Origin of the sequence: Brachybacterium massiliense, from assembly GCF_900184245.1 — a bacterium.
Lineage (GTDB): Bacteria > Actinomycetota > Actinomycetes > Actinomycetales > Dermabacteraceae > Brachybacterium > Brachybacterium massiliense.
Map to the genome: position 1 here is coordinate 621,684 of NZ_FXXB01000007.1, position 87,192 is coordinate 708,875.

102 protein-coding genes, 1 tRNA gene and 1 pseudogene (1 of these 104 cut by a window edge) are annotated in these 87,192 nt (G+C 68.3%); 72 read left to right on the forward strand and 32 right to left on the reverse strand.

Translation table 11 applies throughout. From position 1 onward, the window contains the following. The 4 genes from BN4251_RS09475 to BN4251_RS09490 form a co-directional block, all read right to left on the reverse strand. Positions 1-1,031, reverse strand: the 5' portion of a protein-coding gene (locus BN4251_RS09475) for a helicase-related protein (RefSeq protein WP_087484844.1). It extends 2,179 nt beyond the left edge of the window; the window shows 1,031 of its 3,210 coding nt (coding positions 1-1,031); the start codon lies at positions 1,029-1,031; its stop codon lies off the left edge, out of view. Beyond that, positions 1,028-2,890 carry a phospholipase D family protein gene (locus BN4251_RS09480; RefSeq protein WP_087484845.1) on the reverse strand — a complete coding sequence of 621 codons (1,863 nt, stop codon included), beginning with the start codon at positions 2,888-2,890 and terminating at the stop codon, positions 1,028-1,030. The genes BN4251_RS09475 and BN4251_RS09480 overlap by 4 nt, the downstream gene beginning before the upstream one ends. Next, positions 2,890-4,143, reverse strand: a complete 1,254-nt coding sequence (locus BN4251_RS09485) for a DUF6361 family protein (protein ID WP_087484846.1) — start codon at positions 4,141-4,143, stop codon at positions 2,890-2,892. The genes BN4251_RS09480 and BN4251_RS09485 overlap by 1 nt, the downstream gene beginning before the upstream one ends. A gap of 135 nt (positions 4,144-4,278) precedes the next feature. Then, positions 4,279-4,851 carry a DUF6308 family protein gene (locus BN4251_RS09490; RefSeq protein ID WP_087484847.1) on the reverse strand — a complete coding sequence of 191 codons (573 nt, stop codon included), beginning with the start codon at positions 4,849-4,851 and terminating at the stop codon, positions 4,279-4,281. Between the two features lie 716 nt (positions 4,852-5,567). On the opposite strand from BN4251_RS09490, the gene BN4251_RS09495 reads away from it, so the two are divergent. Together BN4251_RS09495 and BN4251_RS09500 are read left to right on the forward strand one after the other, a co-directional pair. Continuing rightward, on the forward strand, positions 5,568-6,653 hold the full coding sequence (locus BN4251_RS09495) for a 2,3-butanediol dehydrogenase (protein ID WP_087484983.1): 1,086 nt from the start codon (positions 5,568-5,570) through the stop codon (positions 6,651-6,653). A gap of 190 nt (positions 6,654-6,843) precedes the next feature. After that, entirely contained in the window at positions 6,844-8,712 is a 1,869-nt protein-coding gene (locus BN4251_RS09500; protein ID WP_140398417.1) for a hypothetical protein, read from the forward strand. Between the two features lie 266 nt (positions 8,713-8,978). Here BN4251_RS09500 and BN4251_RS09505 read toward each other — a convergent pair whose 3' ends face one another. Continuing rightward, the gene (locus tag BN4251_RS09505) at positions 8,979-10,265 is read right to left on the reverse strand and encodes an ISL3 family transposase (protein WP_087484849.1); all 1,287 of its coding nucleotides are present in this window, start codon (positions 10,263-10,265) and stop codon (positions 8,979-8,981) included. Positions 10,266-10,391: 126 nt separating this feature from the next. Here BN4251_RS09505 and BN4251_RS09510 point away from each other — a divergent pair, with 126 nt between their 5' ends. Beyond that, entirely contained in the window at positions 10,392-11,261 is an 870-nt protein-coding gene (locus tag BN4251_RS09510; RefSeq protein ID WP_087484850.1) for a hypothetical protein, read from the forward strand. Between the two features lie 4 nt (positions 11,262-11,265). Here BN4251_RS09510 and BN4251_RS09515 read toward each other — a convergent pair whose 3' ends face one another. Next, on the reverse strand, positions 11,266-11,550 hold the full coding sequence (locus BN4251_RS09515) for a hypothetical protein (protein ID WP_087484851.1): 285 nt from the start codon (positions 11,548-11,550) through the stop codon (positions 11,266-11,268). A 78-nt stretch (positions 11,551-11,628) separates the two neighbouring features. Here BN4251_RS09515 and BN4251_RS18300 point away from each other — a divergent pair, with 78 nt between their 5' ends. The 6 genes from BN4251_RS18300 (at position 11,629) to BN4251_RS09540 (ending at position 15,275) form a co-directional block, all read left to right on the forward strand. Beyond that, entirely contained in the window at positions 11,629-11,793 is a 165-nt protein-coding gene (locus BN4251_RS18300; RefSeq protein WP_170931910.1) for a hypothetical protein, read from the forward strand. Further along, entirely contained in the window at positions 11,793-12,947 is a 1,155-nt protein-coding gene (locus tag BN4251_RS09520; protein WP_087484852.1) for a peptidoglycan-binding domain-containing protein, read from the forward strand. The genes BN4251_RS18300 and BN4251_RS09520 overlap by 1 nt, the downstream gene beginning before the upstream one ends. A 2-nt stretch (positions 12,948-12,949) precedes the next feature. Then, entirely contained in the window at positions 12,950-13,372 is a 423-nt protein-coding gene (locus tag BN4251_RS09525; RefSeq protein WP_087483523.1) for a hypothetical protein, read from the forward strand. A gap of 4 nt (positions 13,373-13,376) precedes the next feature. Then, positions 13,377-13,790 carry a hypothetical protein gene (locus tag BN4251_RS09530; protein ID WP_087484853.1) on the forward strand — a complete coding sequence of 138 codons (414 nt, stop codon included), beginning with the start codon at positions 13,377-13,379 and terminating at the stop codon, positions 13,788-13,790. Beyond that, positions 13,787-14,053 (forward strand): phage holin, encoded by a 267-nt coding sequence (locus tag BN4251_RS09535; protein ID WP_212647603.1) that lies wholly within the window; start codon positions 13,787-13,789, stop codon positions 14,051-14,053. Before BN4251_RS09530 ends, BN4251_RS09535 begins: the two co-directional genes overlap by 4 nt. Before the next feature lie 388 nt (positions 14,054-14,441). Then, positions 14,442-15,275, forward strand: a complete 834-nt coding sequence (locus tag BN4251_RS09540) for a DUF3800 domain-containing protein (protein ID WP_087484854.1) — start codon at positions 14,442-14,444, stop codon at positions 15,273-15,275. 48 nt (positions 15,276-15,323) lie between these two features. On the opposite strand, the gene BN4251_RS09545 is transcribed toward BN4251_RS09540, so the two are convergent. The 4 genes from BN4251_RS09545 to BN4251_RS09560 form a co-directional block, all read right to left on the reverse strand. Next, positions 15,324-15,713 (reverse strand): VOC family protein, encoded by a 390-nt coding sequence (locus tag BN4251_RS09545; protein WP_087484855.1) that lies wholly within the window; start codon positions 15,711-15,713, stop codon positions 15,324-15,326. Positions 15,714-16,049: 336 nt separating this feature from the next. Then, positions 16,050-16,460, reverse strand: coding sequence for a hypothetical protein (locus BN4251_RS09550; protein ID WP_140398418.1), 411 nt, complete (start codon positions 16,458-16,460; stop codon positions 16,050-16,052). A 149-nt stretch (positions 16,461-16,609) separates the two neighbouring features. After that, a tRNA-Lys gene (locus tag BN4251_RS09555) sits at positions 16,610-16,684 on the reverse strand. Positions 16,685-16,797: 113 nt separating this feature from the next. Then, entirely contained in the window at positions 16,798-18,309 is a 1,512-nt protein-coding gene (locus BN4251_RS09560) for an alanine/glycine:cation symporter family protein (protein WP_087484985.1), read from the reverse strand. A gap of 341 nt (positions 18,310-18,650) precedes the next feature. On the opposite strand from BN4251_RS09560, the gene ectA reads away from it, so the two are divergent. The 3 genes from ectA (at position 18,651) to BN4251_RS09575 (ending at position 21,095) form a co-directional block, all read left to right on the forward strand. Continuing rightward, a complete protein-coding gene (gene ectA, locus BN4251_RS09565; protein WP_087484986.1) occupies positions 18,651-19,190 on the forward strand; it encodes a diaminobutyrate acetyltransferase in 540 nt (179 codons plus the stop codon). Between the two features lie 90 nt (positions 19,191-19,280). Then, positions 19,281-20,600: a diaminobutyrate--2-oxoglutarate transaminase gene (ectB, locus tag BN4251_RS09570; RefSeq protein ID WP_087484857.1), complete on the forward strand. Its 1,320-nt coding sequence runs from the start codon at positions 19,281-19,283 to the stop codon at positions 20,598-20,600. 102 nt (positions 20,601-20,702) lie between these two features. Beyond that, positions 20,703-21,095, forward strand: a complete 393-nt coding sequence (locus BN4251_RS09575) for an ectoine synthase (protein ID WP_087484858.1) — start codon at positions 20,703-20,705, stop codon at positions 21,093-21,095. Between the two features lie 77 nt (positions 21,096-21,172). Here BN4251_RS09575 and BN4251_RS09580 read toward each other — a convergent pair whose 3' ends face one another. Then, complete coding sequence (locus tag BN4251_RS09580) at positions 21,173-21,535, reverse strand: PH domain-containing protein (RefSeq protein WP_087484859.1); 363 nt, start codon at positions 21,533-21,535, stop codon at positions 21,173-21,175. 2 nt (positions 21,536-21,537) lie between these two features. Beyond that, the gene (locus BN4251_RS09585; RefSeq protein WP_087484860.1) at positions 21,538-22,173 is read right to left on the reverse strand and encodes a hypothetical protein; all 636 of its coding nucleotides are present in this window, start codon (positions 22,171-22,173) and stop codon (positions 21,538-21,540) included. Positions 22,174-22,314: 141 nt separating this feature from the next. On the opposite strand from BN4251_RS09585, the gene BN4251_RS09590 reads away from it, so the two are divergent. Continuing rightward, positions 22,315-22,968 carry an IMPACT family protein gene (locus tag BN4251_RS09590; RefSeq protein ID WP_087484861.1) on the forward strand — a complete coding sequence of 218 codons (654 nt, stop codon included), beginning with the start codon at positions 22,315-22,317 and terminating at the stop codon, positions 22,966-22,968. Between the two features lie 25 nt (positions 22,969-22,993). On the opposite strand, the gene BN4251_RS09595 is transcribed toward BN4251_RS09590, so the two are convergent. Beyond that, the gene (locus tag BN4251_RS09595; RefSeq protein WP_087484862.1) at positions 22,994-23,317 is read right to left on the reverse strand and encodes a hypothetical protein; all 324 of its coding nucleotides are present in this window, start codon (positions 23,315-23,317) and stop codon (positions 22,994-22,996) included. A 136-nt stretch (positions 23,318-23,453) separates the two neighbouring features. Next, positions 23,454-23,738: a GlsB/YeaQ/YmgE family stress response membrane protein gene (locus BN4251_RS09600; protein WP_087484863.1), complete on the reverse strand. Its 285-nt coding sequence runs from the start codon at positions 23,736-23,738 to the stop codon at positions 23,454-23,456. 242 nt (positions 23,739-23,980) lie between these two features. Here BN4251_RS09600 and BN4251_RS09605 point away from each other — a divergent pair, with 242 nt between their 5' ends. Both BN4251_RS09605 and BN4251_RS09610 read left to right on the forward strand, forming a co-directional pair. Then, positions 23,981-27,868, forward strand: coding sequence for a Pls/PosA family non-ribosomal peptide synthetase (locus BN4251_RS09605; protein ID WP_087484864.1), 3,888 nt, complete (start codon positions 23,981-23,983; stop codon positions 27,866-27,868). Further along, positions 27,865-29,190: a M1 family metallopeptidase gene (locus tag BN4251_RS09610; RefSeq protein ID WP_087484865.1), complete on the forward strand. Its 1,326-nt coding sequence runs from the start codon at positions 27,865-27,867 to the stop codon at positions 29,188-29,190. Before BN4251_RS09605 ends, BN4251_RS09610 begins: the two co-directional genes overlap by 4 nt. A gap of 68 nt (positions 29,191-29,258) precedes the next feature. Here BN4251_RS09610 and BN4251_RS09615 read toward each other — a convergent pair whose 3' ends face one another. The 5 genes from BN4251_RS09615 to nrdF all read right to left on the reverse strand — a co-directional run bounded on the left by BN4251_RS09615 (position 29,259) and on the right by nrdF (position 34,017). Beyond that, complete coding sequence (locus tag BN4251_RS09615; protein WP_170931911.1) at positions 29,259-29,765, reverse strand: 4'-phosphopantetheinyl transferase family protein; 507 nt, start codon at positions 29,763-29,765, stop codon at positions 29,259-29,261. After that, complete coding sequence (locus BN4251_RS09620; protein WP_087484867.1) at positions 29,762-30,109, reverse strand: metal-sensitive transcriptional regulator; 348 nt, start codon at positions 30,107-30,109, stop codon at positions 29,762-29,764. The genes BN4251_RS09615 and BN4251_RS09620 overlap by 4 nt, the downstream gene beginning before the upstream one ends. Before the next feature lie 11 nt (positions 30,110-30,120). Next, a complete protein-coding gene (locus BN4251_RS09625) occupies positions 30,121-32,478 on the reverse strand; it encodes a heavy metal translocating P-type ATPase (RefSeq protein WP_425426201.1) in 2,358 nt (785 codons plus the stop codon). A gap of 65 nt (positions 32,479-32,543) precedes the next feature. Further along, positions 32,544-32,753, reverse strand: coding sequence for a heavy-metal-associated domain-containing protein (locus tag BN4251_RS09630; protein WP_087484868.1), 210 nt, complete (start codon positions 32,751-32,753; stop codon positions 32,544-32,546). Between the two features lie 295 nt (positions 32,754-33,048). Beyond that, positions 33,049-34,017: a class 1b ribonucleoside-diphosphate reductase subunit beta gene (nrdF, locus tag BN4251_RS09635; protein WP_087484869.1), complete on the reverse strand. Its 969-nt coding sequence runs from the start codon at positions 34,015-34,017 to the stop codon at positions 33,049-33,051. 310 nt (positions 34,018-34,327) lie between these two features. Here nrdF and BN4251_RS09640 point away from each other — a divergent pair, with 310 nt between their 5' ends. Beyond that, on the forward strand, positions 34,328-35,779 hold the full coding sequence (locus BN4251_RS09640) for a DUF418 domain-containing protein (RefSeq protein WP_245810282.1): 1,452 nt from the start codon (positions 34,328-34,330) through the stop codon (positions 35,777-35,779). Between the two features lie 36 nt (positions 35,780-35,815). On the opposite strand, the gene BN4251_RS09645 is transcribed toward BN4251_RS09640, so the two are convergent. From BN4251_RS09645 to BN4251_RS09655, 3 genes are all read right to left on the reverse strand, one after another. Next, on the reverse strand, positions 35,816-37,228 hold the full coding sequence (locus BN4251_RS09645; RefSeq protein WP_087484871.1) for a GntP family permease: 1,413 nt from the start codon (positions 37,226-37,228) through the stop codon (positions 35,816-35,818). Positions 37,229-37,366: 138 nt separating this feature from the next. Continuing rightward, positions 37,367-38,131 carry an anaerobic ribonucleoside-triphosphate reductase activating protein gene (locus BN4251_RS09650; RefSeq protein ID WP_087484872.1) on the reverse strand — a complete coding sequence of 255 codons (765 nt, stop codon included), beginning with the start codon at positions 38,129-38,131 and terminating at the stop codon, positions 37,367-37,369. Beyond that, positions 38,128-40,128 (reverse strand): ribonucleoside triphosphate reductase, encoded by a 2,001-nt coding sequence (locus BN4251_RS09655; RefSeq protein WP_087484873.1) that lies wholly within the window; start codon positions 40,126-40,128, stop codon positions 38,128-38,130. Before BN4251_RS09655 ends, BN4251_RS09650 begins: the two co-directional genes overlap by 4 nt. 293 nt (positions 40,129-40,421) lie before the next feature. Here BN4251_RS09655 and BN4251_RS09660 point away from each other — a divergent pair, with 293 nt between their 5' ends. Continuing rightward, positions 40,422-40,757 (forward strand): PadR family transcriptional regulator, encoded by a 336-nt coding sequence (locus tag BN4251_RS09660; protein WP_087484874.1) that lies wholly within the window; start codon positions 40,422-40,424, stop codon positions 40,755-40,757. Further along, the gene (locus tag BN4251_RS09665; RefSeq protein WP_087484875.1) at positions 40,754-41,782 is read left to right on the forward strand and encodes a permease prefix domain 1-containing protein; all 1,029 of its coding nucleotides are present in this window, start codon (positions 40,754-40,756) and stop codon (positions 41,780-41,782) included. Before BN4251_RS09660 ends, BN4251_RS09665 begins: the two co-directional genes overlap by 4 nt. A 132-nt stretch (positions 41,783-41,914) precedes the next feature. Here BN4251_RS09665 and nrdE read toward each other — a convergent pair whose 3' ends face one another. From nrdE to BN4251_RS09685, 4 genes are all read right to left on the reverse strand, one after another. After that, positions 41,915-44,047: a class 1b ribonucleoside-diphosphate reductase subunit alpha gene (gene nrdE / locus BN4251_RS09670; RefSeq protein WP_087484876.1), complete on the reverse strand. Its 2,133-nt coding sequence runs from the start codon at positions 44,045-44,047 to the stop codon at positions 41,915-41,917. Between the two features lie 5 nt (positions 44,048-44,052). After that, a complete protein-coding gene (gene nrdI / locus BN4251_RS09675; protein WP_087484877.1) occupies positions 44,053-44,451 on the reverse strand; it encodes a class Ib ribonucleoside-diphosphate reductase assembly flavoprotein NrdI in 399 nt (132 codons plus the stop codon). A gap of 21 nt (positions 44,452-44,472) precedes the next feature. Next, positions 44,473-44,730, reverse strand: coding sequence for a glutaredoxin-like protein NrdH (gene nrdH / locus BN4251_RS09680; RefSeq protein ID WP_170931912.1), 258 nt, complete (start codon positions 44,728-44,730; stop codon positions 44,473-44,475). A 626-nt stretch (positions 44,731-45,356) separates the two neighbouring features. Continuing rightward, positions 45,357-46,700: a Gfo/Idh/MocA family protein gene (locus BN4251_RS09685; RefSeq protein ID WP_087484878.1), complete on the reverse strand. Its 1,344-nt coding sequence runs from the start codon at positions 46,698-46,700 to the stop codon at positions 45,357-45,359. A 231-nt stretch (positions 46,701-46,931) separates the two neighbouring features. Between BN4251_RS09685 and BN4251_RS09690 the strand changes: the two genes are divergently transcribed. Further along, positions 46,932-47,594, forward strand: a complete 663-nt coding sequence (locus BN4251_RS09690) for a lysophospholipid acyltransferase family protein (protein WP_087484879.1) — start codon at positions 46,932-46,934, stop codon at positions 47,592-47,594. 109 nt (positions 47,595-47,703) lie between these two features. After that, complete coding sequence (locus tag BN4251_RS09695) at positions 47,704-48,087, forward strand: universal stress protein (RefSeq protein WP_087484880.1); 384 nt, start codon at positions 47,704-47,706, stop codon at positions 48,085-48,087. 68 nt (positions 48,088-48,155) lie between these two features. Here BN4251_RS09695 and BN4251_RS09700 read toward each other — a convergent pair whose 3' ends face one another. From BN4251_RS09700 to BN4251_RS09710, 3 genes and pseudogenes are all read right to left on the reverse strand, one after another. Further along, a complete protein-coding gene (locus BN4251_RS09700; RefSeq protein ID WP_087484881.1) occupies positions 48,156-49,649 on the reverse strand; it encodes a catalase in 1,494 nt (497 codons plus the stop codon). Between the two features lie 211 nt (positions 49,650-49,860). Continuing rightward, positions 49,861-50,277 (reverse strand): annotated as a pseudogene (locus BN4251_RS09705) (Fur family transcriptional regulator); the annotation flags it as partial. A 105-nt stretch (positions 50,278-50,382) separates the two neighbouring features. Next, a complete protein-coding gene (locus BN4251_RS09710) occupies positions 50,383-51,156 on the reverse strand; it encodes an SDR family NAD(P)-dependent oxidoreductase (protein ID WP_087484882.1) in 774 nt (257 codons plus the stop codon). Between the two features lie 135 nt (positions 51,157-51,291). On the opposite strand from BN4251_RS09710, the gene BN4251_RS09715 reads away from it, so the two are divergent. The 4 genes from BN4251_RS09715 to BN4251_RS09730 all read left to right on the forward strand — a co-directional run bounded on the left by BN4251_RS09715 (position 51,292) and on the right by BN4251_RS09730 (position 55,627). Then, positions 51,292-52,017: an SDR family oxidoreductase gene (locus BN4251_RS09715; RefSeq protein WP_087484883.1), complete on the forward strand. Its 726-nt coding sequence runs from the start codon at positions 51,292-51,294 to the stop codon at positions 52,015-52,017. 72 nt (positions 52,018-52,089) lie between these two features. Then, the gene (locus BN4251_RS09720; RefSeq protein WP_140398419.1) at positions 52,090-53,406 is read left to right on the forward strand and encodes a sensor histidine kinase; all 1,317 of its coding nucleotides are present in this window, start codon (positions 52,090-52,092) and stop codon (positions 53,404-53,406) included. Between the two features lie 47 nt (positions 53,407-53,453). Then, on the forward strand, positions 53,454-54,149 hold the full coding sequence (locus BN4251_RS09725) for a response regulator transcription factor (RefSeq protein ID WP_087484885.1): 696 nt from the start codon (positions 53,454-53,456) through the stop codon (positions 54,147-54,149). 230 nt (positions 54,150-54,379) lie between these two features. Continuing rightward, positions 54,380-55,627 carry a tyrosine-type recombinase/integrase gene (locus tag BN4251_RS09730; protein ID WP_087484886.1) on the forward strand — a complete coding sequence of 416 codons (1,248 nt, stop codon included), beginning with the start codon at positions 54,380-54,382 and terminating at the stop codon, positions 55,625-55,627. A gap of 53 nt (positions 55,628-55,680) precedes the next feature. Here BN4251_RS09730 and BN4251_RS09735 read toward each other — a convergent pair whose 3' ends face one another. Together BN4251_RS09735 and BN4251_RS09740 are read right to left on the reverse strand one after the other, a co-directional pair. Then, the gene (locus tag BN4251_RS09735; RefSeq protein ID WP_087484887.1) at positions 55,681-55,947 is read right to left on the reverse strand and encodes an ImmA/IrrE family metallo-endopeptidase; all 267 of its coding nucleotides are present in this window, start codon (positions 55,945-55,947) and stop codon (positions 55,681-55,683) included. 73 nt (positions 55,948-56,020) lie between these two features. Next, a complete protein-coding gene (locus BN4251_RS09740) occupies positions 56,021-56,683 on the reverse strand; it encodes a helix-turn-helix domain-containing protein (protein ID WP_170931913.1) in 663 nt (220 codons plus the stop codon). A gap of 170 nt (positions 56,684-56,853) precedes the next feature. Between BN4251_RS09740 and BN4251_RS09745 the strand changes: the two genes are divergently transcribed. From BN4251_RS09745 to BN4251_RS09895, 30 genes are all read left to right on the forward strand, one after another. After that, positions 56,854-57,150, forward strand: a complete 297-nt coding sequence (locus BN4251_RS09745) for a helix-turn-helix domain-containing protein (RefSeq protein ID WP_212647604.1) — start codon at positions 56,854-56,856, stop codon at positions 57,148-57,150. An 80-nt stretch (positions 57,151-57,230) separates the two neighbouring features. Next, positions 57,231-57,428, forward strand: coding sequence for a hypothetical protein (locus tag BN4251_RS09750; RefSeq protein WP_087484889.1), 198 nt, complete (start codon positions 57,231-57,233; stop codon positions 57,426-57,428). A gap of 77 nt (positions 57,429-57,505) precedes the next feature. After that, on the forward strand, positions 57,506-58,297 hold the full coding sequence (locus tag BN4251_RS09755) for a phage antirepressor N-terminal domain-containing protein (protein ID WP_087484890.1): 792 nt from the start codon (positions 57,506-57,508) through the stop codon (positions 58,295-58,297). Between the two features lie 9 nt (positions 58,298-58,306). Next, positions 58,307-58,609, forward strand: coding sequence for a hypothetical protein (locus BN4251_RS09760; protein WP_087484891.1), 303 nt, complete (start codon positions 58,307-58,309; stop codon positions 58,607-58,609). A 177-nt stretch (positions 58,610-58,786) separates the two neighbouring features. Next, a complete protein-coding gene (locus BN4251_RS09765; RefSeq protein ID WP_087484892.1) occupies positions 58,787-58,975 on the forward strand; it encodes a hypothetical protein in 189 nt (62 codons plus the stop codon). Then, complete coding sequence (locus BN4251_RS09770) at positions 58,972-59,163, forward strand: hypothetical protein (RefSeq protein WP_087484893.1); 192 nt, start codon at positions 58,972-58,974, stop codon at positions 59,161-59,163. Before BN4251_RS09765 ends, BN4251_RS09770 begins: the two co-directional genes overlap by 4 nt. A gap of 108 nt (positions 59,164-59,271) precedes the next feature. Beyond that, positions 59,272-59,502: a hypothetical protein gene (locus tag BN4251_RS09775; RefSeq protein WP_087484894.1), complete on the forward strand. Its 231-nt coding sequence runs from the start codon at positions 59,272-59,274 to the stop codon at positions 59,500-59,502. Further along, on the forward strand, positions 59,499-59,738 hold the full coding sequence (locus tag BN4251_RS09780) for a hypothetical protein (RefSeq protein ID WP_087484895.1): 240 nt from the start codon (positions 59,499-59,501) through the stop codon (positions 59,736-59,738). The genes BN4251_RS09775 and BN4251_RS09780 overlap by 4 nt, the downstream gene beginning before the upstream one ends. Beyond that, a complete protein-coding gene (locus BN4251_RS09785; protein WP_087484896.1) occupies positions 59,735-60,493 on the forward strand; it encodes a Rad52/Rad22 family DNA repair protein in 759 nt (252 codons plus the stop codon). The genes BN4251_RS09780 and BN4251_RS09785 overlap by 4 nt, the downstream gene beginning before the upstream one ends. After that, positions 60,480-61,001 carry a hypothetical protein gene (locus tag BN4251_RS09790; protein WP_087484897.1) on the forward strand — a complete coding sequence of 174 codons (522 nt, stop codon included), beginning with the start codon at positions 60,480-60,482 and terminating at the stop codon, positions 60,999-61,001. Before BN4251_RS09785 ends, BN4251_RS09790 begins: the two co-directional genes overlap by 14 nt. After that, positions 60,998-61,342 carry a hypothetical protein gene (locus tag BN4251_RS09795; RefSeq protein WP_087484898.1) on the forward strand — a complete coding sequence of 115 codons (345 nt, stop codon included), beginning with the start codon at positions 60,998-61,000 and terminating at the stop codon, positions 61,340-61,342. Before BN4251_RS09790 ends, BN4251_RS09795 begins: the two co-directional genes overlap by 4 nt. Positions 61,343-61,670: 328 nt before the next feature. Beyond that, the gene (locus tag BN4251_RS09805; protein ID WP_087484900.1) at positions 61,671-61,916 is read left to right on the forward strand and encodes a glutaredoxin domain-containing protein; all 246 of its coding nucleotides are present in this window, start codon (positions 61,671-61,673) and stop codon (positions 61,914-61,916) included. Continuing rightward, positions 61,916-62,239: a hypothetical protein gene (locus BN4251_RS09810; protein WP_087484901.1), complete on the forward strand. Its 324-nt coding sequence runs from the start codon at positions 61,916-61,918 to the stop codon at positions 62,237-62,239. The genes BN4251_RS09805 and BN4251_RS09810 overlap by 1 nt, the downstream gene beginning before the upstream one ends. Before the next feature lie 3 nt (positions 62,240-62,242). Next, positions 62,243-62,695 carry a single-stranded DNA-binding protein gene (locus tag BN4251_RS09815; RefSeq protein WP_087484902.1) on the forward strand — a complete coding sequence of 151 codons (453 nt, stop codon included), beginning with the start codon at positions 62,243-62,245 and terminating at the stop codon, positions 62,693-62,695. A gap of 324 nt (positions 62,696-63,019) precedes the next feature. Further along, positions 63,020-63,205, forward strand: a complete 186-nt coding sequence (locus BN4251_RS09820) for a hypothetical protein (RefSeq protein WP_170931914.1) — start codon at positions 63,020-63,022, stop codon at positions 63,203-63,205. A gap of 249 nt (positions 63,206-63,454) precedes the next feature. Next, positions 63,455-63,784: a hypothetical protein gene (locus tag BN4251_RS09825; RefSeq protein WP_140398420.1), complete on the forward strand. Its 330-nt coding sequence runs from the start codon at positions 63,455-63,457 to the stop codon at positions 63,782-63,784. A gap of 172 nt (positions 63,785-63,956) precedes the next feature. Then, a complete protein-coding gene (locus BN4251_RS09830) occupies positions 63,957-64,205 on the forward strand; it encodes a hypothetical protein (RefSeq protein WP_087484905.1) in 249 nt (82 codons plus the stop codon). A 2-nt stretch (positions 64,206-64,207) separates the two neighbouring features. Next, on the forward strand, positions 64,208-64,768 hold the full coding sequence (locus BN4251_RS09835) for a hypothetical protein (protein ID WP_087484906.1): 561 nt from the start codon (positions 64,208-64,210) through the stop codon (positions 64,766-64,768). Next, a complete protein-coding gene (locus BN4251_RS18305) occupies positions 64,765-64,908 on the forward strand; it encodes a hypothetical protein (RefSeq protein ID WP_170931915.1) in 144 nt (47 codons plus the stop codon). Before BN4251_RS09835 ends, BN4251_RS18305 begins: the two co-directional genes overlap by 4 nt. Then, positions 64,905-65,186, forward strand: coding sequence for a hypothetical protein (locus tag BN4251_RS09840; RefSeq protein ID WP_087484907.1), 282 nt, complete (start codon positions 64,905-64,907; stop codon positions 65,184-65,186). Before BN4251_RS18305 ends, BN4251_RS09840 begins: the two co-directional genes overlap by 4 nt. Next, a complete protein-coding gene (locus BN4251_RS09845) occupies positions 65,183-65,794 on the forward strand; it encodes a hypothetical protein (RefSeq protein ID WP_087484908.1) in 612 nt (203 codons plus the stop codon). The genes BN4251_RS09840 and BN4251_RS09845 overlap by 4 nt, the downstream gene beginning before the upstream one ends. A gap of 71 nt (positions 65,795-65,865) precedes the next feature. Next, the gene (locus BN4251_RS09850) at positions 65,866-66,231 is read left to right on the forward strand and encodes a RusA family crossover junction endodeoxyribonuclease (protein WP_087484909.1); all 366 of its coding nucleotides are present in this window, start codon (positions 65,866-65,868) and stop codon (positions 66,229-66,231) included. 12 nt (positions 66,232-66,243) lie between these two features. Continuing rightward, positions 66,244-66,489 (forward strand): hypothetical protein, encoded by a 246-nt coding sequence (locus BN4251_RS09855; RefSeq protein ID WP_087484910.1) that lies wholly within the window; start codon positions 66,244-66,246, stop codon positions 66,487-66,489. Then, positions 66,482-66,694, forward strand: a complete 213-nt coding sequence (locus BN4251_RS09860; protein WP_087484911.1) for a hypothetical protein — start codon at positions 66,482-66,484, stop codon at positions 66,692-66,694. The genes BN4251_RS09855 and BN4251_RS09860 overlap by 8 nt, the downstream gene beginning before the upstream one ends. 67 nt (positions 66,695-66,761) lie before the next feature. Next, positions 66,762-67,715, forward strand: a complete 954-nt coding sequence (locus BN4251_RS09865; protein WP_087484912.1) for a hypothetical protein — start codon at positions 66,762-66,764, stop codon at positions 67,713-67,715. Next, positions 67,712-68,275, forward strand: a complete 564-nt coding sequence (locus BN4251_RS09870) for a hypothetical protein (protein WP_087484913.1) — start codon at positions 67,712-67,714, stop codon at positions 68,273-68,275. The genes BN4251_RS09865 and BN4251_RS09870 overlap by 4 nt, the downstream gene beginning before the upstream one ends. Then, a complete protein-coding gene (locus BN4251_RS09875; RefSeq protein ID WP_087484914.1) occupies positions 68,272-68,472 on the forward strand; it encodes a hypothetical protein in 201 nt (66 codons plus the stop codon). Before BN4251_RS09870 ends, BN4251_RS09875 begins: the two co-directional genes overlap by 4 nt. A 178-nt stretch (positions 68,473-68,650) precedes the next feature. Beyond that, positions 68,651-68,851 (forward strand): hypothetical protein, encoded by a 201-nt coding sequence (locus tag BN4251_RS09885; RefSeq protein ID WP_087484915.1) that lies wholly within the window; start codon positions 68,651-68,653, stop codon positions 68,849-68,851. Continuing rightward, entirely contained in the window at positions 68,848-69,144 is a 297-nt protein-coding gene (locus BN4251_RS09890; protein ID WP_087484916.1) for a hypothetical protein, read from the forward strand. Before BN4251_RS09885 ends, BN4251_RS09890 begins: the two co-directional genes overlap by 4 nt. Next, positions 69,141-69,872 carry a hypothetical protein gene (locus BN4251_RS09895; protein WP_087484917.1) on the forward strand — a complete coding sequence of 244 codons (732 nt, stop codon included), beginning with the start codon at positions 69,141-69,143 and terminating at the stop codon, positions 69,870-69,872. Before BN4251_RS09890 ends, BN4251_RS09895 begins: the two co-directional genes overlap by 4 nt. A gap of 530 nt (positions 69,873-70,402) precedes the next feature. Here BN4251_RS09895 and BN4251_RS09900 read toward each other — a convergent pair. Continuing rightward, positions 70,403-70,741: a DUF4429 domain-containing protein gene (locus BN4251_RS09900; protein ID WP_087484918.1), complete on the reverse strand. Its 339-nt coding sequence runs from the start codon at positions 70,739-70,741 to the stop codon at positions 70,403-70,405. Between the two features lie 1,303 nt (positions 70,742-72,044). Here BN4251_RS09900 and BN4251_RS09905 point away from each other — a divergent pair. The 18 genes from BN4251_RS09905 to BN4251_RS09990 all read left to right on the forward strand — a co-directional run. Further along, complete coding sequence (locus BN4251_RS09905; protein ID WP_087484919.1) at positions 72,045-72,275, forward strand: hypothetical protein; 231 nt, start codon at positions 72,045-72,047, stop codon at positions 72,273-72,275. Between the two features lie 25 nt (positions 72,276-72,300). Then, positions 72,301-73,788: a hypothetical protein gene (locus tag BN4251_RS09910; protein ID WP_140398422.1), complete on the forward strand. Its 1,488-nt coding sequence runs from the start codon at positions 72,301-72,303 to the stop codon at positions 73,786-73,788. A gap of 11 nt (positions 73,789-73,799) precedes the next feature. After that, positions 73,800-75,125, forward strand: a complete 1,326-nt coding sequence (locus BN4251_RS09915; RefSeq protein WP_212647605.1) for a phage portal protein family protein — start codon at positions 73,800-73,802, stop codon at positions 75,123-75,125. Further along, positions 75,106-76,338 carry a head maturation protease, ClpP-related gene (locus BN4251_RS09920; protein ID WP_087484921.1) on the forward strand — a complete coding sequence of 411 codons (1,233 nt, stop codon included), beginning with the start codon at positions 75,106-75,108 and terminating at the stop codon, positions 76,336-76,338. Before BN4251_RS09915 ends, BN4251_RS09920 begins: the two co-directional genes overlap by 20 nt. Before the next feature lie 2 nt (positions 76,339-76,340). Next, on the forward strand, positions 76,341-76,700 hold the full coding sequence (locus tag BN4251_RS09925; protein ID WP_087484922.1) for a capsid cement protein: 360 nt from the start codon (positions 76,341-76,343) through the stop codon (positions 76,698-76,700). Positions 76,701-76,713: 13 nt separating this feature from the next. Beyond that, positions 76,714-77,643, forward strand: coding sequence for a phage major capsid protein (locus tag BN4251_RS18480; RefSeq protein ID WP_212647606.1), 930 nt, complete (start codon positions 76,714-76,716; stop codon positions 77,641-77,643). Between the two features lie 14 nt (positions 77,644-77,657). Further along, the gene (locus BN4251_RS09935) at positions 77,658-78,029 is read left to right on the forward strand and encodes a hypothetical protein (protein ID WP_140398423.1); all 372 of its coding nucleotides are present in this window, start codon (positions 77,658-77,660) and stop codon (positions 78,027-78,029) included. An 18-nt stretch (positions 78,030-78,047) separates the two neighbouring features. After that, the gene (locus BN4251_RS09940; RefSeq protein WP_087484924.1) at positions 78,048-78,449 is read left to right on the forward strand and encodes a hypothetical protein; all 402 of its coding nucleotides are present in this window, start codon (positions 78,048-78,050) and stop codon (positions 78,447-78,449) included. After that, positions 78,449-78,784, forward strand: coding sequence for a hypothetical protein (locus BN4251_RS09945; RefSeq protein ID WP_087484925.1), 336 nt, complete (start codon positions 78,449-78,451; stop codon positions 78,782-78,784). The genes BN4251_RS09940 and BN4251_RS09945 overlap by 1 nt, the downstream gene beginning before the upstream one ends. After that, positions 78,784-79,077 carry a hypothetical protein gene (locus BN4251_RS09950; RefSeq protein WP_087484926.1) on the forward strand — a complete coding sequence of 98 codons (294 nt, stop codon included), beginning with the start codon at positions 78,784-78,786 and terminating at the stop codon, positions 79,075-79,077. Before BN4251_RS09945 ends, BN4251_RS09950 begins: the two co-directional genes overlap by 1 nt. A 4-nt stretch (positions 79,078-79,081) precedes the next feature. Then, positions 79,082-79,519 (forward strand): hypothetical protein, encoded by a 438-nt coding sequence (locus BN4251_RS09955; RefSeq protein ID WP_087484927.1) that lies wholly within the window; start codon positions 79,082-79,084, stop codon positions 79,517-79,519. A 2-nt stretch (positions 79,520-79,521) separates the two neighbouring features. Next, the gene (locus tag BN4251_RS09960) at positions 79,522-80,112 is read left to right on the forward strand and encodes a phage tail tube protein (protein ID WP_087484928.1); all 591 of its coding nucleotides are present in this window, start codon (positions 79,522-79,524) and stop codon (positions 80,110-80,112) included. Between the two features lie 76 nt (positions 80,113-80,188). Then, on the forward strand, positions 80,189-80,371 hold the full coding sequence (locus BN4251_RS09965; RefSeq protein ID WP_087484929.1) for a hypothetical protein: 183 nt from the start codon (positions 80,189-80,191) through the stop codon (positions 80,369-80,371). Positions 80,372-80,505: 134 nt separating this feature from the next. Next, the gene (locus tag BN4251_RS09970; RefSeq protein ID WP_087484930.1) at positions 80,506-80,817 is read left to right on the forward strand and encodes a hypothetical protein; all 312 of its coding nucleotides are present in this window, start codon (positions 80,506-80,508) and stop codon (positions 80,815-80,817) included. Beyond that, positions 80,772-81,206 (forward strand): hypothetical protein, encoded by a 435-nt coding sequence (locus BN4251_RS09975; protein ID WP_087484931.1) that lies wholly within the window; start codon positions 80,772-80,774, stop codon positions 81,204-81,206. The genes BN4251_RS09970 and BN4251_RS09975 overlap by 46 nt, the downstream gene beginning before the upstream one ends. A gap of 35 nt (positions 81,207-81,241) precedes the next feature. Then, on the forward strand, positions 81,242-85,573 hold the full coding sequence (locus BN4251_RS09980; RefSeq protein ID WP_140398424.1) for a phage tail tape measure protein: 4,332 nt from the start codon (positions 81,242-81,244) through the stop codon (positions 85,571-85,573). Positions 85,574-85,576: 3 nt separating this feature from the next. Next, the gene (locus BN4251_RS09985; RefSeq protein WP_087484933.1) at positions 85,577-86,446 is read left to right on the forward strand and encodes a hypothetical protein; all 870 of its coding nucleotides are present in this window, start codon (positions 85,577-85,579) and stop codon (positions 86,444-86,446) included. 13 nt (positions 86,447-86,459) lie between these two features. Continuing rightward, the coding region (locus BN4251_RS09990; protein ID WP_140398425.1) for a hypothetical protein at positions 86,460-87,192 on the forward strand (733 nt) is incomplete at its 3' end.

Below are 87,192 nucleotides of genomic sequence, written 5' to 3' on the forward strand. Positions count from 1 at the left end.
CCGGCCAGGAAGGCGATGGTGTCGTGGAAGTCCTGGTGGTGGTCCTCGGCGTCGAGCTCGTCAGGCAGCGTGAACATCTTGTACGGGGTGGCGGAGAGCACGAGCGACTTCGCCGAGGGATGCATGATGATCTTCTGCGCGAGCTTCTGGGCATCTGAGTAGTGCTCGTCGCCGCTGCTGCGGGCACCGGGGAACAGGTCCTTGAAGCGCTGGAACTCGTCAAGGATGACAAGGTCGGGGGCGAGCCTCGTGACGGCGGTGCGCGCCACCGCCATGCGCAGCGCGCCGATCATGCGCCGGCGTCGCCACCACATCTCGTGGGTGACCTCGTCGCTTCCCAGCCAGGTGTCGAGCTCGTCGAAGAGGTCGCTGAGCAAGGTGCCACCGAAAGGCCCATCCTCGCCGCTGAGACTGCGGGTGAACTCATCGACGAGCTCGTCGTCGAGCGCGGGCCTGCTCCAGTCCCACTCCAGCCTGTCGGAGAATCTCTGGAATCCGACGGCATCGCGAAAGTACTCGATGATCCGGTCCTGCATCAGCCAGAGTCGATCGATGCTGTGACTGAGCATCCAGTGCAGCAGGACTCTCTCGCCGACGCGGCCCGTCGCGTCGCCGAGGCGCAGAGAGGTGCCGGGGGTGAACGCGATGAGGTCGACGCCGCCGGGCGGGGCGGAGCCCATCGTCTGCGGGAGCATCGTGATTCGGTCGGCGTTCCGCTGAGCCTCCCCACCGGTGAGCTCGCGCAGGCGGTCCAGGTTCTGGCCGGCGATCTGGCTGTTGGAGCAGATGTACACGATCGTCACCGTGCGATCGGTGGTCTCGCGCAGGTGCGCGATCGCGCGGGCGGCGACGCCCTTGGCGATGAGGGTCTTGCCAAGACCCACCTCGTCGGCGACGAGGAAGCGGCTGACGGAGTCCTCGTCCGTCCAGAGCCGGCGCAATGCGTGCTCGACGGTGGCGCGCTGGAAGGGTTTGAGCCCCGCGAGGACGGCGTCGGGATCGAGGCGCGGGGTGGGGACTGACGGGCTCATGGCGTTCTCCTGCTCAGCGAGAACTTCAGCACCGTGTCCCAGAGCTTCAGGAAGTCCGGCGGGATCAGCTCGTCGGCCTTGGGGAGCTCGAGGACGGCCTCGACTTGCTTCCGCACCGAGAGGATGCGGTCGATGTCGTTGCCCGCCGCGCGCACCAGCGGTTCGAACAGCACGATCGGAGGCGACGGCCGGCGGGGGCCGTCTCCGGCAACGGCGCCGATCGCACTGGTGATCCCCTCGTGCTCCGCGTCCTGAGCATGGGTGGCGGTCGGTTCGTCGAGGCCGAGGAGGAGCGCGAGATAGCGCAGCACGCGGTCGCGGCTGTTCAGCATCGTGGCGAGTGCTCGCTGCTCGCGGTCGATGACATCGCCGATGAGCGGGACCTTGAGCAGGCACCGCCTCGTCGCGCGGGCGGGTCCGTCGCCGCTGGTGGTCTCGACGGCGATGAAGGGGGTGATCTCGTCGAGGGAGAGCTCCCAGGAGGTCTCCGCCGCGAGGGATTTCCGGAGGTTCGGTGCGGTGAGCGGCCACAGTGTCGTCTCCCCGGGGCTGTCCTCGGGGAGCACGAGGGTGAGGCGGGCGGTGACGGCGTCGTCGCCGGCGCGGGTGATGTCCATGCGGGGCCGCGGCGTGGAGCGCGCGAGTTGCCGGTGGAACTCCTCGAGCAGGTAGCTGGTATCGAGGGAGGGGTCGTCGACCGCCTCCGATGCCGGGCTGTACGGCTCCATGATGGTGCGCAGGCCCATGCCCTTGCTGCCTTCGCCGAGTACCGCGTCGACGCCGCAGAGCCGGGTGGGGCCCACGAGCACGGCGTCGAACTCGACGTTCTTGCTCCATGCCTGACGGGTGAGGTTGGCGCTGCCCGTGATGACCGCCGACTGCCCATCGTCGCCGTCGATCACGACCGTCTTCGCGTGCAGTCCGGTGAGATCGAGGAGGGTAGATGGCGCAGCTTCCGGCGCTTCCCCTGTGGCGTCCTCCACCACGGGGTGGTCGTCTCCTCCCCCGTCCACGGCGGCATCGAGGACGTTGACGTCCCAGTCGCGCAGCGCGCTGCCTCCGAGGAGGTCCGCGGCGGCTGCGCGCGTCAGCAGGGTCGACTCCGGGGCACCTGCGCGGATCCTGGTGAGCGTCTCCGTGGAGAGGAACGGGCTGATCGCGATGACCTTCCGGGCACGGTCCGGGAAGGGCCACGAGGACGGGGCCCCCTCGATCCCGATCGGGAGCAGCCGCCCGCTGGTGAAGGGGTCCGGCGCCTCGAGCCGCACGTCGCGGAGAGTGCCGGCGAGGTCCAGGATCGCGTCTCGACGCGCCTCGGTGAGGGGGTCGAGGACCATGCCGGTCACCGCCTCGACGGCGGCGCCGGCGGGGGCGGCGTCGATCGTGCCGTCCGGGCTCTCGTCGAGGACGAGGGCGGTGTCCCAGGAGCTGTCGAGGGTCAGGTTGCGGCTGCCGACAACGGCGCGGTGAAAGAGCGCGCCGTCGTGCGGACGGCGGTAGCGGATCGCCCAGAGCTTGGGGTGGAAGAGGGCGCCATCGGCCGGGGGCTCGACCTCGTGCAGGGAGCCCTCGAGGAAGGTATGGATCCGGCTGTGCGAGGCGGGCACGCGGATACCCGCTGCCTGACAAAACACGGTGGTGCGACCCATGAACCGCTGCACCGCCTCGAGCAGCTGCGCCGGGTCGCGGTCGGTGACGCCGCTCGAGTCGTCCATCTGCGCGAAGGCAAAGGTCATCGGGGCGATCAGCATCGCAGTGAGGTTCAGCGAGTAGGTGGTGGTGACGGCGACGTCGACCTCGTGCCCTGGCGGTGGCCGGAGCGCGTCGGTGAGCAGGACGCTGGTGTCGGGCTGGAGCATCAGGCACGCGCCTCTCCGTCGTAGAGATCCTGGAGGAGTGTGGTGACGTTCGCCCAGCGGAAGTGCAGGCGGGCGGTGCCCGAAGCACCGCTCCAGGCGTTCAGCGCCTTGAGGTTCCCCGGTCTCAGCCGCGCACGGCCCTGCTTCACAAGGCGTTCGCGCCGGATGATCAGCTCACGAGCGCTCGGGGACTCCGCGACGGTGTGGGGCGTGCGGCTCTCCGCGCACCAATGCTCGAGGAAGGCTCGTGTCCGGTCGGTGTAGTTGCGGCGTCGAGCGGCCATCATCTGGCCGAGCTCGAGGAAGTCTTGCGATCCGAAGGGGCGTGAGGAGGCGGTCTCGTCCGCCCAGGTCTGTAAGCGTTCGCGATAGTGCGCGACGCGATCATCGCGGAAGCGCTCCGGATCCGTGGAGGTCGCCTCGGCGAGCAGCAGGTTGTAGAGGAGGTTCGCGCCGTGGACCTGGAGGCTGAACCTCTCGGCGCGGTCGAGGAGGGTGCGCAGCTCTTCGTCGGCGTCGGTGTGCAGGAGGGAGTTGATCTCCGGTGCCCACGGGGCTGCGGGAGCTGTGGCGCTGTCCGTCCAGTCCATCGGCCGTTCCTGCACGAGGCGCGCGAGGAGCGTTCCGGGGTTGGTGCGGGTGATCGCTTCCTTCAGGTACGTGACCTCTTCCGGAGTGAGGCGGAAGTCGGCACTTCTCAGCAGGTGCTCCGGCGGGGCGGGGAGTTCCGGGTCGAGACCGTCAAGGAGACGTTCGGTGCCGAGACCTCCGTCCTCCGCGCGGGGTGCTTCGGCATCCAGCCTGCGGCTCGCCTCAATGCGGGTGAAGAACTCGCGCGAGGTCAGCCCCCGTTCAAGAATCCCCCACTGCGCGAGCATCCCGCTGTAGAGCACCGAAGGCACGCGCTGGAGCATCTTTCCCGCTCGCCGGCCGATGATCCCGGGCTCGTCGTCGCCGGTCCCCCGCTCCAGGGCGCCGATGAAGTCGCGTTCGAGGTCGTGATACCTCTGCGCCATCTCGGCGACCGTCGCCCGCTTCGCCGCTTCCTGCATCAACCACGGGATGAACAGGACGTACCGCAGCCGGGTGTGCAGGGTCGAGGTGCCGGGGAACAGCGTGTCCGAGAAGGCATCCCGGATCCCACCGATGCCCAGGTCATCGATCGTCGTCTCGTCGCGGAACTGGTCCACTGCTTCCAACATCCGACGGCGCTGCTCGGCGTCGACGGCGAGCCAGGCGAACGTGGAGGGCATGGGATCCATGGTGCACTGTCGAGACGTTCAGGGGTGGCGATTGCAGACTGCCTCCCCTCTTCGGTTCTCGACTCGCCTGGAGGGCGAGGTCAGCAGATTGCCTCCAGCGATGGCGGAAGGCAACCAGGGGCGGAGCTACGCGCCGATCGGGGCAATCTGGACGGGAGTGAAGTCGGCTGGGGCATAAGGCTTCGGGGCAACGTCCACCCACCGCGAGCTATTCACTCGGTCCTCCTGCGAAGTCCACAGAATGATGTCGAGTAGGCGCGCTTCGCTTGCCTCGGCCAGGTCAGGAACATCTCGAACGATCACCTCTCTCATCTCTTTCAGGGTTGCCTCGTTCTCGCGCAGTGCCGCCCGGAGAGCGATGAGCGCCTGGGCGATGTTCTCTTCGCGTGCTCGCATCACTCCGTCCCCGCCTCGACTGCGCTGTCTGAAAGCATCTCGCCGAAACCCCATCGCTCGGGCAACGTTCCCGTCCAGCACCGGGACGGTGTCCGAGAGGTACAGGGCGAGAACCTTCGTCATCTTCAGAGCCCAGAATCCCTTGAAGCCTTCAGCGCAAAGGTTCGCGAGCGCCTCCACGTCCAGATCATCCAGCTCTCGGAGTCGACGACCTCGGAAGGTTGATACCCCCTGAGCGATCCTGTCCCGCACCTGCCTGTCGAAGCCCACGACGTCCTGGGCTTGAGGCTGCCCGTTGAGCATCTCAGCCCAGAGGAACGACCAGGGGGAGACGTCATCGAATACCCCGTGCTCGCCGAGCGCTTCGGACCCTTGGCTGCGACTTTCTTCAGCGTCAGCCGACTGCGGTTGACGGAATCGGTATAGAGCGCGAGCGCTGTCGCCGAGACCACGGAGGTGAGTGCGGCGCCGATGACGGTACCGGCGATCCCCAGCTGACCGCCGACCACGGTCGCGGTGGCGGCCGCCGCACCGCTGGCCACGAGCCCCGTGGGAGAGAGCTTCTTGACCTGCAGATCCAGCTCCTCGCCAGATGGATCACCGGGCGCCTGGCGCTCCGGGTCCCCGGGCGCAGCAGGAGGTCGGGCGGGGCGATGTGCAGAGGGTGCCAGGAAGCCCATCCTGTTCAGAAGTTTCCGAGTTCCCCTGGACCTTCCTCAGAACCAGCTGGGAGAACGAAGATCTCCTTCCTGACCTGTGGTGGTGGTCGGGATGGGAAGCGCCACAGCAGTACTGCCGGTCTCTTCGCTCGCCGTGCCGCGTGGCCTGCCGCACTCCGTCGGCTGGGCAGAGATCGACGCATGCCACTACGCCCGTCACGAGTCACGCGCTCGAGGTTGTCCGCTCCGCTCGGAGCGACGTTGGTCCCCCTCCGCATCTCATCCGGCTCGCTACGATCGATGCCATCACTTCCCCGGGCGAGAAGCGACCGGAGAGCGAAGTCGAGAGGGTTGATCACCGTGCGCGCAGCACGCTATTACGGCAACAAGGACATCCGCATCGAGGAGATCGACGAACCCACCGCCGGTGCCGGCGAAGTGCTCATCGACGTCGCCTTCTGTGGGATCTGCGGCACCGATCTGCATGAGTACCTGGACGGTCCGATCTTCTGCCCCACCCCGGACACGCCGACGTCCTGGACCGGGGAGACGGCCCCGGTGACGCTCGGCCACGAACTCTCCGGGGTCGTGGCGGCGCTCGGCGAGGGCATCACCGACCTCGAGGTGGGTGACACGGTGGTCGTCGAGCCCTACATCCTCAAAGACGGCATCGACACCGGTCCGGACTCCACCGACTACCACCTCTCCGAGGGGATGAACTTCATCGGCCTCGGCGGCGGCGGGGGCGGCCTGGCCGAGAAGCTCTCCGTCCCTCGCCGCTGGGTCCACAAGATCGATCCCAGCATCCCGCTGGACCAGGCCGCCCTCATCGAGCCGCTCGCCGTCGCCTATCACGGAGTACAGCGCTCCGGCGCGAAGGCCGGTGACATCGCCGTGATCGGCGGCGCCGGCCCCATCGGACTGCTCACCGGTGCGGTGCTGCGGGCCCTGGGCGTGACAGTGGTGATCTCCGAGCTCTCCTCGCTGCGCCGCCAGAAGGCCCTGGACTCCGGCGCCGCCGATCACGCACTGGACCCGGCCGCGGTCGACGTGGCCCAGGAGGTGCACGACCTCACCGGCGGCAAGGGCGCGGACATCGCCTTCGAGGCCACCAGCGTGCAGGCGGTGCTGGACACCCTGATGGATGCGCTGCGACCCACCGGGGTGCTGCTGAACATCTCGATCTGGGGCCACCGCTCCGACTTCGACATGCACAAGCTGGTGATGAAGGAGATCGACCTGCGTGGATCGATCGGATACGTCAACAACCACCCGGCGGTCATCGAGCTCGTGGAGAGCGGCAAGATCGATCTCGCTCCCTTCATCACCGAGCGCATCCAGCTCGAAGACCTGATCGACAAGGGGTTCGACACCCTCATCCATCGCAACGAGACGGCCGTGAAGATCCTGGTCTCCCCCTCCGGCAAGGGCATCGACCCGGCCTGAGCCGGGGTGCCGTGACGTTCGGCGGCCGCGACCGGAGCTCCTCGCCTCGCGGAGCTCCGGTCCCGCTGTTTCTCTCGGCGTCTCCGTGCAGCCGCGGGAGCGAAATCTTCGAGCGGAACCGGAACTGAGCGTCATCCATCTCGCGACCCGCCTCCTCGCCCCGTCGGCCCGCACCTGATGGAATGTCCCCATGAGCCGACGTCGCCATGACCGCCACCCGCTCGGACGGGGCGTCGCCCGCCAGCGCTCGAACCGCCATGCTCTACACACTTCACGACATGCGCCCTCCCCCGTCGAACCAGCGGCGGAGAACCCTCTGATCCGGGCGCTCCGCCCAGCGCTGCGTTCCGATGATCCGTCCGCGTTCTGGGTGGCTGCGGCGCCGTTGGTCACGGAGCTCGCGAATCTGGAGCACCAGGCCGAGGTGCTTCCCGAGGGGGTGGACCTGCTCGACACCTTCCTCGAGATCAACGTCGCGGAGACCACCGCGCTGCTGCACATGGTCGCCGCGATGAGCCCCGATGAGGGCCTCCGCTCCCGGGCGCAGGTGGGACTCACCGCCCGGCGCCAGCCGATGCCGCCGCAGATCTCCGGGCTCGCGCAGGCGTCCGTCGCCGAGGCAGTCGCCTTCTCCGACGGCACCGGGGAGAACCTGATGGTGGAGCTGGTCCTCCCCCGCGGCGTGCGGGCCGTGCTCATCTCCTATATCCCGTGGAGTCCGTCGCCGTACGTCAAGGACACCTTCGTGGTCGGCGAGTCCATGGCGGAGGTCATCCGGAAGTACCGGGAGATCATGGCGAGGGAGGGGGGCTCCTTGGACGCGGTCCTCGAGGTCGTCACCACGGCGGATGCGCGCGCCCGCTTCAGCCAGGCCCTCGCCAACACTTCGGCGGAGGCGGAACAATCCGCCGACTGGAAGCAGTGGCCGATGCTGCGGCCCTTCGTGGAGTTCGTCGTGGGCCGGATGCCCGAGGGTGGGACGGGGTACGACGAGAACGACCTGCTCAGCGGACCCCTCGGTGCGTCGCTGACGACCCCCGAGCGGCCGCCATGGATCCTCGAGGACGGCACCGACCTGGTCCAAGAGTTCACGGTCTCCGAGCACGCCGCCGACCTGAAACCGGGCAAGGCGGTGGAGGATCTGGCCGCCTACCTGATGATCCTGCTCGACGCGAGCTTCGGCGATCCGCTGGGCTGGGATCCGGAGCTCGCCGAGTGGATCCTCTCGGAGGTCCTTCCCACGGTGCCGATGCTCTCCAAGGCGGCGGTAGCGCAGATCCCCGCTGCCCTGCCGGCGCTTGTCGGCTGGTCGCTCGAGCGCAAGGGCGAGGAGCCGTCCGTCATCGCACAGACCCTGTCCGCGCTCGCCCCGCTGCTCGAGGAGTTCCCGGCCCGTCACGCTGATCCGCACATGCGCGCGCGGCGACTCGAGGAGCAGGTCGACTACGCGCTCGAGCTCGAGGACTCCACCGCGCTGCGACTGGCGGACCTCGCCCTGCGCGCCGGCGGCTTCGAGGTGCTCGCAGAGCTCGACACCGCGCCGCTGCCCACCGAGGAGCTCGCGCTCACGCTGTTCCCCGAGGAGCTGCGCGGCCTCGCCGCCGAGATCGACGCGCACCTGGTCGAGGGGGTGACCGCACTTCTCGAGCAGCGGCCCGGATCCGCCGAGAGCGACGAGCTCCTCACCGCCTGCCGGCGCCTACTGGTGCGCGTCGCCCAGCTCGATGATGCGGTGCTGCGACGGAAGGCGAGCACCCGCAACACCGCTGCGGCGGTCGTCTCGATCATCGCTCGCGGCAACGACCTCATGGGCTATTCACCGGCGCCCCTGCACGAGAAAGACCTGCGTCGCGCCTTCGACCTGCGCAGCGCCCCGAGCCAGCGGGCCCGAAGCCTGAAGGAGGCCGCCGCGCTCCCCCATCGCTATACCGGCATCGCCCTGGCCGACCCGGGGCTGCTGCTCGGCACCATGCGGGCGAAGCTGCTGCACGAGCAGGATGCGCTGACCTCCCACCGAACCGCCAAACGACCCAACCGTGACGCAGATTGGCTCGTTTAGCGGTTCCGTGAGCACCTTCCGCCGAGCGGACCGGGCCCCCAAACCCGCGCCGCTCGGGTCGGAGTGACCGGGCGAGAGAAGGCGCTGCGGCGTCGTGATGCCGGAACCCGCTCCGATGCACACGCCCACGAGTCAGCACAACGTGTTGTGTTTATCGTGTCTGTGGATGCCATGGGGCATGAACAGCGACTGGCTGACCACAGGAGAGACGGCGAGCATGGGGGCTCTTCGCGGTTCGTGGTGAATGACCCTGCTGTAGCGGGTATTCACGCTACGGTTCTCGCGGCGCTGGCTAACAGGATACGGGTCCGGTAGTTCTCCGCGTTACGGAAGCCGCGGCCGGTGCGTTTGATGTTCTTGATGCCGGTGTTCGCTGCCTCGACTCGGGCGGTGGTCGCGCCGGTGACGATGAGGACCTCGATCGCGTCCCACCAGGTCACGACGGTGTCGTAGAGCTTGGTCGCCTCGGGCATGTTCGCGAGCTGGGCGAAGTAGCCCATCCGCATCCGTTCGTCCCAGGCCTGGGCGAGGGTGTCGGTGGCCAGCAAGCGGCGGAGCTGCTCCTTGATGCCCCAGGCGGCCGAGAGCTCGTCGGTGGGGTCATCGGTGCGGAACACCGACTCCAACCGCTCCCAGGCCCGTGGAGTGAGGGTGTCAGCGCCGCGTAGCAGCAGCATCCGGTGGGCCCAGGCCGGGTCGTCCTTGCGGCCGCGACGACCGCGATGGGTGCGGGCTAGGCGTTGACGGACGGTGGTGACCATGTCGTTTCCGAGCTTGACGAGGTGGAACTTGTCGACCGAGACCGCAACGCGGGGCAGGTAGGTCCGCAGTGCTTTGCGGAACGCGGCCGAGGGATCGATGGCGACGATCTCGATCCGCTCCCGCCAGAGCTCGGAGCGCTGGGCGAGCCAGTCGCCGACGGCGGTGGAGTCCCGGCCGTCGACGATACCGAGGACCTGCCCGGTGGAGAGGTCGACCAGGGTCGTCATCCAGGGCTCGAACCGTCTCCAGGCACCGTCGTCGGTGCGGAACCAGCGCACCGACCGGTAGCGGTGCTCATCGATGCCCAGGCGCGTCACTGACACGTCCTCGGCGGTGGGCAGGACCACGGCGGCAGCCGCCAGCGCGGCCTGGACCAGCCACCACGAGACGCCATGGGCCCGGGCGACTTCCGAGGCTGCCCGGCCAGAGGTGATCACCGCGGAGACGACCTGATCCCGCAGCCGGGTCGTCGAGCGCGCGCGGTGCGGGACCTGGTCGGTCGCTTCCCAGAACGTGCGCCGGGCGCAGGCCGACTCGAGGCAGAACCAGCGCCGCTTGGCCCACACCACCGCCATCGCCCCGGCCACGGGCACGTCTCGCACCTTCTGGGATCGGCGGGAGGGGGCCTTGGTCGCGAGCACCCCGCACGACGGACAGCCCGGCGGCTCGATGGATTCGATCACCACCCGCCGGCCTCCATCGGGCAGGTCGATCGCGTCGATGACGCGGTAGTCGGGCAGGTTGAAGATCGTGCTCGCAGCATCTCGCTGCGAACCCGTATTCTCATGCACAGGCTCGTGGTCCTCTGGGATGTGGCTGTCTAGACAACACCCATCACAGCAGGACCACGGGTCGTTCTACGCCAGCGACGCGACGCTCTCCTTCACCACGAGCCGCGAAGAGCCCACAACCAGATCGTGGCGTCCAAGATTGAAACCGGCGAGTTCGCGAACTCTGGGAGCACCTCTCCGATCCACCTGGAAGGGCTCGAGAACGTCTTCCTCGGCCTCCACGCAACGAAGAACCTGGTCGACGATGTGCCGTTCGTGTACTCCCCCTATCGGGACTACACGAGTTCGGCGGCGCTGCTGAACAACCCTTCGGCGGTCACGTCGTTCCAGGCGTGCCAGTTCGCCGCCCCCCTTTCCGGGCGGGTTCGATGGGTCGATGGGTCGTTCATGAAGTTCGACGGATGCACCTTCTCCCGTTCTGCTGGGCAGTCTTCCTACACCGCGATTGATCTGCACACTGACTCGCACGTCCACAACTGCGATATCCAGATGGTGCCGGGGCATTCGGGCGTGGTGACCCTGCGGGGAACGCATTCGACTGTCCGTGATGTGACTCTCCGCCTGAACACGAACGCGGCTGCGGGGCCGCAACTGCGGATCGCCTCGGGTGCGGCGCACAACGTGGTGGAGAACTTCAAGATCCTCGGCGGCGGCAACCCCCAGTCGCGTGTCTCATCCGACCTGCCCGATGGGCGGTACGGCACGAACGTCATCCGGCTCCACCCCGGCTACGTCCAGTCCACGGCAGCTGCAGGCACCATCGGGGATGTCCGTGCCGATGTCGTGGCACTCACGAGCGTTGGCGCGAACATCATCTGGATCTCGCCCCGGCACGAGGGCGCGACAATCCAGGTCGTGAACACCGCATCGAGCGGGAACGCACGGTTCATCACGGACGGGAACGTCCACGGCGCGAACTACCCCGACGACATCTACCTCGCCCCCGGACAGGGAGCGTCGTTTGTGTACGTCGGTGGGGTCTGGTATCAGACCTGATCGGTCAGAGCAGGGCGTAGAGAGCGAAGCCGGCAGCGACGACACCGGTGGCATAAGTCGCGGCCTCGGACCAGTCGAGCCAACGCTTCGCATTCAAGCGGGCCGACTTCTCCTTCTCCGCCCTCTTCCGCGCAAGCGCTTGGTCTGCGGGGTCGAGCTCGGCGATCTCGTCCTCGGTGGGCAGATCACGTGGGTGGTCCCAGCGCCCGTTCGATGCCGCCACGCCTTTGGCAACGATGGACACGAATGCGAATGCGGCCGCGATGATCTTCGCGTCGTTATCTGTCATGCCCAGGAATGTATCCCGGCCCCGCCCCGCTCTGCGGGGCTTTCTCATCCCCGCTCGGCGGGAGACAGGAGCACCACCATGGCCGACCCGCTACCCGAGCTTGATCCCATCCCTGAGGACGACGAGGCGCTCGACATCCCGGACCACGCTCTCGAGCAGGCCCTGGCCGATGGGCGGCCGTGGTCCGAGGACGACGACGAGGACACCGTCCCGGATGACCTCGACGACGACGGGGAGGGCTGATGGGGTACTACACCCGCAAGCACTGGACCTCCACCGCGAATCGCGCCGTGCACGTCAAGCGCAAGCAGGTCCACGCCACGCTCCACTACCCCGGATGGGGCACCGACTCGATCCGCACCGCCGGCTGGTCGCGTAAGCGCTGCTTCCAGCAACTCAGGGCGTGGCGGAACATGCACGTCGGCTCCGGTGCGTACAAGGAGGTCGCGTACAACCTCTACGCCCTCCCTACCGGAGACGTGGCAGAGGGTCGAGGGAACCGGCAGAACGGCGCGAACGGCACTTCCGCGGCGAACCGTGCCGGGATGAGCATCCAGGTGCTGATCGGTGACAACGAGGACCTCACCATGGGGCATCTGCGAGCGATCTTCGACGCGCTCGCACTGCTCGAGCGCTGGCACCCCGGAATCACCAGCCGCCAGTACGGGCACCGGCACTGGGTGAGCACCCGCTGCCCGGGCCCGAAGGTCCAAGCCCGAGTCCCCTTCCGTGTCGGGTCCGTCCCTACCGATGGTGGCGGCAAGGGCATCACAGGCACCGCGCCCGGCCTGTCCGATGGCCTCGCGGACGTCGACGACTCCCAGCGCTGGCTGACCGCGCTGGGCTACGACCCCGGCCCCATTGACGGCAAGTTCGGCGCCCGCACGCAGGCCGCCACTCGACAGGCCCAGCTCGATCTGGGCATCACCCCCGCGGACGGCCGACCCGGCCCCGCGACCAGAGCCACCCTGGAGGCAGCAGTGACCACTCTCGACAAGATCAGCAAGGACATCGCCGCGATCAAGCGCACGCTCGAACCCGGCATCTCCGGGAAGCGCACCGACGGCGAGCTCGTCTCCACCCTCCGCGGATTCCGGAACGACATCCCTGGCATGGTCCTCGATGCCCCCGTCGCCCTCGAAGGGAAGTGGAAGGGCCAGAAGTCCACGCTGCGCCGGATGCGTGCCTGGTACGCGGAAGACCTCCGACAGATCAAGGCCGGGATCGCCACGTCCCGCGCCGCGGTCCTCGAAGCGGTGCAGGAGACCGGCAAGGCTCAGGGCCTCACCGACGCCCAGGTCCAGGCGATCGCTACCGCCGCCGCGGAGGCGTCCGCGCGGGTGTCCGCAGAGGACGTGGCCGGGCAGCTCGAGGTCGCCGTCCGGAACGAGGACTGAGCATGCTTAGCTCGCCGTACCCCGTGCCGCCTGATCGGTGGCTGCGGGCCTTCATCATCGGTGCGTGGCTCGCCGCGACCGCATGCGGGATCTGGGTCCTCGCCTACCCTCCCCGCACCTACGCAGGATTCGGGCTGATCGTCACGTTCCTGTGGGCCGGGCTGATGATCACCGGATCACTCCTCGTCCTCGCCGGGAACATCACCCAGCGATACCGGATCGAGCTACCCGGTCTGATCTTCGCACTCGGCGGCGTGATCCTCTACGGGCTCCTGTCCTGGGATCAGGTCATCTCCGGGACGTGGGGGTCAGGGCCGCGCGCGCTGCTACTGGTCATGCTCGCGCTGCTGATCTCGCACCGCGCCCGGATGCTGACCCTGATCCACCGCAGGCTGCAACGACTCGACGACGTGGCACGGGGGTAAGCGTATGGATGTCCCCGCCATCCTCACCGGGGCAGTCGCGGCCGTCTTCAGTGGCGGCGGCATCTGGGTGGGTCTACGCCTGTGGGTGGACCACCGCAAGAACCGATCCGACGGGCGCCGCGCTGACCGCGACATCGAGGCTCAGCGCGAGGAACGCGCGATCTCTGTCATGGAGCGTGCGATGACCCGCCTCGACTCCGAGGTCACCCGGCTGTCGAAGAGTGATGAGTCGAACCGGTCCCGGATCACCGACCTCGAGAAGTCGAACCGCGAGCTAGCGGAGGAGAACCGCGTGTTCCGCAGCGTGATCGTCGGCGTGCTCGAACGGCTGCGCCGGCAGCCTCCGGATGAGCCCGCGTCGATCCTCGAGTACATCTTCAAGCACCTCCCGCACTTCCGAAAGGACCCCACCCCATGAGCAAGTACCGCAAGGACGTCCCCGCCACTCTCGGCAACCCTGCCCGCGTCATCGCGCAGCCGCGCACGCGCCGATGGATCTACGGCATCGCCGTCGCCGCCGTGCCCCTCCTTGTCGCGTACGGCGTGATCGCGGAATCGGACGCGGCACTGTGGATCGGCCTCGCCGGCGCTGTGCTGGGTACGGGTGTGCCGGCCCTCGCCGCCGTCAACACGGACGTGCCGGCAGAGCGGGACCCGAACCTGCGAGCCGGGGACGTCTGATGTTCTTGTGCCCGCTGTGCTCCACCCAGTACGGCGACCCGATCGCGGCGGACTGGTGCCGACGTGAATGCGCGGACGCTGACCGAGACGCACGCAGACGATGAGAACGCCCCCATCCTGGCCTACACGGCCGGGTGGGGGCGCTTCGGTGCGTGGCACCCAGAACGCGTGACATTGGTGCAGGCCAACGGCCTAGTAGCCTGCGACCCTCAGACGGTTTAGGTCCCGCCACGAGTAGTCAGTGCAGGTCACAAGCGAGTTGACCGCAACTCCCCGCACCGCTACTCTAAGCGGACAGCACGCCCCCGCGCGTGCTAGTTGCACATCAGTGCAGCGAGTCCTATGGCCGCCCCGAGGGGCGGCCATAGTTGTATCGAAAGGCAGATAGTTGCACGTTTGTTACGTAGACGAATCCGGGGATGCAGAGTCGCTACTTTCCGGGGCGTCGAACTCTACGCCAGTCTTCGTACTCCTCGGGATGACTGTCCCCAGTTCGCAGATCAATGCTCTCACCTGGGATTATCTGCACCTCAAGAAGCAGTTTAACCCGTCGCTCGAAAAAGTGCAGCTCAGCGAACTCATTCAGTTTGAAATGAAGGGCTCATCACTGCGACGAGATTTACGGAAAGCAGGTCGCAATAACCGTCGGCGCGCGACGCACATCCTCGACGAAGTCTTTTCCCTGCTCGAAAAGCATAACTGTCAACTGGTAGGCAAGGTTATAGTCAAGGAAGTGGACGTTGAGTCTCGAGGTGACAAGAAAATATATAGCCACACGATCGCTCAGCTTGCCGAGTCTTTCGAAGCGCAGCTATCGGCTGCGAACACGAACGGGATGATGGTTCTCGACGCCCGGACGAAGGTGAAGAATACGCCGAGCACGCTAGGGATCACCACCCGTCGCTTCCGTACTGGTGGAGGAGACTACCCTTCCCTTGTCGAATCTCCGGTCTTCGGGCACAGCGACACGCACGTACCCCTGCAAATCGTTGACCTAGTGGCGTCTGCCGTCGTGTTCCCCATCGCCTGTATTGAGTACTGTTCACACCTCCACTGGAACGCACATCCGAACCCGAATCACAGGGCAGTCAAGGAACGCTACGGACCGAAGTTGCAGGCTCTCGAATACCGGTACATTAACGGGGACGGACTGAAGCGGGGTGGCTTTCAGGTGATCGACCCAATTTCGTCCAGGCCAACCCACCTGATGTTTCGGGACTGATCCCGCGCCCCCACTCTCCTCCGGGAGGGTGGGGGCGCTTTCGTGCGTTCATGCCCCGGTCGACTTGGGACTCTCCCTCGATTCGCAAGCCATCAGCAGAGTTCCGTCCGGGTCGCGGAAGTGAAGGAACGCGACACTGCCGATGTCCGTGATCTCGGACATGAGCGGGATCCCGAGCGCCGCTAGGTGCTCGGCGAAGGCGGTGAGGTCGTCTGTCCACCAAAAGAAGCGCGGCGGACCATCAGCGGTGAACGCAGCATTCGCGTCTAGGCAGAGTCTGGGCCCCGACTGGACGGGGAGATCGACGATGGTGTCGCCGTGCGAGGTTGGGGGCACATCGATGTTCAGCAGCCGGGCGTACCAGCGGCTCGACACCTCGATGTCCCGCACCGGGATGAACACCTGACCAATCTCTCCAAGGATCGCCGCACTAGTCATGGGCCGATCCTAGTTAGTTGGTCACGCGCGGCCCCTGGCCCGTCCGCCGTACTCGTTCAGTACCTCGGCACGCCCCAGCGTCCGAACCACGTCACGCCCGCGCACCGGTCCGCACTCCGTACTCCTCCATCGGCCCCACCCCCACGCGACCCACACACCCCACGAGCGTCCGCGCGCCGCAGGCCCGGCACTCCCAGGTCCGGTGTCCGCCCGTGAACGGCCCGGCCCCGCACTGGCAGGCCTGCCACCCGATCAGGTACCGGTCGCTCCCGCAGACACAGGTTGGTGGGGTGGGTTCGGTCCAGCCGTGGGGTGTGCGGATCAGCCATGGCTCGGTCATCCGAGCGCTTCGTCGACGACGTCGTAATGCTCAGGGCAGGCGTAGTGCACGATCACTCGAATCGCGTCCTCGGCCGCATACCAGTCGCCTTCCTGTTGGATGACGTAATCCATCTGCCCCTCCCACGTGAACCAGAAGATGTATTCGTCATCCTCCCCTGGGGGATCACAGGCGATGTCTCTGATGTGCTCCCTCGGGAAGTCCTCCACCAGTGCCTCGATATCAGCGTCGACGTCACCGGTCAGCTCGAGCGTGCCGGTGGCTCCGTCCAGAGTCACCGATGCTGTGGTGGTCTCCGCTGGCTCGGGCGGTGCGGGGGGAGACTCTGGCTCAGCCGCGCACCCGGCGAGCACGAGGGCGGCAGCGCCGGCGGCCAGCCAGCGGACGGGGCGGGGCGAGGAGGTCATGGGCCGAGTCTATTCGGGCGGTGTGACGCTCGGGAGGGCTGGGCTACACCTGGGCTACGCCTGATCTAGGTCTGTGCCGTCTGCGACAGTCTGGCTACACCATCGGCTACACCTGAGAGTAATCTCGGAGGCACAATATGCCTCTGAACTGGTGGGCCCGGTGGGGATCGAACCCACGACCCGCGGATTAAAAGTCCGATGCTCTACCACTGAGCTACAGGCCCGCGCCCGCTGAGCGGGCCAGATCATCTTAGCGGTGACGGCCCCTGGACGAGGACACCGGGCAGCGGCTGAGACCGCTGCCCGGTGCGCTCCGGGAACCGACTGCTGCTCGCGCTCAGGCGGAGGCGCCGGCCTTCTTGCGCTCGTCGAGGTAGTCGCAGACGTCCTCGTCCTCCCAGACCTCGACGTTCTTGATCTCCGGCAACTCGCTGGCCAGGAAGATCGGGTCCAGCCCCTGCGCGCGTTGCTGGTTGTAGTGGCGCAGCAGCTTGAGCGCGGTGGGGGTGAGGATCGCGATCACCACCAGGTTGATCAGGGCGATGAACACCATGCTCACTCCGGCGATGGTCCAGGCGAGGTCCACGGCGATGACGGAGCCGAGGAACACCAGGGCCACCACGGCGACACCGAAGGCGATGTGCCAGCCGCGCTTGGAGGTCAGGAAGTGCATGTTCGCCTCGCCGTAGGAGAAGTTGCCCAGCACCGAGGTGAAGGCGAGCAGGAACATGATCACCGCCAGCAGCACCGCGGCCCAGGAACCGAGGTTCTGAGCGAGCGAGCCCTGCACCATCATCAGGCCCTCGCCGCCCGCGGAGACGTCCGGGAATGCCACCAGCACGATGAAGGCGGTGATGGAGCAGACCAGCAGGGTGTCGAAGTAGACGCCGAGGGTCTGCACCAGGCCCTGCTTGACGGGGTGGGAGACGGAGGCGGTGGCGGCGACGTTGGGGACCGAGCCCATGCCGGCCTCGTTGGAGAGCATGCCGCGCTGGACGCCGTTGATGAGCACGGCCATGAATCCGCCGCCGAAGACGGCCTGGGGGTCCACAGCGCCCATCACGATCTGCTCGATCACCCGGGGCAGCTCACCGATGTTCATGCCCACGATGATGATGCCGATGAGGAGGTAGATCAGCGCCATCACCGGCACCATGTTCTGGGCGACGGCAGCCACGCGACGCATGCCGCCGAAGATGATGCCGGCGGTCAGCAGAGCCAACAGCACGCCGAGCAGGATGGGCAGCCAGGGCAGGCCCTCGGGGTCGGTGTAGGCGGCGACGGCGCCGGAGACCGCGTCGACGATGGTGTTCGCCTGCAGCGAGGTGAACGCGAAGGCGAAGCAGAAGATGAACAGGATCGCGAAGAACGCGCCGAAGCCGCGGCTGCCGAGCCCGCGATGGATGTAGAAGGCGGGACCGCCCTTGTAGGTGTCGTCGGCGCGGGTCTTCCACAGCTGGGCGAGGGTGGACTCGATGAAGCTGGCCGCTCCGCCGACGACGCACATGATCCACATCCACAGCACCGCGCCGGGGCCGCCGAGGAAGATCGCGCCGGCCACGCCCGAGATGTTGCCGGTGCCCACGCGCGCGGCGGCGGAGACGGAGAAGGCCTGGAAGGCGCTGAGGGACTTCGCGCGCCGCTCCCGCCTGCCCCCGGCCCTGACCTCCTCACGCTGGGCCTTCTGGGTGATGGCTCCGAGCATCGCAGGGATCATCCGCAGCTGCACTGCTCCGGAGCGGATCGTGAAGTAGAGGCCGAGGAGAATGACCACGGGCATCCCTGCCCAGGTCCAGAGGAAACCCTCGGCGCTCATCAAGAACTCGTTCAGTGAATCGAGGAAGCTCATGGGCACGAGAGTAGCGAGCAGGCCCCCGCGCACCCCTCGTCTCGCCCTCACGCGGCCGCCGCCGAGGCTGTGCATACCCGCGCGCGCGAGGATGTGTCCCGCATCGCGGGCATGTGACGCACACCACGTCTGCACCGAGCGGCCCACGAGAAAACCCTGGTCGCACCCACCATCGCCCCAGGTCGCCGTGAATAGTCCACAGTTGTCCGACAATCCGATCCACAGATACCCGACAGTCACGTTTGGGTCACGACACACCGAGGAACGGCCCCTGCCCCACCCCCGGGGCCTCCACAAGCGTCGGCGCTCTCGATACGGTTGATGGCGATATGGGCCCGTTGATGACGCACAGCGCAGACCACCCGTCCACCCCCGAGCAGACGACCGGACCAGGCTCCGACCTGGAATTCCGTCCCCCCGCCATGGAGGACGGCGCCGCTATGTGGCGCATCGCCCGTGACAGCGGCACGCTCGATCTGAACACCTCGTACGCCTACCTGATCCTGGCCCGCGACTTCGCGGAATCCTCGCGTCTGGTGCTGGACGGCGCAGAGCCCGTCGGCTTCGCCCTCGGCTACCTCCGCCCCAGCACGCCCGAGACGCTGTTCATCTGGCAGATCGCGGTGGACGAGTCCCAGCGCGGCCGCCGACTGGCCGGCCGCCTGCTCGACTCGCTCCTGGAGGACCTCCCCCAGGTGCGCACCCTCGAGACCACCATCACCGAGGACAACGCCGCATCCCAGCGGCTGTTCGCCTCCTTCGCGGAGCGTCACGGTGCCGAGCACCGCATCGAGCCCCTGCTGACCGAGGCCCACTTCCCGGATCCCGGTCACGGCGCCGAGCTGCTGCACGTGATCAGCGGCCTGCGCGCCGGGAGCTGAGAGACCGCCCCGAGTCACCCCCTCGGCACGGGCGCGCCAGCGCGCCCTCACGCCGCCCCACGACCACCGAACCACCACCCAGGAGATGTCATGACTATGACCGCACCCACCGAGACCACTGCGAAGCCCGAGCTGACCGATCAGGTCAGCGCCCCGACCCCCGACGCCACCGAGCTCGAGTCCGGTGTCCGCAGCTACTCCCGCGGCTGGCCGGCCGTGTTCACCCACGCCAAGGGCTCCGTGCTCACCGCCGAGGACGGCACGGAGTACATCGACTTCTTCGCCGGCGCAGGCACCCTGAACTACGGGCACAACCACCCCGAGCTGAAGAAGGTCGTCATCGACCACTACCTCGAGGACCGGGTCGTGCACGGCCTGGACATGTTCACCGATGTGCGCCGGACGTTCCTGCAGACCTTCGAGGAGCAGATCCTGAGGCCCCGCGGCCTGGACTACAAGGTCGCCTTCCCCGGCCCGGGCGGCGCCAACGCCGTCGAGGCCGCGCTGAAGCTGGCCCGCAAGGTCACCGGCCGCGAGTCGGTCGTGAACTTCACCAACGGCTTCCACGGCATGACTCTCGGCGCCCTCTCCGTCACCGGCAACTCGATGAAGCGCGGCGGCGCCGGCGTCCCGCTGGTCCACGCCACCCCGATGCCGTTCGACGACTACTTCGGCCAGGTCGTCCCGGACTTCATGTACCTCGAGCACATGCTCACCGACGGCGGCAGCGGCCTGAACAAGCCGGCCGCCGTGATCGTCGAGACCGTGCAGGGCGAGGGCGGCATCAACGCCGCCCGCGCCGAGTGGCTGCGCGGCCTCTCGGAGCTGTGCAAGAAGCACGAGATCCTGCTGATCGTGGACGACATCCAGATGGGCTGCGGCCGCACCGGCAAGTTCTTCAGCTTCGAGGAGGCCGGCATCGAGCCGGACATGGTCACCCTCTCGAAGTCGATCAGCGGCTACGGCCACCCGCTCGCGCTGACCCTGATCAAGCCCGAGCTGGACATCTGGGAGCCGGGCGAGCACAACGGCACCTTCCGCGGCTTCGCCCCCGCCTTCGCGACCGCCACCAAGGCGATCGAGCTGTTCTGGAGCGATGACGAGCTCGAGAAGTCCACCGCCGCCAAGGGCGCCTACGTCGAGGGCCGCTTCAACCAGATCGCCGCCCGCTACCCGGAGCACGATCTGGTGGTCAAGGGCCGCGGTCTCGCCCGCGGCCTGCAGATGCCCAGCGGCGAGATCGCCGGCCAGATCGCGCAGCGCGCCTTCGAGGAGGGCCTGCTGGTGGAGACCTCCGGCCCGTCCGACGAGGTCGTCAAGCTGCTCCCGGCCCTGACCATCCCGGACGAGCTGCTCGCCCGCGGCCTGGACATCATCGAGAACGCGGTCGACGAGGCGCTCAAGGCCTGATCGTTCCCATACTCCGTCGGCCCGTGCCCCCGTGGGTGCGGGCCGACGCCCTGCGCGGCTGCGCAGACCCACGACCCTGAAGACCTATCGGAAGGACACACAATGCTGGTTCGCTCGCTCGCCGAGATCGAAGACACCGACGCCGACATCAAGTCGGAGAACTGGCGCTCCAAGCGCATCATCCTGGCCAAGGAGGGCGTGGGCTTCTCAGTCCACGAGACGACCCTGTACGAGGGCACGGAGAGCTACTTCTGGTACGCCAACCACATCGAGGCCGTCTTCATCACCCACGGCGAGGGCGAGATCGAGGATCTGGCCACCGGTGAGGTGCACCAGCTCGCCCCCGGCACGCTGTACCTGCTCAACGACCACGACAAGCACAAGGTGCGGGTCCGCAAGGAGATCCGCTGCGTGTGCGTGTTCAACCCGCCGGTCACCGGCCGCGAGGTCCACGACGAGAACGGCGTGTACCCGCTGATCACCGAGGACGCCTGAGTCCCGCTCGCGCCCGCGCGATGACGGAGCCCGGCAGGACCGATGTCCTGCCGGGCTCCGTCATGTCACGGGGTGGTTCACAGCGCAGGTGTGCTTCCTCCGCGCGCCTGGGTGATCGCCGTGATCCAGCTGCTGCGCCCGGAGACCACGAAGCTGTGGACCGTGCCGTCGTGCAGCGTGACGGCGATCGAGTTGGGCACCAGGGGGAGCACACCGAGCAGTTTCGTCCAGGCACCGCCCACGTCCCTGATCAGCTGCAGCGGGATCTCCGAGGGGCCGCGCTGCACGTTGAAGGAGTGGGCGATGAACACCAGGCGCTGGGTGGTCAGGTACAGCTTTCCACCTGCCGTCTCGGCGCCGCGCTGCATGTTCGCGGCGTTGCTGCGCACGAGCTCCTCGCCCTGGCCGAGCGGGAACGGGAGTGATCCGGTGGCGGACATGCTCAGGCCCTGCGCTTCCGGACGATCAGCAGGATCACGCCGAGGGCCAGCAGCACGAAGCCGAGCGTGCCGCCGCCGATGGCGAGCAGCACCCCGCCGACGCCGGCGAAGATGCCGCCGATCGAGACGGGCGGGCCCACCGCGATCGGGCCGTCGCTGCACTCGATGGTGTACTCGCCGGCCTCCTCGGCGGTGAAGGAGTCCACCGAGACCCAGCTGGTCTCGCCGTCGCTGATCGAGCTGTTCTGGAAGGTGCCCTCCCCCACCGAGGGGCCGTCCACCATGCAGTCCGGCGCCGGTGCGCCCTCCTCGGCGTAGATCTGCAGGCTGTCTCCGGCCTCGGCGGTGATGGTGCCGCTTCCCCCGCTGAACTCCTCGAGCTCGCTGAGGTTTCCGGCGACTCCGCCGATACCGATGAACGCAAGCACCACTCCGACGATCACGCTGAGCGCGAGGATCACCGCGCCCAGGATGATGAGGATCTTCGGTGCCTTCGAGGTCTTCTTCACCGGGGCCAGACCGCCGGCGTCGGCGCCGTAGGGGCCGGGTGCGCCCGGGGAGGGCATGCCGCCCTGGGCCGGGACGCCGTATCCCGGGGAGAGGGGGCCGGAGTTGTGCGAGGAGGGAGGCTGGGTCACGGGGAGCTCCTGGGGAGGCGTCAGGATGGGACGCGGCAAGGCTATCGCCCGCGATGTCGCGCCGGCACCACGCCGCCGCACAGGCACCGCGCTGGCGCCGCGAACGCCCTGCGCCGTCGTGCTCCGCCTAGACTCCTGGGCATGACCGATCCCTTCGTGCTCGCCGCTGACGTCGAGACGGAGCTGATCGAGAAGCGGTCCCGCTTCCTCACCCGCCTGCACCGGGTCGAGAGCGTCGAGCGGGCCGATGAGCTGCTGCGCGCCGCGCGGGCGCAGCATCCCGATGCGCGCCATCACTGCACCGCCCTGGTGCTCGGCGAGACGGACCAGCGGGCGATGATGCATCGTTCGAACGATGACGGCGAGCCCGCCGGGACGGCCGGGATGCCGATACTGCAGTCCCTGCTGCATGCGGGCCTCGTGGACGCCTTCGCGATCGTGATCCGGTACTTCGGCGGGATCAAGCTCGGCGCCGGGGGTCTGGTGCGCGCCTACACCGCGGGGGTCGAGCAGGCCGTCGGCGCGGCCACGCTGCGGCGTCGCACCGAGCTGGTGGTCGCGCAGATCGAGGTGCCTCCGGCGGAGGTGGGCATCGCGGAGAACGCGGTGCGGATCTGGGCCGCGGCCCATGGCGCCGAAGTCGAGCCCACCCGCTACTCGGCGCGCAACGCTGTGCTGACGGTGCTGGTGGCGCCGGAGGATCTGGAGGCTCTCGCGGCAGATACCGCGCGCTGGTCCTCGGGGCGGCGCGGCGTGGAGGAGACGGGCCGGCGCACGGCCGACGTCCCGCTCTGAGCGGCGGGCCCGGGACGGGGACGGCTCAGATGTCGTCGTCCCCGGCGGGGCCGCCTTCGTTCTCCCAGTTCTCGAGCCGCTTCACGGTGCGGGGGTTGAACTTCTGACGCACCCCGTAGCCCACTCCGGCGGCCTCGTCCACGGGCAGGAACTCGACGCCGAACTCCTCGAGCGCGCGGTACAGCAGGTCGGAGAGCTGCGGGGTGATGGTGCGGCGACCGTGCTCGAGGTCGCGCACGAGCTCCTCCTCGAGCCCGGTGTGCTCGGCGATGTCGTGGCGGGAGACCTGCGCGAGGGCCCGAGCGGCCCGTGCCAGATCTGCGGTGATCGGGCGCGGTGTGCTGGTCATGCCTCCAGCCTCCCGCACCGCGCCGGAAAGCACCAGAGCACCGGAGCGCCGGAGCACCGGGACAGCGAACGGCGCCGCCCCGGTGGCCCGGGACGGCGCCGTCATGGCGTGCGGGGCTGCCCGCAACGAGGAGAGGTCAGGCGCGGCCCTTGGTGGCCAGGCCGTAGACGAACATGACCAGCAGCGCGCCGAGCACGGCGAGCAGGATCGTCCACAGGCTCCACGGGTTGTTCATGATGCCGCTGACGCCGTCGCCGCCCAGCAGCCCGCCCATCAGGCCGCCGACGATCGCGCCGACGACGCCGAGGACGATGGTCATGCCCAGGCCCATGGCCTGCTTTCCGGGCATGATCGCCCGGGCGAGAAGGCCGATGATCGCACCGATGATGATCCAGGAAATGATGAGTCCGATGAGTCCCATTGTCGACACTCCATGTTCAGCGGGGGAAGGCGTACATGCTCATCATGACTGTGTTTCACCGCGAATGCGGGTACTGGACAAGGACTCGCAGGTCATGAAGGCGACCGGGTGGTCCGTGGAATGCGCGGGAAACGCCTCCCGGGGCATCCGCCCGCCTGAATTCCGTCCGTTCTGCCGGTGTGCGTGAGCTGTGCGGCACATGCCCCGTCCCGTCGGCTCCCGTACCGCTTCTGGTCACCTCGATGGGAGACAATCCCGGCGTGACGACCTCTCTTCTGCCCGAGCTGCTCGCCGGCGACCGTGCCCCCGCTCCCAGCACCCTGGTGGCGCTGTTCCAGCACGTGGTCTCCGAGCACGGGGACGCGCCCGCCGTGGACAGCGGGCTGGTGACCATGACCTACACCGAGCTCGAGGAGGCGGCGAGCGAGCTGGCCGAGCGCCTGGCCGAGCACGGGGTGGGCCCCGGGGACAAGGTCGGGGTGCGCATCAAGTCCGGCACCACGGACCTCTACGTCGCGATCCTCGGGATCCTGCTGGCCGGCGGGGCGTACGTGCCCGTCGACGCCGACGACCCCGACGAGCGGGCACGCGTGGTGTTCGAGGAATCAGCAGCGGCCGCGGTGGTGGGCAACGACCTGGTGATCACCGTGACGGAGGCCGGCCGCGCCGCCTCCCCCACCCCGCAGCGCGAGGTCGAGCCGGACGATGACGCCTGGGTCATCTTCACCTCCGGCTCGACGGGCAAGCCCAAGGGCGTCGCGGTCACCCACCGCAGCGCGGCCGCCTTCGTCGAGGCCGAGTCCCGGATGTTCCTGCAGCAGGCCCCGATCGCGCCCGGTGACCGGGTGATGGCCGGGCTCTCGGTCGCCTTCGACGCGAGCTGCGAGGAGATGTGGCTGGCCTGGGCCTACGGCGCCTGCCTGGTGCCGGCACCCCGCTCCCTGGTGCGCTCGGGCGTGGACGTCGGCCCCTGGCTGAAGGCCAACCGCATCACCGTGGTCTCCACCGTGCCCACCCTCGTCTCCCTCTGGCCGGACAGCGCCCTGGCCCAGGTGCGGCTGCTGATCATGGGCGGTGAGGCCTGCCCGCCCGAGCTCGCCGCCCGCCTGCAGGCCCCCGGGCGCGAGGTGTGGAACACCTACGGCCCCACCGAGGCGACGGTGGTCGCCTGCGGTGCGATCCTCGACGGCACGGCGTCGGTGCGGATCGGCCTGCCGCTGGACGGCTGGGATCTCGCCGTGGTCGATGCGCAGGGGCACCCCGTGGCGCCGGGAGAGTCCGGGGAGCTGATCATCGGCGGGGGGGGGCTCGCCCGCTACCTCGATCCCGAGAAGGACGCCGAGAAGTACGCCCCGATGCCCACCCTGGGCTGGGACCGCGCCTACCGCTCGGGCGACATCGTCGTCAACGACCCCGAGGGGCTGCTGTTCGGCGGCCGCGCCGATGACCAGATCAAGCTCGGCGGGCGCCGCATCGAGCTGGGCGAGATCGACGAGCAGATGCTGCGCCTGCCCGGTGTGGTGGGTGCCGCCGCGGCCGTGCGCTCCACGAAGTCCGGCAACCAGCTGCTGGTCGGCTATCTCACCGTGGACGCCGGCTATGACGCGGAGATCGCCAAGGGCCTGCTGCGCCAGCGGATGCCCGCGGCGCTCGTGCCCCGCCTCGCGGTGGTGGACGAGCTGCCCACCCGCACCTCCGGGAAGATCGACCGCGACGCGCTGCCTTGGCCGCTCCCCCACCGCGGCACCCCCTCGGCGGCGCTGTCCGGCACCTCGGCCTGGATCGCGGAGATCTGGGCGGAGGTGCTCGGTGCGGAGGTCACCTCCGGGGCCGACGACTTCTTCGACTTCGGCGGCGGCTCGCTCACCGCCGCGCAGGTGGTCAGCCGGCTGCGGGAGAAGCATCCCGAGCTCGCCGTCGGCGACGTGTACGCGCACTCGACGGTCGCGGCGCTGGCCGCCCACCTCGACGAGATGGGCACCTCGACGATCACCAGCGACCGCACCGTGGCCCCGCTGCGTCGGCGCACCCAGATCGCGCAGCTGCTCGCGCTGGTGCCGCTGCGGGCGCTGGCCGCGCTGCGCTGGATCTCTGCGCTGCTGCTCGCCTCGACCCTCGCCTCCGCGCTGCTGGACCTGCCCTGGCTGGTGCGCTTCCCGCTGTGGCTGGTGATCCCGCTGGCCGCGGTGATGCTGCTGCCGCCGGGCCGGATGGCGCTCGCAGCGCTGCTCGCGCGCATGCTGCTGCGCGGTGTGGGACCGGGCAGCTATCCGCGCGGCGGCCGGGTGCATCTGCGCCTCTGGGCCGCGGAGCGGATCCAGGACGAGCTGCGGGCCACGCACCTGTCCGGTGCCTCGTGGGTTCCGCTGTATGCGCGGATGCTGGGGGCACGGATCGGCCGGGACGTGGACATGCACACCCTGCCCCCGGTCACCGGTCTGCTCGAGATCGGCGGCCGGGCCTCGATCGAGCCCGAGGTGGATCTGGCCGGTCACTGGATCGACGGGGACCAGCTGCGGATCGGCACCGTCCGGATCGGCAAGCGGGCCCGGATCGGTGCCCGCAGCACGCTCGGGCCGGGGGCCGACGTGGGCCGGGGCGCGGAGGTCGCGCCCGGCTCGGCGGTGCTCGGCACGGTGCCGGCCGGCGAGTTCTGGACCGGCTCCCCCGCCGAGCACCAGGCGACCGCACGCGGCCCGTGGTCCGCCGATGCCCCGGCCAGGCCCTGGCACTGGCGCGCCGCCTATCCGCTCCTGTCCGCGCTGATCGCGGCGCTGCCGGCGCTCGCGCTGCTGGCCGGCGTACCGGTGCTGCTGCCCGCCCTGCACGGCACCGCCACCTTCGCCGAGGCCGTGCTCGCGATCCTGCCCTGGCTGCCGCTCGCGGCGCTGCTCGGCTTCGGGGCGCTGATGGTGCTGGTGATCGTGATGACCAGGCTGCTCGCCCTCGCGATCCGGCCCGGCCACCATCCGATCGGCTCCCCGCCCGGGGTGGCGATCTGGGCGACGCTGCGCCTGCTGGACGAGGCCCGCACCTGGCTGTTCCCGATCTACGCCGGGGCGCTCACCCCGCTGTGGATGCGCCTGCTGGGCGCCACGGTGGGCAGGGGTGCGGAGATCTCGACCGCGCTGCTGATCCCCAGCCTGGTCCAGGTGGGCGAGAACTCGTTCCTGGCCGATGACACCCTGATCGGCTCCTACGAGCTGGGCGGCGGCTGGATCCGGGTCGAGAAGGTCAAGGTGGGCAAGCGGGCCTTCGTGGGCAACTCGGGCATGCTCGCGGCTGGGCGGAAGGTGCCCAAGCAGTCGTTGGTCGCGGTGCTCTCCGCGGCGCCGCGCCGCAAGACGGCCAAGGCCGGCACCTCCTGGCTGGGCAGCCCGCCGCGCAAGCTGCGCCGCAGCGAGGAGGAGCACGATGCGTCCCTGACCTACGATCCTCCGCGCAGCCTGCGGATCCAGCGCGGACTCGTCGAGACCGCACGGATCCTGCCGCTGCTGCTCGCGCTGCTGCTCCCGGTCGCGGTGGGCCTGGCCCTGTACGCGCTGCTGGCGTCCGGGCCCTGGGGGATCGTGCTCGCCCTCGTGCTGGGCGGCCCGCTGCTGCTGGTGGCGGGGCTGTTCGCGGCGGCGGTCACCGTGGTCGCGAAGTGGGTGATCATCGGGCGGCACGAGCCGGGCGAGCATGCGCTGTTCACCCCGTACGTGTGGCGCTCGGAGCTCGCGGACACCTTCACCGAGGTGCTCGCCGCGCCCTGGTTCGCGAACGTCACCGCCGGCACCTGGGCGCTGAACCTCTGGCTGCGGCTGCTGGGCGCGAAGGTCGGTGCCGGGGTGTGGTGCGAGAGCTACTGGCTGCCGGAGACGGACCTGGTGAGCCTCGGCGCGGGCGCCACCGTCAACCGCGGCTGCGTGGTCCAGACCCACCTCTTCCAGGACCGGGTGCTGAGCATGGACACCGTGACCCTCGGCGCGGGTGCGACGATGGGGCCCGGCGGGATCATCCTTCCGGCCGCGTCGATCGACCGTCACGCCACCGTCGGCCCCGTGTCGCTGGTGATGCGCGGCGAGCGCGTCCCGCCCGGCACGCGCTGGACCGGCAACCCCATCGGGCCCTGGGAGGAGGACGCATGAGATCCGCAGGCGAACCCGGCAGCGATCCGTACGTGCCCCGTCACGGGGATGCGCGCTACGAGGTGCTCCACTACGACCTCTCCCTCGACTACCGGGTGGAGGGCAACCGTCTCGAGGGCGAGGCGACGCTCTCCTGCCGCGTGCTGGCCGAGGCGGAGTCGCTGATGCTGGACCTGCACGGGCTGGCCGTGCAGAAGGTGTGGGTGGACGGCCGCCCGCAGCGCTTCACCCATGCGCGCAGCCGGCTGACCCTGAAGCTGCCGCTCGCCGCGGGCCGTGAGCTGTCCGTGCGCGTGAAGTACGCCGGCACCCCGCGCCCGATGCGCTCGCGCGCGCTCGGTGCCGCCGGCTGGGAGGAGCTCGAGGACGGCGTGATCGTGGCCGCGCAGCCGCACGGGGCCCCCTCCTGGTATCCGTGCAACGACCGACCCGATGACAAGGCGACCTACTCGATCGCGCTGTCCACCCCGGCGGGCTACACCGTCGCCGTCTCCGGCGAGCTGCAGGGTACGCGCCGCACCAGCCGCGGCGTGGTCTGGTCCTTCGAACAGACGGCTCCGATGCCCACCTACCTGGCCACAGTGCAGATCGGCCGTTACCGGGAGATCGAGCACCCCGGCGCCCCGGTGCCGGTGCGCACCCTCGCACCGGCCGTGATCGAGGAGTCCGATCTGGCCGGCTCCTTCGATCTCCAGCCCGAGATGCTCGCCTTCTTCGCGCGCCTGTTCGGCCCCTACCCCTTCACCTCCTACACCGCGGTGATCACCGAGGACGAGCTCGAGATCCCGCTGGAGTCCCAGGGGCTGTCCACCTTCGGCAGCAACTTCGTGGACACCGACTGGGAGAGCGTGCGGCTGATCGCGCATGAGCTCTCGCATCAGTGGTTCGGCAACTCGGTCACGCTGCAGCGCTGGCAGGACATCTGGCTGCACGAGGGCTTCGCCTGCTACTGCGAGTGGCTGTGGGCGGAGGAGTCCGGGGTCTCGACCGTGCAGGCCGAGGTGGAGAAGCACCATGCGCTGCTGGCGGGGCTCGCCCAGGACGATCTGGTGCTCGCCGATCCCGGCCGGGATCTGATGTTCGATGACCGCGTCTACAAGCGCGGCGCCCTGGCCGTGCACGCCCTGCGCCTGCACCTCGGGGACGAGAGCTTCGTGCAGATCGTGCGCTCCTGGCTCGAGGAGCACCGCTTCGGCACGGTGAGCACCGAGATGTTCCTCGAGCACGTCGCACAGCAAGCCGGGGACGAGGCCGCCGCGCTGCTGGATCCCTGGCTGCGCGAGACGGCGCTGCCCACCTGCCCGGTGCCTGCGAGCGCCTGAGCGCCGGAGCCGGGGCGGCACCGGCGGGGTCCACGGCGGTGAGGGCCGACGGCGGCCAGCGCTGTCGGTCAGAGGCGGGCGAGCGCCGCGACGTGACCGGGCGGCGCCGGCAGGTCCACGACGTGGTGCGCATCCAGCTGCACCGCCTCCATGGGGGTGGCGAGCCCGGTGCCGAGCGCCTTGAGCACCGCCTCCTTGCGGGCCCAGAGGGCCGCCCGCTCCTGCGCGTCGGCGCCCCGCGCAGCGGCCCGCTCGCTCGGATGCAGCACCACAAGCGGATCCCATCCCCGCTCGACGGCGGCGATCGCCTCGATATCCACGCCGACGGGGCCGTCCACGCTCACCGCCGTGAGCAGGTGCTCGCCGCAGCGGCTGAGGCTCACGAACACCTCGACTCCTCCGGCGCGTGCCCAGGGCCGGCCGTGGGCGGAGGAGCCGCAGCGGGGGCAGGCCCGTCCGGTGAGGACGTCGGCCGGATCGAGCCCGAGCAGGTGGGCGATGCGGGTGCGCAGGAGCGCGTCGGCATCCTCCTCCGCCCGGTGCAGCCGGACGATCCCCTCAGCGGGCGCGGTCACCGGCTGAAGCGGGCGATCGCGTCCGCGACCTCCTGGAACTTGGCCTCGGCCTCCTCGCCGCCGGCGATGGCCGCATCGCGCACGCAGTGGCGCATATGGTCATCCAGCAGCCCGAAGCCGACGTTGCGCAGCGCGGAGGTCAGCGCCGTGATCTGGGTGAGGATGTCGATGCAGTACTGCTCCTCCTCGACCATCCGCTGGATGCCGCGGGCCTGCCCCTCGATCCTGCGCAGGCGTGCGAGGTAGCGGTCCTTGTCGCTGATGTAGCCGTGGTGGTGAGCGGGCGTGCCCGTCTCCTCCGGCTCGGTGCCGGGGAGCGACTCGCTGTCAGCTGTGGTGGTCATGGCCTTCTCCTTCACTTCGCCTCGACGAGCTCGCGGTCGGTGTGCGCGCTCGCCGTCTGTTCCTGTGCGCCGGCGGTCCGGCCCGTGCCGAGGGTGGATCTGAAGCTGCGCAGCGTCAGCGAGTTCGTCACCACGAACACGGACGAGAAGCCCATCGCGATCCCGGCCAGGCCCGGGTTCAGCAGGCCCAGCGCGGCGACCGGGATCAGCGCGACGTTGTACGCGAAGGCCCAGAACAGGTTGCCCTTGATGGTGCGCAGCGTACGGCGCGAGAGTCGGATCGCGTCGCTCGCCGAGCGCAGATCGTTGTTCATCAGGGTGATGTCAGAGGCTTCGATCGCGACATCGGTGCCGGCGCCCATCGCAAGGCCCAGATCGGCCTGGGCGAGGGCGGCGGCGTCGTTCACGCCATCGCCCACCATCGCGACGCGCCGGCCCTCGGACTGCAGCCGTTCCACGGCCGAGACCTTGTCCTCGGGCATGACGTCCGCGATCACGTTCGCGGCCTCGACTCCCACCTCGGCGGCCACCGCGGCGGCGGCCCGGGCGTTGTCCCCGGTGAGCAGGTAGGGCGTGAGGCCGAGCTCCTTGAACTGTGCGACCGCCTGCGCGGACGACGCCTTGATCGTGTCGCGCACGACCACCACGCCGGTCGGGGCCGAGTCGACGTAGACCGCCACGGGCGTCGCGCCGCGGCCCTGCGCCTGCTCGAAGGCCTGCGCGAGCGTCGGGGGCAGCTCGCCGTCGGGGCGACCGGCCACGACGGTGCGGCCGTCGACGACGGCGCTCACGCCGCGCCCGGCGGAGCTGGCGAAGTCGGTGGCGGCGGTCAGCTCACCGCGCTCCGCGGCGGCGGTCACGATCGCCTTCGCGATCGGGTGCTCCGAGCCGGACTCGACCGCGCCCGCGAGGGCGAGCACCGTGTCCTCGTCGGCGCCGTCGGCGGCATGCACCTCGGTCAGGGACATGACGCCCTCGGTGACGGTGCCGGTCTTGTCCATGACGATGGTGTCGACCTGGCGGGTGGACTCGAGCACCTCGGGGCCCTTGATCAGCAGGCCGAGCTGCGCGCCGCGCGAGGTGCCCACCAGCAGCGCGGTGGGTGTGGCGAGGCCGAGCGCGCAGGGGCAGGCGATGATCAGCACCGCGACCGCGGCGGTGAAGGCCCAGTTGAGGTCGTTGCCGATCAGCAGGTGCACGATCAGCGCTATCACGGAGACCACGATCACGGCGGGGACGAACACTGCGGAGATCCGGTCGACCAGGCGCTGCACGGGCGCCTTCTTCGACTGCGCCTCGGTCACGAGCTTCGCCATCTGCGAGAGCGTGGTGTCGCCGCCGGTGCGGGTGACCTCGATCAGCAGGCGGCCGGAGGTGTTGATCGTCGCGCCGGTGACGAGGCTGCCGGGCGCCGCATCGACCGGCACCGATTCGCCGGTGAGCATCGATTCGTCGATCGCGGAGGTGCCCTCCACGACCCGTCCGTCGATCGCGATCTTCTCGCCCGGACGGACCACGAAGACATCCCCCACCGCGAGCTGCCCGACGGGCACCCGGGTCTCCTTGCCGTCGCGGAGCACGGCGGCGTCCTTCGCGCCCATGTCCAGCAGCGCCTTGAGCGCCGCCGAGGATGCGCCCTTGGCGCGCACCTCGAACCAGCGGCCCAGCAGCAGGAAGGTGATCACCACCGCGATCGTCTCGAGGTAGAGATGGTCCATGCCGTCAGCGCGCGGCAGCAGGCTCATCTCCATCGTCATGCCGGTGACCCCGGCAGTGCCGAAGAAGAGCGCCCACAGCGACCACAGGTATGCGGCGGTGGTGCCCATCGACACCAGGGTGTCCATGGTGGTGGAGCGGTGGCGGAGGTTCAGGATCGTGGCGCGATGGAAGGGCATCCCGCCGTAGAGGTAGATGAGCGTGGACAGCACGAGGATCGCCCACTGCCAGTTCGTGAACTGCAGCGCGGGGATCATCGAGAGCGCCACGACCGGCACGGAGAAGATCGCTGACCAGATCAGGCGGCCCCTGAGGTCCTTCTCCTCGGCCAGGCGTGCCTCCTCGTGCCGGTCCACGGGCTCGCCCGTCTCCGACCCGGCCTCCGCCGTGGCGGGCTCCTGCGCCGCGGTCATCGTGAAGGCGTCATAGCCTGCGCCGCGGACGACCTCGATGAGCTCGTCCTCGGTGACCTTGCTCGGGTCGTAGTCGATGGTCGCGGTCTCGGTCGCGTAGTTGACGATCGCGTCCGCACCCTCGACCTTGTTGATCTTCCGCTCGATCCGGGAGGAGCACGACGTGCACGTCATGCCCGTCACGCCGAGCTCGATGTGGACGAGGTCCGACGTGTCGATCGGTGCTGGAGTCTGCGTCACGTGCTCTTCCCTTCCGTGGGTCGTGGTGAGTGTTCTCGGCAGTACCTGCCGGGGGTACCCGCGCGTCAGGCCTTGAGGGAGTAGCCGGCCTCGGCGATCGCAGCGGCGACCTGCTCGTCGGTGAAGTTCTCACCGGTGACGCTGACCGTGCCGGACTCGTGCGAGGCCAGGACCTCGGAGACGCCCGCGATCTCGCCGACCTCTTCCTTGACCGACATCTCGCAGTGCCCGCAGGTCATGCCCTGGACGGTGTATTCCTTGGTGGTGGCAGCCATGACTGGTCCTTTCGTCGTGGAGGGCGGCGCTCGCCGCCACAACACTAAGCCTATACCCCCTATAGGTATACGTCAACGGCCGCGATCCACGTGTTCACCCCCGCTACGGCATCGGTCAAGCCGAGGCGGGCCGCAGACTAGGAGCGAGGTGTGTCGCCCGCGGGCTACACACCCGTCATCGTCATCGTTGCTCTCCCCTGTCACTGCACCGGAGACACGAAAAGGCCCGGGACCCGCGGAGTTCCGCGGATTCCGGGCCTGCTGTCAACTCATCGGCTGACGTGACGAGTGCTTCTTAGAAGTCCCAGTCGTCGTCCTCGGTCTCGACGGCCTTGCCCATGACATAGCTCGAGCCGGAGCCGGAGAAGAAGTCGTGGTTCTCGTCCGCGTTCGGGGAGAGCGAGGCGAGGATGGCCGGGTTCACCTGGGTGGCCTCCTGCGGGAACAGGCCCTCGTAGCCGAGGTTCATCAGCGCCTTGTTGGCGTTGTAGCGCAGGAACACCTTGACGTCCTCGGTCCAGCCGACGGCGTCGTAGAGGTCCTCGGTGTAGACCTCCTCGTTCTCGTACAGCTCCAGCAGCAGCGAGAAGGTGTAGTCCTTCAGCTCGGCCTTGCGCTCGGCGGAGAGCTTCTCGACGGCCTTCTGGTACTTGTAGCCGATGTAGTAGCCGTGGACCGCCTCGTCACGGATGATCAGGCGGATGATGTCGGCGGTGTTGGTCAGCTCGCCGTGGCTGGAATAGCGCATCGGCAGGTAGAAGCCGGAGTAGAACAGGAACGACTCGAGCAGCACGGAGGCGACCTTGCGCTTCTCCGGGTCATCGCCCTCGTAGTAGCTCATGATGATCTGAGCCTTCTTCTGGAGCTGCTCGTTGGTGGCGCCCCAGTGGAAGGCCTCGTCGATCTGCTTGGTGCTCGCGAGGGTCGAGAAGATCTGCGAATAGGACTTCGCGTGCACCGACTCCATGAACGCGATGTTGGTGTACACCGCCTCCTCGTGCGGGGTGACGGCGTCCGGGATCAGCGAGATCGCGCCCACGGTGCCCTGCACGGTGTCCAGCAGGGTCAGCCCCGTGAAGACGCGCATGGCCATCTTCTGCTCCTCCTCGGAGCGGCGGCCCCACGACTGGATGTCGTTGGACAGCGGCACCTTCTCGGGCAGCCAGAAGTTCCCGGTGAGGCGGTCCCACACCTCCTGGTCCTTGGGGTCGGGGATCCGGTTCCAGTTGATGGCCTGGATCGTCGTGCTCAGGTGATCGTTCACCGCATCCTCACAGTCGTCGAAGGGGGTCGTCCGGTCGGCGCAGCGGCGCTCGGGACCGTTCCCCGCCAGTCTAGGCATCAGGCGGTGCCCGGCGGGCATCCGGCAGGCCGACGGCGCGGTGGCAATGCCCACCCCGTCGCGGAAGGCGCCCTTGACCCCTGGGCGGAGCGTGCATGACAGGAGCACAGGGCATCCATGACAGGGCACCGACGTTCGTCGCATGTGCTCGCAGGCCCCGGTGACTACGTTCGAGGGGACGATCGCATCGCCGGGCTCCCCGGCTGCGCGCCGCTTCTGCGAAAGGTCCGCCGTGAACAGCTCGGCCGCCCTGCCCTCCCCGGACCGCACCGCCGCCTCCTCGCCCCCGCCCTCTCGCGACGGAGCACCGACCCGCTCCCTGGCCCCGGACATCGCGCGCGGTCTGATGCTCGCGCTGATCGCGATCGCGAACGTGGCCTGGTTCCTGTGGGGCCATGAGGGCGGCGTGGGCATGACCCCGCATGTGCCAGCGCTGGGGCCGCTGGACTCCGCGGTGCAGTTCGTGATGACGGTCGCGGTGGACCATCGGGCGATGCCGCTGTTCGCGTTCCTGTTCGGCTACGGCATGGTGCAGTTCTACCGCTCGCGCGTGGACCGCGGGATGGAGCCGCGCGTGGTGCGGCTGATGATGCGCCGGCGCCACTGGGCGATGCTGCTGCTGGGGTTCCTGCACGCGGCGCTGCTGTTCTACGGGGACATCCTCGGCGCCTACGCGATCGCGGCCCTGCTGTGGGTGTGGATGCTCTTCGATCGGCGCACACGCACCCTGATCGCGTGGGCCTCGGTGATCGGCGGGCTGCTCGTGTTCTACGCCCTGTTCAGCGTGGTCGGCGCGCTCGGGATCCTGTTCTTCGCCCCGCCCGAGGTGCTCGAGCAGATGCAGCGCTCCGGCGCCACCGGCTTCACCAACGACTGGATCCGGGATCTGGCCTACGGTCAGCCGTACCTGGTGAGCATGCTCTACCGGCCGTTGATGTGGAGCGTCAGCAGCGTGCCGCTCGCGCTCTTCGGGGCGGTGCTGCCGATCCTGCTGGGTTGGATCGCGGCCCGCGCCCGCCTGCTCGACGAGCCCTGGCGGCACACCCGCGCCCTGAAGCGTCTCGCCGTGGCGGGGATCGGCCTCGGCTGGCTGACCGGCCTGCCGGATGCCCTGGTGATCATCGGCGTCCTCCCGATGCCGGAGGCGCTCAGCTGGGCCTTCTACGGTCTGAACATGGCCGGCGGGATGTGCTGCGGCGTCGGGTACGCGGCGGCGTTCGGCCTGCTCGCGCTGCGGCTCGAGAAGCGGCCGACGCTCCCGCCGTCGGCCCCGCTCTCGACGGCCCCGCTCTCGGCGTCGGAGCGCCGAGCGCTGCGGGCCGAGCGCGCGGCGGCCCATGCGGCGCTGAGCCCCGCGCAGCGTGCGTACGGGGAGCCCGCCACCAAGGCCCCGCCCGCCGGCGCGGCCCCGACGGGCCTGATGCGGGCGCTCTCGGCGGTGGGGCAGCGCTCGCTGACCTTCTACCTGTTCCAGTCGCTGCTGCTGGCACCGCTGATGGCCGGCTGGGGGCTGGGGCTCGGCCCGCACGTGGGCACGGCCGCCTCGGTGGGGATCGCGTTCAGCGTCTGGCTGCTCTCGCTGCCGCTCGCAGCCTGGATGGACTCGCGCGGCATGCGCGGACCCGCCGAGGCGCTGCTGCGCCGGATAACCTACGGGAAGCACGATCCCCGGGCCCGATCCTGAGGGGACCGTGCCCGGGGAGCAAGGCGGGCTGCGCGATCAGCCGATCGCGGAAGCGGCTCCGTAGAGCGCCAGCGACAGGATGAAGCCGATGATGGCCATCGCGCCCTGGATCACGGTCCAGGTGGAGAGGGTCTGCTTCATGTCCATCCCGAAGAAGCGGCTGACCAGCCAGAAGCCGGAATCGTTGACGTGGGAGAAGCCCACCGAGCCCGCGGACATCGCCATCACGATCGCCACGATCTCGAGCTGGGTGAAGTCGCCGGCGGCGATCACTCCCACCATCAGGGAGGCGGCGGTGGTCAGGGCCACGGTGGCGGAGCCCTGGGCGATGCGCACGATCTGCGCGATCAGGAACGCCGCCACGATCACCGGCAGGCCGATGTCGTTCAGGGACCCGGCGACGGCGTCACCGATCCCGGTCACGCGCAGCACCCCGCCGAACATGCCGCCGGCGCCGGTGACCAGCACCACCGAGCAGATCGGGCCGAGGGCGGAGTCCGCGATCTTCTCGATCAGGGAGCCCTTCTTGCCCGCGCCCCAGCCGAGCACGAACATCGAGACCACCACGGTGATCAGCAGCGCGATCGGGGTCTCGCCCAGCAGGCGCAGCCCGGAGACGAGCGGGTCGCCGAGGAAGGCCTCGGAGTCGGGGCGCGTGGCTCCCACTGTGTTCAACCCGGTGTTGAACAGGATCAGCACCAGCGGCAGGAGCAGCAGGCCCACGATCGTGGGCACGCGAGGGCTGGACTCGAAGCCGGTCTTCTCGGAGGTGCTGTCGAGGATCGTGGGGATGGGGACATCCAGCCGCATGCCGAGCCGCGGTGCGATGAGCACGCCCACCAGGTACCAGATGATCACCGCGAACACGAGGCCCACCAGCATCACCAGGCCGATGTCCGCGCCCACGATGGTGGAGGCGGCCACCGGGCCGGGGTGCGGCGGGGCGAAGATGTGCATCGCGCTGAACGCCACTGCGGAGGGCAGGGCGATCGACAGGAACGACCCGCCCACGCGCCGGGCGACGGCGTAGATGATCGGCAGCATCACCACCAGGCCGGCGTCGAAGAAGATGGGGAAGCCCATCAGCAGGCTGGCCAGGGACAGGCCGAGCCCGGCTCGCTTCTCGCCCACCAGGTCGATCATCCTGTCGGCGAGCAGCTGCGCGCCGCCGGACGTCTCGATCATCCTCCCGAGCATCGCGCCGAGCGCGACCAGCAGCATCACGTTGCCGAGGGTGGAGTTGAAGCCGAAGCCGAGCGCGTCCATGAGGCTGCCGGGCGCGATGCCGGCGATGAGCGCGGTGCCGATCGAGGTGATCATCAGCGCGAGGAAGGCGTGCATCTTGAACGCCATGATCATGACCAGGAGCACGGCGACCGCGGCGGCTGCCAGGAACAGCAGCCCTCCGGTGCCGAGCTCCCAGTTCATGACGAGATCCAGCTCGTCCATGAGGAGCTCCTAGGGAAGGGAAGGACGGGGCAGCGGGCCCCGCGGGCGGAGGGCGACGGGGCGTCGCTCGTCCCTGCATCGTAGGGGCAGGGTGCGCCGCCGCCCAGGGCCCGGTGGGCGCCTGCGCGGCGGCGGACCTCAGCTGCGGGAGCTGACCTGCACTCCGATGCTCTCGCCCTGCCGCACGGCGGCGTCGGCGGTCTGCGCGAAGCGCTCCTCCCAGTCGCCGACGCGACCGAGCTGCGCGGCGAAGGCGGAATCCGCGCCGTCGGGCCGCGCCCGCTGGAGCACCAGGGACGCTCCCCCGGCCCGCGCCACGGCCTCCACCACCTGCGGCACCTGGGACTGCAGCGCCGGGGTGACGGTCATGCGCAGCTCGTGGTCGATGCCGGAGGCGAGCAGCATGCCCAGCGACCGCTCGGCCTTCGGGGCGGAGCCGGGTCGGTCCACGAGCGCCGCGTACCCGGTCCAGGACGCCTTGACGTCGAAGCCGATCCAGTCCACGAGCGGCGCCTCGCGCCGGGTGCCGTCGCGGTCCAGGCCCAGCAGGGTCGCGAGCCGGCCGGGATAGGCGCCGCCGGTGTGCAGGCCGACGGCGAAACCGGCCTCGCGCACCCGCCGGACCGCCGGGACCAGGGCGTGCTGCATGGTGGCCTCTCCCCCGCTGAACACCACCCCGTCCAGCAGGCCGTGCCGCCGCTCCAGCAGCTGCTCGAGCTGGGACCAGGCCACCGCGCCGGGCACCCGCGGATCCAGGATCGCGGTGTTGTGGCAGTAGGTGCAGGCCCAGGGGCAGCCCTGGCAGAACACGGTCGCGGCCAGTCGGCCGGGCCAGTCGACGGTGGACAGCGGCACCAGACCCGCGATCTGCAGGTCCGGTGCCGCGACCTGGGTGAGGCTCACGCCGTCGGCGCTCCCGCGGCGGAGCCCGTCGGCGCTGCCGCGCGAGCCGCCGTCGCCGCTGCCGCCCCGGAGCGGGCGACCGGCCCGCCGGCTCCGACGCCCGCGGCCTGCTCGGTGAAGAAGGTGCGCTCGGCGTACTCGCCCTTCTTGCCGATGTTGAAGGAGGCCACGGGCCGGAAGTAGCCCATCACGCGGGTCCACACCTCGCAGGCCTGCCCGCAGCGGCCGCATTCGAGGTGCTCGCCCGAGAGGTAGCCGTGGGTGGGGCAGATCGAGAAGGTCGGGGTGACCGTCAGATAGGGCAGGTGGAACCGGGTCAGGGCCCGGCGCACCAGCTCCCTGCAGGTGCTCGCCGAGCTCATCGCCTCGTTCATGTACAGGTGCAGCACGGTCCCGCCGGTGTACCTGGTCTGCAGCTCGTCCTGCCGCTCGAGCGCCTCGAAGGGATCCTCGGTGGCGCCGACGGGGATCTGGGAGGAGTTGGTGTAGTACGGGTTCTGGGCCGTGCCCGCGGTGAGGATCTGCGGGAAGCGGGCGCGGTCCTCCTTCGCGAAGCGGTAGGTGGCGCCCTCGGCGGGGGTGGCCTCGAGGTTGTAGAGGTTGCCGGTGGCCTCCTGGAACTCGACCATGCGACCGCGCACATGGTCCAGCAGGCGCAGGCACATCGCCAGCCCCTCCTGGTCCATCAGGTCGTGGCGGTCGCCGGTGAAGTTGCGGACCATCTCGTTCATGCCGTTCACCCCGAGGGTGGAGAAGTGGTTGCCGAGGTGGCCCATGTAGCGCTTCGTGTACGGGTACAGCCCCGCATCCATCAGCTCCTGCACCGTGGCGCGGCGCCGCTCGAGAGTCTCCTTCCCAAGCTCCAGCAGGCGGTCCAGCGCCTCGAGCAGGGCCTCCTCGTCCCCGGCGTGGAGATGGCCGAGACGTGCCATGTTCACGGTGACCACGCCGATCGAGCCGGTCAGCTCCGCGGAGCCGAACAGGCCGTTGCCGCGCTTGAGCAGCTCGCGCATGTCCAGCTGCAGGCGGCAGCACATCGAACGGATCATCCCCGGGTCCAGATCCGAGTTCAGGAAGTTCTGGAAGTAGGGCAGCCCGTATTTCGCGGTCATCGCGAACAGGCGCTCGGCGTTCTCGCTGTCCCAGGCGAAGTCGTGGGTGATGTTGTAGGTGGGGATCGGGAAGGTGAAGGCGCGGCCGTCGGCGTCCCCCTCGGTCATCACCTCGAGGTAGGCGCGGTTGATCAGGTCCATCTCGGCGCCGAGCTCGCCGTAGGTGAACTCCTGCACCTCCCCGCCGATCACCGGGTGCTGCTCGCGCAGGTCCTCGGGGCAGGTCCAGTCGAAGGTGAGGTTGGTGAAGGGGCACTGGGAGCCCCAGCGGCTGGGGACGTTGAGGTTGTGGATCAGCTCCTGCATGTGCTGGAGCACCTGCCCATAGCTCATCGCATCCAGGCGCACGAAGGGCGCCATGTAGGTGTCGAAGGAGCTGAAGGCCTGGGCGCCGGCCCATTCGTTCTGCAGGGTGCCCAGGAAGTTCACGATCTGGCCGCAGGCCGAGGAGAAGTGCCGCGGCGGTCGGGAGCCGATCGCTCCGGCCACCCCGTTGAAGCCCTCCTCGAGCAGGGCTCGCAGGGACCAGCCGGCGCAGTAGCCGGTGAGCATGTCGAGGTCGTGGATGTGGATGTCGCCGTCGCGGTGGGCCCGGCCCGCCTCGGGGCTGAACACCTCGTCGAGCCAGTAGTTGGCGATCATCTTGCCGGCGGCGTTGAGGATCAGCCCTCCCATCGAGAAGCCCTGGTTGGCGTTGGCGTTCACGCGCCAGTCCGAGCGCTCCACGTACTCGGTGACGGTCGCGACGGGGTCCACCTGGCGCCGCGGCGCCTCCCCTGCCGGGGGCGTGTGGGCGGGCAGGGCGGGAATGCTCGAGCGGTCAGAGCGGTCAGAGCGGTCAGAGCGGTCAGAGCGGGCGGAGGACGAAGCGGCGGTGGTGGTCATGGTGCTCTCCTTGGAGGGGGTGGCAGATGATATAAGAGACAATGTATAAGAGACAGATCGGCGATGGGGCTCACGCTAGGCAGGCAGCACTACATGTAGGGGTCGCGACGCGCTGCAAACACGAGATGTAGTGAATTCCGTGCCGCCGTGCGCGGCGTGCCGGGACTGAAGTCCCGTCGCGAATCGAATGACTGCCCCCCCTTGCCGTACTACGCGTGCCGTAGTACGTTGAGCGGACCATCCGCCACCGGGTGCGACCACCCCACCCCGTCGACCGGGCGAGAGGAGCCGATGTGATCGGAGCCGACGCGATCCGCGGGCACATCGATCTGATCCTGCTGGCGATCCTCGAGACCGGCCCCTCCTACGCCTACGAGATCTCCAAGACCCTCACGGACCGCTCCCGCGGCGAGTACGTCATCAAGCAGACCACCCTCTACACGGCGGTCAAGCGCCTGCAGGCGCAGGGCCTGCTGGACAGCTACGAGGACGTCTCCCCCACCGGAAAGCCCCGCACCTACTACCAGCTCACCCCGGACGGCCTCGACCAGCTCGCGCTCAAGCGCACCGAATGGCGCAGCACCCGAGCGCTCGTGGATCACTTCGCGGACGGAAAGGACGCCTCGTGAACGTCATCGACTCCTACCTCGACACCCTCTTCGCCCCCTACCCCGATTCCCCGCGCCTGCGCGAGGCCCGCGCCGAGCTGCGCACGATGATGGAGGATCAGCAGGACGGGCTGATCGCGGAGGGCCTCACCGAATCCCAGGCCGTGGGCCGCGTGATCGCCGAGTTCGGTTCCCTTGAGGAGGTCGCCCCGGTGCTGGGCATCGACGCGGAGCTGGGCCGCGGCGCCGCCGCGCCCGCCCCGCCGCAGGACCCGGTGCTCGAGGTCGACCGGGCCCGCGCGTACGTCGAGGCGGTGCACCGCTCCCAGTGGCTGCCGGCGGCAGGGCTCACGCTGTACGTGCTCTGCGCGGCGCCGCTGCTGCTGCTCATCGCCGCCACCGGCTCCTCCCAGGGCGATCCGGCGAACTGGGCGATCGCCGTGGGCATCAGCGCGGTGCTGGTGATGGTGGCGCTCGGCACGGTCCTGATGATCATCAGGGACGCCCGGCTGAAGGACTATGAGGACCTGGACAGCGGGGAGTTCACGCTCACCGCGCCGGTGCGCGCCTTCGCCGAGAGCGTCTGGGACGAGAACCGCCGCACCACGATCGCCGCCCAGGCAGTCGCGATCATGCTGTGGATCCTGTGCGCTCTGCCCACGATCCTGCTCGCGCTGCTGGGCGGGGAGAACTCCCTGGCAGTCCTCTACGGCGTGTGCCTCACCCTGGCGATGGTGGCGATCGGCCTCGCGGTGACCACCCGCGCCGGCTGGTCGGAGTCCGCGAGCTCCACCCTGCTGCAGGAGGACGACGAGGAGGACGAGGACCCGGCGTACAGCACCAACCCCGTGGTGCGCGCGATCGCGGCGGTGTACTGGCCGTTGATGGCGGCGATCTACCTGGCCTGGAGCTTCCTCACCGGCGACTGGCACATCTCCTGGGTGCTCTGGCCGGTGGCCGGCGTGCTCTACGCCGGGCTCTCCGGGCTCAGCGTCGCGCTGCGCAGCGAGGACGACAGCACGAGCGCACGCAGCCGTCGGGCCTGAGCACGCCGGGCCTGCTCGTCGCCCGGGAGAAGGGCAGGTACGGCGAAGGCAGGCACGACGAAGGGGCGGCCCCGCTGCAGCGGGACCGCCCCTTCGCTCGGCCGTCGGCCGGACCGATCGGGTCAGCTCAGGTCAGAGCATGCAGCTGACGCAGCCCTCGACCTCGGTGCCCTCGAGCGCCATCTGCCGCAGGCGGATGTAGTAGAGGGTCTTGATGCCCTTGCGCCAGGCGTAGATCTGCGCCTTGTTGACGTCACGGGTGGTGGCGGTGTCCTTGAAGAACAGCGTCAGCGACAGACCCTGGTCCACGTGCTGCGTGGCCTCGGCGTAGGTGTCGATGATCTTCTCGAACCCGATCTCGTACGCATCCTCGTAGTACTCGAGGTTGTCGTTGGTCATGTAGGGCGCCGGGTAGTACACGCGCCCGATCTTGCCCTCCTTGCGGATCTCGATCTGGGACACGATCGGGTGGATCGAGCTGGTCGAGTGGTTGATGTACGAGATCGAGCCGGTGGGCGGGACGGCCTGGAGGTAGGCGTTGTACATGCCGTGCTCCTGGACCTCCGCACGCAGCTGCTTCCAGTCCTCCTGCGTGGGCAGGTGGGCGTTGGACTCGGCGAACAGGGCGCGCACCTTGTCCGTGCGCGGCTCCCACACCTGGTCGATGTACTTGTCGAAGTACTCGCCCGTGGCGTATTTGGAGTTCTCGAAGTCGTAGAACTTCTCCCCGCGCTCCTTCGCGATCCGCATCGACGCCTTGATGGCGTGGTACGTGACCGAGTAGAAGTACATGTTGGTGAAGTCCAGGCCCTCGTCGGAGCCGTAGAAGATCCGCTCACGCGCCAGGTAGCCGTGGAGGTTCATCTGCCCCAGGCCGATGGCGTGGGACTTGCGGTTGCCCTCGGCGATGGTGGGCACGGACTCGATGTCCGAGGTGTCCGAGACCGCGGTCAGGCCACGGATGGCCGTCTCGATGCTCAGGGCGAAGTTCGGCGAGTCCATCGCCTTGGCGATGTTCAGCGAACCGAGGTTGCAGGAGATGTCCCGGCCCATCTCGTCGTAGGTCAGGTCCACGTTCATGGTCGACGGGGTCGAGACCTGCAGGATCTCCGAGCACAGGTTGGAGTGCGTGACCTTGCCGGCGATCGGGTTCGCCCGGTTCACGGTGTCCTCGAACATGATGTACGGGTAGCCGGACTCGAACTGGATCTCCGCGAGGATCTGGAAGAAGTCGCGCGCCTGGATCTTCTTCTTGGAGATGTTCGGGTTGTCGACCATCTCGCGGTAGACCTCGGAGATGTTGACGTCCGCGAAGGGCTTGCCGTACTCGCGCTCCACGTCGTACGGGGAGAACAGGTACATCGGCTCGTTCTTCTTCGCGAGCTCGAAGGTGACATCCGGGATGACCACGCCGAGGGAGAGGGTCTTGATGCGGATCTTCTCGTCGGCGTTCTCGCGCTTGGTGTCCAGGAAGCGCAGGATGTCGGGGTGGTGGGCGTTGAGGTACACCGCACCGGCGCCCTGGCGGGCCCCGAGCTGGTTGGCGTAGGAGAAGGAGTCCTCCAGCAGCTTCATCACAGGGATGACGCCGCTGGACTGGTTCTCGATGTGCTTGATCGGCGCGCCGTACTCGCGCAGGTTGCTCAGCAGCAGCGCCACGCCGCCGCCGCGCTTGGACAGCTGCAGCGCGGAGTTGATCGAGCGACCGATCGACTCCATGTTGTCCTCGACGCGCAGCAGGAAGCAGGAGACGAGCTCGCCGCGCTGCGCCTTGCCGGCGTTGAGGAAGGTGGGGGTGGCCGGCTGGAAGCGGCCGTCGAGGATCTCGTCGACCAGGTTGCGGGCCAGCTGCTCGTCACCGCGGGCGAGCGCGAGGGCGACCATCACCACGCGGTCCTCGAAGCGCTCGAGGTACCGCTCGCCGTCGAAGGTCTTCAGCGTGTACGAGGTGTAGTACTTGAAGGCGCCCAGGAAGGTCGGGAAGCGGAACTTCTTCGCGAAGGCCTGCTCGGAGAGGGACTCGATGAAGGAGAAGTCGTACTGCTCGAGCACCTCGGGCTCGTAGTACTTGTTCTCGACCAGGTAGTCCATCTTCTCGCGCAGCGAGTGGAAGAACACCGTGTTGGGGTTCACGTGCTGCAGGAAGTACTCCCGCGCCGCCTCGCGGTCCTTGTCGAACTGGATCTTCCCGTCCGGTCCGTACAGGTTCAGCATCGCGTTCAGCGCGTGGTAGTCGAGCCGCCTGTTGTGCTCGACCGGGGGCATCTCGGTCAGTGTCGCCAAAACTCTTCCAATCCGTCATGGACCCGCGTGACATCGCGCGGAGTGCCGAACAGTTCGAACTTGTACATGTGGGGGACCTGGCACTTGCGGGAGATGATGTCTCCCGCGAGGCAGTAGGCCTCCCCGAAGTTGGTGTTCCCCGCGCTGATCACGCCGCGGATGTGCTTCCGATTGCGTTCATCGTTGAGGAACTTGATGACCTGCTTGGGCACGGCGCCGCGGCCGTTGCCCCCGCCGTAGGTCGGGACCACCAGGACGAAGTCCTCGTCGACGACGAGGTGCTCCTCCTTGGGATACAGGGGGATCCGGCGAGCCGGCATCCCGAGCTTCTCGATGAAGCGCTTGGTGTTGCCGGAGACCGAGGAGAAGTAGACGAGGTTGGACACGCCGACGCCTCCGGGGGCCGATCAGATGGCGGAGGCCTGGCGCTGCGCGCCGGCGTCAGCCGTGATCGCCTTGATCTTGTCCGGGCGGAAGCCGGACCAGTGATCCTGCGAGGTGATGACCACCGGCGCCTGGACGTAGCCCAGCGACTTGACCTTCGCGAGCGCGTCGGCGTCCTCGGTGATGTCGACGACGTCGTAGGCCACGCCCGCCTTGTTCAGGGCGCGCTTGGTCGCATCGCACTGAACGCAGAGGGGCTTCGAGTACACGGTGATGTCCAAGGGAGATGCCTTTCACGAGCGGCCGCGCCGGGGCGCGAGGACTGGGGCTGTCACAGGTTGTTCGAGGGGGTCCGGTGGACCGTGCCGCAACGCTCCGGAGCTCTGGACCGTGGGCGCAGCGATGGTTTCCGCTGTGCCGCCCGGTGCCCGGGAGACCCGGTGCGGTGCGACTGCGTCAACACTACACCTAGTGGTGCCCCGGCGCGATGACCACAAGATGTACTGAACTACAACACTGTCATCCACAATCCGATGTTGACGGGCTGTGGATAGGTGGGCGGGACTGGGGACGGAGCGGAGAGCCACGCACGAAAGACGAGGATGTGTGCACAGTCGAGTGTGGACGAGGGGTGCGACAGCGGGCTCCGGCGGTGGATGACGCCGCCACCCGGGGCGCCGGGAACGGGCGGGAGTGAGGTACGTCCCCGGCGTGTCTCCGGGCGCGGCTCGGCGTGTCGTCGGCGTGTCCCCCGCGGCCGGGTCACGACCTCCCCCTCACCCGGGGCACGGCCTCCCTCGCGGCGCGTCCCACGAACGCCGCTGCGGGCCGACGGGCCGGGCCCCGCACGCGCGAGACCCCCGCGGCCCGAGGGGGCGGCGGGGGCCTCGCGGGCTGTGTCCCGGGCTCAGGCGCGGGCGCCGGCGGTGGGCGCGTCGGCGGCGGGGGTGTCGGAGGAGGGAGCGTCGGCGGCGGCAGGAGTGTCGGCGGCGGCAGGCGCGTCGGCAGCCGGCTCGGCCGACTCGGGCTCCGCAGCGGCGGGCTCGGCGTCCTGCGCCAGGTCGACCTCGACCTCCATCACGGGCTCCGTGCTCGCCTCGGCGGTCTCGTCCTCCTCGTCGGCCTCGAGGCTGCGCCCGTCGGCCTCGACGATGCTCGCGAGCACCTCGCGCATCAGCTCCACCTGGGCGCGTGCCTCGGCGGCGCCGGAGACGGGCTGCTTGCCCTTCTCGACGAAAGCGTGGAACGCCTCCCACATCAGCTCCACAGCGCCCTTAGGTGCCGTGGTCGAGACCTCCTGGACCACCCCGGACTTCTTCTCCCGCAGTGAGACGGTCGAGCGCAGGTCCGCATGCGCGGGCGCGGGCAGCTCCACCCGCATCCGCCGACGGGCCGAGAGCACCTGCAGGGACTCGGAGTACTCGGGGGCGAAGGGCAGGTAGTGCCACACCAGGCGCACCTGCGCGCCGCCCTCGAGCTCGCCGAGGATCTCGATCGATCCGGGGATGACGCCCTTGGGCCAGTGGCGCACCGCGATCAGGCGGGTGATCGGGCCGTAGGCCGCCTCGATCACCGACATCTGGTGGGTGACGCCGGTGAGCAGACCCTTCACATAGAGGTCGCGGTCGCGCTGGGTGGCGCCCGGGCCGGCGCCCGCCTCGACCGCGGCCTGGAGGGCCTTGCGGCGCTTCGAGCGCACCTCGGTGGGCAGGTCGTAGGAGGAGGTGGTGACGTGGGCCCCGCCGTAGAGCGGCTGGCTGGCCGGCATCAGCACCTCATGGTCCACCATCCGCAGATCCTTGGTGGCGATGTGCTCGGCCATGCGGGTGACGGAGTCGTCGTACTGCTGGGGGTAGGCCATCATCAGCAGCCGGCGCCCTGTCATCCGCTCGAAGGAGGCGACCTGCTCGACCTCGTCGGCAGAGAAGCCCACGGGCGGCTCGACCAGCACGGGGATCCCGCGGCGCATCAGCGCCAACAGGTCCTCGACGTGCAGGCCGTCGGTGGAGAGCAGCGCGGCGTCGAGGCTGAGGGTCTTCGCGCGCACGGCGGCGACGAGATCGGCGACCGTCTCGTAGCGCTTGTCCTCCTCGATGCCCCAGATCTCGGAGGACTCCCGGCGCCGTCGCGGCGAATGGTCCACCAGCGCGGCGATCGCGAAGCGGTCCCACCGCCGGCGCAGCACCGGCAGGTGCACGGCCTGGGCCATGGTTCCGGCGCCGATCACGGCGATGTTCAACGTCTTGGGCATCAGCAGGCTCCTCGGGCTGGGAAGGGGAACGGCGGCTGCTCCGCGGGCCTTCGACGGGCGCCGGGCCGTTCCGACACCGCACCGCTGGGCGGTACGGGACGCACGCCTGTTCTACCACACCAGCCCGGGCCGCTCCCCCGCGCGACCTGAGCCGCGGAAGCGGGCACTGCGGCAGGGCAGGGGCCGACGGGATTATCGTGGGGCGCGCATCTGCACGTCTCAGGAGGAACCGTGTCCCGTCGCTTCTACTTCGGCGCCCGCAGCATCTCGCGCCCCCTGTTCGCCCTCCTGTGGAAGCCTCGCGTCACCGGCCTGGAGAACATCCCGCGCGAGGGCGGCTTCGTGATCGCGTCGAACCATCTGGCCAACATCGACAGCTTCGTGCTGCCGGTGGCGCTGCCGCGTCAGATCCGCTTCGTCGCCAAGGACACGCTGTGGACCCAGAAGGGGCTGCGGGGACGGTTCCTGCGCTGGTTCTTCGACGCCGTCGAGGCGGTGCCGGTGGACCGCGAGGCGCTGTCCTCGGGCAAGGGTGCGCTCCAGGCGGGTCTGACGATCCTGCGCGAGGGCGACGGCTTCGCGATCTACCCCGAGGGCACGCGCTCCAAGGACGGGCTGCTGCATCCGGGCAAGCAGGGCGCGGCATGGCTCGGCGTCGAATCGGGCTGCCCGGTGATCCCGGTGGGACTGAAGGGCACCCAGCACATGTTCTCCCGCCTGCTCCCCCACCGCGGCACGATCACGGTGCGCGTGGGCGCGCCCATCCACCCCGAGGACATCGACCCCACCGCCTCCAAGGGGGTGCGGCGCCGCCTGCTGAACGAGCGGATCATGGACGAGATCCAGCAGCTCTCGGGCCAGCGTCGGGCCGTCCCCGCCCGCCGGGCCTCCTGAGCCCGCCGACCTCCGTCCCCCGCACCCGGCCACGGTGCCAGTAGGATCTGGCCAGGCCGCTCGCGCGTCGGGCGGCCGCCACCCGCACCGCAGCACCCGAGGAGAGCAGATGGCCGTCGTCGTGGGATTCATCCCCACCGAGGTGGGCTTCAAGGCGCTGACCGCAGCTCGCGAGGAGGCGGAGCAGCGCGGAGGGCCGCTGATCGTGGTCAACGTGCTGCGCGAGGGCGTCACCGATGACCCCCGCCATGCCGACGATCAGCAGCTCGAGATCGCCCGCGACGAGCTGCGCCGCTCGCGCGTGCGCGTCGAGTTCCGGCAGGAGACCACAGATGACGACATCGCCGATCTGCTGCTGCGCGTGGTCGAGGAGGAGAAGGCCGAGCTGCTCGTGCTCGGCGTGCGCCGCCACCAGGATCTCGCCCGCCACCTGCTGGGCCTGACCGTGCAGAAGCTGCTGCTCTCCGCCGACAGCGAAGTCCTGGTCGTGTAGCCGCCCGCTCCCGAATGCGAAGAAGGCCGGGCCGGGGCATCGCCCCGACCCGGCCTTCATGCGTCAGCTCAGGCGTTCAGCGGATCGCCACCGGGCTGCTCGTCACCCTTGGAGGTGTTGACGGCCAGCTCGATGCGCTCACCGATGGTGGTGTCCACGTTCTTCCAGTACTGCAGCGCCTTGGACAGCACCGGCTCCTCGACCGTGGTCAGCGAGCCCGCGACGGTCTCGACGAACTGGTCGCGCTGGGCGTCGTCGAACACCTCGCGCACCAGGATGCCGGGCTGGATGAAGTCGCTGTCATCGGCGTGGAGGGTGTACGCGGCGCGCACCATCTCACCGTCGGCCTCCCAGCCGTTGTCGACCGGGCCCTGCTCGTCCTGGTAGGCGCGACCGTAGGAGTTGGGCGCGTACACCGGCGCATCGCCGCTGTGCAGGAACTGCATGTGCCCCTCCTTGTCGTAGGAGTTGGTGGGCACGATCGGCTGGTTCACCGGCAGCTGGTTGAAGTTGGTGCCGATGCGGTGACGCTGAGCGTCCGGGTAGGAGAAGACGCGGCCCAGCAGCATCTTGTCCGGGGAGACGCCCGTGCCCGGCACGGTGTTCGAGGGGCTGAAGGCGGCCTGCTCGATCTGTGCGAAGTGGTTCACGGGGTTCTTGTTCAGCGTGAACTTGCCGACCTTGATCAGCGGGTAGTCCGAGTGCGGGACCGTCTTGGTGAGGTCGAAGATGTTGAATCGGTAGTTCTTCGCATCCTCGTAGGGGATCACCTGGACGGACATGGTCCAGCTGGGGTGCTCGCCGCGCTCGATGGCGTCGAACAGGTCGCGGCGGTGGTAGTCGCCGTCGGAGCCGGCGATCTTCTCGGCCTCCGCGTTGGAGAGGAACTCCATGCCCTGATCGGTGTGGAAGTGGTACTTGATCCAGAACTTCTCGCCGTCGGCGTTGACCCACATGTAGGTGTGGGAGCCGTAGCCGTTCATGTGGCGCCAGGACTTGGGCAGGCCGCGCTCACCCATCAGGTAGGTGACCTGGTGGGCGGACTCGGGCGAGTTGGACCAGAAGTCCCACTGCATCTGGTTGGAGCGCAGGCCGGAGTCCGGGGTGCGCTTCTGGGAGTGGATGAAGTCGGGGAACTTCATCGGGTCGCGCAGGAAGAAGATCGGCGTGTTGTTGCCGACGATGTCGAGGTTGCCCTGCTGCGTGTAGAACTTCAGCGCGAAGCCGCGCACGTCGCGCCAGGTGTCGGGCGAGCCGAGCTCACCGGCGACGGTCGAGAAGCGGGCCAGCATCGGGGTCTTGCGGCCGGGCTGGAAGAGATCGGCCTTGGTGTACTTCGAGACGTCCTCGGTGACCTCGAGCTCGCCGAAGGCGCCGGAGCCCTTGGCGTGGGGGCTGCGCTCCGGGACGCGCTCGCGGTCGAAGCGGGCGAGCTTCTCGACCAGGGCGACGTCATGGAGCATCAGGGGGCCGTCGGCGCCGATGCTCAGCGAGTGCGCGTCCGACTCGCGGGGCGCACCGGACTCGGTGGTGCTGGGAACCGTGGGGTCGAAGTGGTTCATGAACTTCTCCTCGGGTGGTGGATGGTTTCTGACAGTCCGTGACGAAACAACGAGACAGGGGTCCTGCGGTCCTGGGGGCGACGGTGGGTGCGACGACCTCAGGGGGTCTGTGGGGCGCGGTGCGCGGGGAAGGTGCCGGCCGGGGCGGTCGTGCCGACGGAGCCGGCGGGGACGATCCACCGCCACGACAACCACCACCACCTCGTCTGTCGCTCCTGCGGCAGGCGGAGCACACACCCCGGTAGACGACGTCCGCGACTTCGATCTCGAAGCCGTGGTCATCGTGCGGGATCAGGCAGGGTGAGGCGCCGATCGCGCAGGGCACGTCCTCGAGCCTGCCGCAGGAGCGACAGACGAGGTGGTGGTGGTTGTCGTGGCGGTGGATCTCGTACTGCATGCTGCGGCCGCCGACGGAGACCCGTCGCAGCAGCTCGGCATCGGAGAGGGCGTTCAGGACGTCGTAGACGGCCTGGCGGGAGACGGTCCCGAGCCCCTCGCGCACCCTCTGCGCGATGGCCTCGGCATCGCAGTGCGGATGCGCCTCGACCACAGCCAGCGTGGCGAGCCGCGGAGCGGTCACTCGCAGGCCGGCGCCCCGCAGGGCGGAGGTGTGATCGGGAGTCGACATGGCGTCAGCATAGCTCCTTTTCTGGACTAATTCAAAAAAATGCGTCTACCCAGATCGCGTCGAGGGCGCGGAGCCCGCGCGGGGCGCCCGACCCGTCGGCGCCCCTCAGAGCGCGCGCCAGGCCGCCCCCGGATCCTGGGTGGCGAACTTGCCGCCGCTGACATCCAGCAGGGCCCCGGTGACGTAGTCGGAGAGGTCGCTGGCCAGGAACAGGCACAGCTTCGCGACGTCCTCGGGGACGCCCCAGCGGCGCACGCTGAGCTGGTCGAGCTTGGCCGCGGCGGCCTCCTCCCCCAGCGCCGCGAAGCCGTTCATCGCGGTGGGGATCATCCCCGGTGCGTAGGCGTTCACGGTGATGCCCCACGGGCCGAGCTCGCTCGCGAGCACCCGCGTCATCTGCACCACCGCCGCCTTCGAGGCGCCGTAGGCGGCGGCGTCGACGCTCGGGATCACCGCGGCGAAGGAGGCCGCGTTGATGATCCTGCCAGCGCGCTGCCGCTTCATCAGCGGAATCACGGCCTGGCAGGTGTTCAGCACCCCGCGCACGTTCACCGCGAACAGGCGGTCCCACAGCTCGGGGTCGAAGCTCTCCAGCGGCCCCTCGGCATTGATGCCGGCGTTGTTGATCAGCACGTCGAGGCGGCCGAAGCGCTCCTCGATCGCCGCGACCGCCTCCCGCACCTGCGCGGGATCGGTGATGTCGCAGGGCAGAGCCAGCGCGGCGTGGGAGTCCTGCTCCATCCCGGCGAGCGCGTCGGCATCCAGATCCATCGCGACCACGTGGGCGCCCTCGCGGGCGAAGGTCTCGGCGATGGTGCGGCCGATGCCGCGCGCCGCGCCGGTCACGAGCACGACGCGCCCGCTCAGATCGATCTGCATGCTTCTCCCTGGACAGTGGGCGTGAGCGGCGGAGCGCGCTCTACGCTGGGCAGGACCCGGGCCCGGGTCCTCGACGCCGGGTCCACTCTCGACCCTGCACCCGGCGGGGTCAAGCATCAGAAGGAGACGACGGCGATGGACACGCCCACCCTGTGGATCACCGGCGCCGGATCGGGCATGGGACGGGCCGCCGCCCTGGCCGCCGCGGAGGACGGCCGCCCGATCGCGCTGTCGGGACGTCGGCCCGAGGTGCTCGAGGAGGTGGCGCGCGAGATCCGGGAGCTCGGCGGGACCGCGCTGCCCGTCCCGCTGGATGTCACCGATCGGGAGGCGGTGCGCGCGGCCGCGGCACGGATCGCGCAGGAGCTCGGCCCGATCGAGGCGCTCGTGCTCTCCGCCGGGATGAACGCTCCGCGCCGTTATTGGCGCGATCAGGACCTCGAGGAGTTCGCCGCCATCACCGACACGAACCTGCTGGGCCCGGTCTCGGTGATCGACGCCGTGCTGCCGGGGATGCGCGAGCGAGGGGCGGGCACGATCGTGCTGATCTCCTCCTACTCCGCCTGGCGCTTCTCGCCCGACGCCGGCGCCGCCTACAGCGCCTCCAAGACCGCGCTCGGCCCGCTGGTGGCGACCCTCAACGCGCAGGAGAACCGCCACGGCATCCGTGCCTGCCATCTGTGCCCCGGGGACGTGGACAGCGACTTCCTGGACCGCCGCCCCACCGTGCCGGGCGCCGGTGAGCGGGCGGTCATGCTGAGCCCCGAGGACGTGGGGCGGGCCGTCGCCTTCGTGCTGACCAGCCCGCCGCATGTGGTCATCGACGAGCTGGTGATCAGCCCCGCGAAGCCCGCCGCCTGAGGGATCTGCTGCAGCGCGAAGACTTCTCGGACCTGCTCTCCCAGCGGCCGCGGGGACGGTTAGCCTGGCCCGGTGACCTCGCCAGTGACCGGCCCGTACGCAGCGGGTGAGGACGAATCAGGGGGCACCGGACCCTTCGTCGCTCGCGGCTCCGCGCGTCCGCGCGCGATGAGCCGACGCGCCCTCGGCGGCTGGGTCGCGGCCGCTCTGGTGACGACCCTGCTGCTGGTGGTCTCCGTCCCGATCGCCTCGGGCGTGGACCGCGCCTCCACCGTGATCGCGGTGCTGCTGAGCGCCGCGGGCGGGCTCTCCGTGCGCCAGCCCGTGCTCGGCGCGGTGGCCGTGGGCACGGTGCTGACCCTGGGGCTGGGCAACGGGCCCGCGCACATCGGCACCGGCATCCTCGCCTCCCCCGTCACGATCGCCGCCTGCGCCGCGCGCGGCCACCTGCTGACCGCGATCGGAATGGCCTCCTGGCACGTCATCCCGCCGGCCGTCTCCGGGGTGCTGCGCGGAGACGATCCGGAGTTCCTGATCTCCCAGGTGATGCTGTGGCTGGTGCTGCAGACGGGGGCCGTCCTCGCCGGCACCTGGGGCCGCATGCTCACCGGTCGGATCCGCGAGGAGCGGTCCCGGCGCCTGACGGACCTGGCCGAGCAGCGCCGCGCGATCGCCCGCGAGCTGCATGACACCGGGGTGCGGGCCATGACACGGGTGGTGATGCTGTCCGAGGACGCGGCGATGCGACCCGGCATCGACGCCGCCGATGCCGTGCAGTTCTCCCGGATCTCCGGGACCGCGCGCGAGGCCACCGAGGAGCTGCGCGTGCTGCTGGACGCGCTGCGCACCGCGGACACCGCCGAGACCCCGCTGGCCGCGTCCGCGGAGCCCCGCTGCACGATCGGACTCGGCGAGCTGCTCGAGGCGCTGCGGCTGCGGCTGCTCGCCGAGGGGTTCACCGCGCAGGTCTCCCTCGAGGGCGATCGGACCCTGCCCGTCCCCCGCCAGGGCGTGCTCGAGCGGTGCCTGCGCGAGGTCGAGGCGAACGTGATCCGTCACGGGGACCGGTGCGTACCGGTCGCGGTGCTCGGCGAGCTCTGCCTGCCGGGCGCCGAGAACGACAGCGGGCACCCCCGCTTGGAGCTGCTGATCCGCAACGGCATCGCGTCCGCTCCGGCGAGCGCGCCCCGCGGCGGTGCAGGTCTGGACGGGATGCACGAGCGCCTCGCCCAGAGCGGCGGGCGGCTCGAGACCCGCCGGGACGGGACCCTGTTCCTCACCCGCCTCACCCTCGCCTGCACCCGCCCCGCGCCGCCCGATGCACGAGCCGATGCGGCATCCCGGCGCGGGGACACGCCGGGCGGCACGGGCGAGGATGGGAGAGCATGACCCCGGACGCAGTGACAGCGGATGCCATGACGACAGGATGCGGTGCCATGACCACGGTGATGATCTGCGATGACGACCCGATCGTGCGCGAAGCACTCGGCGGCTACCTGGAGCGGGAGGAGGACCTCGAGGTCGTCGCCCGGGTGGGGACGGCCGACGAGGCGCTGCGTGCCCTCGACCAGCAGGCGATCGACGTGGTGCTCATGGACCACACCCTGCCGGGGATGAACGGGATCGACGCGACGCGCCTGGTGCGCGCCCGCCACCGCGAGACCGCGGTGCTGCTGATGACCACCTTCGGCACCGACGAGCAGGTGCGCGAGGCACTGGCCGCCGGCGCGAGCGGATTCCTGCTGAAGTCCTCGAGCGCCTCGGCCCTCGCCGCCGCGGTGCGCGCCGCACGTGACGAGGCCGGCACCGTGCTGACCCCTCAGCTGGCCGCCCAGATCACCGCCCATGCCTCGCACGTGCCCGTGCCGAGCCCCGTCGGCGGCGGCTCCTCCCGCGAGCAGCTCGAGCAGCTGGGACTGACCGAGCGCGAGAGCGAGGTGCTGACCCTGCTGTGCGCGGCGGAGTCCAACGCCGGGATCGCGCGGGCTCTGTCGCTGTCGGAGTCGACGGTGAAGTCCCACGTCTCCTCGCTGATGGCGAAGCTGGGCTGCACCTCGCGGCTGCAGATCGCGCTGAACGCCTTCGAGCGCGGGCTCGCGGTGCCGCCGCAGCCTCCGGCCCCGCTGGGCTGAGCGGGGCAACGAGAAGGCCCCGCTCCTGTGGTCTCACAGGGCGGGGCCTTCGGGCGTGCGGAGCCGCCTGCCGGAATCGAACCGGCGACCTATTCATTACGAGTGAAGAGGTGCACTACCCTGAGGGGGGCAGAAAGTAGGCCTGGCCAGCACCTTAATAGATCAGTCCTACGCCTGACATACGCTCTACATGGGTAGTCGAATGGGCATCCGCGAGAGAGGGCAGAGACATGGCAGCGAAAAAGCCGAGACCGAGACGGCAGTACGGCACCGGCAGCGTCTCCCAGCGAGCAGACGGGAAGTGGGTCGGCCGCTTCGACGCGGGGTACACGCGCACCGGCAACCGCCGCCGCAAGACCGTCGTCGCCACCACCGAGGCCGAGTGCAAGCGGCGACTCAAGAAGGCGATCCAGGCCCACGAAGACGGCACCGGGGACCTCGACACCCGCACCACCGTCAAGGCATGGTGCGACGAGTGGCTCCCCCGCGAGCAGAAGAACCTCCGCCCCGCGTCCTTCACCGCGACCCGCTCCGCCGTCACGCAGTGGATCGTCCCCGCGATCGGACACCGGAAGTTCTCCGAGCTCACTGCCGCCGACGTGCGCAAGATCCACAAGGCGATGCGCGACGCGGGCCGCGCACCCTCAAGCATCACCCGCACCCACGCCGTCACGATGAAGCTGCTTAAGGACGCCCGCCGCGAAGGGCACCCCGTGACCGCGGCCGCCACCGACGTGCCGCCACCGTCCGCCGGGCTCACCGACCGGGCCGCGATCCCCGTCGAGGACGCCCTCAAGATCCTCGGCTGGGCCACCGAACACCGCGGCGACAAGACCCGCTGGGCCGCCGCGCTCCTGCAGGGCATGCGACAGGCCGAGTGCCTGGGCCTCACGTGGGCCGCGGTGGACCTCGAAGCGGGCACGGCTGACATTTCTTGGCAGCGGATGCCGCTCACGTGGCAGCACGGATGCGGCGATGATCCGTGCCGGAAGAAGCGCGGCGCGGACTGCCATGCCCGGCACTTCATCTACCCCGACGACTACGAAGTCGTCCACATGCACGATCGCGTGCACTGGGCTCGCCCGAAGTCCACCGCCGGCCACCGCATCATCCCGCTGGTGCCATGGATGGTCGGGGCGCTCGAGGAGTGGCGGAAGGTCGCGCCATCATCCCCGCACGATCTGGTGTGGCCGCGCCCGGACGGCCTGTCGCGCGACGCGGCGGAAGACCTTGCGGACTGGAAGATGATCGTCGCGGCATCGGACGTGGCTCACCCTGCCGGACGCCCGTACGTGCTGCACGAGGCCCGCCACACCACCGCCACGCTCCTGCACGAGGCGGGCATCGACTCCGAGGTGATCCGCATGATCGTCGGCCACTCCTCCATGGCATCAACTCGCGGCTACCTCCACCTGAGCGACAAGCGCGCACGGCAGGCGCTCGAGCAGATCGCGATCCAGCTGCAGCTCACCGCCTGACCCCGCAGTAAAGCCCCCGAAGTCAGAAACTAACTGGTTTCGGGGGCTTTTCATCATGCCATGAGCGTGGATCGGTACCCGTGGATCACGTCGGTGAGGACGCCAAGTGCCCTGGCTATCGCGCCGGCCGCGTGATGCTCCCGTTCGGCCTCTGCATACTCGGCGGCATCGATGAGCATCGCGCCCGCGAACCGCCACGCTCGGCGCTCTGCCGCTAGGTCGGAGCACCAGTCAGCGTTCCACCAGTGCCCGAGCTCGTGCGCGATCACGGACACGGTGCGCCGCTCCGTCATCCCGTAGCGGACAGAGATGATCTGCACGCCCTCGTGCCAACGCGCCTCATTCGGGAGGTCCGATACCCAGACGATCGCGATGCCCTGGCTCTCGGCATAGTCACACAGGCTCGTCGTCGTCGGACGTGTCCTCGGGGTCCACAGCCGCGAACGGCTCGCGGGATAGATCGACCTGCTCTGCACGCCTGTATAACTCCTCCCGCTCGTCATGAGAGACATTGCCGCGCAGGACTGACAGACGAGCGTTCGGAGCCGACGATGGTCGCGACAGGCTGTCAACGCGGGCCAGCAGCGCGGTCCGCTCCTCCTCCAGCTGTTGGATCCGCTTCTGCTGTTCCCTGTAGCGCCCCGCCAGCTCAGTGATGAGGTCAGCAGTGGACTGCTCGTAGATCGGGCGCTCAGCAATCCACGCGGCGTGCGACGCCTCCATATCCTCGTCACTCGGGGGTAGAGCGTCGCGCATGGGGTCCGCTGTGAAGTCCATGAAGCTCGGCACCCGGCCGCCCTCAGGATCGATGTCTTCGTAGAGCTCGGCGTCGCCCGAGAGGAGCTTGGCCGCGAACCCCTCGGGCCACCTGAGGCCCCGGTCGATCTTGCGGAGCGTTGCGCCGTTGGGCTTCTTACCGTTGCCGTTCTCGAGGCCGCGGATGGTGACGTCGCTGGGGCCGCCGCGGGTGGCGATCTCGTCTTGAGTCAGGTTGGTGATGTCTCGGTATAGGCGGATCGCTCTGCCGAGGCGCTCTAGGTCTGGTCCGGTTGTCATGGCTCTATCCTCCCCAACACTTTTGGCAAACATCGAAGTGGTTGGGCAAACATGCCACCCAGGGGGTGACCTGCACAAGTGCTCACACGGATGTAGTTCAGCTGGTCACCCGAGTTTTCCGACACTCCGGGGGCTTGCGCCTGGGATGTTTGCCCTCTAGTCTCTCTGTCATGGCAACGAACCGAGCACTCCGGGAGCGCTACGAGGCAAAGCGGCCCGAGCGAACCGAACCTCACATCCCCCTCTCCGCCCTCCGCGCCGCCCTCGGGCTCACCGTCGAGACCGTCCTCGACCGCGTCGAGGAAGAGACCGGCAAGCGCCCGTCCCGCGGCACCATCTCCGCGATCGAGAACGGGCACCGCGGCGCATCTGTCCAGATGCTCGCCGCCCTCGAGATCGCCTACGGACTTCCCGAGGGGTCGATCACCACCAACTACACCCCCCGCTCCTACAGCGACGCCGCCTGAGCGGCACACCCCCAGCAGCATCCAAGCCCGTAGCTTCCTGCGGCCCCCGCCACCGGCGGGTGATCTCGAAGGAGAACGTTATGTCCCTATCCGAGGCTCAGGCGATCGTCGCCGCCGCGCTTCCCCACCTCAAGCGCCGCCCCCTCCGGGCCGCCGCGATCACCTATCTGAACTGGTGGAACGGCAGCTCAGAGAAGCTCCCCCACTCCGACCCCACAGGAGAGCGAGCCGTACGCCGGATCATCGGCTACTTCGACACCGACACCACCACCGCATGAATCGACCCCCGCCGACTGCCATCGGACGGGGGTCACAGAGCATCCGCTCCAACAACACACACCAGGAAGGCTATCCCATGGACCTCGTCCAGATCCCGTTTCACAACCAGCACATCACCGCCGCGCTCGTCGACGAAAAGCCACACGTCGCCCTCCGTCCGCTCTGCGAGTCCATCGGCCTCGACTATTCGGGGCAACGTCAGCGACTCGAGCGCACCTCCTGGGCAACCGTGGGCGTCATACCCACGGTTGGTGCGGATGGGCGGTCCCGCGACATGGTGATGATCGACCGCCGCACCTTCACGATGTGGCTCGCCACGATCGACACCAGCCGACTCAAGAGCGAGCAGACGCGCCACCTCGTCGAGGAATATCAGCGTGAAGCTGCCGACGCGCTCGACGCCTACTTCAACAACGGCGGCGCTATCAACCCTCGCGCGACCGAGCATCAGATCAATTCCCTGATCTACCAGTCCCGCGCCCAGCTTGAACTCTGCCAGGCCGCGAAGGGCCTCATCCACCCTGACCACCTCGAAGCGAAGGCCCGCGTCGTCCTCGCCCGCGGCCTCGGCGAGCATGCCCAGCTCGACCCGTCCCGCGCGCCGCTCTACACGCAGGACTATCTCAAGCAGCGCGGCATCACCGGCAAGGCACTCTCCTCCATGTCTGGAGTCTTCGGAAAGCGCGTCAAAGCTGAGTACGTCAAGAAGTACGGCACCGAGCCCGAGAAGTACCCGCTCAACGTCAAGAACGGACAGACCCGCAACGTGCTCGCCTACACCGAAGCTGACCGCGCGCTGATGGACCAGGTCTGGGAAGCGCACTACGGAGAGACCGACTCATCCGTCCCCATGCTCGACGTCGCCTGAGGAGCCCCGATGACTGACGACAAGGTCGCGTTCTCCTACGACGAGAACGGCAACATCTCCGGCACGTTGAACATCTCCGAGATTCAGCGCTACCAGCGCGAGGTCGCGAAGACGGTGGTCCTAAGCATCGGTGCCGAGGACTACATGAGCCAGATCCTCGCGCTCGGGCGCGGGCGAGACGAGATCGAGAAGTACATGGCGCTCGTCGGTGCCGTCTCGGACCTCGCCGACATCGTGGACAGCATGCTCGACCTGCTCGAAGCGCTAGGCGTCGAGAGCCGCACCAAGCTCCAAGAGATCTACACCGACTGACCCCCACCCGTCTCGGCCCTCGCCTCCATCCCGGAGGCGGGGGCCTTTCTCATGCCCAGGAGGCACCCGTGAGAACCCTGCCCGAGTCCACCACGTCGCTCGCCCGCGACATCGCCAACAGCGCCTACGAGGACGTCATCGGCGCCCGCCCTGCCCGCCACCGGAAGGAGAACACCCGTGGCTGACCCGATCGCGATCCAACTGAAGGACGCCCCCGAGTACGTCCCGTTCAGCGAGGACTACCTACGGAAGGCCGTGAAGCGAACCCAGGGGAACGTCCTCCGCGCCCGCTTCGCGGCCCGCAAGTACGTCGTGACCCTCACGGACCTCGCTGACTGGGTCCAGAAGGAAGGGGAAGAGGCATGACCGAGCAGAGGCCGATCCCGCTCCCGTCTCCGCGGACCCCGGTGTCTGGGCTGGCTAAGCATGACGCGGAGATGCGCCGCCGCATCATGGCGGACCTCCTCCCCCACTCGCACGGCGCGATCACGACGACGGAGGAGCTGCTCGAGGTCGCGGCCTGGGTCGAGCACGGCGACGAGGGGGACGAATGAGCATCTTCATCGCCACTCTGGACGCGCTCTCGAATGTGGCCGGCCTGGCCGTGGTGCTCGGCGCTACCGGGTTCTGCACCGTCATCCTCCCGAGTGCTTGGGGGCGGGATGGCTGACGACATGCTCTCCGCGCTGATGGACGCGATCGATCGCCGCGCCGCCGAGGACACCACATCTCTCGATGAGGCACGACAGGCCCGGTCCGCCCGCACACCCGACATGAACAACCCGCTTGCCCCCGTCTACCAACGCCCCCAACGGCGCACCATGCGCCCGTACCGGGACCCGGTCGGTGAGCAGGCGGTTGGCAACATCCGCAAGAAGGAGAAGAGGCAATGAACGACCTGTTCAACATCGCTATGGCCTGGATTCAGGATCAGGGCCTGCCCGAACCGGAGGGACTCAAGTTGATCGATGCCGGGGCGCTGCACCGGATCGAGCTGAACTACCTCCGCCCCGTGGAGGCCCTGCCGGACCTCGGCTGGGTGCCGTCTCAGCATGGTCCGCATGCTTTTGCGGAGCTGGCGGTCGGTGACGTGCAGGTGTCTGTGTACGCGGAGCGGGTGGCGGCATGACGCTCACCCCCGCCCAGATCGACCAGCTTCTCAAGCCGGTCAACGCGACCCGCGTCCGCCAGCGGGACGGGAACTCCTACATGGAGGCCCACGACATCAAGGCCCACCTGACCCGCGTGTTCGGGTTCGGGAACTACGACTCCGAGGTGTTCCAGCTCGACCTGATGTACGAGCGGCCCGGCAAGTCCCGCTCCGGCGCGGACGCCGTGTCCGTCGGCTACCGGGCCGGGGTCCGCCTCACCATCCGAACCCCCGACGGGGCGTCGCTGGCGACGTTCACCGAGTACGCCGCCGCCGGGGCCACGAACTACCCGGTGAACAAGCTCGCCGACGCGCACGACATGGCGATGAAGTCCGCCGCGTCGTACGCGCTCAAGCGGTGCGCGATCCACCTCGGGGACCAGTTCGGGCTGTCGCTCTACAACAACGGGTCCACGGGCACGTTCGTCGGCGGGACGCTAGTCGGCGCGGAGAAGCCTGCCGCGCCGGACGACGTCGCGGTGACGGACGAGAAGGAGCCGACCCCGAACCCGGTCACGCCGGAGGAGCCCGCCGTCACGACGCCGGCGGACGTGGCACGGCAGGAGCTCCGGGCCGTGCTCGAGCGGGCGAATATCGCCCCGTCGTGGGCGGGTGAGCAGTTCCAGGCCCGGACCGGCACGGACCTGAACACCACCACGGATGCCGCGGCTATCCGTGAACTGACCGGAACCATCCAGAAGAAGATCGAGGAGAAGAACCATGCTGCTGCGTGACATCAACCTGCGGTACGCCGCGCTCAAGCTGATCCGTGACGCTGTCGAGGATGCGATGAAGGCGGAGAAGGCCGAGCATCTCGAGGCGCTCGAGGCGTCGGCGGAGGACTCGGGCGCGAAGTCGTGGAACGTGACCTTGGGCGGGGAGAAGGTCGCTGCGGTGACTCTGGCCCAGCGGTCGGGGGGCCCGAAGATCCTCGACGAGGGCGCGCTCGCTGACCACATCGAGCACGACCATCCCGAGATGGTGGAGACGGTCAAGCGGCTCAAGCCGTGGGCGGCGAAGGAGATCCTCGCGTCGATCGTCGACGCGGACGACTCTGGCGGCATCACGTCGGACGGCGAGATCCTGCCGGGCATCGTGATCACCGAGCCGGGCGCCCCGTACCAGTCGCTCCGCTGGGATGCCAAGAGCGAGGGCAAGGACGTGGTCGCGGACGCGATCCGTTCGGGTGAGCTGCGGGACCTCCTCGCGGACACGGGCCTGCCGATGCTCGAGCAACGATGAGCACGACGGACATCGTCCTGGAGCTGTCTCGGATCGGCAGGGAGCTGGATGCCCTGTCGACCGAGATCGCTCGCCTGGACGCCGCGTGCGTGGTCGCGTGGTCCGAGCACCGGAAGTCGTACGCCCGCGCGTACATCGGCGGCACCGGTTCGATCGAGGACCGCAAGCAGGCCGCGGTGCTCGAGGTGGAGGAGCTGCGGGTCGCGGCGGAGGCCGCGGACCAGGTCCATCGTGCCGCGCGTGAGCGGATCCGCGTTCTGCGGGACCGGCTTGAGATCGGCCGTTCGATCAGCGCGGCGCGCCGTTCCGAGTTCGCCGCCGAACCGGTAGGCCAGACGTGAGCCTCAAGAGCGCCGCCCACTACCGGAATCAACGCGACCGGGTGTGGGCACGCGACAAGGGACGCTGCGTCGTCTGCGGTGGGCCCGGCACCCAGGTCCACCACCGCCGCGGCCGAGGCGGGCCCGACCCGCACTCGATGGAGAACCTGCTCCTCGTAGACGACGAATGTCACCGCCGGATCCACGGCAACCCCGCCTGGTCCTACGAGAACGGGTACATGGTCCGCCGGCACGGGGTCATCCCCCCGGACCGGGTGCCCGTCCTCATCAACACCTTGCCCGTCTGGCTCACGCCGGACGGGCTTTCTCATCCTCAGAAGGAGACCGCATGACCCAGCCGCACGCCGTGGCCGTGTACACGCAACCGAACTGCCAGCAGTGCATCGCCACGAAGCGCCGCCTCGACAAGAACGGCACCGCCTACACCCTCGTCGACATCACCGAGGACCCGGGCGCGTACGACTACGTGATCGGCCTCGGGCACAAGCAGGCCCCGATCGTCGTCACAGACGCGGGGGTTCATTGGTCCGGCTACCGCATGGACCTCATCGACGCACTCAAGGAGACCGCCTGATGGCCACGTTCCGCACGCGCAACGGCCAACCCGTCAAGTACGCGTACGAGTACCAGATCACCCGCAGTGACCACCCGAAGGTCCCCGTCGGCAGGCTGCTCTACGACCACGGTCGCGAGCTCCTCAAGACGTGGAACTTCTTCGAGGAGGAGACCGGGAAGGTGCTCTCCCTCGTCGGCCCCCGGTCCCGCCGCATCTGCTCGACGTGCGCCGCCGACTACCGCGTGTTCGCGCCGCACGGCCACCCCGGAGAGCACTCCGAGGACGTGCAGCGCCTGACCTTCCCCCACCCCGACGCCACCCCCACCACCAAGGAGTCCTGACCCATGGCTGACGCAACGATCATCATCGACGGCGGCATCGTCGCTGACCCCCGCTGGAACAACCCCGGACAGAACCGGGTCGGGAACCTCACCGTCCGCGCCGGACGGTCCCGGAAGAACGACCAGGGCGGCTACGACCAGCTCTCCTCGACCCCGTTCGACGTCGCGTGCTGGAACGAGGTGCACGACCTCCTCGCCGCGCAGATGCCGGAGAAGGGGTCGCAGGTGCGGATCACCGGGACCGTGACCGGGGTGCGGACGTATCAGGACCAGCAGGGGCAGACGCAGGCGTCGGTGGAGGTGCGGGCGGAGGGCGTGAAGGTGTTCCCGAAGCGCCAGCAGTCCGGCGGCTACGGCCAGCAGCCCCAGCAGTCGCAGGGGTACGGCCAGCAGGCACCCCAGCAGGGCTACGCCGCGCCGCAGGGTGGCGGGTTCGAGGATCAGCCACCCTTCTGAAAGCGCTCTCTCGCATGACCGAGGCCTCGCCATCTGGCGGGGCCTTTCTGTTGCCCCGGTGACGCCGACCTTGGACGGCTCAGCGCTCAGCCCGCCACCGGGGCACTCCACCACCTGAAAGGAACACCCCATGTCATTCGTACCCCTGTCCAAGCCGTCCCACCGTGGCGGCGGCTCCCCCATGATCACCATCGGCCACGCCCAACAGAACCGGCAAACGTACCTGTCGCTCAACTCCGCGCCCTCGGCGAGCCGGCGGCACTCGCCCTCGCCTGGGATGCCGAGAACTTTCTCCTCCTCGTGACCGCCGCGTCCCCTGACGATGTGGACGCTTACCGGATCACGAAGTCCACGGGCCGGATCAGCGTCACCCGGATCATGCGCGACCTGGGCCTGACCCCGCAGGCCGCGACGACGATGCCCGCCCGACGGCACGGCTCCACTGGCCTGGTGATCGACGTGTCCGAGATCCGTACCCGGTCCGTGACTCCTCTGCGGAGGGTGTCGTGAGCTGCGCGTACCGGGCCTGCATCGAGCCTGCCGTGGAACACGCCGTGTGTGCCCGTCACCTGCTGGTCACGTACGCGGCTGGGCGACGAGCCGCGGCACTCAACGGCCATGCCCGCCTGAGCGCGGTCACGGCAGAGATGAGAGCGGCATGAGATGCACGCACCTGTCCCGCATCGGGACTCGCTGCACCCGTCCCACTGGGCATACCGGCCCGCACATCGCTGGATTCACAGACAGGAGGGCGGCGTGATGGATCTGTCCACCATCCCGATGCCTGAGTCCCGGGCCGGGCTCACGATCACCACCCACACCGAGGCCCTACCGACCGCGCCCTCCTGGGCTACCGGGATTGTGCACGCCGACAGGAGTGGCCGCACGACGGCGCAGTGCTCGGTGTGCCTGCGGACTGCGACGGGGACTGCGTTCGCTGTCGTGCTGGTCGGGCACTGGGATTTTTCCCCGGATCCGGACGAGTCCGGCCACACCGCCTACCGCCGTTGCCCGGAGTGCCGGGCCGCGCACCGCCACCCCGCCGAGCAGCTCGACATGCTGACCTATCTCGAAGGACTGACCTCATGAACGCCCTGCCCGACCTGTACGACTACAGCAATGCCGAGGCTCTGACCCCGCCGGATGACCCCGACACGTGCCCGACCTGTAACCGGGAGTGCTGCCCTACCTGGTGCACGCCCCGCTGGCCGTCGCCGTACCGGTCCCGGTACCGGTCACGGATCGAGAACCGGGAGGACACATGATCCCCCGCTCTCTCCCGCGTCTCGTCACGGACGCGCTCCGCATCGGCTGGTCCGTGTCCGTGGACCAGAACTTCAAGCACACGTTCGCGGTCGCCGCCCGGTTCGAGCGGCCCGGCGAGTGGGTGGTCATCACCTGGAACGCCGAGGGCGACCGTCCATCTCTCTCGTGGTCGGAGGTCAACGGCACCCCGACCCCGTACGCGCAGTGCACCCGCCTGATCAGAACCAACCCCGAAGGAGCATGACCATGACCCTGTTCATCGAGACCCTGACCGATTCCGACGGCGACGAGTGCCGCTTCATGTACTACGACCAGCCGGACTCCACCTCCGGTGTCTACGTGCAGGCCAGCGCTGAGGGTGAGGTGATCTCCGCTGGCCCGTTCACCCCCGAAGCTCTCCGTGCTGCGCTGGATGCGGTCGTTCCTGCCGGGTCCTACACCCGCACCGACGAGGAGGACTGGCAGGCCCGCGCCGAGAAGGCCGAGCAGGAGCGGGACGAGGCGCGTGGTGCCCTGCGCGCTCGCCTCGGGATGAGTGCTCAGCCCCGCGCCCTCACCGCCGACGACATCACCGACGAGATGGTGAATCGGGCGCGCAAGGCATGGAACCTGTCTGCCGCCATTGGTAACGATCTGTGGCGTGACACGCTCACCGCCGCCCTCGCCGAGCCGACCCGCCCCGAGGGTGCCGAGGAGCTGGCCCGGCTGATCGCTACCGCCGACGTGGGCGAGTGGGACTGCGGCGACCTCGCAGACGCTCTCCTCGCCACTGGCCGCGTCCGTGTCGTCACCGAGGAGCAGCCGTGAACGACCCCATCGCCGCCCTGATCGCCACGCACCGCGCGATCGCCGAGCAGGCCCGAGCGGATGGCGACCCTGGCCGCGCCAACCTCCACGACTGGGCCGCAGACCAGGCCCAGCACTTCCAGAAGGAGCAGACCCGATGACCACCGACCCGACCCCGCTGCAGAAGCGCATCCGTCGAGAATTTTCCATCCCTGCAGAGTGGGCGCGGCGTCGAGATGGCGAGACCACGATGGAGCTGATCGAGCGCTGGCAGAAGAGGCAGGACGAGCAGATCGCCGCACTCATCGCCGCTGAGGTCCGCAAGGCGCAGGGCGAGGCGTGGACCGACTGCGTCTCCGAGGCGTCCGCGCTCGGCTGGCTCCACGCCACCGCCGCCTTGGACATGCTCGATCGCAACCCGCACGAGGAGGCGCCGTGACTGTGCAGCCCACCCGAGACCAGCTACGAGCACTCGCCAAAGCGGCCACCCCAGGGCCGTGGAATCCCCACCCGGCAGGAAAGTACGTCTGGACCGAGGAGCTGGGCGGCATCATCCAGAACTGGTCCGATGACGCCAACGCGGTGGCCGACATGGAGTTCATCGCCGCCGCGCGTGAGGCTGTCCCGGCGCTCCTGGACCGTATCGCTCGCCTGGAAGCGCAGTCGGATATCCGTGGCCGCGCCGTCGTCATGTACCGCGACAGGGCACGGCAAGCCGAGGCCGAGCGGGACCAGGCTTACGAATGGGCAGATGACCAGTCCCACCCGCTCGTCATGCGGCAGGGCGAGATCCTGACCGGAGTAGCGAACGCACTCAACGGCCCGACCCCGCCCCGCACATCCTGGTCGCATCACGACCTCGCGGAAAAGGCGGCGGCGACGGTGACCCGTGCCGAGCAGGCCGAGGCACGGATCAAAGCCGTGCGAGCCATCCACCGCGACCTGTACGAGTCCATGTCCGGCGTCCCGTACTGCGACGAGTGCGACCGGGCCTGGCCCTGCCCCACGATCCGCGCACTGGGAAGTGTTCCCCCACCCCGCGCGTAGCAACACTTCCGCCCCCGCAAGGCCCGTCACCCCTCGTGGTGGCGGGCCTTTCTGTTGCCCGAAGGAGGGCCATGCAAGAACTCGTCATCGACATCCCCGCCCCCATGTGGCAGACCTCGAACCAGCGACTCCACCACATGGAGCGCGCACGCCGGACGAAGCACGTCCGCACCCTCGCCGGCTGGGCAGCACGCAACCTCACCCCAGTCACCGGCACCGTCCACGTCATGGCCCACATCTCCGCGCCCAAGAAGTCCCGCGCAGACGTCGGCAACACCTACCCCACCGTGAAAGCCGTCATCGACGGACTCACCGACGCGGGTGTGTGGGCGGACGACAACGACGACCACCTCGTCGGACCCGACATGCGCCGCGCAGCCCCGACCGGTGTTCCGGGCATTTACCGGATCCGCCTCACCATCACACCCACCACCTGAGAGGATCTGCTCATGGCAGATGAAACCAGATTCGATCCCGAGTCACACATGACCGGGTACCAGTGGGGTTTCCTCGTGAACGACGCGTTCGAGGAGCCCCTGTGGGCGAGCAGCGCCTTCACTGCGGGCCTCAGCAAGATCACCGACCTGATCGCTGAGGGCCGCGGGACCGCCGAGGTGCTAGAGATCCAGCAGGCAATCATTGACGCCCGTCACGAGTTCGAAGACAGGCGAGAGGAGCGTACGAACGATGGCTGACGAGAACCAGACCCCGGGCTTCCGCGCCGGATTCGAGCTCGGCAAGGTCTACGCCGAGGTCCAATCTTACCTCCACCACACCGGGGAAAGCGAGGACGGCCCCCTCGCTCGCACACTCCTCGCTGCACTCGACGCGATCGGCAGCGTCCCCGACCCCGGCCCCGCCACCCAGGAAGTCATCGACGCCTGGAACCGGGACATCTGACACCACTCGCCCCCAACGCCTCTCAGCCATCCGGCTGGGGGGCGTTTCTCATGCCCGAGGAGGCCACGTGGCGAGCGATCGCGCGTACATCAACAGGGGCATCTGGAACGACGCCGACCACCGGCAGCTCACCCTAGAAGCCCAGCACCTCTACTACATGCTCCTGACCCACCCCACCCTGTCCTATGTCGGCGTCGTCGACTGGCGCCCGAACCGCCTCACCCCATTCGCGCGCGGCCTGACTGTCCAGCGCATCGAGGCAGCCGCCGCAGAGCTCTCGGCAGGACTTTACGTCGTCATCGACGAAGCGACCGAGGAAGTACTCATCCGGTCCTGGGTGAAGCACGACGGAGTTCTCAAGCAGCCCCGACTCGCCGTGTCGATGGCGAACGCGTACACCCGCACAGCATCGAACGAACTCCGCGGCGTCATCGTCCACGAGCTCCGCCGGCAGCGCGAAGCGCATCCGGAGTACGCGTGCTGGGAGGACAAGCGCGTCACTGACGTGCTCTCTCAGCCCTCGATTTCGGCTGAGGAGCTGCCCCCGTTTGCCCCTGCCGCTGGGGCAAACGTTGGGGGTGGGTTTGGGGATGGGTTTACCCCAAACCCACCCCCTGAGGTTGGGCCTGGGTTGCTCTGCGCCCCATCTCCTACTCCTACTCCAGCTCCCCCTTCCTCTACCGAGGAAGGGGAGTCTGAGGGGAAGTCGCGCAAGCGCTCCTCGGCGGGAACTCGCATCAGTGACGATTTCACCATCGACGACGAGATGCGGGCATGGGCCGCAGAGAACACACCCCACGTCGACATCGACTGGCACACCCAGAAGTTCATCGACCACTTCGCATCCCAGTCCGGGCAGCGCGGGGTGAAGACCCAGTGGGGCCGCACCTGGAAGAACTGGATGCGCACCGAAGAGGAGCGCGCACCCGCGAACCGTCAACAACAACGACCGAACCGCGACGCCGCCTCCGCCCGAGGCCTCGTCCAAGCCCACGAAGACCTCTTCGGGAGGACCACATGACCGACATCCAGAGAGCAGGCGACATCGTCACCGAGCTCGCCACTGCCCGCACCACCGCACCTTCCGAGGTCGCTGTCCAGGCTGACGGCACCCAGGCCGTCATCCAGTGGCAGGGCACGCCTGTCACCGCGGAGTGGCTCACGAAGTGGGTGAACAAGATGATCGCCGCGAAGCTCGCCGAACCGTACGCGGACGTCCCCAACGACGGATCCAGGGCAGCGCAGGAGGCCCGGGCCACGAACGCGGCGAAGCTCGACGCGTGGCACCGCGCCCTCGCCGGCCTCCCCCTTGAGGGGCTCGAGGCGGCACGCGTCCACTTCGAGCGCAACGGCGTACCGGAGGGGCGGTGGGGCTATCTCCGCCCGTACGAGGTGTCGAAGTGGGTGCGGGCCCGTGCGCAGCGCCGTATCCCGGAGGGGAAGGCGTGCGAGTCCCACCCGAACGAGTGGGCGCACGACTGCGGTGTCTGCCGCACTGCTGGTGCGGTTCCTCCGGAGAAGGCTCGTTCGTACATCGCGCAGATCCGCGCCACCCTCGCCCAGCGAAAGGACACCCCGTGACCACTCCCAGGCCCCCTGAGAAGTTGCTCACCATCCGAGAGCCCGTCGAGTGCACCCAGTGCGGCGAACTCATGCCCGACGGCACGACCGCCTGGATCCCCGGCTGGGGCCGCATCGAGCACTGGTACTCCGCAAACGGCTGCGACGCCTACGAGGAGGACGACGACTGGGACGACGACGAGGAGGACGACCTGTGAAGCCCTGCACCGACCGATGCCGTCGCGCAGCCGGCACGTGCTGGAACCCCGACCGCGACATCCGCCGGATCCACATCGCCCTCCACCGCATGAGAGGCAACCAGATCGCGGCCGACCTCCGCGACCAGATCGACGAGCACGCCGCCGCGTGGCGCGCACAACTCACGAAGGGCACCCGATGAGCCGCTACAAGACCACCACCCGATCCACCACCACGACCACCCACAAGATCGACCTGCCGGGCGCCACGCTCGACGACCTCCGACGGCTCGTCGAGGCGACCGTCCACCTCGGCGCGGGCTCACCAATCCAGACCGACATGTTCGGGATCTCCCTCGCCGTGCACGAGACCCGACTCAACGAGGAGGACACCCCGTGAAGCTCTACCGCCCCGTCCTGATCGAGTCCGCCGAGCAGGCCGAAGCACTACCTGATGGGGCCGTGCTCGTCCGCGAGGACCACTTCGTATTCCAGAAGCACGCAGGCCAATTCGTGAGCGCCGACCCCCACGACCTCCCCACCGAAGCAGCGTGGGAAGTCGTCGGCTGGACGGCTCTCGTGCCCATCGAAGCCGAGGAGGAGCGGAGGACGCTCGACCTGCCCGAGATGCTCGGCGGCGCAAGAAACGCACCCGTCACCCGCCTCGTCACCCCCTGGGAGGAAGCACAGTGACCTCGTTCGAACTCATCGGAACCCTGCGTGACGACCTTCAGCAGCAGAACCTCGCCAACCGCTACCGGAACCGGCTCGACGAGATCAGGGAGTGGTACCAGCACCTCCCCGACGTCATGCTCTCCGTGTCCGGCTACGCAATGGACCTCGCCGGCACCCGCGGCACGACATCCCGGATCCCGGGCGGGGACGCGCTCGCAATGCTCGCCCCCTGGGCACCGGACGCGGACCACGGGGATGATCTACCGCATCCCGCGCAGACTGTGCACGAGTGGGTGGAAGCGATCGACGGCACGCCCCGTCGCACGTTCACGGAGAACTGGCGGTGGCTCCGGGACCACACCCCGCAGATCCTCGAGTCGCAATGGGCGACAGCGTGGCGACAAGACATCGACGCGCTCTGGTACCGGCTCGAGAAGCTCTCCGGCGACGCACCACGGGCAGAGCAGCAGAACCGGGGACCGCTCGACTGCGAAGCACGCGCCCACGAGATCCCCGACGAGACCCGGCTGACGCTCACCGAGACGCAGCCTTTCTGGCCCAAGGTCCGCAACCGCGTCGAAGTCGACCGGCACCGCGAACGCGACCAGGCCAAGAGAGACAAGCGACCCCCCGAGTACCGGTGCAACCCGGACGAGAGGGGCCGGTACCTCGTCGCTGACCTGCGCGAGCACTACCGGGCACGACACGACGAGCAGGAGTATGCAAACCGAATGACATCCGTGTAAGATACGAACGACCCACAAGTGGGTCCGCTTTCAGCACACAAAGCCTCGAGCCACACGGCCCGGGGCTTTTTCGTGCGCCAAGACCGGGCACCGCCGACGCTTCCCCGAGAGCGTGGCCCCCGGCATACGAACGTCCGGAGAGGGTCGCACCCACCGGGCACCAGGACACCCCAAGCCGGATGAGCAGCCCGGGCCCCAGGTCCACTCGCGCTCGTGTCCGACGTCCTGGAATCGCGGGTCGCACCCGTACCGCCCCAGTCGTGTCGCCATAGGCGTGCCGCTGGGGCACCCGAAGCCCCCCGTCGTGAGTTCGTGGCGAGGAAGACGGCACAGTTACCGGACCCGTCCGGAGCGAACGGACTGCATACGTCGGGCGCGGCACACGACGCACAGTGAGCCCCCGACCCCGCGCACCGGAAGAGCACACGCCCACACACGGGCACGAGGCGAACCGGATAGCGCACCCCGCCCCCCGGATCAGGGAAGAGCCAGAGACAAGGCCAACCTGGTCCGGGCAGGGCGGGCACCAACTACCTCGACGCGAGCGCCTCCAACACCGCCGCATTCAACGCCTCGAACTGCTTCACCTGCGACCGCTTCACGATCACCGAGTTCTCATCCTTCCCAGCCTTCGAAATCTGTCGCACACCACGAGGGTTACGCGACGACTGCACCTCGCCGGTCACACTCACGGACCACAACCCGTTCGCGGTGAAACTCGGTGGCCGCAGCTGCACCGCCCCGACAGACCCGATCGGGATCTGCTTCTCATTCCTGCCCTGTGTCGCCCACCCGAAGAACCCGGCACGACTGATCGTCAGCACACGCCCATCGAAAGTGACCTGCCCGTTAACTCCCTTAGCTTCCATCCCGCCATCGTAGACACGGACCCCGACACCACGGAGGCGAACGCGATGAGCTCAACCCAGACCATCAGGAACGGCCGAGGCCACCGCGCCTACCGCCGAGCACAAGCCGCACTCGCGAACAGGTACAAGCGCAACAACTGGCCCTGCCCCAGCTGCGGCGAACCCTTCGACTGGGAACGACCACAGTCCGCTCGAGGATTCACCGCCGACCACCCACTCGCCATAGTGAACGGCGGCAAACTCATCGGGCAGAAGCTGCGGCCCATGTGCCGCGGATGTAATGCGAGAAAGGGAGCGATCCCCACGCCCGAGCTTCGGCCTGCGACCATGCCACCCCAGACCTGACCACATAGAAGCGCCCCCGCGCGGACTGGCATCCGCCGGGGGCTGGCCGATCGCTAGGAGATCGACATGAAGAAGCCTACCTGTTCCATCCCTGACTGTGACCGCGCGGCACATAGCCGAAGCTGGTGCCAGATGCACTACTTCCGCTGGCGTCGCCATGGAGACCCGACCCGGATCCTTATAGCCGAAGGGCAGCCGAGCACCGGCGCTTGTTCCGTAGATGGCTGCGCGGCTCCGGTCCGCTGCATCGGGATGTGTGCGAAGCACGAAGCGCGACAGCGTCGGCATGGGAACACCGCCACGGTGATCGATTATCCCGATCGGGCTTACCCCAAGCGCGCCGCCAATCACGCCTGGGCGGGTGAAGATGTTGGGTACGCCGGTGTTCACAAGAGGATCCGGGCAGCGCGCGGCCGAGCTGGTGATCACAGATGCGCGGACTGCGGCAACCGTGCGGCGGAGTGGTCATATGACCACGGTGATCCGAACGAACTAGAGAGCGATGAGGGGCCATTCAGTACGGACCTCGAGCACTACCAGCCTCGGTGCCTACCGTGCCATCAGGCACTGGATCGCAGCCAGCGCGCCCCTGCGACGCCTCCACCCTCGACGCACTGACCTTGTTGTGACACTTACCCCCTCCCCCGTCCGAATCTTCGGGCGAGGGGCCGCTGCCTCGCTCCCGGTCGAACCTGGCTCTTCTCTCTCCGAGGGGTGAGCGCGTGTCCCGCGCGGGTCCCATCGAGAAGGGGGCGTCGAGGTGGCTCGTGAACTACAGCCGTGTGGGACTGTCGCGGCGTACAAGCGGCACCTGCGGCACGGTGAGGATCCGTGCGGCGCCTGTCTGGAGGCGAAGCGGGCGCATCAGGCTCAGCGTCGTGCTGATGAGCGCGTACCGGACTCTCCGGTCCCGATCCCTGCGCCTCCGGTGGGGGCGGAGTCGGCCCCTGGTGGTGTTGTGGAGGAATTGCGCTGGCAGGCGGAGCTGCTGCGGGGCGCGATCGAGTGGTCGGCGGAGAACGATCCGGGGAAGATGCCGGCGCTCGCGAAGGAGCGTCGGGAGACACTCGCGGCCCTCGGTGATCTTGGCGAGGAGGGCGAGTCGGAGGGGGGTGCTTTGGGTGAGTTCTTCTCCGGTCCCACTGGGCTTGTCCGGTTCGCAGAGGCCGAGGATCGAAAGCAGGCCTGAGGCTGTTGGCACGTATGGCCCGAAGGTGACCGCGTTCGCTGCGGCGTGTGGTGTGAAGCTGGATGACTGGCAGGCGTACGTCATTGACGGGCTGTTCGCTGTTGGCGCGGATGGTCAGTGGGCCTCGACAGAGTTCGGGTTGCTGGTGTCTCGGCAGAACGGCAAGGGCGAGATCCTCGTCGCCTACGACCTTGCGCATCTGTTCCTGTTCCCGAGGCCTGACGGTCGGCGGAAGACGATCCTGCATACGGCGCACGAGATGAAGACCGCGATCGACGGGTTCGAGCGGTTGAAGTCCGTGATCGAGTCCCAGCCGCAGCTGATGCGGATGGTTGCCGAGCGTGGCATCTATACAGCGAATGGCCGTGAGGGGATCGTGCTGAAGCCTCGGAAGGGGCAGAAGCTTGGTGACCGGATCCGGTTTGTCGCCCGGTCGAAGAACTCCGGGCGCGGCTTCTCCGGTGACGTGATCGTGCAGGACGAGGCGCAGGAAGAGTCGCAGGCCGCTCACAACGCGCTGACGTACACCCAGTCGGCGGTGCCGAATCGGCAGGAGCTGTTCATGGGGACGGTGCCTGAGGAGGGTGTGAACGACTCGGAGGTGTTCGAGGGCGTTCGTGATCGTGGTCGTTCGGGGCGGGCATCGTCGACGGGCTGGATGGAGTGGACTCCGGAAGGGTCTGATGATCCTGAGCTTGCGGAGGGCCTTGATAAGAGTGATCCGGTGGCGTGGGCGGCAGCGAATCCCGCGGCACCGCACCGGATCAAGTGGGACACCATCCAGGATCAGCATGATCGTGACACGACTCCTGGCCGGGAAGCGTTTGGGCGTGAGCGCCTGTCGATCTGGCCGAATCGTGACGAGGCCGCTGAGGCGTCGAACAGCGACGTGGACATGGAGTGCTGGTACGAGAACGAGGTCAGCACGTGGCTGTCCCGCCGCACGGTGCTCGCTGTGGTCATTGGCCGGGGCGGCGGGTACTCATCGATCTGTGGCGCTCAGCGTCTCGATGACGGGAAGGTGTTGGTGCAGCATCTTGCGACGAACGCGGGAACGCTTTGGCTCGCGGACCGTCTGAAGGAGCTTCGCGTCGAGCTGGCTGCACGCCTGGTGGTGCTTGATGAGAAGAACGCCGCAACGGTCACCTCGGACCTCACCCGCGCCGGCGTCCGGTACATCGGGATGCACATGAGCGAGGTCGCAGCCGCATTCGACATGACGATCGAGTACGTCAACGGCGGCGTGGTCGTGCATCCGCCGCAGCCGGAGCTTGATGATGCGCTTGCGGCGGCTGTGCCGCGCGTGATGAACAAGTCGCAGAACCTGAAGACGTGGGACCAGGGCGACCCTATGGTGCCGTCCTCGGCAGTGCAGGCGATGTCCCTGGCGATCTGGGGCCTGAAGAAGTCGGAGTCGCAGCAGGAGAGAGTCTCGGCGGCGGCACCTCGAGTGCTTTCTACTGAGGCTGCGGAGCGTGGCGATGACATTGATGTGCTGACGGCACGGTTCTGAGAGGGGATGTGATGGCTTCTCCTTCCCGTGAGGTCGGTTATGTGAAGGATTCGGCGGTTGCTGGGTGGCAGACGTTCGAACTTGACGAGGACGACAATCCGGCGCTGCGGTTCCCTCTGTCGGTGGGGATTTACTCACGCATGCGGCGCGAGGAGACTCAGGTTCAGTCCGTGCTGAAGGCTGTGAAGCTGCCTATTCAGCGGACCGCCTGGCAGGTTGATCCGAACAGTGCGGATCCGGAAGTCGTCGATTTCATTGCGCAGAACCTCGATCTGCCTGTCGTGGGCCAGCCGGCCCCGGTGACGCGGCGGCGGAAGCGGTTCTCTTGGTCTGAGCACCTCCGCCTTGCACTTACCTCGCTGGACTACGGGTTCGCGTTCTTCGAGCAGGTGTACCAGTACAACGAGACTGATGGGCGGCTATGGCTGCGGAAGCTCGGATGGCGTCCGCAGGCGACGATCCAGAAGATCAACGTTGACCGCGACGGTGGGCTGAAGTCCATCGAGCAGAACGCTATGGGCTCCCGCAACGCGACGATGGACGTCGATCGTCTGGTCGCGTACGTCCCGGAGCGTGAGGGCGCGAACTGGACTGGCGTGTCGATGCTGCGGCCGTCGTACAAGTACTGGCTGCTGAAGGACCGTCTCCTCCGGGTGCAGTCGACCACCGTCGAGCGGAACGGCATGGGCGTCCCCGTGTACACCGCACCCGACCTGTCGACCCTCGGGCTCGACGGCGAGGAGCACACGAAGCGGGAAACCACCGAGATCGAGCGGGGCCTCGCGATAGCGAAGGCGTTCCGAGCCGGTGAAACCGCCGGCGCGTCGATTCCGTTCGGCGCAAAGCTCGAGCTGCTCGGAGTGTCCGGGACGCTCCCGGATGCGGATAAGCCGATCCGGTATTACGACGAGCAGATGGCCCGTTCGGCACTCGCGCACTTCCTGAACCTCGGCACCCAGACGGGCAGCTGGGCGCTCGGGACCACGTTCGCTGACTTCTTCACTCTGTCGTTGCAGACGATGGCTGAGCAGATCGCTGACGTCGCTACGCAGCACATTGTCGAAGATCTGGTGGACCTGAACTTCGGCGAAGACGTCCAGGCGCCACGGATCGTGTTCGCCGAGATCGGCGCGCAGACTCCCGCCACTGCTGAGGCACTCCAATCGCTCGTGCAGACGAAGGTGATCCGGCCTGACGAGAGGCTCGAGCAGTTCATGCGTGACCGTTACAGCTTGCCCGAAGCCGATCCCTCTACTGCCCGCGACATTGGCACTACTGGCGTCCAAGGCGCTTCTACCTCTATGGAAGGAGGCGACGATGGGACGGACGCTCCGTGACCGCTTCAACTTCGCCACAAACAAGCAGAAGACCCCCGTCCGCGCTGAGGCACCGTCCTCCACCGGCGACGAGTCGAAGGCAGTGCTGCGGATCTACGACCCGATCGATTCCTGGGGCGAGTGGTTCGGCCTCTCCGCGAAGGAGTTCGGTCAGGCGCTCGATGCGCTGCCGTCGAGCGTCGAGGAGATTGAGCTGCACGTGAACTCCCCCGGCGGGGAAGTCCACGAGGGCCTCGCGATCCTGAACCAGCTCCGCCAACACAAGGCGTCGGTGACCGTGATCATCGATGGTCTCGCTGCGTCGGCCGCATCGTTCATCGCTATGGGTGCCGACCGGGTGCTCATCGCCCCGAATGCCGAGGTCATGATCCACAATGCGTGGGGCCTCGCCATGGGCGACTCCGACGACATGCAGAAGATGGCCGACGATCTCGACCGGATCAACACGAACCTCGCTCGGATCTACCAGAGCAAGGCAGGCGGCGACGTCGCGGACTGGCTCGAGGCGATGCGCATCGAGTCCTGGTATTCCGACGAGGAAGCTGTCGCGGCGGGACTCGCCGACGGTATCTATCGCGAAGAGACCGAGGAGCCAGCCGCCGAGGCCCGCTTCAACCTCGGCGTCTTCGCCCATGCGGGACGAGCCGACGCGCCGTCCCCCTACATGCCCCGCACCGCGCCCGCGGCTGCGGTCCGACCGGCGGAGCTGTCGGTCACCCCCGAGAAGGAAGGAACCGACATGTCGGATCTGATCAAGGGGCTCCGCAACCGAATCGGCATCGCCGACGACGCGGAGCTCGACGACACTCAGGTGCTGGCCGCGCTCGACGAAGCGCTCGCCGAGCGTGCCGAGCCCGCAACCCAGCCGCAGGCGCGGGAGCTGCCGGAGGGCACGGAGGTCATCGACTCCGAGGCCCTGGCGCAGCTGCGCGCCGAGGCGGAGGACGGTCGCGCTGCCCGCGCCGAGCGGGACCAGGCGCGTCGCGCCGAGATCGTGGACAACGCGATCAAGGCCGGGAAGTTCGGGCCCGCGCGCCGGGACGCCTGGCTGAACGCTCTCGAGGTGGATGAGGCCGGCGCGACCGCCGATCTTGAGCGCCTCACCCCCGGCCTGGTCCCCGTGGCCCAGATCGGCGACGCCGGCGACGCCGTCGACGGCGACGAGGACCTGTACAACCGCGCCTTCGGCGCTCCCCAGAAGGATGTGAAGTGACCATGGCGGACTACTCCCCCCTGTTCAAGCCCGGCGCAGCCATCACCTACAGCGTGTCCGCTGACGTGACCGCCGGTCAGGTCGTCGAGCTGACCGGCGACCGTGCTGTCGGCCCGGCCAGCGCTGACTCCGAGAAGGTCGTCGGCATCGCCGCGTTCAACGCAGTCGTCGGCGACCACGTGACCGTCCATGACGGTGGTGTGCAGCGCCCCTACGCCTCCGGCGTGATCGCTGCAGGCGACAAGGTGGCAGCCGCTGCGGACGGCAAGGTCGTCACCGCAGGCGAGGCCGTCAACACCATCGGTATCGCCCTCGCGGCTGCTGCCGACGGCGACCCCGTCCAGCTGAAGTTCAAGGCCTGAGGAGGCACCGAAATTGGCTTACCAGTACCCTGAGGCCCCGGCAACTGTCGGCGACGACCTCACCACTCTCCAGATCCATCATCTGATGAAGTCCCCGGCGTTGCTCGTGAAGCGCGCCGCAGACCTCGCGCGCCAGAAGTTCATCGCGGACTACCTGCTGACTGGTCGCTACCAGGCTGTGGGCGGCGCGATCCTGTACGAGACCGGTGAGGAGATTTTCCCCGCCGACGAGGCGGAGCAGATCGCCCCCGGTGGCGAGTACCCGCGCACCACCATGACGTCCGGTGAGCTCGCTGCGGCGAAGACGTCCAAGTGGGGTCAGGACTCCTCGGTGACCGATGAGGCGATCTCGCGTCTCGGTGTGTCGCCGCTGGACAAGGCGATCCGCAAGGTCGTCAATGGCATGATCCGCCAGGGCGACGGGTCCGCGCTCGGCGTGATCGGCTCGCAGGTCACCCAGTCGAAGGCCGCTTCCGCTGCCTGGACCGGCGCCGGCGCGGCCGACGCGATCGTTGACACCGTCCTGGAGACCCAGGCGGAGTACGAGGAGATCAATGACGATTACGCCTTCAGCTACGACACCATCGTGCTGAAGCCGACGCAGTTCGCTGCTGTTGCGGCCGCTCTGATCAAGTCGGATCTGGTGCCGCGTGAGTCGCAGAACTTCGTGCTGTCCGGCGTGATCCCGGACTACCTCGGGTTCTCGTGGGTGACGTCGAAGCACGTCCCGTTCAGTGACCCGTTCCTCCTGGATCGGGAGCAGCTCGGCGGTATCGCCACCGAGAACATTCAGTCTCCGGGCTACTCCAACATGGAGGGCATCGAGGTCAAGTCGATCCGTGACGAGGACACCGACGGTTACCGGGTGCGGGGCCGGCGCGTGTTCGTGCCCGTCGTGCTCGAGCCTCGCGCCGGCATCCGCATCACCGGAACGGGGGTGTGAGTGTGGCGTACCGAATGAAGGCTGTGACTGCGGTCGTCAAGGTCGGCGGGACTGAGAAGTACCTGCACAGGGGTTCGATCGTCCCCTCGGCCGCGACCAATGTGGAGCACCTGCTCGCTGTGGGGCTGGTCGAGGAGGTCAATCTCCTCCCATCCGACGTGGCGGAGGTGGACTCTCGCGAGGAGGTTTCTGGCGAGCAGAGCGGCCCCGAGGTTCTGCAGTCCTCTGATGAGGATCTTCCGGAGCCTCCGGCTAAGGCAGGTCCCGGGTCCAGTGCCGAGGCGTGGCGGAACTACGCCAGCGCGATTGGTGTCGAGGTGTCGGGCAACGCTGACCGTGCTGAGGTCATCGCGGCGCTCGAGGCCGCAGGCAAGCCGACCGAGTGACGATGGGAGGGGGCGAGCATGGCTGACCTGCTCACCAGTGATGATCATCAGCTGGTCCCGGGGCTCGCGGAGCCGTGGCTGTCGATCTTCTTCGACGCCGCGAACTCGGCGGTCTCCAGGCTCGCCCCCTGTCTCACCGGCCCTGACGCGGACTCTGGACGCCGTGCTGAGGCGAAGCTGGTCGTGCTGCGCGCGATCGAGCGGGTCCGGCAGACACCGGAGTTCGTGCGCTCGCAGACTGCGGGACCGTTCTCCGTCACCTACATCACCAGCGGCCGCGGCGTCCTCGACAAGGAAGACCGCGCTGTGCTCGCCGGCCTGTGCGACGCCGTGCCCGCTGGAGGGGCTCGCGCATCGTTCCCTGAGCCGGACTGCTACGACGACCTGTTCGCCCGTCCACGCCACGTCAGGGGGCTGTGATGGCCTGGTCCAGCATCGACCAGGTCCGCCACCATCCCCATCTCGGTTGGGTCGAGAACGACCGCGGTGAGGAGAAGGAGACTTGGGGGCCATGGGTTGACGTGCCTGACGGCGTGTGGGCGCCGGGCTCGACGAGTGAGGACCTCGCTGAAGGGCACCGGATCGAGTCTGCGGGCACGCTGATCTTCCAGCGCGCTTTCGTGTACTCGGAGTTTGACGAGTTCAAGGTCAACGGCACCACTTACCAGGTCGTTGGGCATGCCTCAACGATCCGCCGGAACCCGTTTACCGGGACGGTGATGGGGACCGATATCGCGCTGAAGGCGGTGATCTGATGGTCAACATCAAGGTGGAAACCCAGCTGCGCTTCAACCCGGCAGCGATCCGGAAGATCCTCACCGACCCGCAAGTGTTCGCCGACATGAAGCGGCGCGCCGACGCGATCGCTGCTGGCGCGAACGCTGGCGTAACGAAGGATCGCCCCACCGAAGAGGACCCGTACCTCGCGACCGAACTAGTGCTCGAGGAGCCCCGCGCCGCGGCGTCGGTCATCACGCGCACACAGCGCGGGAAGCGGGACAACCTCCGGAGGGGAACGCTGCTGAAGAACCTCGACAAGGGCAGGTGAGGCGATGCCTTACCCCAGCATCGGCAACGGGATCCGGGGGGTCGTGTTCCCCGACCCTGTCGTCGCCGTTCGTTCCTGGGTGCGGCGCGCGGGGCTCTATCAGCGGGTGTATCCGCGTCTTCCCGAGAAGCATCTTGAGAAGCGTCCGTTCCTGATCGTGAACGAGTCCGGTGGGTCCGGCCCGCACGATCGGGTGTTCACGCGGGTTCGGCTTCAGTTCGAGTGCTGGCATGAGGACTCCGACGATTCCTCCAAGGCGGCGCGCTGGCTGGCGTCACTGCTGCTCGTCTGGGACGAGTACGAGGACGTGTGGAACCCACGCATCATCCAGGACCCCACCGATATGCCGGACCCCGATACCGGGTCTCCGGTGCACAGGCTCGCCGCCGAAGTCTCCTTCGTCGGTGAGGAACAAGAAATCCTCTCAACAGAAGGAGCATGACCATGGCTGAGGGTAATCTCGCAGTCTCCGCTGCCAAGCCGCTTACTGCGCGCGGCGGCATCCGCAAGGCCCCGATGGGCACTACCCTCCCGACCGACGCGGTCGCGGAGCTCGACGAAGCGTTCGCGCGCATGGGCTACGTGACCACCGACGCGGTCACCCAGACCACGAACCGTTCCGCCGAGGACGAGTACGCGTGGGGCAACGTCGTTGTCGACACTCACGAGACCGAGTACGGCGTCGTCCTCACGTTCACGCTGATGGAGTCCTCCAACGCGGAGACCCTGAAGGCCATCGTGGGCGACGAGAACGTGATCGTGACGCCCGCGACCGCGGAGCACGGCAACCAGATCGAGGTGCGATGGAAGTCGGGCCTGCCGGCGAAGGCGGCGTGGGTCATCGACATGCTCCGCGTCAAGGGCGGGACGCAGCGGAAGGTCGCACCTTCCGCGCAGCTCGTCTACTCGGGCGATGTGCAGTACGTCGACTCCACCTCGATCAAGTACTCGGTGGAGCTGCGCTGCCACACCGACGAGAACGACGTCCCGGTCTACGACTACTTCGACGATGGTGAGACCACGCTGGGGGGATGAGTGCCCGCTACGCGGCCCTCTACTGACTGAGGGCCGCGTAGCGGCTGCCCCACGCCCTTGACCGGAAGGAGCCTTCATGGCTGATGCCTGGACCGTCCCCCTGCCCGGCCCCGCAAGCGCGGGCGCAAACACCCATCTTCAGGACCATGACGCGCTCACAGCCGCGATCACGGAACTGCGAGACACAGTCGAATCGCTGACGTCGGTAGCGGAGGCGCTTGAGGCACGGATCGGCGAGCTCGAGCATCTTCTCGACTGACCCCCTCTGATCGACCTGGTCCCGGTCCCCTCGGCTCGCCGGGGCCAGGTCTCCGCTTTCGAAGAGCCGAGCTATTCGCGGCACCCCATGCCCTGGGGTGCCGTTCCCTTTTCCGCACTATGAGGAGCCGAACCATGGCTGAGCCGAAAGCCAAGAAGAAGCAGTTCACCCGCAAGAAGAAGGTCATTTTCGACCGCGTCCGCTTCACCGTCCCCGAGATCTTTGGAGAGGACGAGGAGTTCGACCTGCCGACGATGCGGCAGATGCCCCTCGGTATCGAGCGGACCATGCGCACTGAGCCCGACAAGTTCTTCGCCTGGGTCATCGAGCACTCCACTGACGAGGAGGCCGAAGCGATCGACTCTCTCGTCGGTGACGAGTCGATGATCTTCATGGATGCGTGGAAGAAGGCGTCGGGTCCTGCCTCGGGGAAATCCAAGCGCTGACTGAGATCTACGAGGAGCACCCCACCGCAGTCGAGGCAACGCTTCTGGCTGCCGGGCTGCGGTGGCGTGACCTCGAGGATCCAGTCAGCACCGGCACTGACTGGGGTGACGTTGCTGCTGTGCTGGAGCACGCGCCGTGGGATGCCCCTATCCGGCGAGCGGTGAACCCGAAGGACTGGCCGTGGAACGACCCGGCCCGCGACCTCCTCGCCGGGATCGTTGACGAGCTCCGCACGCTTCAAGCGCTCATCGGGAACCTATCGGGCGCGAAACCTCACCAGTTCCCCGAGCCGATCAAGCGACCTGTCACCGCTGGCGGTGAACATGCGGGGGCTATCGAGACTGGCGAGGCGACGCTTGAAGAGATCGACCGAATTCTCGGGTGGTGACCCCACCCTATCCATCACGGGAAGGGGTGGGGTTCGTGGCTGCAGCGGTTGAACTGGCGACCGCCTATATCACGGTGGCGGCGGAGGGGAGCTCTCTCGCGCCCTCGTTCGCGCGGTCATTCCGTGCTGTCGAAAAGGTCGCTGGCGACTCGGGCAAGCGGATGGGCAGGTCCCTCACGGGCCAGGTGTCGAAGGCGACCGAGAGCGACGTCAAGAAGGCGAAGGAAGCCTACGAGCAGGCGTCGAAGAAGGTCACGGCCACCGCTGAGTCTCAGGCGACGAAGGTCGAATCTGCGCGCCGCAAGGAAGAGATCGCCCAGGCGAAGGTCACCGAGGCGCTGGCGAAGTACCCGAAGGAGTCGTCGCAGGTTCTGGCCGCGCAGGACCGCCTCGCGCTCGCGTCGCAGAAGGTCGAGTCTGCTCAGCGCGAGCAGCAGTCCGCGATGGACCGCGCGAATCGCGAGCTTGACGAGACCACCCGGTCTCTGCGCGACACGGAGAGAGCTGCGGAGTCTGCGGCGACTCCGTTCCAGCGCCTGGGCGACCGAGTGAAGTCTGCTCTGAAGGGTGATTTCAAGGGCGCTTTCAAGCCGGTAGAGCGTGAGGGCGAGGATGCCGCCTTCGAGATCGAGAAGGATTTCAAGGCGTCCGGCGATGATTCCGCACAGGGGTTCAGCAGCAGCTTCAAGGCTGGGATCGCAGGATTCGCTGGCGGTGTCATTGCCACGATCGGCATCGACAAGCTCAAGCAGGCCGGCGGCGCGATCTGGGAAATCGGTGCGTCGTTCGACGACATGGCTGACACGATCCGTGTCGGCACGGGCGCGTCCGGTGCAGCGTTCGAGGACCTGCAGGCGTCGGCGAAGAACATCGCTTCCACCATCCCGGCCGACTTCTCGACCGTCGGCACTACGGTGGCGGACCTCAACACTCGTCTCGGCATTTCCGGGGACACGCTGGAGAAGGTTGCTTCCCAGTACATCCAGGCGGGGAACATTCTCGGCGAAGAGGTCGACGTGCAGTCGACGACCGCCGCATTCTCGGCGTTCAAGCTCGAGGGTGACGCGGTTTCCGGAGCGATGGACACGCTGTTCCGCGTCTCTCAGGCCACAGGCGTCGGGTTCAACGAGCTCGCCGGATCGATCCAGTCGAACGCTCCCGCGCTGCAGAACCTCGGATTCTCGTTCGAGGACACCGCCTCGATGGTCGGCCTGCTCGACAAGTCGGGCCTGAACGCTGACCAGGTGATGTCGAGCCTGTCGCGGTCTCTGGTGAATCTCGCGAAGGACGGGGAGGAACCCGCTTCCGCGTTCAACCGGGTGACCGGTGAGATTCAGGGGTTCGTGGACGCGGGCGATATCGCTGGCGCGACGGATCTTGCGTCGAAGGTGTTTGGCACCCGTGGAGCGTCCCAGTTCGTGGGCGCGCTCCAGTCCGGGAAGCTGAACATGGAGGACCTGCAGTCAACTGTGGGCGCGACCGGGGACACCATCCTCGGCCTCGGCGAGGAGACCGCGGACTTCCCCGAGAAGTGGCAGGTCTTCAAGAACAAGGCCCTGCTGGCGCTCGAGCCCGTCGGGAACGCACTGTTCGCGCTCGGTGGCGACGCGATGGGTGCTCTCGCTGACTGGGTGGAGAAGATCGACTTCACCCCCATCGCTGACGGGATCGACTCTGTCGTTGACGGAGGGAAGGCTATCTGGGACATCCTCGTCAACGGGGATTTCAATGGTGGCCTGTTCGGACTGTCTGAGGACTCCGGCACCGTCGATTTCCTGTTCAACCTTCGGGACGCCGCTATCTGGCTGTGGGAGAAGGCGCTCAAGCCCCTTGGCGATTGGATCGCTGACCACGGGAAAGATATCGCCGTGTTCTTCGCCGGGTTCGGCGGGTCACTGCTTGTCGCTGGCCTGATCGCGCTCGGTGGAGCGATCGGTGGCGTGATCGCGTCGATCTCGTGGATACCTCTCGCTATCGGTGCCGCAGTCGGTGCGCTCACGTGGTTCTTCACCCAGACCGAGGTGGGGAAGAACATCCTCTCCGCTGTCGTGGACTGGATGGTGAACACGGCTTGGCCAGCCATCAAGCAGTTCGGGATCTGGATCGCGGACGCTGCGGTGTGGCTGTGGCAGAACGTTCTCGCTCCGGCCTGGTCCGGGATCAAGACCGTGATCGCCGCGACGGTCGATTGGCTGGTGAACACGGCGTGGCCGTTCATCAAGGGTGTCTGGGACGCGATCGCGGGTGCCGCGATGTGGCTGTGGCAGTCCGTGATCCAGCCCGTGTGGAACGGGATCAAGACCGCGATCGCAATCGCAGTCACCGCGATCAGCGTCTACATCGACCTACTGAAGTGGTACTTCAGCAACGTCATCGCCCCCGTCGCGATGTGGCTGTGGGACAACGTCATGAAGCCCGTCTGGAATGGGATCAAGACCGCCATCTCAGCCGTCGTCACATGGTTCCGAGACACTGCCTGGCCGATCCTCTCCACCGTGATCTCCTGGATTTCCACGAAGTTCGATCAATTCAAGACCGGCCTCGGCATCATCTGGGACTTCATCAAATCGCGAGTGATCAGCCCTGTGATCGCATGGTTCCAGAACACGGCCTGGCCGATCATCTCGACGGTTCTCGGGTACATCAAAACCGGGTTCAACGTCATGCGGGACTCGTTGAAGAACGCATGGTCGTTCATCAAGGACACCGTGATCGCGCCGGTCGCGAACTGGTTCCGCGACACCATCGGGCCGCTGTTCGACCGGGTGACCGGAGGCATCAAGGACGCCTTCAACACGATGAAGAACGCCGTAAAGAAGGCGTGGGAAGGTGTCCGCGACACCGCGAAGGTGCCCGTCGAGTTCGTGGTCAACAAGATCATCAACGACGCGATCATCGGGAACTACAACGACGTCGCGACCACGTTTGGGCTCGACTCGATCGACGACGTCAGCCTCCCGGCAGGGTGGCGCAGCGGCGGCATCCTGCCCGGCTACACCCCCATTCATCGCGGGGACGACGTGCTCACACCGATGCGCTCCGGCGAAGGTGTCCTCGTCTCCGAGGGGCTGCGGGATAGCGCGAGCCGCCGGGCGTTCCTTGGCGCGAACGAGGCTGCTAAGCGGGGGATCTCCTTCGCGGACTTCCTCGGCTCCGGGTACGCCGGTGGCGGCCTTGTGAAGCTGCGTATGCCGTTCGCGGGCTCCTACCCGCGCGGTGACGGTTTCGGTGCACGCGGTGGCGCTCACAAGGGCATCGACTGGCCGATGCCTTCGGGGGCGATCCTGAAGGCGGTCGGTGCTGGCACGGTTTCGCATACGTGGAATCCTGCTGCTGGGCGGAAGCTTGAGCTTGCAATCGGTGACGGGCTTGTCGCCGGTTACCATCACCTGTCCAGCTACATCGCGGGGCAGGGATCGAGTGTGGCGGCGGGCGCGAACGTTGCGCGTGTCGGCAACACTGGCCGCTCCTCGGGTCCGCATCTCCACTTCTCGCTCCGCCGAGATGGGAAGTACGTTGACCCGCTCCCCTACCTCGGCGCGGGCGGTGAGGCAGGCAGCGGTGAAGGTGGCTGGTGGAACCCGTTCACCAGTCTCTGGTCATCGTTGAAGGACAAGGTCCGTGAGGGCGTTGGCGACAACGCGTTCGGTGATCTGCTGTTCGAGCTGCCGAAGAAGATCATCGGCGGCGCGAAAGACTGGGTGACGGACAAGATCACGGCGCTCGGCGACTGGGCGTCGGACACGGTCGACACTGCGGGCGGGTTCGCCCGCTGGTCACCGGTCGCGACTCAGGCACTGGTCCGTGAGGGCCAGTACGGGCCGCGCCGGTTCTCGGCGCTGATGCGTCGCATGAACCAGGAGTCCGGATATGACCCCCGGGCGATCAACAACTGGGATTCCAACGCGAAGGCCGGAACCCCGTCGAAGGGTCTGATGCAGGTCATCCAGCCGACGTTCGATGCGTACCGGGACCGGTCCCTTTCGAGCGACATCTACGACCCGCTCTCCAACATCGTTGCCAGCATCCGCTACACGCTGGCGCGATATGGAGACCTCGAGCGTGGGTGGAACCGTCCAGGTGGCTACGCCCTCGGCGGGATCGTCAACGGTGGCATCTACGACACCGGTGGTGTTCTCGACTCCGGCGAGTTCGCGATGAACTTGTCCGGCAGGCCTGAGGTCGTGCTGAACCCGAGCGAGTCCCGGGCGTACATGGCCGGTCAGGCCTCGACCGGGGCGCCGGTCGGTGGGGACACGATCAACATCTACCCGGAGACCGACAAGGTGCCGGAGCTGATGACGGAACTGGCCTGGGCACAGAGGACGCAGCGGAATCGCCGCGGCCGGTACAGGGTAGGGAGGTGACGCGTGTTCTTCGAGTTCCAGGGCCTCCGCGTGGGCGGGAGGGATCTTCCGCTCATCATCGAGGAGTACGAGTCCACGCTGGGGAATCTGCGCACTGGTGATGCAGAACGACCGCTCACCGGTGGGCATCGCCCCGGCAGGGACTTTCAGGACTCGGGGGAGCTCACGTTCACCTTGATCACTGGCCCTAGCGTCCGCGGCTATTCGACCACGGTCGACACGGTCGAGGGTGCGCTCGCTGCCTGGCGTGGCACGCTGGATGCGCCTGCTGGGGTGATGTTCCCGTTGGTGGTCGAATGGGGGGATGGGCGGCGCCGGGTCTACTACGGCCGTCCGGGCCGCTCATCCTCTCCTGATTTCGATCGTTACGCCGATCAGGGCCACATGACCCTGGTCCTCCAGTTCCGGGTGCTGGATCCGTTCGTGTACGACACCATCCCGACCGGGGCGACGATCTCGGTCGTGCCCCGGTCGCTGGGCGGGATCATCGCCCCGATCGTCACGCCGGTGACGACGACGATGACCTCGGGGGTGGAGTATCGGATGCTCACCGTCGGCGGTGATGCGCCGGCGCCGCTACGCGTCACCTTCCACGGCCCGGCCCGCGACCCGCGAGTCACGGTCGGTGGCGTGGAGGTCGGGGTCGTCGGCGAGATCGCCTACGACGAGAACGTGATCGTCGATGGCCGCACCAGGTCTGTGCACCTCGATGACGCCGCGCAGACGCCGGCGGGGCACCGCCTCTCCCGCGGCTCGCGCCTGGACCTCCTTCGAGTGGAGCCGGGTGTGCACGAGGTCGCTTTCACTGCCACGGACCGCACCGGCACCGCCCGGGTCACGGTCGAGGCGACTCCCGCTTACTACCACCTCTGAGGAGGTCCATCTGATGGCAATGGAACGCGTCCCCTACCTCGTAGGTGGGGGTTTCGAGCACTCCGCTGAGGTGATGCGCGCGGCGCTCGCCGCGGCGACGTCGGGTGCGGAGGGTCTGGTGAATGCGGGGGACTTCAAGGTCACGCCGACCGCGGTGCCGGGCACGAACGTCGCGGTCGCGCCGGGCAACGCGCTGATCCGCAACTCCTACGGCGGTGGCGGTGCGCAAACGTACGCGGTGCGCGCGCCGTCGCAGACGCAGCTGCCGATCCAGGCGACCGGCTCGGCCGGTGCCCGCACGGACCTGGTCGTGGCCCGGGTCGATGACCCGACCTACGGTGGTGGGGCGTTCGACCCCGCCACGTTCGAGGCCGCGCGCTTCGAGGTGATCCGGGGCGTCCCAGCCTCGACCCGTACGGCGGCGGAGCTGGGCCTGTCCTACCCGGCGATCGCTCTCGCCAGGGTGACGCTGCCGGCGTCGACGGGCACGGTCACGGCCGGGATGATCACGGACCTGCGCGCCCTGGCGCAGCCGCGGAAGGAACGCCACCTGTACGTCCATCCGATGACGCAGGCGGACGGGATCGTGCGGATCGTGAACCGCAGGGACATCGGTGATTGGTGGCCGAACCCGGACACCATCACGGGCTGGCGCATCGATGTGCCCGAGTGGGCGCAGCGCGTGCGGATCATCGGCCAGGCCGGTGGTGTGCTGATCCGCCGCGGCTCCGCGAACGCGTGGGGCC

Excerpts from the sequence above, each read along its gene's own strand:
- BN4251_RS09960 (WP_087484928.1), top strand. The coding sequence starts at position 79,522 with ATGGCTGAGGGTAATCTCGCAGTCTCCGCTGCCAAGCCGCTTACTGCG.
- BN4251_RS09965 (WP_087484929.1), top strand. The coding sequence starts at position 80,189 with ATGGCTGATGCCTGGACCGTCCCCCTGCCCGGCCCCGCAAGCGCGGGC.
- BN4251_RS09795 (WP_087484898.1), top strand. The coding sequence starts at position 60,998 with ATGAGCACGACGGACATCGTCCTGGAGCTGTCTCGGATCGGCAGGGAG.
- BN4251_RS09595 (WP_087484862.1), bottom strand. The coding sequence starts at position 23,317 with ATGACCAGCACACCGCGCCCGATCACCGCAGATCTGGCACGGGCCGCT.
- BN4251_RS09575 (WP_087484858.1), top strand. The coding sequence starts at position 20,703 with ATGCTGGTTCGCTCGCTCGCCGAGATCGAAGACACCGACGCCGACATC.
- BN4251_RS09810 (WP_087484901.1), top strand. The coding sequence starts at position 61,916 with ATGGCCACGTTCCGCACGCGCAACGGCCAACCCGTCAAGTACGCGTAC.
- BN4251_RS09485 (WP_087484846.1), bottom strand. The coding sequence starts at position 4,143 with ATGCCCTCCACGTTCGCCTGGCTCGCCGTCGACGCCGAGCAGCGCCGT.
- BN4251_RS09610 (WP_087484865.1), top strand. The coding sequence starts at position 27,865 with ATGAGATCCGCAGGCGAACCCGGCAGCGATCCGTACGTGCCCCGTCAC.
- BN4251_RS09715 (WP_087484883.1), top strand. The coding sequence starts at position 51,292 with ATGGACACGCCCACCCTGTGGATCACCGGCGCCGGATCGGGCATGGGA.
- BN4251_RS09500 (WP_140398417.1), top strand. The coding sequence starts at position 6,844 with ATGAGCCGACGTCGCCATGACCGCCACCCGCTCGGACGGGGCGTCGCC.
- ectA (WP_087484986.1), top strand. The coding sequence starts at position 18,651 with ATGACGCACAGCGCAGACCACCCGTCCACCCCCGAGCAGACGACCGGA.
- BN4251_RS09940 (WP_087484924.1), top strand. The coding sequence starts at position 78,048 with ATGGCTGACCTGCTCACCAGTGATGATCATCAGCTGGTCCCGGGGCTC.
- BN4251_RS09545 (WP_087484855.1), bottom strand. The coding sequence starts at position 15,713 with ATGACTAGTGCGGCGATCCTTGGAGAGATTGGTCAGGTGTTCATCCCG.
- BN4251_RS09590 (WP_087484861.1), top strand. The coding sequence starts at position 22,315 with ATGACCGATCCCTTCGTGCTCGCCGCTGACGTCGAGACGGAGCTGATC.
- BN4251_RS18300 (WP_170931910.1), top strand. The coding sequence starts at position 11,629 with ATGGCCGACCCGCTACCCGAGCTTGATCCCATCCCTGAGGACGACGAG.
- BN4251_RS09935 (WP_140398423.1), top strand. The coding sequence starts at position 77,658 with ATGAAGGCTGTGACTGCGGTCGTCAAGGTCGGCGGGACTGAGAAGTAC.
- BN4251_RS09835 (WP_087484906.1), top strand. The coding sequence starts at position 64,208 with ATGACCCTGTTCATCGAGACCCTGACCGATTCCGACGGCGACGAGTGC.
- BN4251_RS09525 (WP_087483523.1), top strand. The coding sequence starts at position 12,950 with ATGCTTAGCTCGCCGTACCCCGTGCCGCCTGATCGGTGGCTGCGGGCC.
- BN4251_RS09780 (WP_087484895.1), top strand. The coding sequence starts at position 59,499 with ATGAACGACCTGTTCAACATCGCTATGGCCTGGATTCAGGATCAGGGC.
- BN4251_RS09775 (WP_087484894.1), top strand. The coding sequence starts at position 59,272 with ATGGCTGACGACATGCTCTCCGCGCTGATGGACGCGATCGATCGCCGC.
- BN4251_RS09970 (WP_087484930.1), top strand. The coding sequence starts at position 80,506 with ATGGCTGAGCCGAAAGCCAAGAAGAAGCAGTTCACCCGCAAGAAGAAG.
- BN4251_RS09740 (WP_170931913.1), bottom strand. The coding sequence starts at position 56,683 with ATGACAACCGGACCAGACCTAGAGCGCCTCGGCAGAGCGATCCGCCTA.
- BN4251_RS09785 (WP_087484896.1), top strand. The coding sequence starts at position 59,735 with ATGACGCTCACCCCCGCCCAGATCGACCAGCTTCTCAAGCCGGTCAAC.
- BN4251_RS09480 (WP_087484845.1), bottom strand. The coding sequence starts at position 2,890 with ATGCTCCAGCCCGACACCAGCGTCCTGCTCACCGACGCGCTCCGGCCA.
- BN4251_RS09560 (WP_087484985.1), bottom strand. The coding sequence starts at position 18,309 with ATGAGCTTCCTCGATTCACTGAACGAGTTCTTGATGAGCGCCGAGGGT.
- BN4251_RS09825 (WP_140398420.1), top strand. The coding sequence starts at position 63,455 with ATGGATCTGTCCACCATCCCGATGCCTGAGTCCCGGGCCGGGCTCACG.
- BN4251_RS09760 (WP_087484891.1), top strand. The coding sequence starts at position 58,307 with ATGACTGACGACAAGGTCGCGTTCTCCTACGACGAGAACGGCAACATC.
- BN4251_RS09750 (WP_087484889.1), top strand. The coding sequence starts at position 57,231 with ATGTCCCTATCCGAGGCTCAGGCGATCGTCGCCGCCGCGCTTCCCCAC.
- BN4251_RS09770 (WP_087484893.1), top strand. The coding sequence starts at position 58,972 with ATGACCGAGCAGAGGCCGATCCCGCTCCCGTCTCCGCGGACCCCGGTG.
- BN4251_RS09855 (WP_087484910.1), top strand. The coding sequence starts at position 66,244 with ATGGCAGATGAAACCAGATTCGATCCCGAGTCACACATGACCGGGTAC.
- BN4251_RS09700 (WP_087484881.1), bottom strand. The coding sequence starts at position 49,649 with ATGAACCACTTCGACCCCACGGTTCCCAGCACCACCGAGTCCGGTGCG.
- nrdE (WP_087484876.1), bottom strand. The coding sequence starts at position 44,047 with ATGCCCCCGGTCGAGCACAACAGGCGGCTCGACTACCACGCGCTGAAC.
- BN4251_RS09860 (WP_087484911.1), top strand. The coding sequence starts at position 66,482 with ATGGCTGACGAGAACCAGACCCCGGGCTTCCGCGCCGGATTCGAGCTC.
- BN4251_RS09530 (WP_087484853.1), top strand. The coding sequence starts at position 13,377 with ATGGATGTCCCCGCCATCCTCACCGGGGCAGTCGCGGCCGTCTTCAGT.
- BN4251_RS09655 (WP_087484873.1), bottom strand. The coding sequence starts at position 40,128 with ATGACCACCACCGCCGCTTCGTCCTCCGCCCGCTCTGACCGCTCTGAC.
- BN4251_RS09535 (WP_212647603.1), top strand. The coding sequence starts at position 13,787 with ATGAGCAAGTACCGCAAGGACGTCCCCGCCACTCTCGGCAACCCTGCC.
- BN4251_RS09685 (WP_087484878.1), bottom strand. The coding sequence starts at position 46,700 with ATGCCCAAGACGTTGAACATCGCCGTGATCGGCGCCGGAACCATGGCC.
- BN4251_RS09620 (WP_087484867.1), bottom strand. The coding sequence starts at position 30,109 with ATGACCACCACAGCTGACAGCGAGTCGCTCCCCGGCACCGAGCCGGAG.
- BN4251_RS09950 (WP_087484926.1), top strand. The coding sequence starts at position 78,784 with ATGGTCAACATCAAGGTGGAAACCCAGCTGCGCTTCAACCCGGCAGCG.
- BN4251_RS09630 (WP_087484868.1), bottom strand. The coding sequence starts at position 32,753 with ATGGCTGCCACCACCAAGGAATACACCGTCCAGGGCATGACCTGCGGG.
- BN4251_RS09520 (WP_087484852.1), top strand. The coding sequence starts at position 11,793 with ATGGGGTACTACACCCGCAAGCACTGGACCTCCACCGCGAATCGCGCC.
- ectB (WP_087484857.1), top strand. The coding sequence starts at position 19,281 with ATGACTATGACCGCACCCACCGAGACCACTGCGAAGCCCGAGCTGACC.
- BN4251_RS09840 (WP_087484907.1), top strand. The coding sequence starts at position 64,905 with ATGACCACCGACCCGACCCCGCTGCAGAAGCGCATCCGTCGAGAATTT.
- BN4251_RS09490 (WP_087484847.1), bottom strand. The coding sequence starts at position 4,851 with ATGCTCAACGGGCAGCCTCAAGCCCAGGACGTCGTGGGCTTCGACAGG.
- BN4251_RS09900 (WP_087484918.1), bottom strand. The coding sequence starts at position 70,741 with ATGGAAGCTAAGGGAGTTAACGGGCAGGTCACTTTCGATGGGCGTGTG.
- BN4251_RS09730 (WP_087484886.1), top strand. The coding sequence starts at position 54,380 with ATGGCAGCGAAAAAGCCGAGACCGAGACGGCAGTACGGCACCGGCAGC.
- BN4251_RS09645 (WP_087484871.1), bottom strand. The coding sequence starts at position 37,228 with ATGGACGAGCTGGATCTCGTCATGAACTGGGAGCTCGGCACCGGAGGG.
- BN4251_RS09515 (WP_087484851.1), bottom strand. The coding sequence starts at position 11,550 with ATGACAGATAACGACGCGAAGATCATCGCGGCCGCATTCGCATTCGTG.
- BN4251_RS09790 (WP_087484897.1), top strand. The coding sequence starts at position 60,480 with ATGCTGCTGCGTGACATCAACCTGCGGTACGCCGCGCTCAAGCTGATC.
- BN4251_RS09695 (WP_087484880.1), top strand. The coding sequence starts at position 47,704 with ATGGCCGTCGTCGTGGGATTCATCCCCACCGAGGTGGGCTTCAAGGCG.
- BN4251_RS09805 (WP_087484900.1), top strand. The coding sequence starts at position 61,671 with ATGACCCAGCCGCACGCCGTGGCCGTGTACACGCAACCGAACTGCCAG.
- BN4251_RS09850 (WP_087484909.1), top strand. The coding sequence starts at position 65,866 with ATGCAAGAACTCGTCATCGACATCCCCGCCCCCATGTGGCAGACCTCG.
- BN4251_RS09755 (WP_087484890.1), top strand. The coding sequence starts at position 57,506 with ATGGACCTCGTCCAGATCCCGTTTCACAACCAGCACATCACCGCCGCG.
- BN4251_RS09955 (WP_087484927.1), top strand. The coding sequence starts at position 79,082 with ATGCCTTACCCCAGCATCGGCAACGGGATCCGGGGGGTCGTGTTCCCC.
- BN4251_RS09600 (WP_087484863.1), bottom strand. The coding sequence starts at position 23,738 with ATGGGACTCATCGGACTCATCATTTCCTGGATCATCATCGGTGCGATC.
- BN4251_RS09745 (WP_212647604.1), top strand. The coding sequence starts at position 56,854 with ATGGCAACGAACCGAGCACTCCGGGAGCGCTACGAGGCAAAGCGGCCC.
- BN4251_RS09550 (WP_140398418.1), bottom strand. The coding sequence starts at position 16,460 with ATGACCTCCTCGCCCCGCCCCGTCCGCTGGCTGGCCGCCGGCGCTGCC.
- BN4251_RS09580 (WP_087484859.1), bottom strand. The coding sequence starts at position 21,535 with ATGTCCGCCACCGGATCACTCCCGTTCCCGCTCGGCCAGGGCGAGGAG.
- BN4251_RS09815 (WP_087484902.1), top strand. The coding sequence starts at position 62,243 with ATGGCTGACGCAACGATCATCATCGACGGCGGCATCGTCGCTGACCCC.
- BN4251_RS09920 (WP_087484921.1), top strand. The coding sequence starts at position 75,106 with ATGGGACGGACGCTCCGTGACCGCTTCAACTTCGCCACAAACAAGCAG.
- BN4251_RS09605 (WP_087484864.1), top strand. The coding sequence starts at position 23,981 with ATGGGAGACAATCCCGGCGTGACGACCTCTCTTCTGCCCGAGCTGCTC.
- BN4251_RS09710 (WP_087484882.1), bottom strand. The coding sequence starts at position 51,156 with ATGCAGATCGATCTGAGCGGGCGCGTCGTGCTCGTGACCGGCGCGGCG.
- BN4251_RS09885 (WP_087484915.1), top strand. The coding sequence starts at position 68,651 with ATGAGCCGCTACAAGACCACCACCCGATCCACCACCACGACCACCCAC.
- BN4251_RS09830 (WP_087484905.1), top strand. The coding sequence starts at position 63,957 with ATGATCCCCCGCTCTCTCCCGCGTCTCGTCACGGACGCGCTCCGCATC.
- BN4251_RS09725 (WP_087484885.1), top strand. The coding sequence starts at position 53,454 with ATGACCACGGTGATGATCTGCGATGACGACCCGATCGTGCGCGAAGCA.
- BN4251_RS09870 (WP_087484913.1), top strand. The coding sequence starts at position 67,712 with ATGACCGACATCCAGAGAGCAGGCGACATCGTCACCGAGCTCGCCACT.
- BN4251_RS09945 (WP_087484925.1), top strand. The coding sequence starts at position 78,449 with ATGGCCTGGTCCAGCATCGACCAGGTCCGCCACCATCCCCATCTCGGT.
- BN4251_RS09915 (WP_212647605.1), top strand. The coding sequence starts at position 73,800 with ATGGCTTCTCCTTCCCGTGAGGTCGGTTATGTGAAGGATTCGGCGGTT.
- BN4251_RS09925 (WP_087484922.1), top strand. The coding sequence starts at position 76,341 with ATGGCGGACTACTCCCCCCTGTTCAAGCCCGGCGCAGCCATCACCTAC.